Annotated in this window: 106 protein-coding genes, 4 tRNA genes, 3 rRNA genes and 1 riboswitch (1 of these 114 running past the window's edge); of the genes, 75 read left to right on the forward strand and 38 right to left on the reverse strand. The window is 64.7% G+C overall.

Translation table 11 applies throughout. The features are described 5' to 3' along the window. Positions 1-785, reverse strand: the 5' portion of a protein-coding gene (locus BMZ48_RS07500) for an acetyl-CoA C-acyltransferase (protein ID WP_091533485.1). 403 nt of this gene lie to the left of the window's left edge; only the first 785 of its 1188 coding nucleotides appear in the window; the start codon lies at positions 783-785; the stop codon falls past the left edge of the window. A gap of 95 nt (positions 786-880) precedes the next feature. Here BMZ48_RS07500 and BMZ48_RS07505 point away from each other — a divergent pair, with 95 nt between their 5' ends. After that, a complete protein-coding gene (locus tag BMZ48_RS07505) occupies positions 881-1447 on the forward strand; it encodes a DUF3228 family protein (RefSeq protein ID WP_091533486.1) in 567 nt (188 codons plus the stop codon). Positions 1448-1574: 127 nt separating this feature from the next. Here the strand turns inward: BMZ48_RS07505 and BMZ48_RS07510 are convergent. The 3 genes from BMZ48_RS07510 to uvrB all read right to left on the reverse strand — a co-directional run bounded on the left by BMZ48_RS07510 (position 1575) and on the right by uvrB (position 5313). Further along, positions 1575-1651 (reverse strand) — tRNA-Val (locus BMZ48_RS07510). 76 nt (positions 1652-1727) lie between these two features. Beyond that, on the reverse strand, positions 1728-3167 hold the full coding sequence (nhaD, locus tag BMZ48_RS07515) for a sodium:proton antiporter NhaD (RefSeq protein ID WP_091533487.1): 1440 nt from the start codon (positions 3165-3167) through the stop codon (positions 1728-1730). Positions 3168-3252: 85 nt separating this feature from the next. Next, the gene (uvrB, locus tag BMZ48_RS07520; RefSeq protein ID WP_091533488.1) at positions 3253-5313 is read right to left on the reverse strand and encodes an excinuclease ABC subunit UvrB; all 2061 of its coding nucleotides are present in this window, start codon (positions 5311-5313) and stop codon (positions 3253-3255) included. A gap of 197 nt (positions 5314-5510) precedes the next feature. Here uvrB and katG point away from each other — a divergent pair, with 197 nt between their 5' ends. The 10 genes from katG (at position 5511) to BMZ48_RS07565 (ending at position 15963) form a co-directional block, all read left to right on the forward strand. Then, complete coding sequence (katG, locus tag BMZ48_RS07525; RefSeq protein ID WP_091533489.1) at positions 5511-7739, forward strand: catalase/peroxidase HPI; 2229 nt, start codon at positions 5511-5513, stop codon at positions 7737-7739. Between the two features lie 175 nt (positions 7740-7914). Beyond that, a complete protein-coding gene (locus BMZ48_RS07530) occupies positions 7915-8349 on the forward strand; it encodes a Zn-ribbon domain-containing OB-fold protein (RefSeq protein WP_091533490.1) in 435 nt (144 codons plus the stop codon). Positions 8350-8358: 9 nt separating this feature from the next. Then, on the forward strand, positions 8359-9525 hold the full coding sequence (locus tag BMZ48_RS07535; protein ID WP_091533491.1) for a thiolase C-terminal domain-containing protein: 1167 nt from the start codon (positions 8359-8361) through the stop codon (positions 9523-9525). Further along, the gene (locus BMZ48_RS07540) at positions 9522-10487 is read left to right on the forward strand and encodes an alpha/beta hydrolase (protein WP_091533492.1); all 966 of its coding nucleotides are present in this window, start codon (positions 9522-9524) and stop codon (positions 10485-10487) included. The genes BMZ48_RS07535 and BMZ48_RS07540 overlap by 4 nt, the downstream gene beginning before the upstream one ends. Before the next feature lie 134 nt (positions 10488-10621). Next, positions 10622-10936, forward strand: coding sequence for a hypothetical protein (locus BMZ48_RS07545; RefSeq protein WP_091533493.1), 315 nt, complete (start codon positions 10622-10624; stop codon positions 10934-10936). 78 nt (positions 10937-11014) lie between these two features. Further along, a complete protein-coding gene (locus BMZ48_RS07550) occupies positions 11015-12505 on the forward strand; it encodes a class I adenylate-forming enzyme family protein (protein ID WP_091533494.1) in 1491 nt (496 codons plus the stop codon). A 22-nt stretch (positions 12506-12527) separates the two neighbouring features. After that, the gene (locus BMZ48_RS13025) at positions 12528-12677 is read left to right on the forward strand and encodes a hypothetical protein (protein WP_159431122.1); all 150 of its coding nucleotides are present in this window, start codon (positions 12528-12530) and stop codon (positions 12675-12677) included. Positions 12678-12704: 27 nt separating this feature from the next. Then, complete coding sequence (locus tag BMZ48_RS07555; RefSeq protein WP_091533495.1) at positions 12705-13166, forward strand: SRPBCC domain-containing protein; 462 nt, start codon at positions 12705-12707, stop codon at positions 13164-13166. Then, positions 13133-14497, forward strand: coding sequence for a CoA transferase (locus BMZ48_RS07560; protein WP_200769561.1), 1365 nt, complete (start codon positions 13133-13135; stop codon positions 14495-14497). The genes BMZ48_RS07555 and BMZ48_RS07560 overlap by 34 nt, the downstream gene beginning before the upstream one ends. Continuing rightward, positions 14491-15963: an amidohydrolase family protein gene (locus BMZ48_RS07565; RefSeq protein ID WP_091533496.1), complete on the forward strand. Its 1473-nt coding sequence runs from the start codon at positions 14491-14493 to the stop codon at positions 15961-15963. The genes BMZ48_RS07560 and BMZ48_RS07565 overlap by 7 nt, the downstream gene beginning before the upstream one ends. Here BMZ48_RS07565 and BMZ48_RS07570 read toward each other — a convergent pair. Next, the gene (locus BMZ48_RS07570; RefSeq protein WP_091533497.1) at positions 15915-16484 is read right to left on the reverse strand and encodes an NnrU family protein; all 570 of its coding nucleotides are present in this window, start codon (positions 16482-16484) and stop codon (positions 15915-15917) included. The genes BMZ48_RS07565 and BMZ48_RS07570 overlap by 49 nt on opposite strands. A 229-nt stretch (positions 16485-16713) precedes the next feature. On the opposite strand from BMZ48_RS07570, the gene BMZ48_RS07575 reads away from it, so the two are divergent. The 8 genes from BMZ48_RS07575 to BMZ48_RS07610 all read left to right on the forward strand — a co-directional run bounded on the left by BMZ48_RS07575 (position 16714) and on the right by BMZ48_RS07610 (position 24620). Next, positions 16714-17724, forward strand: a complete 1011-nt coding sequence (locus tag BMZ48_RS07575) for an aromatic ring-hydroxylating oxygenase subunit alpha (RefSeq protein WP_091533498.1) — start codon at positions 16714-16716, stop codon at positions 17722-17724. 68 nt (positions 17725-17792) lie between these two features. Continuing rightward, positions 17793-18116, forward strand: coding sequence for a 2Fe-2S iron-sulfur cluster-binding protein (locus tag BMZ48_RS07580; protein ID WP_091533499.1), 324 nt, complete (start codon positions 17793-17795; stop codon positions 18114-18116). A gap of 93 nt (positions 18117-18209) precedes the next feature. Continuing rightward, entirely contained in the window at positions 18210-18986 is a 777-nt protein-coding gene (locus BMZ48_RS07585; protein WP_159431123.1) for a TetR/AcrR family transcriptional regulator, read from the forward strand. Further along, entirely contained in the window at positions 18983-20260 is a 1278-nt protein-coding gene (locus BMZ48_RS07590) for a cytochrome P450 (RefSeq protein WP_091533501.1), read from the forward strand. The genes BMZ48_RS07585 and BMZ48_RS07590 overlap by 4 nt, the downstream gene beginning before the upstream one ends. Positions 20261-20320: 60 nt before the next feature. Continuing rightward, the gene (gene rd, locus BMZ48_RS07595) at positions 20321-20485 is read left to right on the forward strand and encodes a rubredoxin (RefSeq protein ID WP_091533502.1); all 165 of its coding nucleotides are present in this window, start codon (positions 20321-20323) and stop codon (positions 20483-20485) included. Between the two features lie 219 nt (positions 20486-20704). After that, the gene (locus tag BMZ48_RS07600; RefSeq protein ID WP_091533503.1) at positions 20705-22075 is read left to right on the forward strand and encodes a DUF1329 domain-containing protein; all 1371 of its coding nucleotides are present in this window, start codon (positions 20705-20707) and stop codon (positions 22073-22075) included. Positions 22076-22148: 73 nt separating this feature from the next. Then, positions 22149-23015: an SDR family NAD(P)-dependent oxidoreductase gene (locus BMZ48_RS07605; protein WP_234981562.1), complete on the forward strand. Its 867-nt coding sequence runs from the start codon at positions 22149-22151 to the stop codon at positions 23013-23015. Positions 23016-23120: 105 nt separating this feature from the next. After that, entirely contained in the window at positions 23121-24620 is a 1500-nt protein-coding gene (locus BMZ48_RS07610) for an aldehyde dehydrogenase family protein (RefSeq protein ID WP_091533505.1), read from the forward strand. Positions 24621-24632: 12 nt separating this feature from the next. Here BMZ48_RS07610 and BMZ48_RS07615 read toward each other — a convergent pair whose 3' ends face one another. Further along, positions 24633-25352: a TetR/AcrR family transcriptional regulator gene (locus BMZ48_RS07615; RefSeq protein ID WP_091533506.1), complete on the reverse strand. Its 720-nt coding sequence runs from the start codon at positions 25350-25352 to the stop codon at positions 24633-24635. 95 nt (positions 25353-25447) lie between these two features. Here BMZ48_RS07615 and BMZ48_RS07620 point away from each other — a divergent pair, with 95 nt between their 5' ends. Genes BMZ48_RS07620 through BMZ48_RS07630 form a run of 3 tightly spaced genes read left to right on the forward strand, consistent with a single transcriptional unit; the run spans position 25448 to position 28814 of the window. Beyond that, the gene (locus tag BMZ48_RS07620; protein WP_091533507.1) at positions 25448-27085 is read left to right on the forward strand and encodes an aldehyde dehydrogenase family protein; all 1638 of its coding nucleotides are present in this window, start codon (positions 25448-25450) and stop codon (positions 27083-27085) included. Then, the gene (locus tag BMZ48_RS07625) at positions 27082-27756 is read left to right on the forward strand and encodes a sterol desaturase family protein (protein WP_091533508.1); all 675 of its coding nucleotides are present in this window, start codon (positions 27082-27084) and stop codon (positions 27754-27756) included. Before BMZ48_RS07620 ends, BMZ48_RS07625 begins: the two co-directional genes overlap by 4 nt. Positions 27757-27764: 8 nt before the next feature. After that, positions 27765-28814, forward strand: coding sequence for an NAD-dependent epimerase/dehydratase family protein (locus tag BMZ48_RS07630; RefSeq protein WP_200769563.1), 1050 nt, complete (start codon positions 27765-27767; stop codon positions 28812-28814). Here BMZ48_RS07630 and BMZ48_RS07635 read toward each other — a convergent pair. Further along, complete coding sequence (locus BMZ48_RS07635) at positions 28801-30255, reverse strand: aldehyde dehydrogenase family protein (protein WP_091533510.1); 1455 nt, start codon at positions 30253-30255, stop codon at positions 28801-28803. The two genes, BMZ48_RS07630 and BMZ48_RS07635, sit on opposite strands and share 14 nt — an antisense overlap. 196 nt (positions 30256-30451) lie before the next feature. On the opposite strand from BMZ48_RS07635, the gene BMZ48_RS07640 reads away from it, so the two are divergent. Next, positions 30452-31903: a WS/DGAT/MGAT family O-acyltransferase gene (locus tag BMZ48_RS07640; protein WP_091533638.1), complete on the forward strand. Its 1452-nt coding sequence runs from the start codon at positions 30452-30454 to the stop codon at positions 31901-31903. Between the two features lie 90 nt (positions 31904-31993). Here BMZ48_RS07640 and BMZ48_RS07645 read toward each other — a convergent pair whose 3' ends face one another. From BMZ48_RS07645 to BMZ48_RS07655, 3 genes are all read right to left on the reverse strand, one after another. Beyond that, a complete protein-coding gene (locus BMZ48_RS07645) occupies positions 31994-33007 on the reverse strand; it encodes a ParM/StbA family protein (RefSeq protein ID WP_091533511.1) in 1014 nt (337 codons plus the stop codon). Between the two features lie 84 nt (positions 33008-33091). After that, complete coding sequence (locus BMZ48_RS07650) at positions 33092-33484, reverse strand: VOC family protein (protein ID WP_091533512.1); 393 nt, start codon at positions 33482-33484, stop codon at positions 33092-33094. Further along, positions 33481-33879, reverse strand: a complete 399-nt coding sequence (locus tag BMZ48_RS07655; RefSeq protein ID WP_091533641.1) for a GFA family protein — start codon at positions 33877-33879, stop codon at positions 33481-33483. Before BMZ48_RS07655 ends, BMZ48_RS07650 begins: the two co-directional genes overlap by 4 nt. 110 nt (positions 33880-33989) lie before the next feature. On the opposite strand from BMZ48_RS07655, the gene dapF reads away from it, so the two are divergent. The 10 genes from dapF to ubiB all read left to right on the forward strand — a co-directional run bounded on the left by dapF (position 33990) and on the right by ubiB (position 42557). Further along, the gene (gene dapF, locus BMZ48_RS07660; protein WP_091533513.1) at positions 33990-34829 is read left to right on the forward strand and encodes a diaminopimelate epimerase; all 840 of its coding nucleotides are present in this window, start codon (positions 33990-33992) and stop codon (positions 34827-34829) included. After that, entirely contained in the window at positions 34817-35521 is a 705-nt protein-coding gene (locus tag BMZ48_RS07665) for a DUF484 family protein (protein WP_091533514.1), read from the forward strand. Before dapF ends, BMZ48_RS07665 begins: the two co-directional genes overlap by 13 nt. Next, entirely contained in the window at positions 35521-36471 is a 951-nt protein-coding gene (locus tag BMZ48_RS07670) for a tyrosine recombinase XerC (RefSeq protein WP_091533515.1), read from the forward strand. Before BMZ48_RS07665 ends, BMZ48_RS07670 begins: the two co-directional genes overlap by 1 nt. 131 nt (positions 36472-36602) lie before the next feature. After that, positions 36603-36956: a hypothetical protein gene (locus BMZ48_RS07675; protein WP_091533516.1), complete on the forward strand. Its 354-nt coding sequence runs from the start codon at positions 36603-36605 to the stop codon at positions 36954-36956. Positions 36957-37072: 116 nt separating this feature from the next. Then, entirely contained in the window at positions 37073-37615 is a 543-nt protein-coding gene (gene hslV / locus BMZ48_RS07680) for an ATP-dependent protease subunit HslV (RefSeq protein WP_091533517.1), read from the forward strand. 96 nt (positions 37616-37711) lie between these two features. After that, complete coding sequence (gene hslU, locus BMZ48_RS07685; RefSeq protein WP_091533518.1) at positions 37712-39037, forward strand: ATP-dependent protease ATPase subunit HslU; 1326 nt, start codon at positions 37712-37714, stop codon at positions 39035-39037. After that, positions 39034-39462, forward strand: a complete 429-nt coding sequence (locus BMZ48_RS07690) for a gamma-butyrobetaine hydroxylase family protein (protein ID WP_091533519.1) — start codon at positions 39034-39036, stop codon at positions 39460-39462. Before hslU ends, BMZ48_RS07690 begins: the two co-directional genes overlap by 4 nt. Before the next feature lie 70 nt (positions 39463-39532). Then, the gene (gene ubiE / locus BMZ48_RS07695; RefSeq protein ID WP_091533520.1) at positions 39533-40291 is read left to right on the forward strand and encodes a bifunctional demethylmenaquinone methyltransferase/2-methoxy-6-polyprenyl-1,4-benzoquinol methylase UbiE; all 759 of its coding nucleotides are present in this window, start codon (positions 39533-39535) and stop codon (positions 40289-40291) included. Then, positions 40288-40932, forward strand: coding sequence for a ubiquinone biosynthesis accessory factor UbiJ (locus tag BMZ48_RS07700; protein ID WP_091533521.1), 645 nt, complete (start codon positions 40288-40290; stop codon positions 40930-40932). The genes ubiE and BMZ48_RS07700 overlap by 4 nt, the downstream gene beginning before the upstream one ends. Next, positions 40932-42557 (forward strand): ubiquinone biosynthesis regulatory protein kinase UbiB, encoded by a 1626-nt coding sequence (gene ubiB / locus BMZ48_RS07705; protein ID WP_234981565.1) that lies wholly within the window; start codon positions 40932-40934, stop codon positions 42555-42557. The genes BMZ48_RS07700 and ubiB overlap by 1 nt, the downstream gene beginning before the upstream one ends. Here ubiB and BMZ48_RS07710 read toward each other — a convergent pair. The 3 genes from BMZ48_RS07710 to BMZ48_RS07720 form a co-directional block, all read right to left on the reverse strand. Then, the gene (locus tag BMZ48_RS07710; protein WP_091533522.1) at positions 42535-43380 is read right to left on the reverse strand and encodes a divergent polysaccharide deacetylase family protein; all 846 of its coding nucleotides are present in this window, start codon (positions 43378-43380) and stop codon (positions 42535-42537) included. The two genes, ubiB and BMZ48_RS07710, sit on opposite strands and share 23 nt — an antisense overlap. Positions 43381-43382: 2 nt before the next feature. Beyond that, a complete protein-coding gene (locus BMZ48_RS07715) occupies positions 43383-44729 on the reverse strand; it encodes a S41 family peptidase (RefSeq protein WP_091533523.1) in 1347 nt (448 codons plus the stop codon). Between the two features lie 97 nt (positions 44730-44826). Then, a complete protein-coding gene (locus BMZ48_RS07720) occupies positions 44827-45978 on the reverse strand; it encodes a murein hydrolase activator EnvC family protein (protein WP_091533524.1) in 1152 nt (383 codons plus the stop codon). A gap of 58 nt (positions 45979-46036) precedes the next feature. On the opposite strand from BMZ48_RS07720, the gene BMZ48_RS07725 reads away from it, so the two are divergent. From BMZ48_RS07725 to BMZ48_RS07740, 4 genes are read left to right on the forward strand one after another with little or no spacing between them, the layout of a single operon-like run. Next, positions 46037-46462: a rhodanese-like domain-containing protein gene (locus tag BMZ48_RS07725; RefSeq protein ID WP_091533525.1), complete on the forward strand. Its 426-nt coding sequence runs from the start codon at positions 46037-46039 to the stop codon at positions 46460-46462. Beyond that, a complete protein-coding gene (grxC, locus tag BMZ48_RS07730) occupies positions 46459-46713 on the forward strand; it encodes a glutaredoxin 3 (RefSeq protein WP_091533526.1) in 255 nt (84 codons plus the stop codon). The genes BMZ48_RS07725 and grxC overlap by 4 nt, the downstream gene beginning before the upstream one ends. 6 nt (positions 46714-46719) lie before the next feature. Further along, positions 46720-47208 carry a protein-export chaperone SecB gene (secB, locus tag BMZ48_RS07735; protein ID WP_091533527.1) on the forward strand — a complete coding sequence of 163 codons (489 nt, stop codon included), beginning with the start codon at positions 46720-46722 and terminating at the stop codon, positions 47206-47208. 4 nt (positions 47209-47212) lie between these two features. After that, complete coding sequence (locus BMZ48_RS07740) at positions 47213-48238, forward strand: NAD(P)H-dependent glycerol-3-phosphate dehydrogenase (RefSeq protein ID WP_091533528.1); 1026 nt, start codon at positions 47213-47215, stop codon at positions 48236-48238. On the opposite strand, the gene BMZ48_RS07745 is transcribed toward BMZ48_RS07740, so the two are convergent. Beyond that, on the reverse strand, positions 48235-48702 hold the full coding sequence (locus BMZ48_RS07745) for a tRNA (cytidine(34)-2'-O)-methyltransferase (protein ID WP_091533529.1): 468 nt from the start codon (positions 48700-48702) through the stop codon (positions 48235-48237). The two genes, BMZ48_RS07740 and BMZ48_RS07745, sit on opposite strands and share 4 nt — an antisense overlap. Positions 48703-48872: 170 nt before the next feature. On the opposite strand from BMZ48_RS07745, the gene BMZ48_RS07750 reads away from it, so the two are divergent. Continuing rightward, positions 48873-49169 (forward strand): hypothetical protein, encoded by a 297-nt coding sequence (locus BMZ48_RS07750; protein ID WP_091533530.1) that lies wholly within the window; start codon positions 48873-48875, stop codon positions 49167-49169. Positions 49170-49284: 115 nt separating this feature from the next. Here the strand turns inward: BMZ48_RS07750 and BMZ48_RS07755 are convergent, their stop codons facing one another. Then, positions 49285-52044 carry a M16 family metallopeptidase gene (locus tag BMZ48_RS07755; protein ID WP_091533531.1) on the reverse strand — a complete coding sequence of 920 codons (2760 nt, stop codon included), beginning with the start codon at positions 52042-52044 and terminating at the stop codon, positions 49285-49287. Between the two features lie 41 nt (positions 52045-52085). On the opposite strand from BMZ48_RS07755, the gene ampD reads away from it, so the two are divergent. Genes ampD through BMZ48_RS07770 form a run of 3 tightly spaced genes read left to right on the forward strand, consistent with a single transcriptional unit; the run spans position 52086 to position 54366 of the window. After that, positions 52086-52673, forward strand: coding sequence for a 1,6-anhydro-N-acetylmuramyl-L-alanine amidase AmpD (gene ampD / locus BMZ48_RS07760; protein ID WP_200769564.1), 588 nt, complete (start codon positions 52086-52088; stop codon positions 52671-52673). Beyond that, the gene (ampE, locus tag BMZ48_RS07765) at positions 52670-53536 is read left to right on the forward strand and encodes a regulatory signaling modulator protein AmpE (RefSeq protein ID WP_091533532.1); all 867 of its coding nucleotides are present in this window, start codon (positions 52670-52672) and stop codon (positions 53534-53536) included. The genes ampD and ampE overlap by 4 nt, the downstream gene beginning before the upstream one ends. Beyond that, positions 53536-54366, forward strand: coding sequence for a helical backbone metal receptor (locus tag BMZ48_RS07770; protein WP_091533533.1), 831 nt, complete (start codon positions 53536-53538; stop codon positions 54364-54366). The genes ampE and BMZ48_RS07770 overlap by 1 nt, the downstream gene beginning before the upstream one ends. On the opposite strand, the gene BMZ48_RS07775 is transcribed toward BMZ48_RS07770, so the two are convergent. Next, positions 54350-54886 (reverse strand): cob(I)yrinic acid a,c-diamide adenosyltransferase, encoded by a 537-nt coding sequence (locus BMZ48_RS07775; protein ID WP_091533534.1) that lies wholly within the window; start codon positions 54884-54886, stop codon positions 54350-54352. The two genes, BMZ48_RS07770 and BMZ48_RS07775, sit on opposite strands and share 17 nt — an antisense overlap. A gap of 60 nt (positions 54887-54946) precedes the next feature. Beyond that, a complete protein-coding gene (locus BMZ48_RS07780) occupies positions 54947-56737 on the reverse strand; it encodes a TonB-dependent receptor domain-containing protein (protein ID WP_159431124.1) in 1791 nt (596 codons plus the stop codon). Positions 56738-56792: 55 nt separating this feature from the next. Continuing rightward, positions 56793-56985, reverse strand: a riboswitch (cobalamin riboswitch). Positions 56986-57030: 45 nt separating this feature from the next. Between BMZ48_RS07780 and BMZ48_RS07785 the strand changes: the two genes are divergently transcribed. After that, positions 57031-57828 carry an inositol monophosphatase family protein gene (locus tag BMZ48_RS07785; protein WP_091533536.1) on the forward strand — a complete coding sequence of 266 codons (798 nt, stop codon included), beginning with the start codon at positions 57031-57033 and terminating at the stop codon, positions 57826-57828. A gap of 27 nt (positions 57829-57855) precedes the next feature. Here the strand turns inward: BMZ48_RS07785 and BMZ48_RS07790 are convergent, their stop codons facing one another. Next, complete coding sequence (locus BMZ48_RS07790) at positions 57856-58506, reverse strand: histidinol-phosphatase (protein WP_091533537.1); 651 nt, start codon at positions 58504-58506, stop codon at positions 57856-57858. 109 nt (positions 58507-58615) lie between these two features. On the opposite strand from BMZ48_RS07790, the gene BMZ48_RS07795 reads away from it, so the two are divergent. Further along, on the forward strand, positions 58616-59128 hold the full coding sequence (locus BMZ48_RS07795) for an RNA pyrophosphohydrolase (RefSeq protein WP_091533538.1): 513 nt from the start codon (positions 58616-58618) through the stop codon (positions 59126-59128). 2 nt (positions 59129-59130) lie between these two features. Here BMZ48_RS07795 and BMZ48_RS07800 read toward each other — a convergent pair whose 3' ends face one another. From BMZ48_RS07800 to BMZ48_RS07815, 4 genes are all read right to left on the reverse strand, one after another. Further along, positions 59131-60162 carry an ABC transporter ATP-binding protein gene (locus tag BMZ48_RS07800; protein ID WP_091533539.1) on the reverse strand — a complete coding sequence of 344 codons (1032 nt, stop codon included), beginning with the start codon at positions 60160-60162 and terminating at the stop codon, positions 59131-59133. Beyond that, positions 60146-61786 carry an ABC transporter permease gene (locus BMZ48_RS07805; protein ID WP_200769565.1) on the reverse strand — a complete coding sequence of 547 codons (1641 nt, stop codon included), beginning with the start codon at positions 61784-61786 and terminating at the stop codon, positions 60146-60148. The genes BMZ48_RS07800 and BMZ48_RS07805 overlap by 17 nt, the downstream gene beginning before the upstream one ends. Further along, entirely contained in the window at positions 61770-62735 is a 966-nt protein-coding gene (locus tag BMZ48_RS07810; protein WP_200769566.1) for an extracellular solute-binding protein, read from the reverse strand. Before BMZ48_RS07810 ends, BMZ48_RS07805 begins: the two co-directional genes overlap by 17 nt. 119 nt (positions 62736-62854) lie before the next feature. Next, entirely contained in the window at positions 62855-65023 is a 2169-nt protein-coding gene (locus BMZ48_RS07815) for a TonB-dependent receptor family protein (RefSeq protein ID WP_143383659.1), read from the reverse strand. A gap of 103 nt (positions 65024-65126) precedes the next feature. Here BMZ48_RS07815 and BMZ48_RS07820 point away from each other — a divergent pair, with 103 nt between their 5' ends. Next, entirely contained in the window at positions 65127-65357 is a 231-nt protein-coding gene (locus tag BMZ48_RS07820; protein ID WP_091533542.1) for a (2Fe-2S)-binding protein, read from the forward strand. A 118-nt stretch (positions 65358-65475) separates the two neighbouring features. Continuing rightward, positions 65476-65958, forward strand: a complete 483-nt coding sequence (bfr, locus tag BMZ48_RS07825) for a bacterioferritin (protein ID WP_091533543.1) — start codon at positions 65476-65478, stop codon at positions 65956-65958. A 75-nt stretch (positions 65959-66033) separates the two neighbouring features. On the opposite strand, the gene hemJ is transcribed toward bfr, so the two are convergent. After that, positions 66034-66468, reverse strand: coding sequence for a protoporphyrinogen oxidase HemJ (gene hemJ / locus BMZ48_RS07830; RefSeq protein ID WP_234981566.1), 435 nt, complete (start codon positions 66466-66468; stop codon positions 66034-66036). Positions 66469-66539: 71 nt separating this feature from the next. Here hemJ and argC point away from each other — a divergent pair, with 71 nt between their 5' ends. The 4 genes from argC to erpA are packed head-to-tail and all read left to right on the forward strand — an operon-like array spanning position 66540 to position 69187. Further along, positions 66540-67574 carry an N-acetyl-gamma-glutamyl-phosphate reductase gene (gene argC / locus BMZ48_RS07835; protein WP_091533652.1) on the forward strand — a complete coding sequence of 345 codons (1035 nt, stop codon included), beginning with the start codon at positions 66540-66542 and terminating at the stop codon, positions 67572-67574. Positions 67575-67586: 12 nt separating this feature from the next. Beyond that, the gene (locus tag BMZ48_RS07840) at positions 67587-68339 is read left to right on the forward strand and encodes a DUF6776 family protein (protein ID WP_091533545.1); all 753 of its coding nucleotides are present in this window, start codon (positions 67587-67589) and stop codon (positions 68337-68339) included. Further along, a complete protein-coding gene (locus BMZ48_RS07845; RefSeq protein WP_234981568.1) occupies positions 68336-68824 on the forward strand; it encodes a bactofilin family protein in 489 nt (162 codons plus the stop codon). The genes BMZ48_RS07840 and BMZ48_RS07845 overlap by 4 nt, the downstream gene beginning before the upstream one ends. 12 nt (positions 68825-68836) lie before the next feature. Then, positions 68837-69187 carry an iron-sulfur cluster insertion protein ErpA gene (gene erpA, locus BMZ48_RS07850; protein WP_091533547.1) on the forward strand — a complete coding sequence of 117 codons (351 nt, stop codon included), beginning with the start codon at positions 68837-68839 and terminating at the stop codon, positions 69185-69187. 39 nt (positions 69188-69226) lie between these two features. Here erpA and BMZ48_RS07855 read toward each other — a convergent pair whose 3' ends face one another. Further along, positions 69227-70342 carry an anhydro-N-acetylmuramic acid kinase gene (locus BMZ48_RS07855; protein ID WP_091533548.1) on the reverse strand — a complete coding sequence of 372 codons (1116 nt, stop codon included), beginning with the start codon at positions 70340-70342 and terminating at the stop codon, positions 69227-69229. A gap of 9 nt (positions 70343-70351) precedes the next feature. After that, positions 70352-71734: an OapA family protein gene (locus tag BMZ48_RS07860; protein ID WP_091533549.1), complete on the reverse strand. Its 1383-nt coding sequence runs from the start codon at positions 71732-71734 to the stop codon at positions 70352-70354. A gap of 189 nt (positions 71735-71923) precedes the next feature. On the opposite strand from BMZ48_RS07860, the gene tyrS reads away from it, so the two are divergent. Next, positions 71924-73174, forward strand: a complete 1251-nt coding sequence (gene tyrS / locus BMZ48_RS07865) for a tyrosine--tRNA ligase (protein ID WP_091533550.1) — start codon at positions 71924-71926, stop codon at positions 73172-73174. 172 nt (positions 73175-73346) lie between these two features. Here the strand turns inward: tyrS and BMZ48_RS07870 are convergent, their stop codons facing one another. Further along, positions 73347-74261, reverse strand: a complete 915-nt coding sequence (locus BMZ48_RS07870) for a LysR family transcriptional regulator (protein ID WP_091533551.1) — start codon at positions 74259-74261, stop codon at positions 73347-73349. Positions 74262-74371: 110 nt separating this feature from the next. Between BMZ48_RS07870 and BMZ48_RS07875 the strand changes: the two genes are divergently transcribed. The 7 genes from BMZ48_RS07875 (at position 74372) to rrf (ending at position 84232) form a co-directional block, all read left to right on the forward strand. Then, the gene (locus BMZ48_RS07875; RefSeq protein ID WP_200769570.1) at positions 74372-75922 is read left to right on the forward strand and encodes an NADH-quinone oxidoreductase subunit L; all 1551 of its coding nucleotides are present in this window, start codon (positions 74372-74374) and stop codon (positions 75920-75922) included. A gap of 20 nt (positions 75923-75942) precedes the next feature. Further along, entirely contained in the window at positions 75943-78513 is a 2571-nt protein-coding gene (locus BMZ48_RS07880; RefSeq protein WP_091533553.1) for a YbcC family protein, read from the forward strand. A 571-nt stretch (positions 78514-79084) separates the two neighbouring features. Continuing rightward, positions 79085-80615, forward strand: a 16S ribosomal RNA gene (locus tag BMZ48_RS07885). 104 nt (positions 80616-80719) lie between these two features. After that, positions 80720-80796: transfer RNA gene (locus BMZ48_RS07890), tRNA-Ile, on the forward strand. A 31-nt stretch (positions 80797-80827) separates the two neighbouring features. Further along, positions 80828-80903, forward strand: a tRNA-Ala gene (locus BMZ48_RS07895). 215 nt (positions 80904-81118) lie between these two features. Continuing rightward, positions 81119-83978 (forward strand): 23S ribosomal RNA (locus BMZ48_RS07900). A gap of 139 nt (positions 83979-84117) precedes the next feature. Further along, positions 84118-84232 (forward strand): 5S ribosomal RNA (rrf, locus tag BMZ48_RS07905). Together the 16S, 23S and 5S rRNA genes with 2 tRNA genes alongside form the textbook arrangement of a ribosomal RNA operon. A gap of 109 nt (positions 84233-84341) precedes the next feature. On the opposite strand, the gene BMZ48_RS07910 is transcribed toward rrf, so the two are convergent. The 5 genes from BMZ48_RS07910 to thiS form a co-directional block, all read right to left on the reverse strand. After that, positions 84342-84614, reverse strand: a complete 273-nt coding sequence (locus tag BMZ48_RS07910; protein ID WP_091533554.1) for an oxidative damage protection protein — start codon at positions 84612-84614, stop codon at positions 84342-84344. After that, complete coding sequence (gene mutY / locus BMZ48_RS07915) at positions 84611-85666, reverse strand: A/G-specific adenine glycosylase (protein ID WP_091533555.1); 1056 nt, start codon at positions 85664-85666, stop codon at positions 84611-84613. Before mutY ends, BMZ48_RS07910 begins: the two co-directional genes overlap by 4 nt. Then, positions 85663-86229 carry a hypothetical protein gene (locus BMZ48_RS07920; RefSeq protein ID WP_091533556.1) on the reverse strand — a complete coding sequence of 189 codons (567 nt, stop codon included), beginning with the start codon at positions 86227-86229 and terminating at the stop codon, positions 85663-85665. The genes mutY and BMZ48_RS07920 overlap by 4 nt, the downstream gene beginning before the upstream one ends. Next, a complete protein-coding gene (locus BMZ48_RS07925) occupies positions 86226-88523 on the reverse strand; it encodes an AsmA family protein (RefSeq protein ID WP_091533557.1) in 2298 nt (765 codons plus the stop codon). The genes BMZ48_RS07920 and BMZ48_RS07925 overlap by 4 nt, the downstream gene beginning before the upstream one ends. A gap of 94 nt (positions 88524-88617) precedes the next feature. Continuing rightward, the gene (thiS, locus tag BMZ48_RS07930; RefSeq protein ID WP_091533558.1) at positions 88618-88818 is read right to left on the reverse strand and encodes a sulfur carrier protein ThiS; all 201 of its coding nucleotides are present in this window, start codon (positions 88816-88818) and stop codon (positions 88618-88620) included. A gap of 65 nt (positions 88819-88883) precedes the next feature. On the opposite strand from thiS, the gene BMZ48_RS07935 reads away from it, so the two are divergent. From BMZ48_RS07935 to BMZ48_RS07960, 6 genes are all read left to right on the forward strand, one after another. Beyond that, positions 88884-88957, forward strand: a tRNA-Gly gene (locus tag BMZ48_RS07935). Between the two features lie 55 nt (positions 88958-89012). Then, a complete protein-coding gene (locus BMZ48_RS07940) occupies positions 89013-89792 on the forward strand; it encodes a thiazole synthase (RefSeq protein ID WP_091533559.1) in 780 nt (259 codons plus the stop codon). Positions 89793-89805: 13 nt separating this feature from the next. Then, positions 89806-90498 carry a tRNA (guanosine(46)-N7)-methyltransferase TrmB gene (gene trmB, locus BMZ48_RS07945; RefSeq protein WP_091533562.1) on the forward strand — a complete coding sequence of 231 codons (693 nt, stop codon included), beginning with the start codon at positions 89806-89808 and terminating at the stop codon, positions 90496-90498. 89 nt (positions 90499-90587) lie between these two features. Continuing rightward, complete coding sequence (locus BMZ48_RS07950) at positions 90588-91484, forward strand: phosphoribulokinase (protein WP_091533564.1); 897 nt, start codon at positions 90588-90590, stop codon at positions 91482-91484. Between the two features lie 153 nt (positions 91485-91637). Beyond that, entirely contained in the window at positions 91638-91943 is a 306-nt protein-coding gene (locus tag BMZ48_RS07955) for a DUF6763 family protein (protein WP_091533566.1), read from the forward strand. Between the two features lie 34 nt (positions 91944-91977). Next, positions 91978-92622 carry a GNAT family N-acetyltransferase gene (locus BMZ48_RS07960; protein WP_234981570.1) on the forward strand — a complete coding sequence of 215 codons (645 nt, stop codon included), beginning with the start codon at positions 91978-91980 and terminating at the stop codon, positions 92620-92622. Positions 92623-92647: 25 nt separating this feature from the next. Here the strand turns inward: BMZ48_RS07960 and BMZ48_RS07965 are convergent, their stop codons facing one another. Both BMZ48_RS07965 and BMZ48_RS07970 read right to left on the reverse strand, forming a co-directional pair. Further along, complete coding sequence (locus BMZ48_RS07965) at positions 92648-94009, reverse strand: AmpG family muropeptide MFS transporter (RefSeq protein ID WP_091533568.1); 1362 nt, start codon at positions 94007-94009, stop codon at positions 92648-92650. Then, a complete protein-coding gene (locus BMZ48_RS07970; RefSeq protein ID WP_091533571.1) occupies positions 93999-94787 on the reverse strand; it encodes an exodeoxyribonuclease III in 789 nt (262 codons plus the stop codon). Before BMZ48_RS07970 ends, BMZ48_RS07965 begins: the two co-directional genes overlap by 11 nt. A gap of 70 nt (positions 94788-94857) precedes the next feature. On the opposite strand from BMZ48_RS07970, the gene pyrE reads away from it, so the two are divergent. Both pyrE and BMZ48_RS07980 read left to right on the forward strand, forming a co-directional pair. After that, entirely contained in the window at positions 94858-95511 is a 654-nt protein-coding gene (gene pyrE / locus BMZ48_RS07975) for an orotate phosphoribosyltransferase (RefSeq protein WP_091533574.1), read from the forward strand. 56 nt (positions 95512-95567) lie between these two features. After that, on the forward strand, positions 95568-96203 hold the full coding sequence (locus BMZ48_RS07980; RefSeq protein WP_159431126.1) for a hypothetical protein: 636 nt from the start codon (positions 95568-95570) through the stop codon (positions 96201-96203). Positions 96204-96226: 23 nt separating this feature from the next. Here the strand turns inward: BMZ48_RS07980 and argB are convergent, their stop codons facing one another. The 3 genes from argB to coaBC form a co-directional block, all read right to left on the reverse strand. Continuing rightward, the gene (gene argB, locus BMZ48_RS07985; protein WP_091533580.1) at positions 96227-97090 is read right to left on the reverse strand and encodes an acetylglutamate kinase; all 864 of its coding nucleotides are present in this window, start codon (positions 97088-97090) and stop codon (positions 96227-96229) included. A gap of 103 nt (positions 97091-97193) precedes the next feature. After that, complete coding sequence (dut, locus tag BMZ48_RS07990) at positions 97194-97652, reverse strand: dUTP diphosphatase (RefSeq protein WP_091533582.1); 459 nt, start codon at positions 97650-97652, stop codon at positions 97194-97196. A gap of 94 nt (positions 97653-97746) precedes the next feature. Continuing rightward, positions 97747-98964, reverse strand: coding sequence for a bifunctional phosphopantothenoylcysteine decarboxylase/phosphopantothenate--cysteine ligase CoaBC (gene coaBC / locus BMZ48_RS07995; protein WP_091533584.1), 1218 nt, complete (start codon positions 98962-98964; stop codon positions 97747-97749). A gap of 57 nt (positions 98965-99021) precedes the next feature. Between coaBC and radC the strand changes: the two genes are divergently transcribed. Continuing rightward, positions 99022-99696 (forward strand): RadC family protein, encoded by a 675-nt coding sequence (radC, locus tag BMZ48_RS08000; protein ID WP_091533587.1) that lies wholly within the window; start codon positions 99022-99024, stop codon positions 99694-99696. A 12-nt stretch (positions 99697-99708) separates the two neighbouring features. Here the strand turns inward: radC and BMZ48_RS08005 are convergent, their stop codons facing one another. Together BMZ48_RS08005 and BMZ48_RS08010 are read right to left on the reverse strand one after the other, a co-directional pair. After that, positions 99709-100251: a TetR/AcrR family transcriptional regulator gene (locus BMZ48_RS08005; protein WP_091533590.1), complete on the reverse strand. Its 543-nt coding sequence runs from the start codon at positions 100249-100251 to the stop codon at positions 99709-99711. Next, complete coding sequence (locus BMZ48_RS08010; protein WP_091533593.1) at positions 100248-100811, reverse strand: hypothetical protein; 564 nt, start codon at positions 100809-100811, stop codon at positions 100248-100250. Before BMZ48_RS08010 ends, BMZ48_RS08005 begins: the two co-directional genes overlap by 4 nt. A gap of 217 nt (positions 100812-101028) precedes the next feature. Here BMZ48_RS08010 and rpmB point away from each other — a divergent pair, with 217 nt between their 5' ends. The 9 genes from rpmB to BMZ48_RS08055 all read left to right on the forward strand — a co-directional run. Next, the gene (gene rpmB, locus BMZ48_RS08015; RefSeq protein ID WP_091533596.1) at positions 101029-101265 is read left to right on the forward strand and encodes a 50S ribosomal protein L28; all 237 of its coding nucleotides are present in this window, start codon (positions 101029-101031) and stop codon (positions 101263-101265) included. Positions 101266-101268: 3 nt separating this feature from the next. Further along, positions 101269-101439 (forward strand): 50S ribosomal protein L33, encoded by a 171-nt coding sequence (gene rpmG, locus BMZ48_RS08020; protein ID WP_091533599.1) that lies wholly within the window; start codon positions 101269-101271, stop codon positions 101437-101439. A 281-nt stretch (positions 101440-101720) separates the two neighbouring features. Continuing rightward, entirely contained in the window at positions 101721-102197 is a 477-nt protein-coding gene (locus BMZ48_RS08025) for a DUF3015 domain-containing protein (RefSeq protein WP_091533601.1), read from the forward strand. 105 nt (positions 102198-102302) lie between these two features. Continuing rightward, entirely contained in the window at positions 102303-104180 is a 1878-nt protein-coding gene (locus tag BMZ48_RS08030; protein WP_159431127.1) for an Lnb N-terminal periplasmic domain-containing protein, read from the forward strand. A 12-nt stretch (positions 104181-104192) separates the two neighbouring features. Then, positions 104193-105380 (forward strand): alpha/beta hydrolase, encoded by a 1188-nt coding sequence (locus BMZ48_RS08035; RefSeq protein WP_091533606.1) that lies wholly within the window; start codon positions 104193-104195, stop codon positions 105378-105380. Then, positions 105359-105757 carry a 30S ribosomal protein S12 gene (gene rpsL, locus BMZ48_RS08040; protein WP_091533608.1) on the forward strand — a complete coding sequence of 133 codons (399 nt, stop codon included), beginning with the start codon at positions 105359-105361 and terminating at the stop codon, positions 105755-105757. The genes BMZ48_RS08035 and rpsL overlap by 22 nt, the downstream gene beginning before the upstream one ends. A 63-nt stretch (positions 105758-105820) precedes the next feature. Continuing rightward, positions 105821-106294, forward strand: a complete 474-nt coding sequence (rpsG, locus tag BMZ48_RS08045; protein WP_091533611.1) for a 30S ribosomal protein S7 — start codon at positions 105821-105823, stop codon at positions 106292-106294. 59 nt (positions 106295-106353) lie between these two features. Beyond that, the gene (gene fusA, locus BMZ48_RS08050) at positions 106354-108447 is read left to right on the forward strand and encodes an elongation factor G (protein ID WP_091533614.1); all 2094 of its coding nucleotides are present in this window, start codon (positions 106354-106356) and stop codon (positions 108445-108447) included. Positions 108448-108519: 72 nt separating this feature from the next. Beyond that, positions 108520-108985 (forward strand): GTP-binding protein (locus BMZ48_RS08055; RefSeq protein WP_143383660.1); only part of this gene is annotated, 466 nt, incomplete at its 3' end.

Raw genomic sequence — 108985 nt, forward strand, 5'->3', positions numbered from 1 at the left:
ATCAGTACCGCCGCTGCCGCGCCATCGGAGATCGAGCTGGCGTTCGCGGCAGTGATCGTGCCGTCCTTTTTGAATGCCGGCTTGAGCGCGGGGATTTTGTCAATGCGCGCCTTGAAGGGCTGTTCGTCGCGCTCGATGCGCTCACTGCCCGACTTGCCGGGTACTTCGACCGCCGCCATCTCGAAGGCAAAACTGCCGTCCTCGTTCGCCCGTTGTGCCCGCGTCAGCGAGGCGACGGCGAACGCATCCTGCTGCGCGCGCGAGAAGCCATAGCGTTCGGCGGTGCGCTCGGCGAACAGGCCCATCGGTGTTCGCTTTTCGTAGGCGTCCTCGAGACCGTCGAGCGCCATGTGGTCGAGGATCTCGCCGTGGCCGTAACGATAGCCACCGCGTGCCTTGGGTAACAGATAAGGCGCGTTGGTCATGCTCTCCATGCCGCCGGCGACCATGACGCGTGCCGTGCCGGCGCGCAGCAAATCGTGGGCGAGCATGATCGCCTTCATGCCCGAGCCGCACATCTTGTTGATCGTCAGCGCACCAGTGGCGTCGGACAGGCCGGCCTTGCGTGCCGCCTGGCGCGCCGGTGCCTGCCCCTGGCCGGCTGGCAGGCAGCAGCCCATGATCACCTCATCGACGGCATCGGCCGCAAGCCCGCTACGTTCGACGGCAGCCTTGATGGCGACTGCACCGAGTTCGGCGCCGCTCAACGGCGCGAGCACACCCAGCATGCCGCCCATTGGCGTGCGGGCGATACCCGTGATGACGATCGGATCGGGAGGGGTCATGGCGTTCGACGACAGACTTGGGAAGGCGGGTATTCTACCGGCCGTCTGCGCTGCACGCGCACGGCGTGGTTGTGCCTTCTCGTTGAATGGATCGTATGAACATCGTGCTCACCCGGTTTGCCCGCAGCCGCTTGTTTCCGGCTTCTGGCCGGCGCAATGCCATCGTCGGCTGCACCGCCGAGGAATTCGAGCATTACGTCAACACCCATCCCCCATTGTCAGTGCTCGCCGGCTATGCGCCGTTCTGCACGCTGCACGTGCACCGCAACTGGACGCAGACGCGCTGCGGCGTTATCGAGATCACGCCAGAAAACCGCCACTTGTTACGTTCCGGTTATGAAGCACGCACGCCGGACGAGTTGCCGGTGCTGACGCGCTGGTTCGAGGGCATCGAGCCGCCACGGGCCGAATACCTGCTGGTGATTCTCTACAGCCGTGCGCAACTGGCTCTCGAAAACGATCCGATCGATGCAGACTGGGGCATCGTCGGCTGTCTGGCCACGATGACGCCGGAAGAAACGCCGTTGCCGCCCATCACGATGATGCGCAATGCATTGGGGGTGGCCGAAGGCGGCTCCGGGGTACCCCTTGACCGCGCGGCTTACTTGCGCAGCGTCGCATTCTGGGACCGCCATGCGACCTGGCGCGAATCCGCGTCTTGATCCTTGCCATAGCAAGCGCGCAAGTCCGGGCACGCCTTGGCGTGCGTGTCGTGCAAAGGGAGTTGGTTCGAGTCCTGGCGCGGGGTATGTAAAAGCCCCGGCAGTGCGGGGCTTGGATAAGGCGAATTGGTAGGCGCGATTGGACTCGAACCAACGACCCCCACCATGTCAAGGTGGTGCTCTAACCAGCTGAGCTACGCGCCTGCGCAAGCGTACAGGGGCGCGAAGGATACCGGCGCGGTGGGGCCCGTGCAAGCCGAGAGCCGTCAGCCGGGAGCGGTCAGGGCCCGGTTCCCGGGTGGACGATTCCGAAGGTATCGGCGTTGAACCAGGCATGGAAAGCGACACTGGCCACATAGCCCAGCGCGACCGCCCAGCTCCAGCGCAGATGAGCGAAGAACGTATAGATACCGCGCGCCTGGCCCATCAAGGCGACGCCGGCGGCCGAGCCGATCGACAGCAGTGAGCCACCGACACCGGCGGTGAGCGTGACCAGCAGCCAGTGACCATCGCTCATCGCCGGATCCATCGTCAGGACTGCATACATCACCGGGATGTTGTCGATCACCGCGGAGACGATGCCGACGAGGATGTTCGCAGTCCACGGCCCGAGCTGGCCGTAGAGGAATGCCGAACCCAGCGCGAGATAGCCGAGCGTGCCGAGCCCGCCGACACACATCATGATGCCGTAGAAGAACAGCAGCGTGTCCCACTCGGCCCGCGCGATCTGTTCGAAGACGTCGAGGGCGCGCGCATGTCCGGTATCCGCCTCGATGCCGCCGCGTGCGCTCAGGATCGCCTCGGCGCTCCCATTCGCCCGGTTGAGCAACCAGCCGTAAAGCTTGAGCGCGCCCAGGCCCCCCATCATGCCGAGCGCCGGCGGCAGGTGCAGCACGCTGTGCACGGTGACGGTCAGTGCGATCGTCGCGATGAACATGAAGATGATCACGATGCCGCCGCGCCGGATGCGGGGGGATTCGCCACCAATGCCGGGGCGTTCTCGCGGGACCGTGCAGGACAGGATCGCCGCCGGAACCAGCCAGTTGATCAGTGCAGGCGCAAACAACGCGAGAAATTCGTGCGCGGCAAGCCTGCCCTTCTGCCAGACCATCAGCGTGGTGATGTCGCCAAACGGGCTCCAGGCGCCGCCGGCATTGGCGGCGACGACGATGCTGATGCAGGAGGCGACGACGAAGCGTGCCTGACCGCGGCCCACGGCAAGGGCAACCGAGGACATCACCAGCGCCGTGGTCATGTTGTCGGCGACCGGCGAAATGAAGAAGGCGAGCGCGCCGGTCAGCCAGTACACCGCGCGCAGGGAAAAGCCACGTGACAGCAGCCAGATGCGTAGCGCATCGAAGATGCCGCGTTCCTCAAGTGTGTTGAGGTACGTCATCGCGACGAGCAGGAACAAAAACAGCTCGGCGTATTCGAGCAGGCTCTCGCGCACGGTATGCGCGACGAACCGGTTATCGCCGTGTTCGGCATAGATCCAGGCGATCAGCGCCCAGATCAGCAGGGCGGCGACGAGCACGGGGATGGATTTGCGCATCCCGCTCCATTCTTCGAGGATGACCAGGCCGTAGGCGCAGGCAAACACCGCCAGACTGGCATAGCCGATCCAGTGGGTGGTCAAGGCGGTGAGTACGGCCGGCTCGGCGGCCAATGCGCCCAGCGGTGTGAGCCAGGCGACTACAGCCAGGGCAGACGGGATGCGCATCCGATGCTCCTGAACTGCCGCAGCACAGCGGCGTGCGATGATAGCGGCAGGCGCTCGTGCGCGGTCAAAGCCGGTGCACGGCGGGCTATGCGGCGTCGATCAGCGCCTGCTCGCGCAGCTTGCGGATCTGGTCGCGCTTTGCCGCCGCTGCCTCGAATTCGAGATTGAGCGCATGCTGCTTCATTTCTTTTTCCAGCTTCGCGATCTGCTTGGCCAGTTGCTCCGGTGACCGCGGAACATACCGGGCCTTGTCTTCGGCGGCGCGGGATGGGCGGCCGGACAGGTCTTCATAGCCGTAGCGCATGACATCTTGCACGCGCTTGCGCACCCCCTTGGGCGTGATGCCGTGCGCTTGGTTGTAGGCGATCTGCTTGTTGCGGCGACGGGTGGTTTCGTCGAGCGCGCGGCGCATCGAGTCGGTGATGCGGTCTGCATAGAGGATGGCCTTGCCGTTGAGGTTGCGTGCGGCGCGGCCGATGGTCTGGATCAGCGAGCGTTCCGAGCGCAGGAAGCCCTCCTTGTCGGCATCGAGGATGGCGACCAGCGATACTTCCGGGATGTCCAGTCCTTCGCGCAGCAGGTTGATGCCGACGAGCACGTCGAACAGGCCCAGGCGCAGATCGCGGATGATCTCGGCGCGCTCGACGGTATCGACGTCGGAGTGCATGTAACGCACTTTGACACCGTTTTCGTGCAGGTAGTCGGTGAGATCCTCGGCCATGCGCTTGGTCAGCACCGTGACCAGCACGCGTTCCTGGCGCTCCGCGCGCATGCGGATTTCGCCGAGCAGATCGTCCACCTGGCTGGACGCCGGGCGGACCTCGACGGCGGGATCGACGAGTCCGGTGGGCCGCACGACCTGCTCGACGATCGCGCCGGCCGATTTTTCGATCTCGTAATCGCCGGGCGTTGCGGAGACGAAGATCGTCTGCGGGCAGATGCGTTCGAACTCCTCGAAGCGCAGCGGGCGGTTGTCGAGCGCGCTGGGCAGGCGAAAGCCGTACTCGACCAGCGTTTCCTTGCGTGAGCGGTCGCCGCGGTACATGGCGCCGAGCTGCGGCACGGTGACGTGTGATTCGTCGATGACGACGATCGCATCCGGTGGCAGGTAATCGAGCAGACACGGCGGCGGCTGGCCCGGGGCGCGGCCGGACAGATAGCGCGAGTAGTTCTCGATGCCGTTGCAGTAGCCAATCTCCTGGATCATCTCCAGATCGAACAGCGTGCGCTGCTCGATGCGCTGCGCCTCCAGCAGTTTGCCGACCGACTGAAAATACTTCACGCGCGCGCGCAGCTCGGCGCGGATCTCGTCGAGTACGGCGAGCATCTTCTCGCGCGGGGTCACGTAGTGGGTTTTCGGAAAGATCGTGACCCGGGGCAGTTTCTGTTTGACCTCGCCGGTGAGCGGATCGAACAGGGCCAGGGATTCGATCTCGTCGTCGAACAGTTCCACACGCACGGCATCGGTGTCGGATTCGGCGGGGTGGATGTCGATGACCTCGCCGCGTACGCGGTAGGTGCCGCGCTCGATCGTCAGCTCGTTGCGCGTGTACTGCATCGCCGTGAGTTGACGGATCAGTTCGCGCTGGTGGATGCGCTCGCCACGCACCAGGTGCAGCACCATCTGGAAATAGGTTTCCGGATCGCCGAGTCCGTAGATCGCCGATACCGAGGCGACGATGATCGCATCGCGCCGGGTCATCAGCGCCTTGGTTGCCGACAGGCGCATTTGCTCGATGTGTTCGTTCACCGAGCTGTCTTTTTCGATATAGGTGTCGGTGCTCGGGACGTAAGCCTCGGGCTGGTAGTAGTCGTAGTACGAGACGAAGTACTCCACCGCGTTGTGCGGAAAGAATTCACGGAATTCGCCGTAGAGCTGCGCGGCGAGCGTCTTGTTCGGCGCCAGCACCAGGGCCGGGCGCTGTACCTCTTGGATCACGTTGGCGATCGTGAAGGTTTTGCCCGAGCCGGTGACGCCGAGCAGTGTCTGATGCGTCAGGCCGTCGCGCAGGCCGTGCACGAGTTGGCGGATCGCCTCCGGCTGGTCGCCGGCCGGCGCCCAATCAGCCTTGAGCGCAAAGCGGGTTGGATCGCGCCGGCTCAGACGGGAGGGACCGCTCGTGATACGGGACTGGCGTTCGGACATCGGACTTTCAGCTTACACGGCCCGTGCCGGGGCGGCAGGGCATAGAAATCATCTATCGCACAACTGACGAATATGAATTGGACCGATGGGAAATCCGTGCCTAAGGTGAATAGGCACCGTCGGACACGCAGGCGGTGTGCGTGCGCTGACCCCGCAAGGGTCATGCAGGCAAAACCCCAACGATGACGGAGACCCATATGTTCAGGAAATTGCAGACGACGATCGCGGCGTGCGCCCTGGGCGCTGCGTCGCTGGCGGCGTTGGCCGGAACGGGCGTGAAGTCCGGACCGGACAACGATTACTGGTGGCCTAACCGGCTCGATCTGTCGCCGTTGCGGCACAGCGAGGCTTCGGCCAGCCCGCTGGGGCCCGACTTCGACTACGCCAAGGCGTTTTCGCAACTCGATCTGGCGGCGGTGAAGAAGGATCTGGTGCAGTTGATGCGCACTTCACAGGACTGGTGGCCGGCGGATTTCGGCCACTACGGGCCGTTGTTCATCCGCATGGCCTGGCACAGCGCTGGCACCTACCGCGCGATCGATGGCCGCGGTGGCGCCGACGGCGGCATGCAGCGCTTCGCGCCGCTGAACAGCTGGCCGGACAATGCCAGCCTCGACAAGGCGCGGCGTCTGCTGCTGCCGATCAAACAGAAATACGGGGCCGCGCTGTCGTGGGCGGATCTGATGATTCTCGCCGGAACGGTGGCGATGGAGGACATGGGCTTCAAGACGATCGGTTTCGCCGGCGGACGGGTGGACGGCTGGCAGCCGGAAGACGTGGACTGGGGGCCGGAAGGCAAATGGCTCGCCGACGAGCGGCATACCGGCAAGCGCGAGCTGGCCAAGCCGTTCGCCGCGACGCAGATGGGGCTGATCTACGTCAACCCCGAAGGTCCCAATGGCAAGCCCGATCCGATCGCCGCCGCGCACGACATTCGTGTTGCCTTCGGGCGCATGGGCATGAATGACGAGGAAACCGCCGCCCTGATCGCCGGTGGCCATACCTTCGGAAAGGCGCATGGTGCGCACAAGGTCGAGGAGTGCGTCGGCCCGGAGCCGGAGGCGGCGAGCATCGAGCAGCAGGGTCTGGGCTGGGCCAACAAGTGCGGCACCGGCAAGGGTGCGGATACGATCACCAGCGGTCTGGAAGGGGCATGGACCGTGAGCCCGGTGCAATGGACGCACAACTTCCTGCAAAACCTCTACAACTTCGACTGGGTGCAGACGCGCAGCCCGGCCGGTGCGGTTCAATGGATTCCCGCCGGCGGCAAGGGGCAGGGCCTGGTGCCGGATGCCCACGATCCGAGCAAGCGCCATGCACCGATCATGCTCACGACCGATCTTGCGCTGCGCGAGGATCCGATCTACCGCAAGATCACCCAGCGCTGGCTCGAGCATCCGCAGGAGTTTGAGCAGGCCTTTGCGCGCGCCTGGTTCAAGCTGACCCACCGCGACATGGGACCGCCATCGCGCTACCTCGGCTCGCTGGTACCCAAGGAAACCTTCATCTGGCAGGACCCGGTGCCGCCGGTCGATCACAAGCTCATCGATGACAAGGACATCGCCCGGCTCAAGCAGGACATCCTCGCCTCCGGGCTGACGGTGCCCGAGCTGGTGCGCACCGCCTGGGCGTCGGCGTCGACCTTCCGCGTGACCGACTACCGCGGCGGCGCCAACGGGGCACGCATCCGCCTGGCGCCGCAGAAAGACTGGCCGGTGAACCAGCCCGAGGAACTTTCGCGCGTACTGTCCAAGCTCGAGGCGGTGCAGAAGCGCTTCAATGACTCGGCGCGTGGCGGCAAGCGCGTGTCGCTTGCGGACGTGATCGTCCTCGGCGGCGTCGCCGCCATCGAGAAGGCGGCTGCGGATGCCGGGCACAAGATCCGCGTGCCGTTCACGCCCGGACGCACCGACGCTACGCAGGAGATGACCGACGTCGAATCGTTTGCCTATCTGGAGCCGACGGCGGACGGTTTCCGCAACTACCTGGCCAAGGATCATCCGCAGCCGCCGGCCGAGGCGCTGGTGGAACGCGCGGCGCTGCTCAATCTGACCGCGCCCGAGATGGCCGTGCTCGTCGGGGGCATGCGCGTGCTCGGTGCCAACGTCGGTGGCAGCACGCACGGCGTGTTCACCGACCGGCCCGGGCAGCTCACCAATGACTTTTTCGTCAACCTGGTGGACATGTCCACGCAGTGGCAGAAGTCCGCCACTACCGAGGGCGTCTATGAAGGCCGCGACCGCAAGACCGGGAAGGTCAAGTGGACGGCGACCACGGTCGATCTGATCTTCGGCGCCAACTCCGAGCTGCGCGCGCTGTCGGAGTTCTACGCCTCGCGCGATGCCGAGAAGAAGTTCGTCGAGGACTTCGTCAAGGCCTGGACCAAGGTGATGAACGCGGACCGCTTCGACCTGAAGCGGGCTTAAAGCTCGTCCGATCAGGTGGCACCCCCACGTGGGGTGCCACCTTTTTTGCGTCTTGCGCCCAGCACGACCGCGGTGATCGGGATGGAGCGGATGCCGGGCTCACCCGTTTGTGGCAGGCCGTTGCCACGGGGCGGACGTTATCGTTGCCATCACCTCAGTCCAGCTCTGCCGATCCATGACCGCTTCCAGCGACACGCCGCCGGTCTCCAAGCCCACACGCATCGCGCCGATCGTCACCCCCGACGCCAAGTTCTTCTGGGACGCCGCGGACCGCGAGCAGTTCGTCGGCCAGAAGTGCGGTGACTGTGGCCGCTTCACGTTCCCGCCACGGCCGATGTGCCCGTTCTGTCACAGCCTCAAACGGCAGGAAGTACCCTTGTCCGGGCGCGGCACGGTGCATGCGTGGACGGTGCCGCGGCATCCGCAGCCCTTTGGGTTCAAGGAGGCGCCGATCGTCGCGGTGATCCAGCTCGAGGAAGGGATCCGCATGGTGTCCAATGTCGTCGGCATCGCTCCCGAGGACATGGTCATGGATCTGCCGGTCGAGGTGACCTTCGAGCCGACCATGAACAACCACAAGGTGCCGGTGTTCAAGCCGCGCGCGCGATAGGGACGGGACATGCCTCGTACATTCAAGGAAGCCGCGATTGCCGGCATCGGCGCAACCGAGTTCTCCAAGGCGTCCGGCCGCAGTGAGCTGCAGCTCGCCGCCGAATGCGCGCTCGCCGCCTGCCAGGATGCCGGTGTCGATCCGCACGAGATCGACGGCATGATCACGTTCACGATCGACAACAGCGACGAGATCGGTCTTGCCCGCTGCCTCGGGGTCAAGGACCTCGCCTACACGACGCGCATTCCCGGCGGCGGCGCGGCCGCAGCGGCGACGATCGCGCAGGCGATGGCGGTGGTCAACGCCGGCCTGTGCAAGTACGTGCTGATCTGGCGCGCGATGAACGAGCGCAGCCAGTACCGCTTCGGCCAGAATCCGACCAACCTGTCCGGCTACACCGGCGGCCACGGCACTGGTTCGCTCCTGTGGTGCATCCCCTTTGGCGCGATGACCCCGGCGAGCTGGGCGGCGTTGCAGGCCGCGCGCTACATGCATACCTACGGCATCACCAACCGCGATCTCGGGTATGTCTCGGTGCAGCAGCGCAAGTATGCGGCGACCAATCCCAAGGCGTGGTTCTACCAGCGTCCGATCACGCTCGAGGATCACCAGAATTCCAAATGGATCCAGGAGCCCTGGCTGCGCCTGCTCGACTGCTGTCAGGAGTCCGATGGCGGGGTGGCCTTGCTCGTCACCAGCCTGGAGCGCGCGCGCGATCTCAAGCAGCCACCGGTGAGAATCGTCGGCGCCTGCCAGTCGATTCCGTACAACGTCGAGGTCATCTCCAACTACTACCATGACGACTTGACGGTGATGCCGGAGGCCATCGGAACGGCCCGACGCCTGTATGCGCAGACGGGGCTGGGGCCAGCCGACATCCAGGCCGCGATGCTGTATGACGCCTTCACTCCGCACGTGCTGATGCAGCTCGAAGCCTTCGGTTTCTGCGGCAAAGGCGAGGCGGCGGAATTCGTCAAGCGCGGCGGGATTGCCATCGATGGCCGGCTGCCGGTCAACACGCATGGCGGGCTGATCGGCGAGGCCTACATCCACGGCATGAACAGCATGGCCGAGGGGGTGCGCCAGGTGCGCGGCCAGTCCGTCAACCAGGTCAAGAACGTGACCCACGTGCTGGTTTCCTCCGGCATGGCCGGGGCGATTCTGGGCAAGGCGTGAAGGCCTGCCTCGAGCTGCGCTTCGATCCAGGCCCGTCCCCGGCGGACATCGCCGGGTTGCACGTCGCCGTTTCGGTCTGGCTGCCCGATGAACCACGTGCGGCGCGCACGCTGCTGGTCTGCCTGCCCGGCGGCAACATGAACCGCCGGTATTTCGATCTGCGAGCGGACGATGGCGACGATTCGTTTTCCTTCGCGGCGCAGATGACGGCGCGCGGCCATGTGGTCGCGGCGCTCGATCACCTCGGCCTTGGCGACAGCAGCAGGCCGGAGGATGGCTGGCAACTGACGCCGGAGAGGCTCGTCGCCGCCAATGCGGCGGTGACGGCGCAGCTACAGGCGCGTCTGCGCGAAGGCCGGCTCGCTGCCGGCGTACCGGCGCTGCCGCATCTGCGCAGCGTCGGAGTCGGGCACTCGATGGGCGCGATGCTCACCGTGCTGCAGCAGCACGCTGCGCGCTCGCATGTTGCCGTCGTGCTGCTCGGGTTTTCCACGCGCGGCCTGCCGGAATATCTACCACCGGATTTGCGCACGCTCGCCGATCCGCGCGCCGTCCGTCCCCATCTGGTGGAATACGCGCGTCAGATGTTCGGTCAGCCCTATCCCACGATCCATCGCGGCGGTCGCAGCGGCAACGCCGAGCTGTTCGGCAGCCGCAAGGCCGATCCGCGCGCAGTCGCCGCGCTCAAGGCGGCGACCGACTGCGTGCTGCCCGTGCCCGCGCTGATGTCGATGTTGCCGGGCAATGTCGCGCCCGAGGCGGCGGCGCTGGATGTCCCCGTTTTCCTCGGTATCGGGGAGCGCGACATGGTCGGCCCACCGCATGCCGTGCCGGCCGCGTTCACCGGCAGCGGCGACGTGACGCTCTACCTGCTGCCGGAGGCCGGACACAGCCACTTTCTGTTCCCTGCGCGCACGGCCTTGTTCGATCGCCTGTCCGTCTGGCTCGCCGGTCTGCCGTAATACAACGCCGGGTGTGACCGCAGGCCAGGCACAGCAGAGCCGGCGCCTCATGCATGTGGACGGTGCGGCCACAGGCGTGCCATGCCTAGAGTCACACATACTTCGCATCGAACCATCCAGTGGAGAGACACGACATGCCAATGCCCCTCAAGGCCGGCGCGCGGCTCAAGAGCGCAGTCAGCGAGACGCAGGTCATGGTGGTGAAGGCTCCGCCCGGCGAACACGATCTGCGCTGCGGTGGCGTCGAGATGATCGCGGCAACGGCACCGCCGCCGGCCGGGGTGGCGCTCGACCCCGCGTATGCCGGCGAGACCTTGATCGGCAAGCGGTACGTCAATGCCGATGAGTCGCTCGAACTGCTGTGTACCAAGGGCGGCCAGGGCGTGCTGTCGTTCAATGGCACGCTGCTGGAGATCAAGCAGGCCAAGCAACTGCCGTCATCGGACTGATCCGCGCCCGCTGCCCATGATCGATGAAGGCTCGCGGCTGCGTCCACGTCGGGCTTTTTCCAGCGCACCCCTGCATCCATGAACATCGCCACTATCCTCGACATGGCCGCCGAGGCTTTCGGCGAGCGCACCGCACTCGTCGCCGGCACGTCCCGCTACTGCTATGCCGACCTGCGCGCGCATGCGCTGCGTGCCGCGCGGATGTTCAAGGCCAGCGGCGCGGGATATGTCGCCCTGCTCGACGTCAACAGCCCGGCGGGGCCGGCCGCGCTGTTCGGCGCCGCCTACGCCGGGATCCCGTATGTGCCGATCAACTATCGGTTGACCCGCACCGAAATCAACGAGCTGCTCGGCCGGGTGGCCCCGGCGATCGTCGTCGTCGGGCCTGGGCAGCGGCCGCAGATCGATGAGCGTGCCGATCTGACGATCGTCGACCGCGATGACGTGCTCGCCCTCGCCGACACCGATGGCGAGCCGCCGGTGCCGCCGGAGGACGGGCGCGCGATCGCCGTGCAATTGTTCACGAGCGGCACGACCGGCAAGCCCAAGGCGGCGATCCTGCGGCACGAGAACCTGATGAGCTACATCGTCGGCACCGTCGAATTCGCATCCGCCGACACCGACGATGCGATCATCGTCGCCGTGCCGCCGTACCACATCGCCGGCATCTCCGCGGTGCTCAGTTCCACCTACGCCTGCCGGCGCATGGTTCAGCTGGAGCGCTTCGATCCCGAGCTCTGGATCGAAACCGTGCGCCGCGAGCGCGTCACCCATGCTTTTCTCGTGCCGACGATGCTGCAGCGGATCGTCGAGCAGCTGGAGGCTGGTGCATCGTCGATCGATCTGCCGACGCTGCGCGCGATCGCCTATGGCGGCGGCAAGATGCCGCTCGTGACGATCGAGAAGGCGATGCGCCTGCTGCCGCACGTCGATTTCACCAATGCCTACGGGCTGACCGAGACCAGCTCGACGATTGCCGTCCTCACTCCCGAGGATCACCGCACGGCATTCGCCAGCCACGATCCGGCGATCCGCCGCCGGCTCGGCTCGGTGGGCAAGCCGGCGGCGGTCGAGATCCAGATCCGCGACGAGGCCGGCAAGGTGCTCGGCCCAGAGCAGGCCGGACTGGTGTTCGTACGCGGGCCGCAGGTGTCCGGCGAATACCTGGCGCTCGGCAGCCAGCTCGATGCCGACGGCTGGTTCCCGACCAAGGACCGCGGCTATATGGATGCCGACGGATATCTCTATCTCGACGGCCGTGCCGATGATGTCATCGTCCGCGGCGGCGAGAACATCTCCCCCGGCGAGATCGAGGACGTGCTGCTCTCGCACCCTGCCGTCGCCGATGCCGTCTGCGTTGCGATGCCCGACGTGGAATGGGGCGAGGCGGTGGCCGCCGCCGTCGTGCTCAAGCCCGGCGCACAAGTGAGCGTCGCCGAGCTGCAGGAGCTGGTCCGCTCCAAGCTGCGCTCCTCGCGTGTGCCGCAGCGGATCGTCTTCAAGGACGCGCTCCCGTACAACGAAACCGGCAAGCTTCTGCGCCGCGTGATCCGGCAGGAATTCGCCTGATTTGCGCGCGTCTGGACGCATCGTGCGGACATGGACCACGGCCGGCTGTGAACAGGGACGCAAACGTGCGCTTGCCGAGGGTTTCCTGCTGCCGGAAGATGCCGCTGACCTGATGCAGCGCGCCCTGCGCGCCGCCAACCGCTGGCCGGTCGCGGGCGAACGAGCCTGCTGACCTGCTCCCATTCAAACCCGGATCGCCATGTTTGTCATCGAAAAGACCGTCGAGATTTCGGCACCGCATACGATCGTCTGGGAGGTGATCACCGACCTTGCACGCTACCGGGAATGGAATCCGTTTTGCGTCGAATGCCGATCGACGCTCAAGCCGGGGGATCCGATCGACATGTGGGTCAAGCTGCGCGACAAGCCGCAGTTTCAGCGCGAATGGATGCTCGAATACGTCGAGGGGCGGCGTTTTGCGTACCGCATGAAGCCGGTGCCGGGCGGTGCGCTGTCGAGCCTGCGCTCCCACGATGTTGAGCCGCTCGGCGATGCGCGCACGCGCTACCGCTCGTATTTTCATCTGAAGGGTTGGCTGCGCTTTCTCGTGCTGGCCTTGTTCAAGCGCCGGCTCGAAACCGGATTCGCGGAGATGACCGCGGCCATCGAGGCCCGCGCGGTGGCACTGTGGGCACAGCGGCGGCAGACGAAGACGGCCTGAGCGCACGCGCCTACGCGCAGGGTCTGCTCGACGAGCTCGGTGTCACCCCGCTGCGGCCACTGGCCTGCACTGAGGAAGACCCGGCGCTGGCGTGGGCGCGCAGCGGGCTGATGGCCCTCACCGGACGCGCCGATGGGCCGCCCGTGCTTTGCCCGGTGGCGATTCCGACTTGCGCGGACGGCGCGCTCGCCGCCCTGGCGAGTCTTGCTCCGGATGGCGCGCTCGCCGGATTGCGCGGGGCCGCATTGCTCGTCGAGCGCGCCGCCATCGCCGGCTACACGCGGCACGGCGCAATCGCCCCCGGCGGTGGGTGTCGTCTGCTGCCCACGCGCGACGGCTGGCTCGCGCTCAATCTCGCGCGTACCGACGACTGGAGCCTGCTGCCGGCCTGGCTCGAAACCGAAGTCGCCACCGACTGGGAAAGCCTCGCCGCGGCAGTGCGCACGCGCACGCTGCACGATGCGATCGAACGCGGCCGCCTGCTGGGCCTGGCGGTTGCGCCCGTGGTGCCGCCGTGGCGCCGGCCGCAACCATGGTTCCAGCGCATGGTGCCTGGAGGCACGGGGCGAAAACCCCGCGGGCGGCGGCCGCGGGTCGTCGATTTGTCGTCGCTGTGGGCCGGACCGCTCGCCACCCATTTGTTGCAGCACTGCGGTGCCGAGGTCATCAAGGTCGAGAGCCTGACGCGCCCCGACGGCGCGCGTGGCGGGCCGCCGGCATTTTTCGATCTGCTCAACGCCGGCAAGCACAGTGTCGCGCTCGATTTCGGCAGCGCGCGTGACCGCGCGCGGCTGCGCACGCTGCTCGAACACGCCGACATCGTCATCGAGGCCTCGCGTCCGCGCGCCTTGCGCCAGCTCGGCATCGATGCCGAGGCACTGGTCCGCGAACGGCCGCACCTGAGCTGGATTAGCCTGACCGGTTACGGCCGCAGCGAGCCTGCGGCCCAGTGGATCGCTTACGGCGATGATGCCGCCACCGCCGCCGGGCTGGTCTGGCTGATGCAGCAGACCACCGGCGAGCCTCTGTTCGTCGGCGATGCGATCGCCGATCCCTTGAGCGGGATGCATGCCGCGCTCGCCGCCTGGGCCGGCTGGTGCGCCGGCGGCGCAGGCTTGCTGTCGATCGCACTGGTCGATGTCGTGCGCCGGGTGGTGCGCTTTGCTGCGCCGCCATCCGCCGCGGGCTGGCGCGAGCGGGCGCAGCGATGGCGCGGGCGCATCGCCGGCGAGCCGGTGCGCGCACCGCAGGCGCGCAGGCCCACGGCCGCAGCCCGACCGCTCGGTGCCGACACGGCGCACGTGTTCGATGCGCGGGGGTGCACATGCTGATCCGCAATGTCGAGCTTGCGCCGGGTGAACGAATCGATGTGCGTATCGACGGCGCACGCATCGCTGAACTGGCGCCGCAACTGGCTTGGCACGCGCAGGAGCGCGTGTTCGAGGGCGGCGGTGCGGCCCTGTTGCCGGGGCTGCACGATCATCACATCCATCTGCGCGCACTCGCCGCCGCGTTTGCATCGGTCCACTGCGGTCCGCCGCAGGTGACGGATGCTGCTGCGCTCGCGGCGGTGTTGCGCGCTGCGAGTATCCGCCTTGCGCCGGGGCAGTGGTTGCGCGGCATCGGGTTCTGCGAGTCGGTGCTGGGTGCGGCCGGCATCGATGCCATCGACCGCGACTGGCTCGATGAACTCGTTGCCGATCGCCCGCTGCGCATCCAGCACCGCAGTGGCCGGCTCTGGCTGCTCAACAGCGCGGCGCTCGATGCATTGGCGCCGACGGCCGACGCGCCGCTGGAGCGCCGCAACGGGCGCTGGACCGGGCGGCTCTACGATGCCGACGACTGGCTGAGGATGCGTCTGCGCGGTGCGCCGCCGAGTCTGCATGCGGTGAGCCGCTGGCTCGCGCGGCGCGGGGTGACCGGGGTCACCGATACCACGCACCATAACGGGCCGGAGGCACTGCATGCTTTTGCCGCCGCACGCGCCAGCGGCGAGCTGTTGCAGCAGGTGCGCGTGATGGGCGATGCCCGGCTCGATGCGCAGACAGATCGGCCCGGAGCGCAGCGCGGCGAACACAAATTCCACCTGCATGCGCACGCGCTGCCGGAATTCGATGCCCTGGTCGCGGCCATCCGCGCGAGTCATGACGCCGGTCGCGCCGCGGCCTTCCACTGCGTGACCCGCACCGAGCTGGCCTTTGCGCTCGCAGCCCTGCGCGAAGCCGGTGTGTTGCCCGGGGATCGTATCGAGCACGCCTCGGTCGCGCCGCCAGAGCTCGTCGAGGTCATCGCCGCGCTCGGGTTGACGGTCGTCACCCAGCCGCATTTCATTGCCGAGCGCGGTGACGACTATCGCCGCGATGTCGATGCCGCGGATCAGCCATGGCTGTACCGCCTGCGCGGCTTTCTCGCTACCGGCGTCGGGCTTGCCGGCAGCACCGATGCGCCGTTTGGCAGCGCCGATCCCTGGGCCGCGATGCAGGCCGCGATCGACCGGCGCACGCCCTCCGGCGCCGTGCTCGGCGCGGCGGAGGCACTGACGCCGGCACAGGCGCTGGACTTGTTTCTCGCTCCGCTCGAGGCGCCGGGTGGCGCGCCGCGGCGCGTCGCTGTCGGTGAGCCTGCCGATCTGTGCCTACTCGATCGTCCGCTCGCTGCGGCGCTGCGGGCGCCGACGCAGGTCGAGGTGCGCTTGACGCTCGTCGCCGGTCAGGTGGTGTACACGCGGGAGGACGCCGACGTGCCGGACTATCCGCGCGGCAGCAGCGGCATGCCCGAAAGCCAGGGGTGCGCATAGACCAGCACCGCGGCGAGGGCGAGGCCGATCAGGGCGCTGATGAGGGTTTTCGTGGCGCCGACCGGACCCGGTTTGACCCAGGCGCCGTCACGGCGGTTGATGGCAATCACCTCGAGCACTGCCCAGGCGAGCAGCCCGCCGAAGAGAACCACCGAGCGGATCTCGCCATTGCTGAGCAAATGGGCCACGGCCCAGAGCTTGACACCGGTGAGCTGCGGATGGCGGATGAACCGCTTGATGTCGGTCGGTGCCCGTGCGCTGATGAACAGGATCACCGCAATCGGCACCAGGAGCATGGTCACGTGACGCAGGAAAGCTGGCGGCTGCCACAGCGCCGTCGGCAGGGTTGCCTTCCAGCCGCTGACCATCAGGACGAGAGAGGCGACGATCAGCAGCGCGAACAGTCCCTTGTACGGCCACTCGCCGATGCGCGCGATCAGGCGCGCGCGGACATCGGCGCACAGTGCCTTGAACAGGTGCGTGGCGGACCACAGCAGGATGCCGGCAACCAGCAATGACATGGGGCGCTCCGGACACACGGGTGATTTTTGCCGGTGAGCATAGCGCTCTGTCGCGGGCTTGTCCCATCGACCGGGCGGGACGAGGATGAGCGGAGTTTGTGAACGCCCATCACCTAAATGGACGAGGACGAAGGATGGGCGCGCAGTCAGCATGGATCATCCCCGGATGCGCAGGACGGTTCGCCGATGCGCCCGGTTCGACATGCAAGCCGCAGGAGAGCTAGCCACCATGGGTGCCATCGATCTCAAGCAGTTACTCGAATCGCAGACCTTGGAGCGTTGTCCGTTCCCGATTCCGGTCGGCTGGTTTTTCATCGACTATGCGGACACGCTCAAGCCCGGCGAGATGCGCAACGTCTTCGTCTTCGACCAGGAATGGGTGCTGTTCCGTACCGAATCCGGCAAGCCGGGAATGGCGGATCCGTACTGTCCCCATCTGGGTGCCCACATGGGCCATGGCGGCAAGGTCTGCGGCGAGCATCTGCGCTGTCCGTTCCACCACTGGGAGTACGACACGGCCGGCTGGTGCAGGCACATCCCCTACGCCAAGCTGATGCCGCCGCAAACCAAGAAAGGCCCGATCCTGCGCACGCTGCCGATGGTCGAGAAGTACGGCATGTTGTGGGCTTGGTATCACCCGCAGTGCGAGCCGCCGAGCTTCGAGCTGCCGTACATCCCGGAAATGGAAGATCCGACCGGGTATGCCGGTACGCGCCGCGGCACCTGGACCGCGCATACCTGCATCCAGGAGATCGCCGAGAACGGCGTTGATACCGCGCACCTGAAATTCCTGCACGGCGCACCGGCGATCCCACCGGTAGAGGCGACGTACGAGGGTCCGATCATGAAGCTCGACATCGGTCGCGGCTATATCGTCGGTACCGCCTATGGGCCGGGACTCAATGTCATGCGCTTCACACAGCAAGGCGTGACCGCGACGATGATTTCGTACTCGGTGCCGATCACCCGGGAAAAGACGCAGATGAACATGTCGTTCCGTCACGTCGATTACCCAGAGGGCTCCAAAGAGCTGGCGATCTCCAAGAAGCTCATCGATCACATGATCGGCGCCGCCGAGGGCGAGGAGAGCGCCGGCTTCGAATCCGTCGATTTCATCGTCTGGAACCACAAGAAATACCGTCCCAATCCGCTGCTGTGCGACGGTGACGGGCCGGTTCTGCAGTTCCGCAAGTGGTTCAAGCAGTTCTACCCGGGATTCGAACCCGCGGCGCAGGGCTGATTCATCCACCACGCCGTTTCCGCGCGCAAGTTCGTCGGGAAGCGGCCTTCGTTTCGAGGACGGCAGCGATGGCAGTGGTCCGTGTCACCGGTCGCGATGGCGTCGAGCGCAGGCTCGACGCCACCAATGGCTGCGCGCTCATGGAAGCCTTGCGCGACGCCAACACCGGCATCGACGGTACCTGCGGCGGCATGATGTCCTGCGGCACCTGCCACGTGTACGTCGATGCCGACTGGCTGGCCAAGCTGCCTCCCAAGAGCGAGGACGAGCAGATGATGCTCGATGCAATCGGTGAGCTGGTCGAGCTCGAGCCCGGCTCGCGGCTGTCCTGCCAGATTCAGGTCAGCGAGGCCCTCGAAGGACTGTCCATCCGCATCGCGCCGCCGGTCTGACCCGCGGCGGCGGGCATGGTCGTCCGTCTGGGGGAGGCGGCGTCCGTCCGCGTTTGCGAAGGTCATTCTCGAAATACCAGCGGAGTTTTCTGCATGCGTGCCGCAGCCCAGCGCACACTGCCCGTGCAGACGCCAGCGCCCCGCGTCGGTCGGCCACCGCGGGTCAGCGCCCAGGCGATCATCGAGGCCGCCATCGCGATCGGTCTGGAGGGGGTCACGCTCAAGCAAGTGGCCGACCGGCTGGGTGTGGCCGTCGCGACGCTCTATCGCCATGTGCGCAACCGCGACGAGCTGGTGCGTCTGGCAGCCTTTCGCATTGCATTGACGCGGCGTCTGCCGCAGGCCGACCAGAACCGGCCGATGCACTGGTCACAGATCGCGATCGGCTATGCCGAGAGCCTGTTCGAATCCTTCGTGCGCGAGCCGCAACTGCTCTACGAACTGACCAAGGGGCGGCTCGGCCCCGATGTCGAAGTCGATTTTCTCGAGCAATTTCTCGCCGCGCTTGCCGCGCATGGATTTTCCGCAGACGAGGGCATCCGTCTGCACCATGCGATCGCGATGCTCGCGATCGGCGCCAGCGCCGGTGCACTGGCGGTCAGCGCCTGCGCCGCGGCCGGCGAGCCGCTCGATGCGGCGATGCGGCGCGCACTGGCCGAGCGCGACCGGCACGAACTGCCGCACCTGCGCAGCGCGATCGACGCGTACACGAATGTCGATCCGCGGCAATGGTTGTTTGCCTTGCGTGCCTTGCTCGCCGGTATCGCGCTCGCGCGCGGTGAGACGCTGCCGCCATGGGATGACCGATTCTCGTCCCCGACCCCAACACCGCCGCCGGCGTCGCCGGTGGATGTCAGGAGCCCGTCATGAACACAGCGCACAATCCCCGCGTCGAAATCGACGCGTCCATCTTCAACCCGTATTCCAAGGATTTCATCCGCAATCCGGACCCGACCTGGCAGATCCTGATCCGTGATTACCCGATCGCCTGGCACAGGGATTTGCAGATGTGGATCGTCAGCAGTCACGAGCTGTGCGACCGTATCCTCAAGGATGCCCGGTTCTCGCCGAACTTCCGCGTCTGGGAACTCGCGCCGCCGCCCAAGCCGGAGGACCAGAAGACCGATTTCGACCGCGCCTTCGAGAAAGGCTTTTTCGCGGTGGGTCCGCAGGCGCATCTGCGGCTGCGCAAGCTGACGATGCCGGCCTTCTCCAAGCCGGTCATGAGCCAGATCGATGCCAAGATCCGCGATCTGATCATCGGCTGTTTCGATGCGATCGGCGATGCCGAGGAATTCGACGTCTATCAGGCGCTCGCCGTGAAGATCCCGGCGCGTTCGATCGCGCGCATGGTGGGCGTCCCGACGGATCTGGAGGATTTTTTCCACGAATTCGCCGTCAACGTGATCAAGTCCACGCGCATCAACTTAAGCGCGAAGGAGCGCGAGGCGTCTATGCACAAGACGCTGCCCGGCTTCAAGTACTTCCGCGACGAGATCGCACGCCGCCGTGCGCTGTCGCATCCGGGCGACGACTTTCTCGGCAGCCTGATCGCGGCATCCGACGCCGGCTCGCAGCTCGACGACGACGAAATCCTCTCCGTCGTGTTTGCGCTGATCACCGCCGGTTCCGACACCGCCACCGATCTGCACACCTATCTGCTCTACGCACTGCTGAGCCATCCAGACCAGTTCGAGCTGCTCAAGCAAAGGCCCGAGCTGATGGAGAACGCGATCATCGAGTGTCTGCGCTGGGGTTCGTTCGGCAAGGTGCCGTTCTTCCGCTTCGCCACCGAGGACATCGAATTCGCCGGCCAGCTGATCAAGAAAGGCCAGGCCATCGGCGTGAACATCCAGGCCGCCTGGCACGATCCGGCCAAGTGGGAAGATCCGCTCAAGCTCGATATCACCCGCCGTCTCGACGGCAATATCGTCTTCGGTGCCGGCGCGCACTTTTGCATCGGCACCTATCTGGTGCGCGTCCAGGGTAGCCTGATGCTGCAGGAGTTCATGCGGCGCTACCCCAATGCGACGCTCGCCGACGGTGATGGCCGCATCGACTACGAGTGGACGCACCACAATGCACGTCGCATCAACCGGCTGATCGTGAAAACCAACCGCGTTGCCGCGCGCAAGGCCGCGTAGGCGTGCGGCGGCACCGGACGCCGCGCCGGCCCAGCCCCACCTCAGGACGGGATGCACAGCATGAAGAAATGGATTTGCGTGATCTGCGGGTTCATCTACGATCCGGCGGTCGGCTTGCCCGATCATGGGATCGCTCCGGGCACTGCCTTCGAGGATCTGCCGGCGGACTGGATTTGCCCCGAATGCGGATCGCCCAAGGATTCCTTCGAACCGTACACGGAATAGCGTTCGTTCTTTGACCGACCGTCTCGCCGTGGCGGGGGTGCACCGCCGCGCAGAGGCATTGCGTGGATACTCGGTTCGGACGATGCGCCGGATGACTGCTGTTCTACCATGGCGGCGGATCGGGCCGGACGCCGATCAGGCGCACAGCCTGATGAACGCGTACAGAGCCGCAGGCATAGGCACCGGCGACAGTGCCGCGGTATTACGAGGAGAGTCTGGATGAAATTCAAACTGGTTTTCGCGGTCGGGGTGCTCGTCGGCGGATTTTGCATCCCCCTGCAGCAGGCATCGGCCAAGGTGTCGCCGGAAAAGGCCGCTGAGCTGGACGGCCCCAAGTACACCTGCATGGGCGCCGAGCGCGCTGGCAGTCCGAGCGGCATTCCTGAATACACCGGTAAATGGGTCGGCAAATGGCCCGGCATGACCAAGCCCTATGGCTACGAGCCAGGTCCGTACGCCGATGAAAAACCGCTGTTCAAGATCACCGCGCAGAACATGGCGCAGTACGAGGACAAGCTGACCGAAGGTCAGAAGGCCTTGCTCAAGCAGTATCCCGACTCGTACTACATGTACGTCTATCCCAGCCACCGCGACTTCGGCTTCCAGAGCTGGGTCTGCGACACGGCCAAGAAAAACGCGGTCGAAGCCGAGCTGATCGACGATGGCCTGGGGGTGAAGGGCACCGGCGGTGCGATCCCGTTCCCCTTTCCGGCCAATGGCACCGAGGCGGTCTGGAACATCATCAATCCGCATCGTGCATGGACCGAGAAGGCGGTCTGCGACATCGCCGACGTTTACGCCAACGGCAGCATCGCCTGGGGACGCAACAAGTTCATGACGATGAACCTGATGAACGATCCCAACGTGCGCCGTTCATACACCGAAAAGATCAACGCCTATTTCTACACCAGCTATCTGCTGCCCGAGCGCGACAAAGGTTTCACCGGCGTTGGCTTTCAGCCCAACAACTTCAAGACCGACGCGACCCAGGCCTGGCAGTACCAGCCGGGCATCCGCCGCGTGCGCCAGGCTCCGGAAGTCTGCTGTGATTACCCGGTGCCACCTGCCGGGTTGCGCACGGTCGATGACGACTATCTCTTCAACGGATCGCCCGAGCGCTATACCTGGAAGCTGGTGGGCAAAAAAGAAATGTACGTTCCTTACCACAACTTCAAGGTCAACGATCCGGCGATCAAGTACAAGGATTTGATCAAACCCAACACGATCAATCCCGAGTATGTGCGCTACGAGCTGCACCGCGTCTGGATCGTCGAGGGGTATTTGCGCGAGGGGTACCGCCATATCTACAGCAAGCGGCGGCTGTATGCCGACGAGGACACCTGGTTGGTTCTTTGGGCAGATAACTACGATGCGCGCGGCCAGCTCTGGCGGACCTCCTTCGTGAACTATTTCTACTCGCAGGAATCTGCCGCTTTCCATCGTGGAGTCTCGGTCTACCACGATTTGACGGCGAAAGCTTACGAGGCTGGCTATCTGGTTAACGAGCGCGGTGAAGACTGGTGGCGGATCAATATCCCGCTCACGCCCGCGATGTTCAGCCCGCAGGCCGCGGCGCGCGCAGGTCACTGACGAGAACGCTGCGCGACGGGTATGCCCGCACCGGGCGCGGCATGCGTGCGTGCGCAAGAGGGGGATGACAGAGATGGCGACGAAGAACGCATTCATCACCGGCTGCAACGTCGGACAGGCCAACCTGCTCGCCAAGGCGCTCGTGCAGCGCGGCTGGCGTGTGTTCGCCGGCGTGCTGCCGGGCGCACCCACGGATCTGAAGACGGGCGGAAATCTGACCGTCGTCGATCAGGACGTCTCCAACACCGAGTCGGTGCGCCGCAGCGCCGAGATCGTCACGGAGGCGCTTGGCGGCGAGGGGCTGGATCTGCTGATGAACGTCGCCGGTGTCGCCAACATCGCCGTCGGGGTTCTCGAAGGGGTGGATCTGGCACAGGCGGAGCGGCTGTTTCACATCAACACCTTCGGTCAGCTGCGCGTGATCCAGGCCTTCCTGCCGCTGCTGCGCAAGAATGCTCCGGGGTCGCGCATCGCCAACTACAGCTCCGGCGCGATCATCGCCAACCCGGTCGGCGCTGGCATCTACAACATGACCAAGCACGCGATTCACGGCATGACGCTGACCCTGCGTCACGAGCTGGCGCCGTTCGGCATCCAGGTGACGTCCATCGTGCCGGGCGGCGTGCTCACCGGAATGTCCGCGAATGCGCACGAGAACACCCGGAAAAGCTGGGCCAGCCAGCCCGCGGAGATCCAGAAAATCTACGAGCCGCTGCGCCCGGTCATGTGCCAGGTGCTGCCCGACATGCTCGAAAAGACCGGTAGCACGCCGGAACAGGCGCTCGAAGGCACGCTGGCGATCCTCGACAAAAAGACGTGGGCGCCGATGGAGTACCTGGGCAAGGACGTCAAGCCGATGGGGCTGATGCGCCGGATTTTCTCCGATCGCCAGCTCGAGGCGATCATGCGCCGGACGTTCAAGATTCCGGCGCATGCCTAAAGGGCGCGAGCGCATGCGCGATGCTCGACGCATCGGTGCGCTGGCCGGTTTTGGCGGTGTCGTTTCCGAACTTTGATTCGGGGCATTGAGCCGAGGAGGCAGACCATGAACGCCGTACTCAAGGAGTCGAACCGCTTTCGCACACTGTTCGACCGGCTGCAGACGCGCGTGCATGCGCTGGCGCTGACCAGCGCCGAGGAGCGTGCCGACAAGATCCGCCGCCTGCTCAAGGCCACGCTCGAAGCGCGGCCCGCGATCCTCGCCGCGGCCCACAAGGAGCTGCGCGTCAATGAAACCGACGTCGATGCACAGCTGCTGATGATCAAGTCGGAAGCCGAGTTCATCACGCGCAACCTGGCGGTGTGGATGGCGCCGCAACCGGTGCAGGGTTCGCTGATGACGCTCGGCAAGAAGTGCTACATCCGCTACGAGCCCAAGGGCGTCGTGCTGCATCTTTCGACCTGGAATGCGCCGATCGCCGAGGCCTTCGTCATGGCCTATGGTGCGATCGCGGCAGGATGCACCTTCGTGCTCAAGCCGTCGGAACTGGCGCCGCATTCGGCACAGGTGCTCGCCGATATCTGCGCCAAGGTCTTGCCCGAAGACGAGCTGGCCGTCGTCAATGGCGGCGCGGATGTCGCCACCGAGCTGCTGCAGCTGCCGTTCAACCATATTTTCTACATTGGCGGGCATCAGGTTGGCCGCATCGTCATGCGCGCGGCGGCCGAGCATTTCGCGACCGTGACCCTGGAGATGGGCGGCAAGAATCCGGTGATCGTCGATGCCAGCGCCGATCTCGACGAAGCCGGGCGCAAGATCGCCTGGGGGCGTGTGGCCAATGCCGGTCAGGTGTGCCTTGCGCCGGATTACGCCCTGGTGCATGCCAGCATCGTCGATGCTTTCGTCGCCGCACTCGCTCGGCATATGACCGCGATGTACAACGCCGATGGCCGGGGCTTCCAGCGCTCACCCGATCTGCCGCGCATCGTCAACCGTCGGCATTTCGATCGCATCAAGGCCTTGCTCGACGATGCGCTCGACAAGGGCGCGAAGCTCGAATTCGGCGGCGACACCGATGCCGACGATCTCTACATCGCGCCGACCATCCTCACGTCGGTGACCGAAGACATGCGCATCATGCAGGAGGAAATCTTCGGGCCGATTCTTTGCGTGCTGCCGTTCAACGAGCGCGAGGAGGCGATCGCGACGATCCGGCGCCGGCCCAAGCCGCTGGGGGCCTACATCTTTGCCAAGGACCGTGCGGCGATCGACTGGTTCATGGCGCGCACGACCTCGGGCAGCTTGGTCGTCAATCACAACCTCATTCAGTCCGGCACCAATCCGCACCTGCCGTTTGGCGGCGTCAATGCCAGCGGTATAGGCCGGGTTGGCGGACGCGCCACGTTCCTGGAGTGCTCGAATGCGCGCTCGGTCGTCGAGGATCAGTATCCGGCCGGCGATCCTAACATCATGTTCCCGCCGTATTCGGACAAATACAAAAAGATGATCGCGCAGATGCTCGCCAAGGAAATCCGCGTGCCGGATGCGGCGATCGATCTCATCAACGGCATCATCAAACTCACCAGCGTGTTCAAGCGCCGGTAATGTCCCGCGGCGTCAGCGGACGGCGATCGCGAGGGCCGCGCCGTCCGGCGTGAGCAGGCGCCGGGCGATCTCGGGACGGCAAAAGCAGCGCACGAAATCCGCCTGGATCAGCGCGATGACGGCGTCGTGCGCCGCGCGCATCCCGTCGGCGACCCAGCCGGCGAGGCGGGCCTGCTGCTGCGCCAGTAGCAGGCGGGCGTGGTCTTCCGCGCTGCCGGGGACGAACACCCCGTTGGCGGTTCCCCAATCGAACACCTGCCGCATCATCGCCAATCCCCGTTCCCAGATGCGTTGTTCGGCAACGCTGGGGCGGGCGGCGCTGTGATACCACGCACGACCGTCTTGCAGTTGCATGCGCAGGTAGTCCGGGTGTTCCAGCAAAAAGCGCAGGTGTGACTCCATCAGCGTCAGTATCTGTTCGATGCGCAGTGGTGAACGCAGATGCGTCTGCGCTGCCGCAGCGATGTGATCGAGCATCTCGGTGTCGCGCGCGATCAGGATCTCCCGGTAGAGCGCGTCTTTGCCTTCGAACTGCTGATACAGGGTGCCGAGCGACACGCCGGCCGCCTGCGCGATCGCCTGCATGCGGCTTTGCGCAAAGCCTTCTTCGGCAAAGATTTTCTCGGCCGCCGCCATGATGTGCTGGCGGTATAGCTCGGCGCGGGCATCGCGCAGCTCGCGGCCGGCCGGCGCGGCGTTCTTGCGGATGGCAGGAGGACGAGAGGCGGGCATTGGCTCAGGTATTGGACTTGACGTCCATGAAATTTAAGTTTCTAATCGAGAAATAGCAATTCTAAAAATGGAAACGCAAGTTTCCGGAGTCGGCAATGGCCATGAACCGTCTCGTGGATGCCCCTGGTCCCGTGCCTGCTGCAGCCGTTACCGGTTACGCAACCGGCGCGGTTTCGTCACGCATCATCGAATGCTTCAATCCTGCGACCGGTGTCCGTCTGGGGAGCGTACCCGCAGCGACGCCCGAGGAGGTCGTCGCTGCGGTGCAGCGGGCGCGCATCGCCCAGCGGGCCTGGGCAGCGAGCCGTTTTGCCGAGCGTCGCGCCGTGCTCGGCCATCTGCTCGATCACATCCTGGTGCACGTCGATGAGATCTGTGCGGCGATCGTCGAGGTCAGCGGCAAGACCTGGGAGCATGCGCTGCTCGGCGAGATCATGCCGGTGTGCACGAAGATCCGATGGATGCTGCGCAACGCCGAGCGATACTTAAAACCGGAACACGTTTCATCCGGGTGGCTGCTGCACAAAAAGGCGCGGATCGAATACCACCCGCTGGGCGTGGTCGCCTGCATCGTGCCGTGGAACTATCCATTCCAGAACGTCTTCGGTTCGCTGCTGGCGCCGCTGATGGCTGGCAATGCGGTGATCGTCAAGCCGTCGGAGATGGTCGCGTGGGCCTCGGCGCGCTTTCGCCGCATCCTCGATGAAGCGCTGACACGCGCCGGCTTCTCACCGGATACGGTGCAAATCGTCGATGGCACTGGCGAGACGGGCGCAGCACTGGTGAAAAGCGGCGTGCAGAAGATCCTGTTCATCGGATCGGTCGGTAATGGCCGGCGTATCGTCGAGGGCAGCGCGCAGACGCTGACGCCGGTGGTGATGGAGCTCGGCGGAAAAGACCCGCTCATCGTCTGTGACGATGCCGATCTCGACCAGGCCGTGCATGCATCGCTCGGTGGCTGTTTCATCAACCTCGGACAGAACTGCATCGCTGCCGAGCGTCTATTCGTGCACGCCGGTATCTACGAGCGCTTCGTCGAAGCCGTGCAGCGGCGTACGGCCGCGCTGCGCCAGGGCGTGCCGCACAGGCCGGGTGTGTTCGACGTCGGGGCGATCACCTCGCCGGCGCAGCTTCAGATCATCGACACGCTGGTTCAGGATGCCATCGCACGCGGTGCGCGTGCGCTCGTCGGTGGCCGGCGCGGGGAGGGTCCGGGCCTGTTCTATCCGCCGACGATACTGGTCGATGTCACGCCCGACATGCGCATCGCCCGCGAGGAAGTGTTTGGTCCGGTGATGTTGATTTTCAAGGTCGCCGACGATGCCGAGGCGATCCGTCTGGCCAACGATTCCGCGTTTGGCCTGCAGTCGTGCGTATTCACGCGCGACCGCGCCCGCGGCGAGCGGATCGCCGCCGCGCTCCAAGCCGGGGGCACCTGCATCAACGATTTCGGTCTGTGTTACCTGGCGCAGGATCTGCCGTTTGGCGGGATCAAGGCATCCGGCTATGGGCGCATGAATGGCCGCGATGGGCTCCGTGCCTACACCAACGCCAAGGCCGTGCTGACCGACCGCTTTGCCTTCAGCGTGCCGCCGAAGGTTTTCCCGGTGGGGCCGGACGATTATGTGCGTGCCCGCTGGGGTCTGCGTCTGCTGTTTGCGCGCCGCTGGCGCGACCGTCTGCGCTACTTGTTCGCGCCTCGTTCATCCGCTCGCCCGGAGCTGTCGTCATGACCACTACCTTCATCGTGATCTGGATCGCCATCTTGGTTTTCGACGCCGTGCTGATGGGCACGCTGACCTGGATGACACGCGCACCGCGCTTTGCCCGCTACCGTATCCCGCCGCCGGGCGAGAACCGCATGCCCCGCCTGCGCCGGCTGATCAACACCAATCTGAACAACCTGATGGCGCTGTGCATTTTTGCTGCCTTTCTGTACCACTTCGGGGCGCGTCTGCTCGAACCGGGCTGGCCCGGCGTCACGCGCCTGCTCGGCGAGACGCTGGGTGTGCTGCTGCTCTATGACCTCGCCTATTACGCCTATCACCGCGCGCTGCATCATCCGAAGCTGATGCGCTTCGTGCACGGCGTGCACCACCACGTGCGGTTCCCGACTGCCGCGGAGAGCAACTACCTGCACCCGGCCGAGCAGATCGGCGCGCTGGTCATGCTGCTCGGTGCGATCGCCCTGCTCGGGCCGATCAGTGCCGCTTCGTTTTTGGCCATTTTCTTCATCTACTCGACGGTCAACATCGTCGTGCACAGCAATCTGGTGTTCCCGCACCCGGCGCTGCGGCTGTTCAATTTCTGGTCCGTGCGCCATGACATCCATCACCGTCAGGTGCGGCATAACTACGCCTCGATCTTCCCGTTCTGGGATCAGGCGTTCGGAACCTTCAAGTGAGCCGTGCCGTGGGCCGTAGGATCTTGATCACCGGCGGGCAGGGTTTCGTCGGCCGCGCACTGGTCGAGCGGTTCGCCGATCTGGGACATGAAATCATCTGCGCCGACGTGCGCGGCTCTGCCTATCGCGACGACGTGCGTTTCCTGACGCTCGACATCCGCGATGCATCGGCGCTACGCGCTGCCTGCAGCGGGATCGATAGCGTGATCCACAGCGCCTCTCTGGTGCACACCAAGCACAACCGCCAGGCCGACGTCTGGGCAGTCAACCTCACGGGCACGCAGAATGTGCTCGATGCCTGCCGGGCGCAGGGCGTCGCGCGGCTGGTTTACATCAGCTCGGCCAGCGTCGTGTACGAGGGCCGGGATATCGAGAACGGGGACGAACGTTTGCCCTATGCGCGGATCGCCCAGGCACCGTATGCCGACAGCAAGCTCTCCGCGGAAAAAGCGGTCCTCGCCGCCAGCGGGCGCGACGGCGTGCTGACCTGCGCGCTGCGGCCGCACGTCGTCTTCGGCCCCGGCGACAACCGCTTCATCCCGGCGATCGTACGCAAGGCGCAGCAGGGCAGGCTCAGACGCGAAATCGGCCGGCGCGACAAGCTGTCCGACTTCACCTACATCGACAATCTCGTCGATGCGGTCGTCGCCGCCGAGGCGCGACTGCGGCCAGGATCGGTGGTCGCCGGGCAGGCTTACTTCATCACCAACGGCGAGCCGATGGCGTTCTTCACCTTCGTCGAGCGGTTTCTCGCCGAACTCGGTTATCCGCCGATCCGTGGCCGCGTGCCGTACTGGCTCGCCTATGGTGTCGCCGCATTCGCCGAGGCGCTCGATACGCTCAAGGGCGGCACGCTGGGTGCCGAGGACGGCCTCACCCGCTTCGCAGTGCGCTATCTGCACACGCACCACTATTTTTGCATCGACAAGGCACGGCGCGACCTGGACTACCGGCCCGCCGTCAGCCTCGACGACGGCATTCGCGCGACGGCGCAGGCGCTGCGCGGGGGCAGCGCTTGGGCGCACGCGCGTACTTGTGGTGCGTTCACTGCGTCTTGATCATCAGATCGAGCAGCTTGCGTTTGAAGTTCGTATACGGCGGGAACAGCGTGCGCGCCATCATGAAGCGGGTGCGTACCACCGCCCGTTCGTGCGAGAACGCCTTGAAGCCGTAGATCCCGTGGGCACTGCCGATGCCGGAGTTGTTGACGCCGCCGAACGGCAGACGGCCATGCGCGTATTGGACGACGCAGTGGTTGATGCAGGTGCCGCCGGCGCTGGTCCTCTTCAGCGTCTTTTCGATGTTGGCTTCGGTCTTGCTCCAGATGTAGAGCGCGAGCGGCTTGGGTTGCGCGTTGATCTCGTCGATGACCCGGTCGAGATCCGTGTACGGGATGATCGGCAGCAGCGGGCCGAAGATCTCCTCCGACTGGATCTTGGCGTCGGCAGGGATGTTGTCGAGCAGGGTCGGCTGGATGAAGCAGTCTTTCTCGCTGACCGCTCCGCCGCAGAGCACGCGGGCGCCGCGCTGCTGGGCATCGGCGAGCAGGTTATGGATGCGCTGGGTGTGGCGTTCGTTGACGACGCGCGCCAGATACGGCGATTGCATCTGCTCGGCGGCGGTCTTGCCGTAGCACGACTCGATCACGGCGATGCATTCCTTGACGAAGGCGTCCTTGACCGAGGCATGGACATAGACATAGTCCGGCGCGATGCAGGTCTGGCCGTTGTTCGTGTACTTGCCCCACATCAGCGTGCGCGCCGCGAGCTTGATGTCGGCATCGGCATCGATGATTGTCGGCGACTTGCCGCCCAGCTCCAGCGTCACCGACGCGAGATGTTTGGCCGCCGCGGCCATCACGATCTTGCCGACTGCCGGCGAGCCGGTGAAAAAGATGTGATCGAACGGCAAGGCCAACAGTGCCGTGGCGACACTCACGTCGCCCTCGAACAGCGCAACCTCATCGGGCGGGAAGATCTCCTTGATGATCTTGGCCATCAGGGCCGACAGGTGCGGAGTCATTTCCGAGGGCTTGAGGATCGCCGTATTGCCGGCGGCGATACAGGACACCAGCGGGCTGAAGCACAGATTGACGTTGTAGTTCCACGGCGAAATGATCAGGCAGCGGCCCTTGGGTTCGTATTGCACCCAGGACTTCAGGCCGATGGTCAGGCTCGTCGGCCAGACGTGCTGGGGCTTCATCCATTTCTTCAGCGAACGCATCGCGTGTTTGGCTTCGCTGATGACCGGAAGCACTTCGGCCAGATCGACCTCCGCTGGCGGCTTCTTGAAGTCTTGATAGGCGGCCTCATAAAACGCCTCGCGGTGCGCCATCACGGCATCGTGCAGGCGCTTGATTTTGGCGATGCGCTCCTCGGCGGTGGACGTGCGCAGGCGCAGCGCGGTCTCGCGCTGCAGATCGAAGATGCGCCGGATCTCGGATTCGAGGGTGGTGACCGCCGGGGCGGCCCCGGGCAGATAGGAAACGACCGTGTTCATGCTGTCTCTCCAGGCGTCCGGGGATCTAAGCGCAACCGATCCCCTCGATGTGGGAGGTCGAGTATAGGCCGCTCGCCGAAATCATGACACCCCCGTCACGGATCGATCCGGGGGTCCCATCGGCGCTTGCCGTCCGTTATGGTTGTCGTCCGCATCCGGAACGCGAGTCGAAAGGAGGGGAGCAATGAGCCGCAAAATGCGGATCCTAAAGCCGCTGGACGCGGCGTGGATGTATGTCGATACCGTGGATACGCCGATGCAGGTCGCCTGCCTTGCGATCTTCTCGCTGCCCGCGGATGCACCCGACGATTTCATCAAAGAGCTGTTCGCGCACCTGCGCTCGGTGCAGCGCTTCGCTCCGCCGTTCAATCTCAAGCTGCGTTCGCCCAGGCTCAAGGCGCTGCTGCCGGCCTGGGTGGAGGACGAGCACATCGACCTGGACTACCACCTGCGCCACTCGGCCCTGCCCAAGCCGGGAGGGGAGCGCGAGCTCGGCGTGCTGATTTCGCGCCTGCACTCGCACCCGATGGATTTCAACCGCCCGCTCTGGGAGTGCCACATCATCGAGGGGCTGGAGAACAACCGGTTCGCGCTGTACATGAAGATGCACCACGCGCTCGTCGACGGTATCGGCGGCATGCGCATGCTACAGCGCATGCTTTCGCCCGATCCGCAGGCGCGCACCTTGCCGCCACCCTGGGCAGTGGGCTGTGGCGCGGCGGCGCAGCGCGACGATGCGCCCAGTGATTTCGACGCGCGGCTGCGCCAGCTCGCCGCTGCCGCGCGCACGCAACTGGAAATCGCGCCAGCCGTGGCCAAGGCCCTGGGGCATGTGGTGCGGGAAACCGTACAGCGGCATGAGCCGCAGGAAGCCCTGCCGTTCGCCGCCCCGCACTCGGTGCTCAATGCCCGGGTTTCCGCACAGCGCAGGTTTGCGACCCAGCATTACGAGCTGGAACGCGTCCGCGCCGTCGCCAAGGCGTCGGATGCGACGCTCAACGACGTTTTTCTCGCGCTCTGCGCCGCTGCGCTGCGCCGGTATCTGCTGGAGATCGATGCACTGCCGGAACAGCCGCTGACCGCCGGCGTGCCGGTGTCGGTGCGGCCGGCGGACGATCAGAATGCCGGCAATGCGATCAGCTTCATCATCGCCAACCTCAACACCGACGTCGAGGATCCGCTCGAGCGGTTGCGCCGGATCCGCGAATCCACGCATCTGGCCAAGGCGCATCTGCAGCGCCTGCCCAAAGCCGGTATCGACAGTTACACGATGATTTTCATGGCGCCGTTCATCCTGCAGCTGCTCGTGGGCCTGGCCGGCAAGGCGCGGCCGATGTTCAACGTGACCATCTCCAACGTGCCCGGTCCCAAGCATGCGCTGTATTTCAACGGCGCGCGCATGGAGCAGATGTATCCCGTCTCCCTGCTCTCGCACGGGCAGGCGCTGAACATCACGGCGGTCAGCTATGACGGTCAGTTCAACATCGGCTACACCGGGTGTCGCGATACGCTGCCGAGCATGCAGCGTCTCGCGGTCTATACCGGTGAGGCGCTCGAGGAGCTGGAACGGGCGCTGGGCATCGCCGCGCGGCGGCAACCGGAGCCGGCGAGGAAGACGGCACGCAAGCGCGAAAAAGTCGCGGTCTAGGGAACCCCTGATCCAGTGGGACCGGCCCGGCGTGCGCTCTCGCGCGCGTAATTCCGGGCCGCGACGCGGGCATGAGGGGGCAGCCTGCTCCTAGGCTCCCCACAAGTGCAGGCCGTATTTCCAGTACCCGTGAACGTTGTTGAGGCGCGCGTCCTGGTCGGCGGGCATCGGCAGCACCTCGCCTTCGAGCAGGGGCGCCAGATACGCCGACAAGGCCGCACCGCCGCCGCCGGTGATGACGATGGCGTCCAGATCCCAGTCGTCCGACCAGAGGCGGTTGACTTCCTGGGCGATGCGCGTGGCCAGTTGCTGAAAGGCCTGCTGCACGAGTCCGGTCAGGTCGTAGCGCTTGCCCTTGATCTTGATCGTGCCTCTGCTGACGCCTTCGTAGAGCCGGTACAGCTCCACGTTCACGCCGCTTTTCTCCTGCAGCACGTTGGCGATCGCCGTATAGGCGACGGCGATTCCGGAATCGGACGACTGGCTGCCGCGTTCGGAATAGCGCGTCTTGTCGCTGATCGTGTAGTCGGCGGTACGAAAGCCGATGTCGATGATGCCGATTTTCTCGGTGATGAAGCGCTGGCTCGCCGGTTTGCCGATGTCATTGAGCATCAGGTTGAACATCGAGCCGAAGGGTTGCGGGATCACGCGCACTTTTTCGACGTTGATCACCTTTTCTTCGCGCTCACCGGTGCCTGGTTTGACCACGGTGACGGTGTGGCGCTGCTGTAGCAATGTCGTGAGCGGATCCTTGTAGCGGCGGAAAAAGCTGATCGGCAGCCCGGTGACCAGACGCACCGGATCGCCGCTGGCCACGAATGGCGCCAGCGCGGTGAGGGCGAGCGGTTTGGCGTATTGCGCGAGGAACTGGTTCTGATCGAGCGTGAAACCGCGTCCGCGCGACTGCTGCTCGGCGAGTTCGCCGACAAAGTAGGACTGGTTGCCGATCGCGATATGGCGGGGGAACTGCGGTACGCCGGGTAGCAGGCTCTCGCCGAACTGAGCTTCGTTGGCCTCGCCGACGATCGATTTGAAGACCTGATACTGCTTACCGTCCGTGGCTTTCGTATACCCAAAGCCGATGTCCGCGCCGAGCACCTTCACGGTAACCCCCTGATGCCGATGGTGCGGCTGTTTCTAGCATGCAGCCTCGTGAAATACAAAAACGCGCCGGGGCCGTGCCCATGTTCACGGCTGCAGGCGTTCTGCGCCGCTGCCGTTGCGCGCCACGAAATTGAGGACGGTGCCGGCCGGATCGACGACGGTGAAGGCATCTTCGCCGTTGGCAAAGCGTTTGAGCGTGCCCAGCGGCACGATCCCGCGCCGCGTGAGCATTTCGAATGCGCCGGCGACGTCATCGACTTCGATCACCAGGCACAGGCCGCGGGTCTGGGTCGTATGCGGGAACACCGGCAGCGGCACTGGCGGCTGTGGACGCACCAAGCCGATCTCCCAGTCGCCGAGAGCGATTTGCACGTAATGCTCGCTGCGAAACACGATGTGCGCGTCGAAGGCGCGCTGGTAGAACTCGCAGCACTCGCGCAGGGCCGTGGTGGTGATGAGCGGGTACCAGGCTCTCATCGCGGGCGTGATAGCGCAGCGAGCGTGTGTCCGGCCCGTTCCCAGTTGCGGCCGTCGAAGTCTTCGTAATCGACGCCGGTGAGCGTCCCTGGGTCGAGGCAACGCAGATTCACCGACCAGCCGTCCGGGTTGGACCGCGGTACGTAGAACGACTTGATGCCGCAGATACGGCAGAACAGATGCCGGGCGACGCCGGTGTTGAAGGTATAGCAGCTGAGCACGTCCTGCCCCTGCAGCAGGCGAAAATCGGCGGCCGGGACGATCAGATGCTCGAATCCCGTCATCCGGCAGATCGAGCAATTGCAGCGCAGCACGCGTGGGTGTGCCGGTGCGCGCACCTCGAAGCGCACGCGTCCGCAATGGCAGCCTCCACGGTGAGTGACCCAGTCGTCCATCGCAGCCTCCAGTGCGCAGGTGCCGCCAACGGCGTAGCGGCGTGCAAAACGGCTGGCTATCGTGCCGCGAAAAACCTGCAAGCGGCAAGCATGGCGACTACAATCCCGGCATGAGACTCGCGTTCACCAAGATGCATGGTGCCGGCAACGATTTCGTCGTCATCGATGCCACGCGCACGCCGTTCGCGCCGACGCCGGCCTTGCTGCGCCGCCTGACCGACCGTCGGTTCGGCGTCGGCTGCGATCAAGTGTTGGTGATCGAGCCGCCCTCTACGCCCGACGTCGACTTCGATTACCGCATTTTCAATGCCGACGGATCCGAGGCCGGCCAGTGCGGGAATGGCGCGCGAGCGCTGGCGCGCTACGTGCGGGAGGCCGGGCTGTCGGACAAAGACCGGATCCGTGTGCGGACCTCGACCTCGGTGCTGGAGCTCGGCTATGCCGGCGACGGGCTTTACACGGTCGACATGGGGGTGCCGCGCCTGGACCCGGATGAAATCCCGTTGCGGGTTGGCGCGCGCGCCATACGGTATGCGCTGACGCTCGACGGCATCGGAGCCGTGGAATTCGGCGCAGTGAGCATGGGCAATCCGCACGCGGTGCTGCCGGTTGCGGCGGTCGAGACCGCACCGGTCGAGTCGCTGGGCGCGGCCCTGCAGGCGCATCCCGCATTTCCGCAGAGCGTCAACGTGGGTTTTCTGCAGGTGATTTCCCGCGAACGGGCGCGGCTGCGCGTTTGTGAGCGGGGCGTCGGCGAGACCCTGGCCTGCGGCAGCGGTGCCTGCGCGGCGGCCGTGATCGGGCAGTTGTGGGGGCTGCTCGGCGAAGACGTCGCGATGGAACTGCGCGGCGGGGTACTGCGCATCCGCTGGCCGGGAGAGGGGCATCCGGTGCAGATGACCGGACCGGCCGAAACCGTATTCCGGGGGGAAATCGAATGGCCGAGCTGACCGTATCCAAAGGAGAGGGCAATGCCCCTGCGCTCAACGAGCGCGAGGTCGTCGCTTATCTCAAAGCGCATCCCGATTTCTTGAACCGTCATCCGGATTTGCTCGAAAGCATCGAGCTTCGCCACAGGGCCGGCTCGGCGGTGTCGCTGATCGAAAAGCAGGTGGACATGCTGCGCGCCAAGAACCAGCGCCTCGAGGACCGCCTGCAACGGCTCATGGACGCGGCGCGCGAGAACGAGCGGCGCAGCGCGCACGTGCAACGGCTCGCGCGCACGCTGATCCGCGCGCCATCGCTGGCGGCCGTCGCGGCTGGCCTTGCGCGCTGCATGCGCGAGGATTTCGGCATCGAGGAGGTGTTCGTGGGCATCGCCGCGGCCCAGTTCAAGCGGCGCGACATCGAAGGGATCCATCCGATCGAGCCGGATGGACGGCTGGCGCGCGCCTTCGACGATTTCTTCCGTACGCGCCTGATCGAATGCGGGCCGATCGCGCCGGACAAGGCGCGGCTGCTGTTTCCCAAGGCCGCGCGGCCGGTGCTGTCGGCTGCCATCGTGCCGCTGGAGAAGGACAAGAGCCTGGGCATGCTGGCGCTGGGCAGCGGTGATGCACAGCGCTTTCAGCCGCGACAGGGCAAGTTTTTTCTCGAGCTGACCGCGGACCTGGTGGCCGCGGCCGTGCGCGCGCGCCTTTGATGGAGCACGGCGGCGCGCGCGACCGGGCGCCGGCGGTGCCGCCGGCGCTGGCTGCGCTGTTTCAGGACTATGTCGAGCATTTGCGCCACCAGAAGCGGTATTCCGCGCATACCTGCGCGGCGAGCGCACGTGATCTCGCCGCTTTCGGACGCTACTGCGCGCGCGCCGGCGTGCAGGCGCTCACGCAGATCGACCTGCACCTCGTGCGCGGCTTCGTTGCCCACCGCCACCGCGGGGGCGCACAGCCGGCGACACTGCAGCGCGCGCTCTCGACACTGCGCGGATTCTTCCGCCACCAGATCCGTGAGGGGCGGCTGCAGGCCAACCCGGCGCAGACCGTGCGCGCACCCCGGCTGCGCCGCAAGCTGCCGGGCGTGATCGATGCCGAGCGGCTGAACGAAGCGCTCGCGTACGTCCCCGAGGATGCGCTGACCGAGCGTGACCAGGCGATGGTCGAACTGTTTTATTCGGCGGGGCTGCGCCTGGCCGAGCTGCATGCGCTCGATGTCGGCGATGTCGCCGGGGAGCGTGCGGAGATCACGATCACCGGCAAGGGTCGCAAGGACCGTGTCGTCCTGATCGGGCGTGCCGCGCGCGCGGCGTTGGCGCGATGGCTGGCGCTGCGCCCGGCGTATGCCAAGGCCGACGAGCCGGCGCTCTTCGTGTCCGCGCGCGGTAGCCGGCTGTCGCGACGTGCCATCGGTCTGCGGCTGCGGGCCTGGGCCCTGAAAGCAGGGCTGGGCGTGCACTTGCATCCGCACCGGCTGCGCCATGCGTTTGCGACACATCTGCTTGAATCCAGCGGAGACCTTCGGGCCGTGCAAGAGCTTCTCGGGCATGCCCACCTGAGTACCACGCAGGTCTATACGCAGCTCGACTGGAAACGCCTGGCGGCAGTTTACGATCAAGCGCATCCGCGCGCTCGGCGCAGGCAACCCGCCGGGGGCTGAGGATCCGGTGTGGCTGGTGGGTGCTTGTGCGCCGCCAGATTCTGCGTATCATCCGCGGCCGTCGATCCCTGTGTATCGGGATCGCCAACCCTTGCGCTGTCCGTCCATACGAAACTCTGGGAGTCTTGATCATGAATCGTCACATTATCACCGCGATGGGCCTGGCCTTCGCGCTGGCTCTGAGCGCCTGCGGCAAGAAGGAAGAGGCCGCTCCTGCGCCGGCCCCCGAGGCTGCCGCACCGGCGGCCGCGCCCGCCGCGCCCGCCGCCGAAGCCGCGGCCGATGCCAGCGCCGCCGCGCAGTCCTGCACGCAGGATTGCGGTGATGGCGTCGTCGCCACCATCCAGTGCGCGGCTGGTGAAACCGCGGTCTGCGACTGCGCCGCCGAGCCCAAGGCCAAGTGCGAGCCGGCTGCTGCCGCCCCAGCCCAGGCGCCGGCTGCCGCCCAGCCGGAGGCCGCTGCCCCGGCCGAGCAGGCCCACTGAAGTCCGGCGTCTGGCCGTGTGGAAAGGGCGCTTCGGCGCCCTTTTCCGTTTATTGTGCTTGAAAGACCGGCACAGTGCCCTCACGATCATCTTTCCACCCCCGACCATCCGGGCGCATGAGACAGTTTGACGGCACGACGATCCTGAGTGTGCGCCGCGGCGGCCAAGTCGCCGTCGGCGGCGACGGCCAGGTTTCGCTTGACAAGACGCGGATCAAGGGCAACGCGCGCAAGGTGCGGCGACTCTACGGCGATAAAGTCATCGCCGGATTCGCAGGCGGTACGGCGGATGCGTTCACCCTGTTCGAGCGCTTCGAGGGCAAACTGGAAAAGCACAGCGGCCAGCTGGTGCGGGCGGCCGTCGAGATGGCCAAGGACTGGCGCACCGACCGCTACCTGCGCCGGCTCGAAGCGCTGCTGATCGTCGCCGATCGGGACACATCGCTGATGATCACGGGCAATGGGGATGTCATGGAACCGGAAGCACACGGCGTGCTCGCGATCGGCTCCGGCGGCGCCTACGCCCAGGCGGCGGCGCGCGCGCTGGTCGAGAACACCGACCTCGACGCCCGCACGATCACCGAAAAGGCGCTGCACATCGCTGCGGACATCTGCATCTACACCAACCACACGCTGACGATCGAAACGATCGGGCCATGAGATAACGCGGGCGCGGATCGGATTTCGCATGCGGATTCCTGCGCGCCCGCATCGCAGGATCGAACCATGGACGCATCTGCTCATTCCTCGCCTCCGATGACGCCGCGGGAAATCGTCGCCGAACTCGACCGCCACATCGTCGGCCAGCAGGCTGCCAAGCGTGCGGTCGCCATCGCTTTGCGCAACCGCTGGCGCCGCGCGCAGCTCGATGCGCCGCTGCGTGCCGAGATCCATCCGAAAAACATCCTGATGATCGGACCCACCGGTGTCGGCAAGACCGAGATTGCGCGCCGTCTCGCGCGGCTTGCGAATGCGCCGTTCGTCAAGGTCGAGGCGACCAAGTTCACCGAAGTCGGCTATGTCGGCAAGGACGTGGACACGATCGTGCGCGATCTCGTCGACGTCGCGGTCAAGATGACCCGCGAGCAGGCGATGCGGCGGGTGCGTGACCAGGCCGAACTCGCGGCCGAGGAGCGTATCCTCGATGCACTGCTGCCGCCACCGAAGGATTTCGGCGAACCCAGCCCGCAGCGCCATCAAGAATTCAGCGCCGCGCGGCAGGTCTTCCGCAAGCAGTTGCGGGAGGGCCGCCTCGCCGACAAGGAGATCGACATCCGGTTGTCGCAGACCTTGCCGCGCATCGAGCTGATGGGCCCACCGGGCATGGAGGAGATGACCCAGCAGTTGCAGTCACTGTTCGCCAACCTGGGCCAGGGCCGGCAGAAGACGCGCAAGATGAGAATCGCCGATGCCCTTCCGCAGCTTATCGAGGAAGAAGCCGCCAAGCTCATCGACGACGAGGCAATCAAGGCCGAGGCGCTGCGCAACGCCGAGGAGAATGGCATCGTCTTCATCGACGAGATCGACAAGATCTGCAAGCGCGGCGAATACACCGGTGCCGATGTCTCGCGCGAAGGCGTGCAGCGCGACCTGCTGCCGCTGATCGAGGGCTGCACGGTGACGACCAAGTACGGTGCGGTCAAGACCGACCACATCCTGTTCATCGCCTCGGGCGCGTTCCACCTGGCCAAGCCGTCCGATCTCATCCCGGAGCTGCAGGGCCGCCTGCCGATCCGCGTTGAGCTCGACCCGCTCACCGCCGAGGATTTTTTGCGCATCCTCACCGAGCCCAATTACGCGCTGACCGAACAGTACCGGGCCTTGATGAAGACCGAAGGGGTCGATGTGGAATTCACACGCGAGGGCCTCGCCCGCATCGCCGAGATCGCCTGGCAGGTCAACGAGCGCACCGAGAACATCGGCGCGCGCCGCCTGCACACGGTGATGGAGCGGCTGATGGAGGACATCGCGTTCGAGGCGCCCGAGCGCAGCGGTAGCCGGATCACGATCGATGTCGCCTATGTCAATGAGCGTCTGGCGACGCTCGCCGGCAACGACGACTTGAGCCGCTACATCCTGTGAGCACGCCCGCACCGACCTCGATCCGCCTGCACCGCCAGTCGCGCCTGCTGGAAGTGAGCTGGCCCGACGGTGTGCGCCATGCGCTGCCCTGCGAATATCTGCGCGTGTTCTCGCCGAGCGCCGAGTTGCAGGGGCATGGGCTGCCCGAACCGATGCTGATCGGTGGCAAGCGTAACGTGAACATCGTGCGCATCGAGCCGGTCGGACGTTATGCGGTCAGACTGGTTTTCGATGACGGCCACGATACCGGGCTTTATTCCTGGAGTGTGCTGCGCACGCTCGGCGAGCGGTACGCGGAGAACTGGGCGCGCTATCTCGAGCGGCTAGAGCAACACGGCATGTCACGCGAATCCGACGTGGTCAAGCTGTCGGCCCTGGTGAAAACCTACACGCCGCCCGCTGCCGGGAAGGACCGAAGCGAATAGCCGAAATCCCGGCGCGGCGGCCTGCCGCCGGGCAGCCGCTACAATGGCAATCCGATCAGGATTGCTTGCCATGGCTTCCGAGCACAAACCCGGCTATACGCATTTCGGTTACGAACAGGTGCCCGTGCATGAGAAGCGGGCGCGGGTCGCCGGCGTGTTTACGTCGGTGGCGCGACGCTACGACCTGATGAACGACCTGATGTCGCTGGGCATTCATCGCTTGTGGAAGCGCTTCGTCATCGATCTGGCCGGGGTGCGGCCGGGCGAGCGGGTGCTCGACGTCGCCGGCGGCACGGGCGATCTGGTGCGCGAATTCGCGCGCGCCGTGGGTCCGCAGGGTCTGGCCGTACTCTCCGACATCAACGCGATGATGCTCGGCGAAGGCCGCCGGCGTCTGCTCGACCGGGGAATCGTCGGTGTGCCGTTGGTACAGGCCGATGCCGAGAAGCTGCCTTTCGCAGAGGGCAGTTTCGATTGCATCACGATTGGTTTTGGGTTGCGCAACGTCACCGACAAAGACGCCGCACTGCGCTCGATGCGCGCCTGCCTCAAGCCGGGTGGGCGCCTGCTCGTGCTCGAGTTCTCCAAGCCGCTGAATTCGGCGCTGTCCAAGGTTTACGACGAATATTCGTTCAAGGTCCTGCCGCTGATGGGGCGGCTCGTCGCCAACGACGAGGCATCTTACCGTTACCTGGCGGAATCGATCCGCATGCATCCCGATCAGGCGACGCTCAAGCGGATGATGGAAGAGGCGGGTTTGGCGCGCGTGCAGGTGTACAACTTGACCGGCGGCATCGTCGCCGTGCATCGCGGGTTTCGGCTCGAATGACCGCAGACGAGCAGCGTACGCCGAATGCACCCCCGGCGCTGTTGTGCGCGGCGCTGGAGATCGCGCTCAACCGGTATCTCTCGCTCGAGAATACGGCGCTTGCGGCCTGCGCCGAACTTTCCGGCCGGTGCATCGAGCTGCGCACATACGTGCCGGCCTGGTCCTTCTTCATCGAGTTTCATGGCGGTGGCGTGCGTGTCGGCGCAGAGCCGGTGGCGCCGCCCGATGTGCGGGTCAGCGGCGCCTTGAGCAATCTGCTGCGGCTTGCGCTGGCCACGGCGCAGCCCGGCGGCGAAACCGAGATCCCGCGCGGCTTGCAGATCGACGGTGACGTCGAATTGCTCCAGCGCTTCAGCCGCATCCTCGCCGGCGTCGGCTTTGATGCGGAGGAGCTGGCCGCGCGCGTGCTCGGGGATGCCGCAGCGCACCGCGCAGTCGGAGGTTTGCGCGTCCTGCTCGACTGGGGGCGGCGCGGGCTCGATACCTTGGGGCTTGATGTCGCCGAATATCTGCGCGAGGAAACGGGCGATCTGGCGCGCGCAGCCGACGTAGAAGAATGGATGCAGGCGGTCGAGCGTCTGCGCGACGATGTCGCCCGCTTCGAGGCGCGCCTGCGCCGCCTTGAGACGAGGGCCGGCTGATGAGGGCGCTGCTGGATTTTTCGCGCCTGCGCAGGATCTGGCAGATCCGCAGGGTCGTGGCCCGTTATGGCCTGCGCGAGTTTCTCGATCCGCGCCATGCCGGCCGCGATCCGCGGCCGCGCGGCGAGCGGCTGCGACTGGCGCTCGAGGAACTCGGTCCGGTGTTCATCAAGTTTGGCCAGGCTTTGTCGACGCGTCCGGATCTCGTGCCGCCGGACATCGCCGAGGAGCTGGCCAAGCTGCAGGATCGGGTGCCGCCCTTTCCGGGCGAGCAGGCGGCGGCGATCATCGAACGGGAGCTGGGGCGCCCGCTGGGCGAGCTGTTCGCCGAATTCGATCCTGTGCCGCTGGCTTCGGCGTCCGTCGCCCAGGTGCACGCGGCGCGCTTGCGCAACGACGACGGCAGCCCGGGACTCGAGGTCGTGGTCAAGGTGCTGCGTCCGGGTATCGAGACCGTCATCGCCGGCGACATCGAGCTGCTGCGCACGCTCGCCCAGCTCGCGCACCGGTTCTCGCCGACGGCGCGGCGTCTGCGGCCGATGGAAGTCGTCGCCGAGTACGAAAAAGTTTTGCTCGACGAACTGGATTTGATGCGCGAGGGGGCCAACTGCGCGCAACTGCGTCGCAATTGGCTCGGGTCCGAGCTGATCTACCACCCGCTGGTTTACTGGGATTACACGCGGACGCGGGTGCTCGTGATGGAGCGCATCCGCGGCGTCTCGATCCGCGAGCTCGACAAGCTGCGCGCGCTCGGGGTGGATTTCCAGGTGTTGTCGGAACGCGGGGTCGAGATCTTCTTCAAGCAGACCTTCCGCGACAATTTCTTCCACGCCGACATGCACCCGGGCAATATCTTCGTCGATGTCTCCGACCCCAAGAGGCCGAGCTATCTTGCGGTCGATTTCGGCATCGTCGGCCAACTGACACCGTCGGATCAGCGTTATCTCGCCGAGAATTTCTACGCGTTCTTCAATCGCGATTACCGGCGCGTCGCCGAGTTGCACGTCGAGAGCCAGTGGATCCCACCGGGTACGCGCGTCGAGGAATTCGAGGCTGCGATCCGCACCGTCTGCGAGCCGATTTTCCAGCGCCCGCTCAAGGAAATCTCCTTCGGGTTTTTCCTCGTACGCCTGTTCCAGATCGCGCGCCGGTTCAACTACCAGGTGCAGCCGCAGCTCGTGCTGCTGCAAAAAACACTGCTACAGATCGAGGGGCTCGGACGCCAGCTCAATCCCGACCTCGATCTGTGGAAGACGGCCAAGCCGATCATGGAGGAATGGATGCGCCGGCGGCTGGGGCCGGCGGCGACGCTCGAGCGGCTGCGCGCGAATCTGCCGCTGCTGGTGGAATCGCTTCCCGAGCTCACCCACCGCGCACTGCGCCAAATCGCCAGCGGCGATGGTCCGGGCGCTGTGTCGCGGCAGGCGCTGGAGGATTTGCGCGCGGAAGTGCGGCAGTCCAACCGTCGCCAGTTACGGATGATCGCCGCCGCTGCGCTCGCTTTCTGCGCGGCCTTGATTTACGTCTCCGGCAAGGGCTGGGTCGTCGCCGGCGCACCGCTGCCGAGCTGGTTGCTCGGCGCACTGGCGCTGGCGCTGGGCATCAGCGCGTTGCGGCGGCGCTGAGATCCGCGGCTGGCAGGCTGGGGATCGGCAGGGTGAGCGCCGTGCTCATCCGCAGCATCACCGGTTGTACGAGCAGACGCTGCTCGGTGCGACGGATCAACTGGGAAGGCGGGACCAATTCGACCCCCAGTGCGGAGAGGCGCGGGAGCATTTCCGTCAGTACCGCATAGGTTTCGTGGTACGGGTGGGCGATGGCGAGCGCGCCGCCCTGCTGGCGTGCGATCGCGATCAGGCGCTGGAACTGTGCCCGGATCGGTTCGATGCCCCGATCGTGGTCGAGGAACACGCGGCGGCGTGTCGCCGGGATGCCGTAGGCCCGGGCCAGAGGATAGGCGACGCTGTCGGCGGTGGTCATGCTGTCGACAAAGTAGCCGCTGCCCCGGCGCGACAGCTCGCGCATCAACCAGTGCATGGCGCTGCGGTTGGCGGTGGCACGGCTGCCTTGATGGTTGTTGACCCCAACAGCGTGCGGCACGCTGGCGAGCAGGCGGGCCAGTTGCGCGCTGTTGGCGGCATACGGGGGCTGTGCCGACAGGGCCAGCGGGTGCGCGCGGCCGGCGAGCGGCTCCAGCGGCAGATGCACGAGGATTTCCTTGCCGGCGCGGAAAGCCGATTCCGCGAGCCGGCGCGTATGGGGCGATTCGGGCAAGAACGCGCAGGCCACGGGGCCGGGCAGGGCCACGGCGGCGCGGCCTTCATCCCAGTTGTCGCCCAGATCGTCGACGATGATGCTGATCCAGGGGCGCTGCGCCGCCGCGGCTGCTGGCATCAGGCCGCCGAGCAGGATCGCAAGGGCGGCGGCCAGAGGCCACAGGCGCGACATGGTCACGGCGCCCTGGCGATCACCAGGCCCTTGAGCAGATTCAGTGCCTCGTACAGCGCGTAATCGGATTCGGCGAGCGCGCGCGCCTGTTGGGCCTGCCGCTCGGCCGCCTCGCGTTTCTTCGCGAGCTCATCCTTGTGCGCGGGATCGCCATTTTCGTTGGCGAGGCTCTTGGCGAGGTCGGCTTCGGAGACCGGCTCGAAGGCGTTTTCCGAGTCGTTGTCGTCGCGCGCGATCCGCAGCGGCCGGATGATGATGTCGGGTTCGATCCCCTCGGCCTGGATCGAGCGGCCGGAAGGCGTGTAATAGCGCGCGGTCGTGATCTTGATCGCCCCTTCGTTGGACAGCGGCAGGATCGTCTGCACCGAGCCTTTGCCGAAGCTGCGGCTGCCGACGAGCACGCCGCGTTTGTGGTCCTGCAAGGCGCCGGCGACGATTTCCGAGGCCGACGCCGAGCCGGCATTGATCATGACGATGATCGGTTTACCGTCGAGCAGATCACCCGGCGTGGCTTCGAAGTCGCGCCCGTCGCGGCCATCGCGCCCGCGGATCGTGACGATCTTGCCGTGTTCGAGGAAACTGTCGCTGACCTTGACTGCGGCGTCGAGCACGCCGCCTGGATTGTTGCGCAGGTCGAGGATCATGCCTTTGAGCGCACCGCCGGATTCGGATTTCAGCCGGGCCAGTTCTTTGCCCAGCATCGGTGCGGTTTCAGTGGTGAAGCTGGAGATGCGCAGATACGCCATGCCGGGTTCGAGCAGGCGTCCGCGCACGCTCGACACCTTGATCACGTCGCGCTTGAGTTCGATGACCTTGGGCGCCGGTTCGCCTTCACGCACCAGTGTCAGCTTGACCGTGCTGCCCGGTTCGCCGCGCATTTTGTTCACGGCCTCGCTCAGGGTCAGGCCTTTCACCGGGGTGTCGTCGATCTTGACGATGAGGTCACCGGGCTGGATGCCGGCCCTGGCGGCGGGGGTGTCGTCGATCGGTGCGACGACCTTGACGAAGCCGTCCTGCATCTGCACCTCGATGCCCAGCCCTCCGAACTTGCCGGAGGTGGCGATGTTCATTTCCTTGAACTCGTCCTTGTCCAGATAGGCCGAGTGCGGATCGAGACCGGAGAGCATGCCGCGCACGGCGTTCTCCAGCAGCACCTTGTCCTCGACCGGTTCGACGTAGTCGGTCTTCACGCGGTTGAGGATTTCGACGAAAGTCTGCAGATCCTTGACCGGCAGGGATTCCGGCGGCGACTTGGTTTTGTCGGCGAGAACGCCGGAGGTGAGACTGACCGATGCGCCGATGAGGATGCCGGCTGCGAGCGCCAGCGGAACGCGATACGAAAATGACATGGAGAAAGCTGCGGGTCGGAAAAAGCTGATGATGGCACGATAGCAAGTGTAGGACGGCGCGGAAAGCGCCGGGTTCCCGCATCGGCGGTGCAGATCGTCAGCGCGCGAGCCACAGCCGCGGATCGATCGGCTCGGTCCCCTTGCGCAGTTCGAAATAGACCCCCGGCTGATCATGGCCGCCGGTACTGCCGGCGCTGGCGATCACCTGTCCGGCACGCACCTTGTCGCCGATGGCGACGTTGGCGGCCTGTGCATGTCCGTACAGGCTGTAATAACCGCCTTCGTGTTCCAGCAGGACGATCAGGCCATAGCGGTGCATCCAGCCGACATAGACGACGCGGCCGCGCGCGACGGCCTTGATCGCGGTGCCTTCCTGGGTGCCGATCCAATGGCCCTTCCAGGTCAGCTTGCCGCCGGCCTTGGGCTCCCCATAGCGTGCGATCAGGCGGCCACGCACGGGCCACGGCAGCTTGCCGCGCAGGGATGCGAAGGGCTGATCGGAGAAGCCGACATCCGGCGGCAGGTCGGCGAAGCTGTCCTGCAGGCGCTCGATGAGCTGGCGGATCGCGCGTTCATCGGCCTGCAGCCGCTTGAGCTCGCCCTCTTCGTCGGCGAGACGCGCGCGCAACTGCTGCAGGAGTTTGGCGCGCTGGTCGCGCGACACCTTGAGCTGGGCGAGGGCGGCTTCCTGCTGGGCTTTGAGTTCCGTCAGCCGCGCCACTTCCGCCTGCAGACGTTCCGACAATGCCTCGAGCGTATCGACGCGGGCGCGGATTCCTTCGATCGCCGTGCGCTGGGCGCGCTGCAGGTAGTCGTAATAGACCAGTACACGGCCGACTTTGTGCACATCGCTCTGGTTGAGCAGGAGCTGGGTCCGCCCCTGGCGGCCGATCACATAGGCCGCCCGCAGCTGCTGGCGCAGGTTCGCGGTGTGCCGCTCCAGCGCGCGCCGTGCGGCGAGGATCTCGGTTTCGGTGTCGTGGATGCGGCTGCGCTGTGCCGCGGCCTGCTGCTGCAGGGCCTTGAGTTCGCGGCCGGTTGCGGCGATCCGCCGTTCCAGGTCCTGGAGGTCGGCGGCGAGGGCATCGCGCTGGGCCTGATCGGCCTCGATCGATTTCGTCAGCTCGGCGATCCGCGCCTGCACTTGCTCCAGCGCCTCTTGCCTCTGGCGCAGTTCTGTACTCGCAGATAGCGCCGTGCCGGCGGCCAGCCAGCACAACAGGACGGCGAGGAGCCCCAAGCGGTTCATGCGATAATGCTAGCGGTTTTATTCCTGCATCCGCGCACGGCGCGGCGGTTTTTCGTTCATGGCCCAGTTCATCGAGTTTGTCAGCAACCACCCCGTGCTGTTCGCACTGCTCGGCGTGCTGCTGATACTGTTCATCGCCAACGAGATCCATGGCGCGATCGCCGGCGGCAAGCGTCTGTCGGTACCCGAGGCGGTACGCCTGATCAACGACCGCGATCCGATCATCCTCGACGTGCGCCCCCCGGCCGATTTCAAGAAAGGCCACCTGCTGCACGCCTACAACGCGCCGATCACCAAGCTGGACGAGCACATCGGCCAGTTCGGCAAGGACAAGACGCGGCCGATCCTCGTCTACTGCGCGCTCGGCTCCACCGCCGTGACCGCGGCCGAACGGCTGCGCAAGAACGGCTTTGCCGAGGTTTACCCGCTGCGCGGTGGACTCAACGCCTGGCTCGGTGCCAATCTGCCGGTGACGACCCGATGAAAGCGGTGCGAATGTACAGTACGCGCCATTGCCCGTTCTGCGTGATGGCCAAGCGCCTGCTCGCCGCCAAGGGGGTGCAGGTCGAGGAAATCCGGATCGACGAGCAGCCCGAGCAGCGCGACGAGATGATGCGCATCACCGGCCGGCGCACCGTGCCGCAGATTTTCGTCGGCGATGTCCACGTCGGCGGTTGTGACGACTTGTATGCCCTCGACCGCGCCGGCGGGCTCGATCCACTCCTGCGAGACTGAAACGACATGACCGATCCCAAACCGACCAGTGGCGTGCCGCAGCGCCAGGTGCTGCTGCAGAAGATCTACGTCAAGGATGCTTCGCTGGAGGTGCCGCTGGCGCCGCAGATCTTCACGCGGCCGTGGCAGCCCCAGGTGGACGTGCAAATCAACACCGAGGTCAAGAACCTCGACGGCGACAACGTCCAGGTCATGCTGTCGGTGACCGTCACCGCCCGCCTCGGCGACGACGTGGCCTTCCTTGCCGAGGCGCATCAGGCCGGAATCTTTCTGGTGCGCGGATTCCCGGACGCATCCGAGCGCCAGGCGGTGCTCGGCGGATACTGCCCCAGCCTGATCTTCCCGTTCGCGCGCGAAACCATCGCCGATCTCGTGCAGCGCGGCGGTTTTCCGCAGTTATTGCTGCAGCCGATCAATTTCGAGGCCTTGTATCTCGAACATCTGAACCGCTCGCGCGCGCAAGTGCCTCCGGCTGCGGCCGCTGCCGCCCACTGAGGTGATGGCGACGCCTGATCCACACCCGGAGGAGTGCCCGATCGGCGTGATCGGCGCCGGGTCGTTCGGCACGGCGCTGGCGATCCATCTTGCGCGGCGCAATGGTCCGACCCTGTTATGGGGCCGTGACGGCGAGCGGATCGCGGCGATGCAGGCGGCGCGCGAGAACGCGCAATACCTGCCAGGCTGTGCGTTCCCGGCCAAGCTCACCGCGACGGCAGATTTGCCGGCACTGGTGACGGCCTGCGCGGACTTGCTGCTTGCAACGCCCGCGCATGCCTTGCGCGAGACTTTGCGCAGACTCGCGCCGCTGCTGCGCCCCCGACAGGGGATCGTCGTCGCCTGCAAGGGCTTGGAGCCCGGCAGTGGCCGGTTGATCCACGAAGTCTTCGCCGACGAGCTGGCCGGTTCACGCCCGCTCGCCGTGTTGTCGGGGCCGACGTTTGCCAAGGAGTTGGGGCTGGGGTTGCCGACCGCGGTCACGATCGCCTCGACCGACCAGGCTTTTGCCGAGAAGATCGCCAAGCATCTGCATGGCGGCGGCTTCCGCGCCTACTGGACCGACGATCTGGTCGGCGTGCAGATCGGCGGCGCCGCCAAGAACGTCATGGCCATCGGCGTGGGCATCGCCGACGGTCTGGCCCTGGGTGCGAATACGCGCGCTGCGCTGATCACGCGCGGGCTTGCCGAGATCATGCGGCTCGCGGAAGCGCTGGGCGCGCGCGCCGAGACGCTGATGGGGCTGGCCGGCATGGGCGATCTCGTGCTCACCTGCACGGATAACCAGTCGCGCAACCGCCGTCTGGGGCTGCTGCTGGCGCAGGGCAAATCGGTCGAGGAGGCCAGCCGGGAGATCCGCCAGGTCGTCGAAGGCGTGCGTGCCGCGCCGGAGGTGCTGCGGCTCGCGCACAGACACAGCATCGAGATGCCGATCACCGCCGCCGTTGCTGCCGTGCTCGCGGGGCAGATGAGCCCGGTGGAGGCAGTGCGGGCGCTGGCGACACGCCCGGCCAAGGCCGAGACGGGTTAGGCTCTGCTGCCATCGAATCCCATCTGCCGCCACGCCTCATAGACGGCGATGGCCACTGCGTTTGCGAGGTTTAAGCTGCGGCTGGCTGCGCGCATCGGCAGATACAGGCGCTGGGACGCCGGCAATGTCTCCAGCACGGCATCCGGCAGACCCCGCGTCTCTGGTCCGAACAGCAAGACGTCGCCCGCGCAATATGCAACACGGTCATAGCGCAGCACGCCGCGTGTGCTGAAGGCGAGCCAGCGCGCCTGCGGCAGCGCCGCGCGCAGGCGCTCAAGCGAGGCGTGTTCGTGCACCATCGCAAGATCGTGATAATCCAGACCGGCGCGGCGCAGGGCCTTGTCGGTGAGCTGAAAGCCGAGCGGGTGAATCAGGTGCAGTTGTGCGCCGGTGTTGGCGCACAGCCGGATGATGTTGCCGGTGTTCGGCGGGATCTCGGGCTGATAGAGCGCGACGTGAAACATGCTTTTTCAGGATGCCAAGGCCGGGGACGCCGTAGCGGGTGCACGGCCGACCGGAGCGGGGCGCGCCGCAAACCAGATGCAAGCCATTGTAGAAGCGGTCTTTAGTTCATTGACAGCGTTGAGAACGGCTTCTAAGCTCTTGTCGAGCTTGGCAAAACGCGGAGATCTCCATGAAGGCCCTGAATCTGTTCGCTGCCGCGGTCGTTTTTGCGCTGACCGCATCTGTCGCGCGGGCCCAGAGCGATCTCGACAGCATCGACGAATCGCCGTCCGCGGCGGCGATGGCCTTTGACCTCGTCATCGTGCGGCCGCTGAGCATCGTGGCGGCGGTGGCGGGCGTTGGCCTGTTCGTGGTCCAGTTGCCGCTGTCGATCCTCCAGGGCGAACCGCCGGTGGAGCCGGCGCGCCGCTTCGTCGTCGAGCCGGTCAAGTATGCGATCGCCCGCCCGCTCGGCGACATGCAATAAACGCAAGTGAGCACCTGTCGGAGATGGATCCTCGACACGGGGCAGATGCGGCGTTGCGCGGCGCTGGCCCGCCCGCGTGCATGAAAAGCCTGCGCCGGGCCGGCGGCCAAACGCTTTAGCGCAGGCGCTTGCCGTCGGCGTCGAGCACCATCACCTCGCCCCAGCCGAGCTCGCGGATCGGCTGCTCGATGCGGGCGAGATCGCCGACGACGATCCAGGTCAGCGCATCCGGATGGACGAGCCGACGCGCCGCGGCGTTGATCGCTGCGGGCGACAAGCCCTCGACGCGGTCGACGAACGTATTCCAGTAATCGTCGGGCAGCTCGTGCACGAGCACGGTCGTGTACGACTCGGCGATTTCGGCGGCGGTTTCGTTCTCGCCCGGCAATGACCGCACGAGGCTGTTGCGTGCGAAGGCGATTTCATCCGCCGTCAGCGGCCGGCCGTCGCGCACCGTCGCAAGCTCTGTGCGCATCTCGCGCAGCGACTCGACGGTCTTGTCGGTCTGCACGGGCGCATAGGCAATGAATGGGCGCTGCGCCTTGGCTCCGGAGATGACCGTAAACGCTCCATAGGACCAGCGCTTGTCCTCGCGCAGATTCATGTTCAGCCGCGAGACGAAGTTACCACCGAGGGCGGTGTTGACCAGTTGCATCGCCAGGTCGTCCGGGTCGGACTTCGGCGGCGCGAGATGAGCGGCGAGGATCAACGATTGTTCGGCACCGGTGCGATTCACCAGCACGATGCGCGGCTGGCGCGGCAGTGCGACCTCGGCGAGATTCTTTTGGGGCAATGGCACATCCGGTGCCTTCCAGGCGCCGAGCCGGCGTTCGAGCAACGGCCGGATTTCTTCAAGCGTGGTGTCGCCGACGATGAGCAGAGTGGCATTGTCGGGGCGCAGCCAGCGCTGGTAGAACGCGCGCAGGTCGTCGACGGTGATGGCGGCGACGCTGTCCTCGGTGCCGGTACCGCTGCGCGGGTTGGCGTAGGCGTGACCCGCACCGTAGATCAGCTGCGGATACAGCCGCGAGGCGATGCCGTAAGGCTGGGCTTTTTCCTGCTGGATCGCGGCGAGCTGCTGTTGGCGCAGACGCTCGAGCTCCCGCGCATCGAAGCGCGGACGCAGCAGCACGTCGGCGAACAGGTCGAGGCTGGGTTCGAGTCTGGCCTTAAGGGCATTGAGCCGCACAAAGGATGTATCGAGCGTGGAGCCGGCGGAGATCAAGGCGCCGAGTTCCTCGCTGCGCGCGGCCAGTGCCAGCGCGTCGTAGCGGCCTGCGCCTTCGTCGAGCATGTCCAGCGTCAGCCGGGCAGTGCCGGCCTTGATGCCTGCATCGGCGGCATAGCCGGCATCGGCGATCAGGCTCAGTTGCACGATGGGTGCCGCGTGGCGCTCGACGAGCACGAGCTTAAGGCCATTGGACAGGGTTGCGCGCTGCAGCGGTGGCAGCGATAGCGATGGTGGCTCGCCGAGCGGCGGCAGCCGGCTGCGATCGGCGCCCGTCGATGCGACCGTGTATTCCGGGAATGGCTCGACCTGGAGCACGAAAACACCGTCGGACAGCCAGCGCCGGGCGACATCACGCACCTGCTGCGGCGTGGCCTCGCGCACCTCGCGCAGCTCCTCGGTATAGCGATCCGGCGTGCCGCAATACACCTGGTATTGCGCGAGGATGGCCGATTTGCCGCCGAAGCCGTCGATGCGTTCGAGCCCGCGCAGGGCGCTTGCAAACACCTTGGTGCGCACGCGCGCGAGTTCGGCCGCGGTTGGACCTTCGCGCAGGAAGCGCTGGAGTTCCTCGTCGATCGCGCGTTCGACCGCGGCAATGTCGCCGCCGGGCTTGACCATCGCATCGATCATGAACTGCGAGCCGATCTCGAAAGGTCCGACACCGACGTCGACGTCGGTCGCGAGCTGGTCGCGGTACACCAGGCGCTCATAGAGCCGGCTGTTCTTGCCGCTGCCGAGCACGGCGGCGGCGATGCCGAGCATATTGGCGTCCGTTTCGCAGAACCCGGGGACGTTCCAGACCTTGAAGAGCCGCGCCTGGGGTACACGGTCTTGCAGCGTCGCCCGTTTTTCGCCGCTCATCTTCGCGATCCAGCGGCCATGGCGTTTGCGCACCGGCCCGGGCGGAATGTCGCCGAAGTAGTGCTCGACCTTGGCCTTCACTGCGGCGGGATTGACGTCGCCGGCAATCACCAGCACGGCATTGGCTGCGCCGTAGTGCTCGCGGAACCATTCCTTGACGTCATCGAGCGTCGCGGCCTTCAGATCTTCGTAGGAACCGATCGTGGTCCACGAGTACGGATGCCCGGCCGGATAGGTCGCCGCCGCGATCACTTCGTCGACCTTGCCATAGGGCTCGTTCTCGCCCTGACGTTTTTCGTTGAGCACGACTTCACGCTGCTCGTCGAGCTTGTTCTGGTCGATCGCGCCGAGCAGATGTCCCATGCGGTCCGATTCCAGCCACAGCGTCAGATCGAGCGCGCTGGTCGGTACGTTCTGGAAATAATTGGTGCGGTCGTACCAGGTGGTACCGTTCATCTTGGTCGCGCCGGCCGGTTCGAGCGGGCGGAAAAACTCGTCGTTGTGGTGTTCTGAACCGTTGAACATCAGATGTTCGAACAGGTGCGCAAATCCAGTGCGACCCGGGCGCTCGTCCTTGCTGCCGACGTGATACCAGACGTTGACGGCGACGATCGGCGCCTTGTGATCCTCATGGATCAGCAGCGTCAATCCATTGGGCAGCACATGGCGTTCGTAGGGGATGCGCACGTCTGGGAATTCGGATGCAGAGGGCTTGCCGTGTGCCGGCACAAGCGCCAGCACTCCCAGCAGTGCCGCAGTGACGGCCGCGATGACGTTCTTCATGATGTCCCCACAGTGGGTCGGTTTTCGAGAATATACGGACGATGGCAAAGACGCCGCACGCAGGCAAAGGTTCCGCTGGCATCGACGCCGACGGCTGGCTCGTCGGGGTACGCCGTGTCCTGTCGCCGAACTGCGACGAGCGGCCTGATCCGCAGGATATCAGCCTGCTCGTGATCCACGGCATTTCGCTGCCGCCCGGCGAATTCGGCGGGCCGTGGATCGATGCGCTGTTCACGAACACGCTGGATGCGGGCGCGCACCCGTATTTCGCGGCGATCGCGCAGCTGCGGGTCTCGGCGCATCTGTGCATTCGCCGCGATGGCGGCCTTACCCAGTATGTGCCGTTTCTCCGGCGCGCCTGGCATGCCGGCGTGTCGTGTTTCGAGGGCCGATCACGCTGCAATGATTTTTCCATCGGCATCGAATTGGAGGGCACGGATACACGGCCTTATACCGCCCGCCAATACGCGCGCCTGGCGGCGGTGACGCGCCGTCTGCTCGCAGCCTATCCGCGCATCACGCCGGCGCGGATCGTCGGGCACAGCGACATCGCCCCCGGCCGCAAGACCGATCCGGGCCCGGCTTTCGACTGGACGCGTTATCGACGTGCGTTAGCATCTGTGTCATGACCCTGATCGGGATTCTTCTTGCCCTCGGCCTGGAGCGCATGCTCGGCCACCTGCACGGCTTTCGGCAGCCGCTGCTGTTTCTGACGGCGATGCGCAGGCTGCAGGCCGTGCTGCCGGCGGGGCTGTGGCGGTCCCCGCTGCTGCCGCTCGGTGTCGTGGCGCTGCCGACGGTTGCCGTCGGATGGGCGTTCGGCCAGATCGAAGGGCCGATCGTGGATTTGATTCTGTCGGCGGGTGTTCTGCTGCTGTGCCTCGGTCCGCGCGATCTCGCCGCAGACGTGCACGATTGGCTGCGCGCGCGTGCCGACGGCGATGTCGTGCGTGCTGCGCAAATCGCCCGTGCCCTGCAACGCGGACCTGAGCCGGACGAGACCCACCGCTCCCTCACCGGTGCGTTGTTCATCCAGTCGCACGAAAAGCTATTCGGCGTGTTGCTGTGGTTTTTCGTCTTCGGTCCGGCGGGTGCAGTGGCTTATCGGCTGGCGAGCCGTCTGCCGCGGTATCTCGCCGAAACGGTGCCGGAGAGCTCCGCACTGGCCGTGGCCGATGCGTTGCACGCGGGGCTGGCCTGGCTGCCGGCCCGGATCACCGCCCTGCTGTATGGGCTGGCCGGCAGCCTCGACGATGCACTCTTGGCCTGGCGGCGTCTGCTGCGCGACCCCGCGCACGGCTGGCGCGCGCAGACCTGGGCCGTGCTCGCCGAGGTAGCGACCGCGGCGCTCGGGGTCGAGGAGTCCGACGGTGGGGTCGTCGTGCCCGCCTCGCTGGACGCGCTGCTCGACGAGGTTCTCAACATGCAGCGGCGCGCGTTGCTGATTCTGCTCGCCGCGTTTGCACTGTTCGCGACCGGGACGCTGCTCTGATGCGGCATGGCGCGTGGTGGGCGGCGGTGCTCGCTCTGGTCTGCGGTGGCGCCGTCGCCGCCGAGCGGATCGTTACCCTGGCCCCGCATCTCGCCGAGCTGGTGTGCGCGGTGGAGCGCTGCGCGCAGTTGGTCGGCGTCGCCGCCTATACCGACGCGCCGCCGCAGGCCGCGGCGCAGGTGCGCATCGGCGATGCCTTCAACGTCAACCTCGAGGCAGTCGTTGCCTTGCGGCCGGATCTCGTGCTCGCCTGGGATGGCGGCACGCCGCAGCCGACCGTGGAGCGCTTGCGCCGGCTGGGTTTGCGCACCGAGGCGATCGCGGTGCGCCGGCTCGACGACGTCGCGGTGGCATTGGAGCGGGTCGGCGTTCTCGCCGGCGCCGCGGACGCCGGGGTTGCCGCGGCCACGCGTTACCGGCAGCGCTTGCAGGCCTTGCGCCGCCAGTACGCGGGCCGCGCGCGTTTGCGGGTGTTCTACCAGATCGAGACCGATCCAGCCTACAGCATCAACCGCCACAGCCCGATCCATGAGGCGCTCGAGCTGTGCGGTGGCGACAATGTTTTCGCCGACTTGCCGGCGCTGGCGGCGCCGGTGAGCCGAGAGGCCGTGCTGGCGGCACGGCCGCAAGTCGTCGTGCATGCGCAGCAGGAAGACCCTGCGCAGATCGGCCGCTATTGGGCGCGCCTGCCGGGGCTGGCGCCGGCCGACCCGGCGCACCGGGTCGTCGTCGATGCCAATGCGCTGACGCGGCAGTCCCCGCGCGTGCTCGACGGGGTGCAGGCGCTGTGCGAGGGCCTGGACCGGGTGCGCCTCAGCGTCGCCAGGTGACTTCTTGTCCGTGCAGACGCGCGAGCTGGCGCGCGATCACGAACAGCAGGTCGGAGAGGCGGTTGAGATAGCGCAGCGACTGCGGATTCACCGGCGCGATCTCGTTGACACGCCAGAGGCTGCGCTCGGCGCGGCGCGCCACGGCGCGCGCGAAATGGGCATGGGCTGCGCCGCCGCCCCCGCCCGGCAGCACGAATTCCTTGAGCGGTGGCAGGTCGGCGTTGAAATCCGCAAGCCACTGGTCGAGCTGGAGGACCTGGGCCTCGCCGAGGACCGGGTGTTGCGGCAACGCCAGTTCGCCGCCAATGTCGAACAACCGATGCTGCACTTCGGCGAGCGGCTCGGCAAAGCGCGGCGGCGGGTGTGTGGCGAGCACGACGCCGATCGCACTGTTGAGTTCGTCGAGATCGCCCATCGCCGCGAAGCGCAGGTCGGTCTTGGGCAGGCGCTCGCCGGTGGCGAGCCCGGAGGTGCCGGTGTCGCCGGTTCGCGTCGCGATCTTGCTGAGTCGGTGTCCCATGCCGGTTTTGCGAAAGTGGCGGCCCGGTTTCGCAACCGGACCGCCGGGCGATCGGATCGATCAATACGTGAATTGCAGCATCAAGTAGCCGGCGGCGCCGTCCTGCCGATAACCGTAGACGGTCTGGTACTGCTTGTCGAGCAGATTGTCCAGCCGGGCGCGCAGTTGCCACTGCGGCGATAGCCGCAGCTTGGCGTGGGCGCCGACCAGGGCATAGCCGCCGACCGTCACCGTCGAAGCCGGGAACGTCGAGAAATCGGTGTCCGGACGGCTGCTGCTGGCGCCGACGTCGATGCCGGCGCTGTGCGCGCCGAACTGCCGCGCCAGCTTCAGACCGGCGGTGCGCCGCGCCCGGCGCTGCAGGGCTTGTCCGGTGTCGCGGTTCACCGGGTCTTGCCACAGGCCGGTGAGCGTGAGCGACCACGGCTCAAGCTCCAGCCGGTAGCTCAGGTCGACGCCCTCGTTGCGGTACGACGGAACGTTGCGGTTCTGCCCGCCGATGAAGGCGATCAGATCGTCGGTATCGGTGCGGAACAGGCGCACATCGACGAGCTGGTATGCGCCGAGGCGCTGGCGCAGACCCAGCTCGACATTGCGCGAGGATTCGGGCTTGAGATCCGGATTGCCGCCAAAGCCGGTGAATCGCTCGAAGACATTCGGAGCGCGAAAGCCGGTGCCGGCGGCAGCGAGCAGTTCGCCGCCGCGCCAGAGGTCGAGGCCATACTCGGCGGTCCAGGTCGTCTTCGAGCCGAAGTTGTCGTGGTCATCCCAGGCTGCGGCGAGCAGCAGCCGCTGGCGCGTGAGCGCGAGCTGATACTGCAGGCGCAGGGCATAGAGCTCGCGGTTTTCCTCGATCGGTGTGCCGAAGATCAGCACCGAGGCATCCTCCTCGGCAGCGCTGGCACGCAGGCCCAGCGTGCCGGCCGGAAGTTCGATCTGGTTGTCGAGCTCGATCTGCGGCCGCATCGTGCGGATGTAGTCGTCGGACTGGTTTTGCTGCAGATCGTCCTTGAGTCGGCTGATGGTCGTGCGCAGGCGCCAGGATGGCAGCGGATGCGTATCGAGCTCGACGGCAAGCATCTGCTGCTTGAAATCCTGGTCCAGCGGGTTGTTGCCGAAGGGGCCGCAGAAATCGACGTATTCGGTATTGCCGCGATTGTCGTAAGCACGCAGCGAGAAGAGGGTTTCGCCGCGCGTGAGGCTGCCGTTGAAGTTCACGCTGGTGCGGTCGAAACCCCGTGGCATCCCGCCGTCGCTGCACACCGGAATGCCGTCGGAGCGAATCTGGCCGATGCCAAGGGCGAATCGCTTGTCGGTATCGGCATAGCGCAGATCGGCCACACCCTCGCGGGTGGCATGTGTGCCCGCGCGCAGGCGCAGGTCGGCACTGCTGGATGTGCCCTGGCGGGTGACGATGTTGATCACGCCCGCAACCGCGTCGCTGCCGTACAGGGTCGAACGCGGTCCCTTGATGATCTCGATGCGTTCGATCATCGCCGGCGAGAGACGTTCCAGTGCCGGCGCGCCGGTGGCCGGATTGGCGCGCACGCCGTCGATGAGAATCAGCGTGTGGTCGGTTTCGCCGCCCCGGATGCGAACGAAGGCCAGCTGGCCCGGGCCGCCGGAGCGTTCGATCTCGAGTCCGGCGTAGAACTGCAGCAGGTCGGCGATGTCGAAAGCCTGCGCGCGCTCGATGTCCTCGCGCGTGATCACCAGCATGTTGGTGCTCAGCGCCGACAGCCGGGTTTCTGCGCCGGTGGCGGTGACGACGATGGGGTCGAGTGGGGTCGGATCCTGCGCCCATGCGAATGCGGGCGCCGCCGCGAGAGCGGCGAGTGCAAAGCGTTTCATTGACGTGCTCCACTGCCGCATCCCCGCGGCAGAACAGTCACAGCGAATCCGGCTTTAGCGCCGGGCCTCGCAGGCCGGTCTCCGGACTTCTGGCGTGTTGACGCCCGACCGTCTTCCCAGCGAATGGCCAGTGACAGGGGGCTTGGTATGCCAGTTACCGTTGCGGGGGCAGTGTCCGCCTCTCACGGACTTCCCGTTTCACCGCGCCGGAGGATCCCGGCAGCGGCACCTGCGTGGCATGCATTGTAGCGGCTATCATGCCCGCCCCGCCTCGTCCGTTTGTTGGAATGCCCATGGCCAGCGCCGAACTCGAAGCCGCCCTGCATGCCGCCCGCGCCGCCAGCGACATCATCCGCAAAGCGTTTCGCGGCAATTTCGACGTGCGCTACAAAGCCGACGCCAGCCCGGTCACCGAGGTCGATATTGCCGCCGAGCGCGCGATCAAGGCCGAGCTCAAGGCGCGTTTTCCGGCGCATGGCTTCTACGGTGAGGAAACCGGGCCCGATCAGGCCGGTGCGGAATTCCTATGGCTGGTTGATCCGATCGACGGTACCAAGGCGTTTGTCCGCGGATACCCCCTTTTCTCGGTGCAGATCGCGCTGATGCGCCGCGGCGAGCTCGTGCTCGGCGTCTCCTGTGCGCCGTGCTGGAACGAAGGGTTGGGAGAACTGGTCTGGGCCGAGCATGGCCAAGGTGCCTGGCGTGGCTTGCTCGATACGCCGCTCGCGCAGTTTGAACGTCTGCGCGTCTCGACGGTGGACACGCTGGCCAAGGCGACACTGTCAACCGGCAATCTGGCGACGCTGGCGCGCTCGCCGCGCTGGGCGGAGCTGGGCCGGCTGATTCCGCAGTTGCACCGCATCCGCGGCTACGGGGACTTTCTGCATTACCACTATCTGGCGGCCGGCAAGATCGATGCCGTGGTCGAATCCGACGTTAACATCCTCGACATCGCCGCGCTCGCGGTGATCGTGCACGAGGCCGGCGGTCGCTTTACCGACCTCAATGGCGCGCCGCTGTCGCTGGCGACGCGCACGGTGTTGGCCACGAACGGCCATTTGCACGATGCGTTCTCGACGCTTGCGCTGTGAGGGCACCGCGCAGGGCGGGTAGGGTCTTCAGCGCAGGCTGATCACCGGCCAGCCGCGCGCCCGGGCGAGCGCGGCGAGTACCGGGTCGGGATCCACGGCCACCGGCCGGTCCGCGAGTTCGAGCAGCGGGATGTCGTTGTGCGAATCGCTGTAGCAGCTCATGTGAGTGCATGCCGGGCGGTCTGCCAGCCATTGGCGCAGGCGCAGCACCTTGCCGCTCTGGAAATTCGGGATGCCGGCGATACGCCCGGTATAGCGGCCATCGACGATCTCCGGCTCGGTGGCGAGCAGATGCTCGACGCCCAGCAGTTCAGCGATCGGTTCGACGACGAAGCGGTGCGTGGCCGTGGTGATGAGCAGGCAGTCGCCGTCGCGGCGGTGGCGCTCGAGCAGCGCGCGCGCTCCGGGCGCGACGATCGGGGCGATGCGCTCGGCGACGAAGCGCGCGCGCAGGGCCCGTAGCATGTCCAGATCGCCATCGACCAGCGCTTGCAGCGCGAACGCCGCATAGGCGTGGATGTCGAGCGTGCCGGCCTGGTACTCGCGGTAGAAGCGCTCGTTCTCGCGCGCGTAAGTGTCGCCATCGACGAGGCCGTGCTCGACCAGGTAGCGGCCCCAGAGATAGTCGCTGTCACCGGCGAGCAGGGTGTTGTCGAGGTCGAAGACGGCAAGACGCATGGCGGCGGGGGTGTCGGGGCGGCGCAGGATAGCAGCTTGCCGCGCGCGTTGCCGGGTTTTTACAGGCTATGGAAAAATGGCTGCAAAATGGCCAGCACGCAGACCCCAAGTGATTGATCTGGATGGCTTCAGACCCAACGTCGGGATCGTGCTCAGCAGCGCGCGAGGCCAGCTTTTGTGGGCCAAGCGCATCCAGCAGGATGCCTGGCAGTTCCCGCAAGGCGGTATCCAGCGCGGCGAATCCCCGCGCGATGCCTTGTTCCGCGAGCTGTACGAGGAGCTGGGTTTAAGGCCCGAGCAGGTCCAGGTTTTGGGCGTGACCGCCGGCTGGCTGCGCTACCGCCTGCCTGGTCGCCATTTGCGTCGCTCGCGCGGGCGCGTCTGCATCGGTCAAAAGCAAAAATGGTTCGCGCTGCGCCTGCTCGGGCCCGACGATGCCGTGCGTCTCGACGCCACCGACAAGCCCGAGTTCGACGGCTGGCGCTGGGTCGATTACTGGCATCCGCTCAGCGAGGTTGTCGAATTCAAACGCGAGGTCTATCGCCGCGCGCTCAACGAGCTGGCGCCGTTGCTGGGCGTTGTGCCGCGCGAGCCGGTGCGGCGCAAGGCGATCGCCGCCTAAATTCATCCGTTCTCGAATGCCGTTACCTCGGTGACGGCAAGACGGATACCGACGGTTTCGCCCACGCGGAAATCAAGATGGCTGGGCAACAGCGCCAGGACCGTACTGCCGCCGCCCAGGCGCAGCGTGTATAGCGTCTCTGCACCGCGGAAGGCCTTGTGGACGATGGTTGCGCGCACCGGGCTTTTCTCGTCGTGGGTCACATCGCCCGGGCGCAGCAACACCTGCACCGCGCCGGGGCGCCCCGGCGTCGGGCACCGGGCACGCCCCAGTTCCATGCGCACCACACCGGTTTCGTCCCGTTCGCCGGGTACCAAGGCACCTTCGCCGACAAAATCGGCGACGAAGCGGTCGGCAGGGCGGTGATACAGGGTGTAGGCGCTGTCCCACTGGCGCAGGCGGCCGCGTTCGATCACGCCGATGACATCGGCCATGGCGAACGCCTCCTGTTGTGAGTGTGTGACCAGCAGGGCAGTGGTGCCGCGCTGCTGCAGGATGCGGCGCAGCTCCTGGCCGAGCCGTTCGCGCAGCTCGGCGTCGAGGCTCGAGAAGGGTTCATCGAGCAGCAGCAGGGGTGGCTGCGGTGCCAGGGCGCGGGCCAGCGCCACCCGCTGCTGCTGACCGCCGGACAGCTCGTGCGGATAAGCCCGCGCGTGGTCTCTTAGGCCGACCAGTTCGAGCAGCGCAAGGGCCCGGGCCAGTCGTTTGCGGCGCGGCCAACGCTGCAGCCCGAAGGCGACGTTGGCAAGCGTATCCAGATGTGGCAGCAATGCCAGATCCTGGAACACCATGCCGATTGCGCGAGCCTCCGGCGGGACATGCCACCCCGGCGCCGAGAGCAGCCGGCCATCGCCGAGGATCCGCCCGCTGCGCACTGGCTCGAAACCCGCGATGGCGCGCAGCGCGGTGGTCTTGCCCGAGCCGGAAGGGCCGAGCAGGCAGCCGATGCTGCCGCGCGGCAGCTCAAAGCTCAATTCTCGGATGACGTCCGCGCCCGCATACCCGGCGCTGACGGATTCAAGCTGCAGGTGCACGCCGTCTCCCGGAGATTCCCGCGTCGATGCCGCGGTCGAGCCAGAGCACGGGCAACAGGCCGGCCAGCACGATTGTGAGCGATGGCCACGCCGCGCGTGCCCATTCGCCTTCCTGGGTCAGTTCGAACACCCGGATGGCCAGCGTATCCCAGCCAAACGGGCGGGTCATCAGGGTGATCGGCATCTCTTTCATCACATCGACGAACACCAGCAGCATGGCCGTGGCCAGACTGCCGCGTAGCAAGGGGAGATGGACCTTCCAGATCAAGGAGATTCCGCGCACACCGTGCAGGCGCGCCGCTTCATCGAGCGAGGGGCGTATCCGCAGCAATGCGGCAGCCAGCGGTGTATGGGCTACCGCAAGAAAACGCACGCCGTATGCGAGCACGAGCAAAAGCAGGCTCGTTTGCACGGTAGTCGCGATACCCCAAGTATCGCTGATGAACGCAGTGCCACGTGCGAGCGGCACGTACAGACCGACGGCCAGCAGCGCCCCGGGCAGCGCATAGCCGAGCGTCGCCAGCCGTGCGCAGACCTGCGTGAAACGATCGGCCTGATGGCGTACGGCATAGGCCAGCAGCACGGCTGCTGTGATGGTCATGGTGGCTGCAACCAGGCCCAGCGATACGGAATGGACCGCCAAGCGTAAATCATGCATGCCGATGTCGTGACGGTGCGTCCATGACCACTGCAGCAGCTGGACGAGCGGGAGTACGAAACCCAGGGCGAGGACGAGCAGACATGCCGCCGTCGCCAGCCAGCGCCAGCGTCCCAGCGGCAGCCGGCGCGGCAAGGCCACACCGAGCGCGGTGTATTCTCGGTGCGCACGCAATTTGCTCTCCGCGGTGAGCAGGACCAGCACCAGCAGGATGAGCACGCCGGCCACCGACAGCGCGGCATCGAGCGAAAACAGTCCGAACCAGGCTTTGTAGATCGCCGTCGTCAGCGTGTCGTAATTGAATGCAGCGACGGCGCCGAAGTCCGCGAGCGTTTCCATCAGCACCAGCAGCGTGCCGCCGGCGATCCATGGCCGCGCCAGCGGCAGGCTCGCGCGCAGGAACGCACGGAACGGCCCCATGCCCAGCGCGCGCCCCACCTCCAGCACGCGCAAGCCTTGGCTCGCGAACGCGGGACGCGCCACCAGGTAGACGTACGGGTAGAGAGCAAGCGTCATCACCAGGATCACACCGCCGCGCGAACGGATATCGGGAAATCCGACGCCCAGAGCACGCAAGGCGCTCGGCAACGGCGCTGCGTAGTCGAGCAGGCCAACGGCGGCCACGGCGAGCACATAGGTCGGCATCGCCAGCGGCAGCAGCAGTGCCCACGATAACCAGCGACGCCCCGGAAACTCGCACAGCGCGACCAGTGCAGCGAGCAGCGTGCCGAGCACGGCCGTGCCCAGCCCGACACCGAGCAGCAGCCATGCAGTATTGACCAGCGCCTGCGGTAGCACGTGCTCGGCCAGATGCGCCCACACCGCGCGCTCGACGCCGACTGCGCAGACCGCCACCACCCCCAGCGGCAGCATCACGGGTGTAGCGATCAGCGCGGTGACGACATGCCAGCGAGCGAGCCGTGGCCGCAGCCAGCTGCGGGGGGTGACCTCAGCGGTAGCCGACACGGTCCATCAGCTTGACGGCCTCTGCTTGCAATGCGCCGGCCTGTGCCACATTGATCGGGTTCTGTCGGAAGCTGCCCCAGGCGGCGACGGCCGGATCGGGTGGGACATCCGGGTTCGCCGGGTACTCGAGATTGAGCGCCGCGAACATGTGCTGCGCTGGGCCGGCCGAGAGCCATTCGAGCAGCGCTTGCGCCGCCTGCGGATGTTTGGCATGCCGGGTCACGCCGGCGCCAGAGACGTTCACATGGACGCCGCGGCCGTTTTCGCCTTGATCCGGCCAGAACAGCGCCAGCTCGAGCTCGGGTTTTTCCCGGAGCAGCCGTCCGAAGTAATACGTGTTGACGATGCCGACGTCACAGCGACGCGCGACGATTGCGTCCATGACCTCGTTGTCGCTGGCAAACGGAGGCGCGGCGAGGTTGGCGACCCAGCCACGCACGATCTGCTCGGTACGTGCCATCCCAAGCTCGGCGATCATCATCGCAACCAGGGACTGGTTGTAGACCTTCTTCGAGGTACGCAGACACAGCCGCCCGCGCCAGCGCCCGTCTGCAAGGGCGGCATAGCTGTCGAGATCCGATGGCTGCACGCGGTCGCGCGCATAGACGATCGTGCGTGCGCGCACGGAGAGCCCGTACCAGCGGCCCTCGGGGTCGCGCAGGTGTTCGGGAATGTTCGCGGCCAGTGTTGCCGATTGCAGGGGGCGCAGCAGCCCCAGTTCCGCGGCTTGCCAGAGGTTGCCGGCATCCACCGTGAGCAGCAGGTCGGCGGGGGTGTTGCGGCCTTCGGCCCTCAGCCGTTCAATCAACGGCGCTTCCTTGTCGGTCAGATAGCGGATCTTGATCCCGCGCTCACGCTCGTAGCGTTCGAAGATCGGTTTGATCAAAGACTCGGCACGCGCCGAGTAGACGACCAACTCCGCCGCCTGGGCGACGGGGGTCAGCATCATGGCAAGAACGGGCAGCAGACGACGCATGGGCGGAACGGTTTTCAAGAGCAGACCGGCGGATGCGCGTGAGTTTAAGACACCGGTGCGCGCTGGTTTTTGCGCGCACCGGTGCCGGCTCCTTACTCGAAGCGGTATGACACGCCGCCGTGCACCAGGCGCGGCTGCCCGGGCAGGATGCCGCGCGTGCGATCGACGATGTAAGTTTTGTCGAACAGGTTCTTTGCCGCGATGAACACGCTCCAGTTGCGGCTCGGCATGGTATAGGTCGCCGCCGCGTTCCACACGGTCGCTCCGGGAATGCGGCCGTTTTGACCCGTGCCGTCGGGATTGGGGCTGTTGGCGAAGTCCGCGAACTGCTCGCCGATGTACTGAGCCTCGAGGCGGGCGTCCAGGCCCAGCGGGTGCGCATAGCCGAGATTGGCGGTGAGCAGGTGTTTGGGCGCATAGGGCATGCGTCGGCCCGGTGCGCTGCCATTGACCGGTGTGCCGTTATCGACACGGACGAACGCGCTCTGCGCATCGGCCTCGGGCAGCCAAGTGTATGCCAGTTCGAAGAAGGGATTGTGCGCCGAATCGAGCAGATGGCCGAGGTCGATGCGCGCGAGCAGCTCGGCACCCCGGTAAGCGGCTTCGCCGGTCGCCAGCGGCACGCCGCCGGCTGCGATCGAGCCGACCGCGATCTGGCGCCCAAAATCATTGATGAAGCCAGTGGCATCAAAGCTGATGCCACGCCATGGCCGGCCGCGCAGGCCCAGCTCGTAGTTGCGGCTGTCCTCGGCCTCCAGATCGACGGCCGTGCCCGTGTTGGTGAGGATGTCCTCGACGCGTGGCGGCGCAAACCCCCGGTGCACGCCGGCATAGAGCGTATAGGCGCCGGCGAAGTCGTATGTCACTCCCAGGCTGGGGATCGGCTCGGTAAGCTCGGTGTCGCCGCGGGCGCCGTTGAGCCGGTTCTGGCGTTCGTAGCGGATGTGTTCGACGCGCAGGCCCGGTGTCACCGCGGCGGCGCCGAAGGCAAAGCGGTTCTGCACGAACGCGCTGTAGGCCTCGGTCAAGCGGCGATTGTTTTCGGCGGTCGTGCCGGTGGTCGCTGTCGGTGACGTGCCGTTGATCTGCAGTCGGCGCTGGGACTCTGCGTGCACGCGTAACCCGGTGGTCAGTTCGTGCGTCTTGCCCCAGACGACGCGCAAGCGGGGTTCGATGCCATACGTGTAGTACTCGCGCAGACGGCCTTGGCGGCTGTTGCAGCTGTCGGGATCGACGGCGAGACCGGCGATGCGGTCATCCCTGAACTGGGTTCCGCACTGCGTGTCGGTCGTGGTGCTGGATTGCCGCCACCAGTCGCGCGCGAATTCGGCATAGTACAGGCTGGTAGTGAGCTGCGCACGCTCGGTCATGGCCCATTCGTGAGTCAACGAGCTGCCGCTGCGCCGGGCATCGAAAGTGTCGTTGCGGAACGGGTTGTAACGCGGGCCGAAATTGGCATATTCAGCGTCCGTCAGGCCCGAGTAGGTGACCTGCGAATCCTCGATGTAGTGATTGGCACGCGCGATGAGCCTTTGTCCGGATTCAAGCTCGAACACGCCCTTGATGTTGTAGTCCTGTAACTCCGATTCGGTGTTGTCGCGCGCGCCCTCGCCGCGTTTGTGGATCGCATCCAGCAGCAGACCATGACCGCCGATGCGGGCATGGCCGTTGAAGTAGTCGCGGCTGCCGCCCGAGAGCGCAAGCAGGCCGGAGAGTCGTTCCGGCGGGGTCGGCGTCATGTAGTTGATGACACCACTGATCGTTTGCGGGCCATACAGATTCGTCGCCGATCCTTTGAGGACTTCGATTCGGTCGAAGCGGTCGATCGGCGGATGGTAGTAGCTCGCGTTGTCGCCGTAGGGCGCGTAAGCCAGCGGCAGTCCGTCTTCGAGCAGCAACACCTTGGTCGAACGCGTGGGATTGAGCCCGCGGATACCGATATTCGGGCGCAGCCCCAGGCCTTCTTCGTCGCGGACGTGGATGCCCGGCAGCTTACGCAGGGCCTCGTTCGTCGTGAAGACATGTGCGGCTTCGAGCATCTGTCCGTCCAGCACGGCATGACTGCTCGGCAGCGCACGCGCCTGTTCCGGTGTGCCGATCACGGTCATCGACTCGAGTCGTGTACTGCCCGGGGGCGCTGCGGCGGTGTGATTGTCTTCCTCGGCGCGTTGCTCGATGGGCTCGGAGGGCGGATCGGCAGCCATGGCCGGTGCCCCGATGAGCAAGCAAGCTGCGGCGAAATAAGTTTTTTTCAACGACACGAAAACACTCCTTGCAGCGCTCAAACGAGAATGATTATCGGCTGTGATTCTACGGCGCACGTTAACAATTGACAATCATTTTCATTAACGTTTTAATCCGTGCATGATCATCTGTGTCTGCAAGGCTGTTTCTGAACGCACCATCCGGCGCGCGGTGCGCGAGGACGGTATCGTGTCCCTGCGCGAGCTGTCGCGCGAATGCGGTTTGGGTACTTGCTGTGGCAAGTGTGTGCCGCTGGCCCGCGAGGTGCTCGCCGCCGAGCTGGCTGCGCTCGGCGCGGCGCAGGTCGCGAGCGCGGCTTCACAGGTTGGGCCGGCATCCGCCGCGGCGTGAGGGGCGTATCGTCCGCCTGCGACTGAGAATCCGAAGCGATACAACTTTTTCCGCTGTTTCGTCACTGCCGCGCGTGGCTGCCTATACTCGCGCTCACAAGCAATGACGGAGCACGACGATGCGCGGCGACACCAAGGTCATCGAGTACTTAAACCAGGCGCTCAAGAACGAACTCACCTCGATCAACCAGTACTTCCTGCATGCGCGCATGCTCGACAACTGGGGCTTCAAGCGCCTGGGCAAGATCGAATACAAGGAATCGATCGATGAGATGAAGCATGCCGACGAGCTGATCGAGCGCATCCTGTTCCTCGAGGGGCTCCCGAACCTGCAGGATCTCGGCAAGCTTTACATCGGCGAGGATGTCAAGGAAATCCTCGAATGCGATCTCAAACGCGAGAAGGAAGCGCATCCGATGTACCAGGAGGCGATTGCCCATTGCGAAAGCGTGCGCGACTTCGTCACCCGCGAGCTTTTGGTGCGCATCCAGAAAAGCGAGGAGGCGCACATCAATTGGATCGAGGAGCAACTCGGCCTGATCGAGCGCATGGGTTTGCCGAACTACCTGCAGAGTGCCGCCGGCGAGATTGCGGAAGGCTAGAACCGTTGCGGATGAGCATGCCGCTGACGCCCCGGCCGCCGGGGCGTTTTCGTTTCGGTTGTCTGGATCCAGTCGTCAGAAAGGTTTGACGACCACGAGAATCACGATCGCCACCAGGACCAACGCCGGCACTTCGTTGACGATGCGATAAAAGCGTGCGCTCTTGTCGTTGCGTTGTTCGGCAAAGGCGCGCACGCGGGTCTTGAGCCAGCCGTGGTACCCGGACAGCCCCACGACGAGCGCGAGTTTGGCATGCAGCCAGCCGGCCGAGAGCCATTGCGGGATCAAGAGCAGCAGCCAGATGCCGAAGATCCAGGTGCCGAGCATGCCGATCGTGGTGATGCCATAAAGTCGCCGTTCCATCACGCAGAAACGTTCGTGCCCGGCGGCATCCCGCGTGTCGGCGTGATAGACGAACAGCCGCGGCAGGTAGAACAGCCCGGCGAACCAGCTGACGACGAAGACGATGTGGAAGGCCTTGACCCAGAGCATCGGAACAGGTGCCGGCATGAAGGAATGACAGTGTACTCCGCGGGGCGCGCTAGAATCCGCCCTCGCACTTTCTTCGGATGCTGCGCGCCGTGATCAAGGTCGGTATCGTCGGGGGCACGGGTTATACCGGTGCAGAGCTTTTGCGCATTCTCGTGCGCCATCCGCACGCGCAGGTGGTGATGCTGACCTCGCGCCAGGAGGCGGGCCGCCGCGCCGACCAGCTATTCCCGCAGCTGCGCGGACATTGCGCGCTCGCGTTCGAGCCGCCCGATGTGACGCGCCTGTGCGCGTGCGATGCCGTATTTTTCGCCACGCCGCATGGAACCGCGATGCAGATGGCCCCCGCGCTCGTGGATGCGGGCGTGCGGGTGATCGATTTGTCGGCCGACTTCCGGTTCGCCGATCCCGCGGTGTTCAAGCGCTGGTACGGACTCGATCATGCCTGTCCGCAGCTGCTTGCCGAAGCCGTCTATGGTTTGCCGGAGGTGAACCGCGCGCGCATCCGTACCGCACGCGTCGTCGGTAATCCCGGGTGTTATCCGACCGCCGTCCAGCTCGGTTATCTGCCGCTGCTCGAAGCAGGCCTGGTCGATTGCGACACGCTGATCGCCGATTGCAAGTCCGGAGTCAGTGGGGCCGGGCGTGAAGCCAAGTTGGGGTCGATGTTCAGCGAGGTTGCGGATTCACTGAAGGCTTATGGTGTGGGCGGGCACCGGCACTGGCCGGAGATCGTCCAGGGCCTGACGCGAATGGCGGGATCGGCGATAGGCCTGAGCTTCGTGCCGCACTTGGTGCCGATGGTTCGTGGCATCCACGCGACGCTGTATGCGCGGTTGCATCGACCCGGTGCGGCGGATCTGCAGGCTTTGTTCGAGCGCCGCTATGCCAGCGAGCCCTTCGTCGATGTGCTGGCATCCGGCGATCATCCCGAGACGCGAGGCGTACGGGGATCCAACGTCTGCCGCATCGCCGTGCATGTCGCGCCTGACGGACGCACCGTCATCGTGCTGAGCGTGATCGACAATCTGGTCAAGGGGGCATCCGGCCAGGCGGTGCAGAATTTCAATCTGATGTTTGGACTGGATGAGACGCTGGGGCTCGTATCGCCGCCACTGTCACCCTGATGCGATAGGCAGATGGAACACCGCATCGTCATCACGCGCCACCGGCCGTGGCTCAAGCCGGCGCTGATCGGCGGCGGCAGCTTCGTGCTGGCGCTGGCCGCGTGGGGACTGTATGTCTATACGCGGGCCTCGACGGTCAGCGACTTCGAGCGCGCGCAACTCGAGGTGGAGCGATTGCGCGAGGAGCGCCGTGAACTGACGCGCCAGTTGCGTGCCGCCAGGGATGAGATCAAACGCCTGCAGGAGCAGGTGGTGTACGTGCAGCGCTCGCAGGACATCGACGCACAGGCCTGCAGCGTGGTGCGGGAATCATTGGCGCAACTGCAGGCGGAGGCTTCGGATTTGCGCGAACAGCTGGCGTTTTACCGCGGCATCGTCGCGCCGGAGCAATCGCGGGTCGGTGTGCGCGTGCACGAGTTCAAACTCGTCGCCGCTGCCGAGCCGGGGCGGTTCCGTTATGGTCTGGTGCTGATCCAGGCGGTGCGCCACGACAAGCGCGTCGGCGGGCGCATCGACCTTCAGCTGGTCGGGGAGCGGTCCGGTGCCGAGGAGCGTCTGCCCTGGGCGGCCATCGCGGCCGATGGGGCAGCGGAAAATCTGCTATTTTCCTTGAAGTATTTCGAAGAGTTCTCTGGTGAAATCGTGGTCCCGCAGGGTTTCAAGCCCATGCGCGTCGTTGTCACCCTGATCCCTGAGGGTGACGACGCCACCCGGATCGAAGAATCCTTCGACTGGGATCGCATCTTGAGCGGAGCAGGCGCATGAAAATGTTCGGTGGCAGCAACAGCAAGAGTGGCTCCAGCGGCAGCGTCGGGGTCGATACCTTGATCGGCCGGCAGACCGAGGTGCTCGGTGACGTTCGCTTCACCGGGGGGCTTCATGTCGACGGCAAGATCAAGGGCAAGGTGATCGCATCCGCGGACAAGGCCTCGGCCCTGTCGGTGAGCGAGCACGGTTCGATCGAGGGCGACGTGCGCGTGCCCAACGTCGTGCTCAATGGGTCGGTGGTGGGTGACGTCCATGCGTCGCAGAAGATCACCCTGGCATCGAAGGCCCGCGTCACCGGCAACGTTTACTACCGCATCATCGAGATGGAAGGCGGAGCGCAGGTCAACGGCCAACTGGTGCACGACGGTGGCGCCGGGGCTGCCGAGAACATGAGCGGCATCGTGCCCAGGCCGGGGGCCGAAGCAGCCTCGACCGATGAACTGAGCGAAGCGCGCCGGGTCAAAGGCATCGTCAACGGTTGAGAGGACGAAGCAATGTCCGCGGACACGGCATCCGACGAGGCCGTCATCTTCACCGAGGCGGCCGCAACGAAGGTGCATGCGCTGCTGCAGGAAGAAGAGGATCCGCAGCAGATGCTGCGCGTATTCGTCACGGGTGGCGGCTGCTCCGGGTTCCAGTATGGCTTCAAGTTTGAGAAGCAGGCCGAGGAGGACGATACCCGGATCACCCGCTGCGGTGTGACGCTGCTCGTCGATCCGATGAGCCTGCAGTATCTCCAGGGCGCTGAGATCGATTACAAGGAAACGGTCGAGGGTGCCCAGTTCGTGATCCGTAACCCCAACGCCACGACCACCTGCGGCTGCGGCAATTCTTTCTCGGTCTAGTGACGGCTCTTTGCCCTGTGGCTTACGCGGGCGGGATGCTCATCCACGATAGATGCCCCCCAGAATCGCCGGGCTGCGCGCGCCAGTGACGCTGGGCAGATTGCCCGGGCGCCCATGTAGCGTGCATAGCGCAAGCCAGGCGAATGCCGCAGCCTCGACCCAGAGGGCATCGACGCCATGGTCAGCGGTGTCGTCGAGCGCAATGCTGTCTCCCAGCACCTCGCCCAACCGTGTCCGTAGGAACGTGTTGCGGGCGCCGCCGCCGCAGATCAGCACCCGGCGTGTGGCCGGCGCATGGTCGAGGATGGCGTGCGCGATGGTCAGCGCGGTCAGCTCGCAGAATGTGCGTTGCACGTCCGCGCGCGCCAGTTGATCGAGCCGCGGGTAGCGGTGCCGGACCCAGGCGAGGTTGAATTGGCCGCGGCCGGTGCTCTTGGGGGGCGGGCGTGCGAAATAAGAGTCATTCAGCAGGACATCCAGTAACGCGGGCTGCACACTGCCACTTGCCGCCCAATGACCATCCCTGTCGTAGGGCTCGTTCAAATGGAGTTCCGCCCATTCGTCCATCAACGCGTTGCCCGGGCCGGTGTCGAAGCCGCGGACGGCGGCCTGATCCTCGCCGGGCAGCACCGTGATATTGGCGATGCCGCCGATGTTGACGACGCAGCGTGGTTCTCCGGCATCGGCAAAGAGCGCGTGGTGGAAGGCCGGGACCAGCGGTGCGCCGTGCCCGCCGCGGGCGATGTCGGCGCGGCGAAAGTCCGCGACGGTCGTGATGCTGGTGCGTGCCGCGATCAGCGCCGGATTGCCGAGCTGCAGGCTCGAGCCGGTGTGTTCGGGGTCGTGAAACACGGTCTGGCCGTGCGAGCCGATGGCCGCTATGGCAGAGGCGTGTAGCCCGGTGTGCGCAAGAAGGGTCTGCGCAGCTTGCGCAAAGCATATGGCGACGGCGTTGTCGATGGCGCACAGCTCGCCCAGGGCGAGGACGCAGTCCCCGCGCTGGAGCGCGAGCAGACGTGCACGCAGGTCGGCCGGGTAGGGCAGTGAGGCCGTGGCATGCACGCCGCGAAAGCGCTGGTCGTCAAACGCGCACAAAGCCGCATCGACCGCATCCGCGCTGGTTCCGGACATCAGGCCGATGCACCAGGTGTGCATCGCGACGCCTCAGGGGCTGCCGCCGACCGGTGATCCAGACGGGGTTTGGGCGAGCTGGCGTTCGCTGATGGCGTCGAGCTGAGCCAGTGCGTAAGCGTGCTCGGCGCGCCAGCGGGCGACGACCGATCGCGGTAGCGGATTGGCCTTGGGCAGGGCTACCGTCATCGGATTTTTGTGGACACCGTTGATGCGGAATTCATAGTGCAGGTGCGGTGCGGTGGCGAGGCCCGAGGCGCCTACATAACCGATCACCTGCCCTTGCTTGACGCGCGAGCCGATCTTCAGGCCGGGCCGGAAACGCGACATGTGGGCGTACAGCGTCGTGTATTGCGAGCCATGCCGGAGAATGACCACGCGGCCATATCCGCCCTTGACGCCAATGAATTCGACGCGCCCGTCGCCGGTGGCCTTGATCGGCGTGCCGGTGCTCGCGGCATAGTCCACACCCTTGTGGGCCCGGATCGTGTTGAGAATCGGGTGGCGGCGGCGCAGGTTGAAGCCCGAACTGACCCGCGCGAAGTCCACCGGCGATCTCAGAAAGGCCTTGCGCAGAGACTCGCCCTCGGGCGTGTAGTACGCGATGTTGCCATCGGCGTCGATATAGCGCATCGCGCGGAAGCTACGGCCGCGGTTGACGAACTCGGCCGCGACGATGTCGCCATCGCGCAGTTTCTCGCCGTTTTTGTACAGCTCTTCGTAGATCACGGCGAAGCGGTCGCCGACGCGCAGATCCAGTGCGAAGTCGATGTCGTATCCGAATATCTCGGCGAGCTGCATGAGCAGGCGGTTGGAAAGCCCCGCGCGTTGCCCGTCGAGGAACAGGGAATTTTCGATGAAGCCCGCGGCTTGTGCCTGACGGCGTTCGATCGTCGCTGCGATCGTGATCGCCTCGAGGTCGCCGTCGGCGTTGCGGCGCACATGCAGCGTATTGGATTCGTCGAGCTCAAAGCGCAGCTCTTCGAGCTTGTCTTCGGGGTTTTTGCGCAGCAGCAGTTTGTCACCGGTGCGCAGGCTCTTCAGACGCGCGGTGTCGCTGCTGAGGCGGGTGACGGCCACGGCCTCCGAATAGCCTAGCCCCTGGCTTTCGAAAATGTCCGACAGCGTTTGTCCGCGCGCGACTTCGATCGTCACCCAGTCGCTCGCCTGCGGTGCCGGTAGCGTATCGGCCAGCGCCGACTGTACCGTTTCGGCGAATGCCGATTCGCTGTCTGCGTCGAACGCTGTTGCGATCTCTGGCGGCAAGCTGCCTTCGGTGAGGCTGCTCTGGCGCTTGGCGATGCCTTCGCGCGTGGCCACGGCCACGAGCAGGACGACGCACAGGCTTGCAATCAAAACGGAGCGGCGTGCCGACCGGCGGACAGCCGGATCGGCTGGGCTATAATCCAATCTCATCTCTGACCCACAAAAAATCAATGCCGCACGAGATGGCCGCGCGGTCCGCACCCTGGGCGTTGGTATCGTTGTGGCGTTAGCGCACGAGCGGTGCACGCGTAAGGAAACACAGTTTCTGATCGATTGCAAGCAGTTCCAGCGCAGACTTGCTGCGCTGCCTCAGCTTTTGGGGGATTCCCCGGACATTCCATGACACCGCCAGTGACACCACCAGATTCCATCAGCACCGAATTGGCCGAGCTCGAACGCGGCACCGACGAGATCCTTCCCCGGGAGGAGTTTCGTGCCCGCATCCAGGAGGCGCATGAGAAAGGGATTCGCCTGCGCGTCAAGGCAGGTTTTGATCCCACCGCCAAGGATCTGCACCTCGGGCATACGCTGCTGCTCAACAAGCTGCGTGCCTTCCAGGAAGCCGGGCATGAGGCGATCTTTCTGATCGGCGATTTCACCGGAATGATCGGTGATCCCACTGGCAAGAACGAAACGCGCAAGCCGCTGACCCGCGAGCAGGTCGAAGAAAACGCCCGCACCTACCAAGAGCAGGTGTTCAAGATCCTCGATCCGCGGCGCACGACGATCGAGTTCAACAGTCGCTGGCTTGATGCATTGGGCGCGGAAGGCTTGATCCGCCTCGCTGCCCAGCACACCGTCGCGCGCATGCTCGAGCGCGATGATTTCGCCAAGCGATACGCCGCCGGTCAGCCCATCGCGGTGCACGAATTCCTGTATCCGCTGCTGCAGGGTTACGACTCGGTTGCCCTGAAGGCCGATGTCGAGCTTGGCGGCACCGATCAAAAATTCAATCTGCTCGTCGGCCGCCATCTGCAGCAGGCCTACGGGCAGCGCCCGCAGTGCATCGTGACAGTGCCGATCCTCGAAGGGCTCGACGGCGTACAGAAGATGTCGAAGAGCCTGGGCAACTACATCGCCGTCAACGATCCACCGAACGACATGTTCGGCAAGATCATGTCGATCTCGGATACCTTGATGTGGCGATATTTCGAGTTGCTGTCATTCCGTCCGCTGGCCGAGATCGCCCAGCTGCGGGACCGTGTTGCGCACGGCGCCAATCCGCGAGACGTGAAGTTCGAGCTGGCGCGGGAGATCGTGGCGCGCTTCCATGGCCAGGCCAGCGCCGAAGCCGCACAGCGCAACTTCATCGCGCAGTTCTCGCAAGGCGCTGTGCCGGATGACATTCCCGAGGTTCGCATCGCCTGCCCTGCCGGCGGGCTTCCAATTGCGCGCGTGCTCAAAGAGGCGGGTCTGGTCGCCAGCTATACCGAAGGGGGGCGTATGGTCGATCAGCGTGCGGTGCGCGTGGATCGGCAGCGCATCGAAGACCGCAACTACGTGCTTGCGGCAGGTGCGACCTATCTTCTCCAGGTGGGGTCGCGGCGATATGCCCGGGCGACGTTGGTCGCCAAGTCCGAAGCGGTTTGACCGCGGATGTGCAGACGTCGGTTCAATGGCCGGCATAGCAGAGCAGGCGAGCATGCCGCGCTGGAATCCGCATGCTGCAGTGAGCGCGTGCGATAACGCGCAATCAGACGGGATGATGCGCGCAGTCCGGGTTTGAATGCGCTGGACCCGCGGGTGAATCCGTCGGGCGTTATCACCGCGCCGGCGCGTCTTTGGCCGGTGTCTCCAGCGATCCTGCCAGGAGCTGCTCTAGACGCTCCATCCGGTGCCGGTGCGGTGTCGTGATGGCATAGAAATGTTCTCGCAGCTGCGTGGATTGGCCGACGCGCACCAGTGCGCCGGTCCGCAACTCATCCTGCACCACCACCTCGGGGAGGACCGTCAGCCAGCCGCTGTCACGCGCGATCAGGCGTAGCATGGCCATGTCGTCCACCTCGGCGCGTACCCGCGGCTTGATGCCGGCGGTCAGGCACAGGGCGTCGAACTGGGCGCGCACGGCATGACGCGGTCCCGGCAGGGCGATGTCGAGTCCGTCCAAATCGTCGGGGATGCGCAGCGTGCGGCCGGCCCAGATCTCGGTGGGGCCGACCAGCGAGATCGCCTGACTGCCCAGGTAGCGGCAGTGCAAGGTCCGGTCCGGATCGGAGGCGACGGGCTCGTTGGCCAGCACCACGTCGAGTTGGTGATGGGCCAGGCGCTCCAGCAGCTGTTCGAGTAGTCCCGACTCCAAGATGAGCGCCACCCCGGGATCCGCGAGCAAGGGCCGGATCCAGTTCTCCTGATAATTGCGCGACAGCGTGGCCACGCTGCCGATGCGCAGCCGGATCATGCCTTGGCTTTCGCCGTGTAGCCGGCCCAGCAATTCCTGACCCAGACCGAAGATGTTCTCGGCATAGGACGATACGAGCTGGCCGGTTTCCGTCAGCTGTAGTCGCCGCCCTTTGCGTTCGAACAACTGGGTGCCCAGGCGCTCTTCCAGTTGCCGGATCTGCGCCGACAGCGCGGATTGGGAGACGTGCAATTCCCGAGCCGTGCGCGTCAGATGCCCGCTTCTGGCCACCCGCCAGAAGTAGAACAAGTGGTGAAAATTGAGCAGCTCCAGACTCACTATTCTATTTTATCTATTAATAAGTTCTAAACAATGTATTTTACAGAATGAACCATTGAGGGAACGATAACCAGACCTCTCCAACTGCTTGCTTCATGGAACGTTCTCTCATGCTGGCCAGTGCTTTTATGCCCGCACTGGCAATGACGCTGGCCGGGTTGCTGGTATGCCGTTCGTCCGCTGGCGCCAGAGCGCTGTGGCGGTGCTTTGCATGGTTGGCAGGTGTGGCATTGGCGGGCGCTGTCGTGCTCCTCGGATGGCAATGGGGTCTGCCGACGCAGGCTATCGATCGCGGCGCAGCATCGGCTTGGTTTGCAACCAGCCCCCTTACCGCTTCGCTGGCAGTGCTCGTGCAGTTTCTCGGCGTAGTCATCGGGGCGTTTTCGTCCCGGTATCTGGAGGGCGAGGCGGGCCAGCGGCGCTATGTCGCCGCGCTTTGCGGAGTGCTCGCTGCCGTACAACTGCTTTTGCTCGCCAACCACTGGCTGCCGCTGATCGCGGCCTGGGTCGCCGTGGGGGCGGCCTTGCAGCCGTTGCTGTGTTTTTACCCGGAACGGCCGTTCGCGTTGTTGGCAGCGCACAAGAAACGTCTGGCCGACCGGCTGGCCGACCTGTTGCTGATCGGCGCCGCCGGTCTTGCCTGGTGGTCTGCAGGGAGTGGCTCTTTCGATGATCTTTACGCACACCTCGCCGACGCGCAGGCTTCGGCCCTGCTGTCATGGAGCGCGGTGCTGCTTGCGGGGGCGGTGATCCTGCGTACGGCCCTACTGCCGGTTCACGGCTGGTTGATTCAGGTGATGGAAGCGCCAACCCCGGTATCCGCGCTATTGCATGCCGGGGTGGTCAACCTCGGTGGGATCGTGTTGATCCGGCTGGCGCCGCTGGTGGAAGCGTCGACAGCGGCGCGCTGGATATTGGTCGTCTTCGGTCTGGGGACGGCGATGCTCGCCGGTCTGGTGATGCTGACGCGCATCAGCATCAAGGTCAGGCTTGCGTGGTCTACCGTGGCCCAGATGGGCTTCATGGTCTTGGAGTGCGGGTTGGGTCTATACACGCTGGCGGCGTTGCACCTCATCGGTCACTCGCTCTACAAGGCCCATACCTTCCTCGCTGCTTCGACCGTGGTGCGCCAGAGTCGCCAGCGCATGATGCGCGCAGAGGCGCGAGCGTCGTTGCCCAGCCTGCTGGCGGCACCGTGGGTGGCGCTGGCGATGGTTGCAGCAGCGCAAGCCCCCTTTGCGGCATCCGCTTGGCCGCTGTGGTGGAGTGGCGTTCTGGCTTTGGCATGGTCGCCTTTGCTGTGGCTGCCCGCGGCGCAGGCCAATGTTCCAGGTGTGTCCCTCTTTCGTGTCCTCGGGGGACTGGCTCTGATCGGTGGACTGACGGCTCTGGCGCAGTTGCTGCACGGGCTGCCGCTGGGGCTTGAGGATCGGTCAGCGGATGCTGCCGGCATGGTTACTTTGCTCGGCATGGTAGCGATGTACCTGGCATTGCTTACCTTGCAGTGGCGGCCGCGCTGGCTCGAGGGCGCGCGGCGCTGGAGCTATGCCGGGTTTTATGTGGATGAGTTTTATACGCGCCTGGCGTTGCGATTTTGGCCCGCCGCCTGGACACCGGCGGCAGCATCAGCGGCTGCAGCACCGTCCGGTTCGCGTCAGTAACCGTTGCGTCGGAGCATTCTATGCAGACCTCGCCGTCCTCGCCGGCCCCCGTTCACGGCGCTCATTCCTGCCGATCCGCGGCGGCTGCGGCCACACCGGATTCGGGCGATGTGCGGGGTATGGATCTATATCAGCGCATCGAAGCAGCCTGCGAGCGGGCGTGTCAGCAGATCGCGCCGGTCTGGCCGCTGGATCGCGCAATCGCCGTCAATCCACACTGGTGCCGCATCGATCGATCCGTGCGCACGGTTGCCGCACGTATGGCTGTTCTCGGTCACATCCAGGTGTTTCCACCCCGCGACATGGTGCGGCAGGCCTGGGAAGAAGGCCGCATCACTGCGGCGGATCTGGCTTACGCGCTCGATACGCTACCCGCAGCGCAAACAGCCGGTCTGACTCCGTCGGGCTGCGTGCAGGCTCTGGCGGCAGCGCCGGCCCTTCCGCATTTGCCGCTCTTGATCGATGTGCTCGACGACGACCCGCTGCGCCACACACGGCTGTCCTGGCGGCAGGCGATCACCCATCAGGTCAGCCAGACCTGTGCGGCCTACTTCGATGAGCACCAAGCCGATTGGCACCCGGACCGCCGGCACGGTTTGTACGCGTTCTGGCGCGATACCCTGACGCACGACCACGGTATCGGCGTGCTGATGGGCTTGCCGCATCTCGGACGCAGCCTGCATGCCCTGCCCGCCACGCGGCAGGAGGCGGAGTCTTGGGTCTTGCAGCGGCTGGGTCTGCCTGAATCCGTGTGGGCGGATTACTTGGAGGCCGTGCTGCTGACGGTCAACGGCTGGGCGTCCTGGTGCGCCTACTTGGACTGGCAGGCCCGGCAGGCCGGACAGCGCGACATGCATTTGCGGGAGCTTTTGGCAATCCGTCTGGCCTGGGGGGCGATCCTGCTGGAATGCAAGGAAGATGCGTCGGCCCGGCGCGCATTTGCCGCCGTGCAGGCGCAATGGAACCGCGCCGACACGCTGCTGCAAAAAGCTGAGGCCCTGCTGCTCGTGGACGAAGTCTGGCAGCTGGCGTTCGAGGCGGGTTATCAGCGTCGTTTGGCGCGCCAGCTGCGCACGGCGGCAACGCCGGCTGCGCCGCAGCAGGTGGAGGTGCAGGCGGTTTTTTGCATCGACGTGCGTAGCGAACCTGTACGCCGCGCGCTGGAGGCCTGTTCGCCGTCGATTCAGACCATCGGCTTTGCGGGCTTCTTTGGTCTTCCCGCTGCTTACACCCCGCTGGCAACGCCGGCACGCCGCCCCCAATTGCCCGGCTTGCTCGCGCCTTCTGTCGAAGTGGTGGATCGGGTGGTGGCCGCACCTGGCCAGAGCGGCGCGCCCACGCCCGATCTCACAGTGGCGGCGACCCACGCGCGGCAGCGCCGGTTCGCGTGGGGTGGTCCGTGGCGTGCCGCCAGCCGCTGGCCTAGCGCGGCGTACTCATTCGTCGAAGCGGTCGGCGTGGGTTATCTCGGCCCCCTGATGCGCTGGCTATGGCCAAGTCCGGCAGCGTGGACGCACGAGGATCATTACGGCTTGCCGGAGCGCTACCGGACGATCTGCCGTCCGACACTGATCGGTTTGGATGTCGAGGAGAAAGTCGAGCTCGCTGCGCGGGTGCTGCACGCGATGGGCCTCGATCGCCGTGTCGCTCCCCTGGTCTTGCTGGTCGGACACGGCAGCCAGAGCGTCAACAACGCCCATGCGGCCACGCTCGATTGCGGCGCTTGTTGTGGCCAAACAGGCGAGGTAAACGCCCGCGCCCTTGCGCAACTGCTCAATGAGCCTGCCGTGCGCGCAGGTTTGCGCGACAAGGGAATCGTGATTCCCGAGGACACACAGTTCGTCGCCGTCCTGCATAACACCACCACGGATGAGATCGAAGGCTTCGATCTCGACCGGCTGCCGCCCGCGGCGCGCGCGCGCTGGACGCAGTTGCGCCCGGTGCTGGCGCAGGCCGGTGACCGGGTCCGTCGTGAGCGTGCGCCGCGTCTGGGTTTGGACGCGCAGGCAGATGCGCGGCAATTGCTCGCGCACATGCGACAGCGCGCCAGCGATGGCGCCCAGACGCGGCCCGAGTGGGGTCTGGCCGGCAATGCCGCCTTTCTCATCGCGCCGCGGTCGCGCAGTCGACATCTGATGCTCGACGGCCGCTGCTTTTTGCACGACTACGACCCCGCCAACGATCCCGACGGCAGCGTGCTGGAGCTGCTCCTGACCGCGCCGATGCTGGTGACCCACTGGATCAACTGGCAGTACCACGCCTCGCTTTGCGATCCGCAACGACTGGGGAGTGGCAACAAAGTGCTCCACAACGTTGTCGGCGGGCACATCGGTGTGTTCGAAGGCAATGGCGGTGACCTGCGTATCGGTCTGTCCAAACAGTCACTGCACGACGGTACGCGTTGGGTGCACGAGCCCATACGGCTGACCGTGGTGGTCGATGCGCCCGCCGCTGCGATCGAAGGCGTCATTGCGAGGCATGCCGTGGTGCGCCAGCTGCTTGACAACGGCTGGTTGCATCTATGGCGCTACCAGGACGCCGAACTGCTGCGATATGCGAATGGGCAGTGGCAGGTTTTGGAGCTGGAGTAGCGCGGATCGTCGATCGAGGCGGTCCGGCCGGAAAGAGGGTTACTCCAGGAAATTTCTCGCTGTTCTTGGCTGAGCCCGAAGACATTTCTTCGATGCGACATGAGTAGAGGACGGGTCAGGCCTCGACGTGTGTGCGGTGCATCCATTGATGCACCTGGCTCTCAGGCCAAGAGATCGATGTCGGCGGCACGGTGTGCACGAAATCGCCAAATATTGGCCATAAAATGATCAAACTTCGCGCGGATCGTGCCCGTCTCGATTCGGGGCACAAACTAAAATTCTTTTCTGTACATGAACTTGTAAACTTCTTCGCGCGGGTGCGTTGACGCTCCGCGAAAAAGTCCTATCATTCGCCTCCCCGCTGACGGCGACGACGAAAAAATCGAAGCCCTCAGCCTGCTCATTAAGAAGAAAAGCAAGTGATTTGTGTGGGTGCTCCCGTGAGCGTGGCGAAGCCACGTAACCACGAGAGTATCAACGTAGCCGAGTAATTGAGCTTCGAAGATAACTCTTCGGCGCATCAGGGCGTATAGCCGCGTCCTGGCGCGCAATCGGATTCAAGCTTTCACTTTAAGTGGAGAGTTTGATCCTGGCTCAGATTGAACGCTGGCGGCATGCCTAACACATGCAAGTCGAACGAGGTGTAGCAATACACCTAGTGGCGGACGGGTGAGTAATACGTAGGAATCTGCCTCAGAGTGGGGGATAGCCCGGGGAAACCCGGATTAATACCGCATGATCTCCACGGAGCAAAGCAGGGGACCGCAAGGCCTTGCGCTCTGAGAGGAGCCTACGTCTGATTAGCTAGTTGGTGGGGTAATGGCCTACCAAGGCGACGATCAGTAGCTGGTCTGAGAGGACGATCAGCCACACCGGAACTGAGACACGGTCCGGACTCCTACGGGAGGCAGCAGTGGGGAATATTGGACAATGGGCGCAAGCCTGATCCAGCAATGCCGCGTGTGTGAAGAAGGCCTTCGGGTTGTAAAGCACTTTAGCCAGGGAAGAAAAAGCTCGACCTAATACGCCGAGCCTTGACGGTACCTGGAGAATAAGCACCGGCTAACTCTGTGCCAGCAGCCGCGGTAATACAGAGGGTGCAAGCGTTAATCGGATTTACTGGGCGTAAAGCGTGTGTAGGTGGCTGTTCAAGTCGGTTGTGAAAGCCCCGGGCTCAACCTGGGAATTGCTTCCGAGACTGAGCGGCTAGAGTACGGTAGAGGGCGGTGGAATTTCCGGTGTAGCGGTGAAATGCGTAGATATCGGAAGGAACACCAATGGCGAAGGCAGCCGCCTGGGCCTGTACTGACACTGAGACACGAAAGCGTGGGGATCAAACAGGATTAGATACCCTGGTAGTCCACGCCGTAAACGATGAGAACTTGACGTCGGTTTGCTTACGCGAATCGGTGTCGCAGCTAACGCGCTAAGTTCTCCGCCTGGGGAGTACGGCCGCAAGGTTGAAACTCAAAGGAATTGACGGGGGCCCGCACAAGCGGTGGAGTATGTGGTTTAATTCGATGCAACGCGAAGAACCTTACCTGGCCTTGACATGCTAGGAATCCTGCAGAGATGTGGGAGTGCCCGCAAGGGAACCTAGACACAGGTGCTGCATGGCTGTCGTCAGCTCGTGTCGTGAGATGTTGGGTTAAGTCCCGCAACGAGCGCAACCCTTGCCCTTAGTTGCCCCCATTCAGTTGAGCACTCTAAGGGGACCGCCGGTGACAAACCGGAGGAAGGTGGGGATGACGTCAAGTCATCATGGCCCTTATGGCCAGGGCTACACACGTACTACAATGGTCGGTACAGAGGGTCGCCAAGTCGCGAGACGGAGCTAATCCCAGAAAGCCGATCGTAGTCCGGATTGGAGTCTGCAACTCGACTCCATGAAGTCGGAATCGCTAGTAATCGCCGATCAGCAGTTGCGGCGGTGAATACGTTCCCGGGCCTTGTACACACCGCCCGTCACACCATGGGAGTTGGCTGCACCAGAAGCCGGTAGTCTAACCGCAAGGAGGACGCCGTCCACGGTGTGGTCAATGACTGGGGTGAAGTCGTAACAAGGTAGCCGTAGGGGAACCTGCGGCTGGATCACCTCCTTTCAAGTTTGCTTCCAAGCGCCACGGGAGCGCCCACACAAGTCACTTGCGAAATCAGTCGGAGCCGCCGCAACTGGCTGGCTCACACCCGAGACAGGTTTTGCCTGGGGTCTGTAGCTCAGCTGGTTAGAGCACACGCTTGATAAGCGTGGGGTCGCTGGTTCAAATCCAGCCAGACCCACCACTTGCGCAGATGCTACGCGGGTGAAGGCGCCGGGGCCATAGCTCAGCTGGGAGAGCACCTGCTTTGCAAGCAGGGGGTCGTCGGTTCGATTCCGACTGGCTCCACCACGTCGATTCAATGAAGTTCGCGTGCGAGCGAATTTCCTTGAGTCCACGCTGTGGCTCAATTGCTCTTTAACAATCTGATTTGTAGTTGAACACTGTAAGACATTGCTGATCGACGCAAGTCGATCAGACTCAATGCCGAAGGTGCTTGACGGCGTAAATTGTTAATGTTGCAAGACATATCCTCAAAACATTCGCGAGAATGCTTGAGGTTATATGGTCAAGCGATCAAGCGCATCTGGTGGATGCCTTGGCGGCAACAGGCGATGAAGGACGTGGTAGCCTGCGATAAGCCTCGGGGAGCTGGCAAACAAGCTTTGATCCGGGGATTTCCGAATGGGGCAACCCAACCCGCAAGGGTTATCCGTAGCTGAATCCATAGGCTGCGGAGGCGAACCCGGGGAACTGAAACATCTAAGTACCCGGAGGAAAAGAAATCAACCGAGATTCCGCAAGTAGTGGCGAGCGAACGCGGAGTAGCCCTTAAGTTTCCTGTGCTTTAGCAGAACGGTCTGGAAAGTCCGGCCATAGTGGGTGATAGCCCCGTATGCGAAAGGGCGCAGGGAATGAAATCGAGTAAGGCGAGGCACGTGGAACCTTGTCTGAACATGGGGGGACCATCCTCCAAGGCTAAATACTCGTTGCCGACCGATAGTGAACCAGTACCGTGAGGGAAAGGCGAAAAGAACCCCGGCGAGGGGAGTGAAATAGAACCTGAAACCGGATGCGTACAAGCAGTCAGAGCCCGAAAGGGTGATGGCGTACCTTTTGTATAATGGGTCAGCGACTTACTAGTCTGTAGCGAGCCTAACCGTATAGGGGAGGCGCAGGGAAACCGAGTCTGAATAGGGCGCTTAGTTGCAGGCTGTAGACCCGAAACCCGTCGATCTATCCATGGCCAGGGTGAAGAGTGGGTAACACCATTTGGAGGCCCGAACTCACGTCTGTTGAAAAAGACGGAGATGAGCTGTGGATAGGAGTGAAAGGCTAATCAAGGCGGGTGATAGCTGGTTCTCCTCGAAAGCTATTTAGGTAGCGCCTCGTGTATCACTGCAGGGGGTAGAGCACTGTTACGGTCTGGGGGTGGCACAAGCCGCTACCCAACTGTTGCAAACTCCGAATACCTGCAAGTGCAATCACGGGAGACACACGGCGGGAGCTAAATTTCGTCGTGAAAAGGGAAACAGCCCTGACCACCAGCTAAGGTCCCCAAATCATCGCTAAGTGGTGAACGATGTGGGAAGGCTAAGACAGCCAGGATGTTGGCTTAGAAGCAGCCATCATTTAAAGAAAGCGTAATAGCTCACTGGTCGAGTCGGCCCGCGCGGAAGATGTAACGGGGCTCAAGCGATGTACCGAAGCTGTGGGTGCACACGCAAGTGTGCGCGGTAGAGGAGCGTTCCGTAAGCCTGCGAAGGCAGCTCGAGAGGGCTGCTGGAGGTATCGGAAGTGCGAATGCTGACATGAGTAACGATAATACGGGTGAAAAACCCGTTCGCCGTAAGCCCAAGGGTTCCAGCGCAACGGTAATCGGCGCTGGGTGAGTCGGATCCTAAGGCGAGGCCGAGAGGCGTAGTCGATGGAAAGCCGGTTAATATTCCGGCACTTGTTCATGCTGCGATGGGGTGACGAAGAAAGCTAGGCCGGCTGGCTGTTGGATGCCAGTTTAAGCGTTTAGGCGGATCTTCTAGGCAAATCCGGAAGGTCAACGCTGAGGCGTGAATACGAGGGCTCATCGAGCCCAGAGTGGCGGACGCTCTGCTTCCAAGAAAAACCTCTAAGCTTCAGGCATGGACAATCCGTACCCGAAACCGACACAGGTGGGCGAGGAGAGTATCCTCAGGCGTTTGAGACAACTCGGATGAAGGAACTCGGCAAAATAGTGCCGTAACTTCGGGAGAAGGCACGCCCGCGCAAGCGGGCCGCAGTGAAGAGGGGGTTGCGACTGTTTATCAAAAACACAGGACTCTGCAAACACGAAAGTGGACGTATAGGGTCTGACGCCTGCCCGGTGCTGGAAGGTTAAGTGATGGGGTTAGCCGCAAGGCGAAGCTCTTGATCGAAGCCCCAGTAAACGGCGGCCGTAACTATAACGGTCCTAAGGTAGCGAAATTCCTTGTCGGGTAAGTTCCGACCTGCACGAATGGCGTAACGACAGCCCCACTGTCTCCATCCGAGGCTCAGTGAAATTGAAATCGCTGTGACGATGCAGTGTTCCCGCGGCAAGACGGAAAGACCCCGTGAACCTTTACTACAACTTTACACTGGATTTTGAGTTTGCTTGTGTAGGATAGGTGGGAGCCTACGAAGCGCTGGCGCTAGCTGGCGTGGAGGCGTCCTTGAAATACCACCCTGGTAAACTCGAAGTTCTAACCTCGTCCCGTGATCCGGGACAGGGACACTGTATGGTGGGTAGTTTGACTGGGGCGGTCTCCTCCCAAAGCGTAACGGAGGAGCACGAAGGTCAGCTCAGCGCGGTCGGAAATCGCGCTCTAGAGTGCATAGGCATAAGCTGGCTTAACTGCGAGACAGACAAGTCGAGCAGGTACGAAAGTAGGTCTAAGTGATCCGGTGGTTCTGTATGGAAGGGCCATCGCTCAACGGATAAAAGGTACTCCGGGGATAACAGGCTGATACCGCCCAAGAGTCCATATCGACGGCGGTGTTTGGCACCTCGATGTCGGCTCATCTCATCCTGGGGCTGTAGTCGGTCCCAAGGGTCCGGCTGTTCGCCGGTTAAAGAGGTACGCGAGCTGGGTTCAGAACGTCGTGAGACAGTTCGGTCCCTATCTGCCGTGGGCGTTCGAGATTTGAGGGGAGTTCACCTTAGTACGAGAGGACCGGGTGGAACGTACCTCTGGTGTTCCAGTTGTCACGCCAGTGGCATCGCTGGGTAGCTATGTACGGACGGGATAACCGCTGAAAGCATCTAAGCGGGAAGCCCACCCCAAGATAAGATCTCGCGGGACGTTAAGTCCCCTGAAGAGCCCTCGTAGACTACGAGGTTGATAGGCGCGGTGTGGAAGTGCAGCAATGCATGTAGCTAACGCGTACTAATTGCTCGTGCGGCTTGACCATATAACGCTCAAGCATTTTTGACGTTAAGTTCCGAAGGCATTGTGGTCTTCGGTGTTCACTACAGATCAGAAGGTATGTTTCGCGGAGCGTTTGTGCCGCTGCCAAGGCACTCTTCCGGGAATGTACCTGTACCGGTTTCCCTGGCGGCCATAGCGAGTTGGAACCACCCGTTCCCATTCCGAACACGGAAGTGAAACGACTCAGCGCCGATGATAGTGTGGCGTTAGCCATGTGAAAGTAGGACACTGCCAGGGTCTTGAATTGCAAACCCCGGGGCAAAAGCCCCGGGGTTTTGCTTTTGGGGGCGCCGTTCCCCGGCAGCCGGTCGGTTGCTGCAGGGCTCATTGGGTTATTACCGATGATTCATTTTTGCGGTGGAATGTACCCGGTTTGTGTGGTCTGTCCGTCGCCGAAGAAGTAGCGCTGCATTTCCTCAGTGAGGAATTTGCGCGCCAGTGGATCGGCGAGGACGAGCCGGTATTCATTGATGAGACGTGTCTGATGGGCAAGCCATTCCTGCCAGGCCTGCTTGGACACGTTTTCGTATATGCGCTGACCGAGCGGGCCGGGAAGCGGCGGGCGGTCCAGACCGGGAGCTTCGATACCCAGTTTGATGCAGCGAACGGTGCGGCTCATGTCGATCCAAGAGAGAAAGATTGCTCGATCAGTCTGCGCACAGGCGCAGGCAGACCGAGATGGGAGAGCGTGGATAGGCTAACCCAAAGCTGCTGGCCGGGTTCACAGATGAGTTCTGGCATCGCGTCGAGCTCGATCTGAAGTGGCCGTAGCTCAAGATCAAAGTGCGTGAATGCGTGGCGTAGCGGAGGGAGCTGCCGTACGCGTGACGCTGTGTCGAGCAGTATCTGTGCCCATGTGCCGCTCGCCAGATGAAGCTCGCCGAGCAGCGGTGGGCACCAAAGCCCGCCCCAGATACCCAGCGGTGCCCGGCGTTCGAGTAGTAGCTGGCCTTGCGGATTGCGGATCAGCAGTAAGCGTGCATGGCGCTGCGGCCGTTTCTTCTTGGACCGGGGATGGGGGTACTCCGCCACTGCGTTTTGCGCGAGCGCGGCACAGCCCGGCGCCACCGGACAGCGCACGCATGCCGGCTTGCGTGCGGTGCACACCGTCGCGCCCAGATCCATGATGGCCTGGGTATAGTCGGCCATGCGCTCGTCCGGCAGGAGCGCTTCGGCGAGTTGCCACAGCCGCTTTTGTACGGCCGGTGTGCCTGGCCAGCCGGGCACTGCACCATAGCGTGCCAGCACGCGGCGGACGTTGCCGTCGAGAATTGGGGTGCGTTGGCCAAACGCCTGAGCGAGGATGGCGCCAGCGGTGGAACGGCCAATGCCGGGCAATTCCATGAGCGCTTCGAGGGTACGCGGGAATGTGCCGCCGTATTGCGCGACGATTTGCCGGGCACAGCGGTGCAGATTGCGCGCCCGCGCGTAATAGCCCAGGCCCGACCATAGCGCAAGGACGTCGTCGAGGGGCGCCGCAGCGAGCGCATGGATGTCGGGGAACCGTGCGATGAAACGCGTGAAATAAGGGATGACGGTGGCGACCTGTGTTTGTTGCAGCATGATTTCAGCCAACCACACGCGGTACGCTTCGCGCGGGTGCTGCCATGGCAGGTCGTGGCGGCCATGCTGGTCGAACCAGGCGAGCAATCGCTGGGCGAATGCGCTCATGAGCCGCTTTCTTGTGCCGCCAACCGCTCGATTCCGGCGGCGGTATCCAGCCCTTCGCGTCGCATCGCATGTTCGATTGCCCATGGACCGATGATCGGCGGAACCCAGAAATCGGGTTCGATCTCGGCCTCGAATGCGAGACAGGTTTGAGCGCCGCATGTGCGCATGCGCCAGCGTGCGACGCCATAGCGTAGATTGCTGAGCTGCGGCAAGACGACGGCGTCCAGACCGCGCACGTCGGTCTCGTGCGTTTCGCGGATGTCTTGCACCTGATCGAGATGGGTACAGAAGAACCAGACACAGATACGCAGCCGGGTGTGGAGCCGCTCGGCGCCGGGCGGGGCGCCATCCATGTGGCGGACGAGTTCCACGGCATCGTTGATGCGCGGCAGATTGTCAAAATCACGAAAGACGCGGAAGCTCGTGTGTAACGGCGTATCGAGCCGCGCCGTAAGAATCATGCGGTAGCGCTGGCCGGAATGTTCGACGTGCAAGGTTTCGATTTGCGCCGCGTGGACGGCGGAGCAGGTCATGCCCAGGATCAGGCCGGCGATGGCCTTCACGGTGGTGTGGGCTCCGGAGCCGAAGCCGCCGGCGCGGGTTCTTCTTGTTTTCTCTTTCTGCCAAAAAGCAACTCACCAAGTTTTTCCGCAGCTTTCTGCTTGAGTTGCTGTTCGGCGGTTTCGCCTTTGGGCAAGCCTAGTTCTTCGGCCAGTTTTTGCTGGACCTTTTCTTTGGCCCTCTCTTTGAGCGCGTTTTCCAGATCGAGTTTGTATCGGGGTGAAAACAGATTGCCGCTGATTTCGATCGGTATGGTCAGGCCCTTGAGTTGATCCAGTCCTTTACCGCCCTGGCCTTTGCTGGTTTCGACGACCGTGGGTTTGGCGAGGAAACGGATGGTTTCGTTGACCAGGTCGATCTGGCCGCTGCCCACTAGGCGAAAAGCCGGGCTTGCGGCCGATAAATCGTCGGTTTTGAGAACCCCGTCGATGATTTTTGCGCTAGCCGTGAGGGTGGCGAAATCAGTTTCCAAGGGCTCGGTGGCATTGGGCGCTGCCTCGCCGGCAAGCAGGGCCTGGCCTTGCCGCAGGATTTGGCCGAGGTTGAAACCCTTGATGGCGCCGTTTTCGACTCTCACGCTCACGCTGCCATTGAGGGCGCGCCGCAGATCGCCGACCGTGGTGCCGCGGCTGTTTAAGTCGAGAGCGAGGTTGGCAAGCCCGCTGACATAGTCCTTGCCGAGGAGATCCTTGAGGAAAGGCGCGGCGCTGAGCGCATCGATGCGGGTTTGTAATGCGTAGTTGGGCGTTGTGCCGGGGATGTAGCGGTTGCCCAAGTTGATGCTTCCACCATAAAGGCGCGCGCTCAAGTTCTGGGTTTTCGCGGTCTTGCCGTGGCCAGACAATTGCAGACGTACGTCGCTGAGTTTGAGGCCGTTGATCTTGAGGCTGGCGATGGTGAGCGTGCCGTTGGCATTGAGTGCATCAAGGGCTTGTGTTGGCAGCTTGATCTGGTTGATGTCTGAAGGGGCACTATCGCCCGTCTGCTTCGCCGCTGACGGCTCACGCTGGGGTGGCAGGTAGCGATCGGCGTCCAGGCTGTCGGCCTTGAGTGCGAATTCGAGCGCCTGCGTTGCGAAATCCGTGACCGCGATGCGTCCGTCGATACTCGTGTCGTCGAGCGTGAACGCAAACTCGCTGAGCGTTACCGACCGCGAATCGCCGCTCAAATGCGTTTTGAGGGTGGCTTTCGACAGGGCTTTAGGATCGGCGGTCTGGAGCTGCACGCCAAGCTGCGCGAGCAGCTCGCGCGGTGAAAAGGAAGCGATCGAGATGGGGCCGCTAAACTGCAGGTTTTTGCCCGTGAGCCTCCCTTGGATGGCTGTCGTCAGCGCCAATCCTGCCGTTTCGATACGCCCTTTTTCGAATGCAAGCTGGCCGTTTTTTTGATCGAAACGCAGCGTTCCGCTGAGTTTTGCGGTCTGCTTGCCGCCGGGGACGGCCTTGCCGCTGGCTTCGGCCTGGACCTTCAGATTCTCGACGGTGAAAAGCCGAGTGGCCAGATCGGCGAGGATGTTCGCATCCAGCTCGCCGTGGGCATCGAGTCCCTGGTCGTTGAGCTGCGCTTTGAAGCCGAGGCGGGTGGTATCCAAGGTGATTCGCTGCGCATCAAGATCGGGCGTGACCGACGAGCGCAGTGTCAGATCGAGCACTGCTTTGGGCGCCTCGGACAGCGCGGTCACCGCCAGATCGACGACAAAAGGTCGGCCGGGTTTGATCGTGCCGGTTTTAAGTGTCAGTGGTTCGAGCCGATAGACCTTGCCTGATCGGGCGTCGTGGTAGCGAATTGCGGCGTCGCGGATTTCGATACCGCCGATGTCGATGCGGTCGAGAGCAAATCCAGGTTGATCCGTCTGTCCGCTGGGCGGCGCGGCATCTTTGGAGGGTGTCTGGCGTTCGATCAGATCCTGCCAGTTGCTGGTGCCTTGCCCATCGATGGCCAGGTTCAGGCGCAACCCGTCCAGCGTGATCGTGCGCGCCTGTATTTGCCGGTCGAACAGCAGCGGCAACAAGCGTACGCCGACGTCCAGGCTTTTCGCTGTGGCAAAAGGTGTATCGCCAAAGCCGGCGGCATTGCCAAGCTGCGTGTCGGTGACGGTGATGCGCAGCCATGGGAATACATGCAGGCTTATGGTGCCGACTTCGAAGTGGCGCCCGGTTGCCTTGTGGACCGCATCGGCGATCTGAGTGCGAAACTGATTGGGGTCGAACAGCAGCGGTAGCGCAATGGCTGCACCGACCAGCAGCAGGATGAGTGAGCCGACGATTGCCAGAGCGATCTTCAAGGGTTTAGCCATGGGGTCGCCGTTTCCTGACTCGATTCCGGGACATCGATCCACAGTGTAACGGCTTGGCGGCGGCCATCCGCTGAACCGCGGCTGAAGCCGCGCTTCATCCGCCGCCGATGGCTTGCACGATGAGCAGCGTATCGCCGTCTTCGAGCAGTGTGTGGGCGTAGTGTGAACGCGGCACGATTTCGCCGTTACGCTCCACGGCGATCCGCTGTCCGGCGAGGTCGAGCTGCTGCAGCAGGCTGGCCAGCGTGAGCGGCTGTTCGTAGCGGCGGATTTCGCCGTTGACGGTGATCTGCATGCCCGCGTGACTGGGAGACGCTTGAATGTGGGGCGCGCCCTTGGACTACAATGAAGATCCGCAGCGCGGGCGTAGTTTAATGGTAGAACCGAAGCTTCCCAAGCTTCTAGCGTGGGTTCGATTCCCATCGCCCGCTCCAGTTTCCCACGCGAGGGCCGTGGTCCGGCCCTCGCGTTTTACTTCCGGAGACTTTTGTGGAAGACAGCCTGCAGATCGCCGGGCGTGCCTATCGTTCGCGCCTGCTCGTCGGTACTGGCAAATATAAGGATCTGGACGAGACTCGCCGTGCGATCGAGGCCAGCGGGGCCGAGATCGTCACCGTGGCCGTGCGCCGCACCAACATCGGCCAGAACCGCGGCGAGCCGAATCTGCTCGACGTGATCCCGCCGACGAAGTACACGATTCTGCCCAATACTGCCGGCTGCTATACCGCCGAGGATGCCGTGCGCACCTGCCGGCTGGCGCGCGAGCTACTCGACGGGCACGATCTGGTGAAGCTCGAGGTGCTCGGAGACCCCAAGACGCTGTATCCGGACATCCCGGCGACCCTGGAAGCGGCCAGGATTCTGGTCAGCGAGGGTTTCAAGGTCATGGTTTACACCAGTGACGATCCGATCGCCTGCAAGCGGCTGGAGGAGATCGGGTGCGTCGCCGTGATGCCGCTGGCCGCGCCGATCGGTTCGGGTCTGGGTATCCAGAACAAGTACAACATCCTGACCATTGTCGAGAATGCCAAGGTGCCCATTCTCGTCGATGCCGGTGTCGGCACCGCCAGCGACGCGGCGATTGCGATGGAACTCGGTTGCGACGGAGTGTTGATGAACACGGCAATCGCCGAGGCGAAAGATCCGGTGCTGATGGCCAGTGCGATGCGCAAGGCGGTGGAAGCCGGGCGCGAGGCGTTCCGCGCCGGGCGCATGCCACGCCGCCGTTATGCCAGCGCATCATCCCCGCTTGAAGGGTTGCCGTTCTAAACCGGGCCAGACGATGACCGATGCGGTATCGCCGGTGCGCCGGCAGGTGCGCTCCTTCGTGCGCCGCGAGGGGCGGATGACCGTTGCGCAGCGCCGCGCACTGGATCTGTTCTGGCCGCGCTATGGCATCGAACCTCCGGCCGGGGTGCTCGATCTGCCGGCCGTGTTTGGACGGTGCGCGCCGGTGGTATTCGAGATCGGGTTCGGGATGGGCGACTATCTGCTCGCGCGCGCATGCAGCGAGCCCGAGCGCGATTTTTTCGGCGTCGAGGTACACCGACCTGGTGTGGGTCGCCTGCTGCACCGTGCGCACGAGGCCGGTTGCCGGAATCTGCGCGTGGCCTGTTGCGATGCCGTCGAGGTGTTGCGTGACTGGCTGTCACCGGCGAGTCTCGACGAAATCGTGATCCAGTTCCCCGATCCTTGGCCCAAGAAGCGCCACCACAAGCGGCGCCTGATCCAGCCTGCGTTTGCGAAACTGGCGGCTTCGCGGCTCAAGCCCGGAGGGCTGTTGCAGCTCGCCACCGATTGGGCGCCCTACGCAGTGCATATGCTCGAGGTGCTCAACGCCGAGCCGATGCTGCGCAACGAGGCCGCCGATGGGGGATTCGTCCCGCGCCCCGCCACACGGCTGCGCACCAAGTTCGAGCAGCGGGGCGAGCGTCTCGGGCATGCCGTCTTCGATCTAGCCTATCGGCGCGTGTGAGTGTCGGCCAGGCGGCCGACATTCCCCTGTCATGCGGATTTCGGTACCCTCGATGATCCTTCGTCTGCCGTAGCGGTCGGCCTGCGTCTGTGTCCGTCCTCCACCCCATCATCGGTATCACTGGATCGAGCGGAGCCGGCACTAGCACGGCGGTGCGCGCGTTTGCGCGTATCTTTGAGCAACTGCGTCTCAAGGCGGCGTTCATCGAGGGCGATGCGTTTCACGCCTATGACCGCGAGCAGCTACGGCGTACGCTCGAGCGCGCGCGTATCCGCGGCGAGAATTTCTCGCTGTTCGGTCCCGGAGGTAATTTGCTCGAGCGCCTGGAGCAATTGCTGCGCGAGTATGGCGAGTCCGGCACCGGGATGACCCGCCATTACCTGCATCTGGAGTCGGAGGCCGAAGCTTGGGGGCAACCAGTGGGGACGTTCACGCCATGGGAGCCGCTGCCCAAAGACACCGATTTGCTGTTCTACGAGGGTTTGCACGGCGGCTATGTCGGCGAGGACGTCAACATCGCCCGACACATGGACTTGCTGATCGGTATCGTGCCAGTGATCAATCTCGAATGGATCCAGAAGATCCGTCGCGATACCGCCGAGCGTGGCTACCAGCCGGAAGAGGTACGCCGCACGATTCTGCGCCGTATCCCCGACTACGTCGATTACATCATCCCGCAGTATTCGCGCACCGACGTCAATTTCCAGCGCGTGCCGCTCGTGGATACCAGCAATCCTCTCGAAGTCCGCGAGATTCCGCGCCCGGAAGAGAGTCTGGTCGTCATTCATTTCAACGATGGTGCGCGCCTGCGGCCCGATTTCGATTTGCTGCTGTCGGAACTGCCCGGCGCGTTTCAGTCGCGCGCACGTACGATCGTCGTCCCGGGCCTGCAGCAAGAGCGGGCGCTGGAGCTGATTTTCAAGCCGGCGATCGCCGAGCTGATCGCACGCCGGGATGCCGCGTCCGGCCCGCTTGTCGCGGCGTGACGTCCACCGGCGGCATTTTCCTGCGTTTCAGTTGCTTGCGCGGCGATGTTGCCGTGGCCGCTTGAAGCACCGCGATAACCGGCGTAGAAAGAACAGATGCCGCCGGCATGCCGGCGGCGGTCGGTGCGTCGTCCATGGCGCAGGAGGTCGCAGATGGCAGAGTGGCTGAGTGATCTTGCCATCGGCCAGTGGTTCAAGACCGATGGCGAACCCTTCGAGATCGTGGGGATCGACCCGAAGGCAGAGATCGTCCTCGTCCAGCACTTCGACGGGACGCTCGAAGAATTCGACTTCGATACCTGGACGCAGCTGCTGGCGCAACCCTGCGCACCGCCGGAGGACTATTCGGGCGCGCTGGATATCGACCGCGAGGATTATCTCGACTATCGCGATGATCTCGTCCCTCGGCCGGGGCGTTGGGATAACCCGCTGGATCTGATCGATCTCCACAATCGTTGACACCGGTTGCGACCGCATCGACGCAGAGGTGCTCATGCTGCTCAGTGCATTGCGGACCCCACGGCTGCCAGGCGCGTTCAAATACACACTCGACGATGGCTTGCCGATTCTCGTTCGCCCGGTTCGGCCCGAAGACGCGCCGCGCCTGCGCGAGGGATTTCGCCGTATGTCACAACTCGCCCGACGCAGGCGTCTGCCGGGCATCGATCCCGGCGCGACGGAACTCAGCGACGAGGTGCTGCGCCGGCTCACTGGCGGCGATGGCATCAACCACGTGGCCTGGGGAGCGCTCGACATCGAAAAACCCGACGAGCCCGGCGTCGGCGTCGCCCGTTATATCCGGATCAACGGTGAACCGGATGCGGCTGATGTCGCCATCGTCATCGCCGATGAATATCAAGGCCGTGGTGCCGGTTTCGTGTTACAGGCCTGCCTGCACTTGTGCGCCCATGCCAACGGTATCCGTCGTTTTTACTACGACGTCGCCAGCGACAACGAGCGCATCCTGCGTCATCTCAAGCTGCTCGGCGCGCAGCATGCCGGCCGCGCCGACAACATCGACCGTCTGGTTATGCCGGTCTATCACCGCGCCTGGGATGTACCCGACGGCAACGACATCGCCCGCCGTTTCGCTGCCGTTTTCCGGCGTCTGCAACGTGTCGAGGCGCTGACCGGCTGAAGTTTCCCGCCGTGGACGGGCGTGCTCACGCGCGGGACTGCGGTGGCATACGGCGCGACAGCCAGCGGATGATCAGCAACGCGGGGATGCCCAGGGCCGAGGTATAGACAAAGAACAGCGGATAGCCAAAGGTGTCGACGACGAAGCCGGATGCGCCCATCAACAGCTTGCCCGGCAGCGAGAACAGCGACGAGAACAAGGCGTACTGCGTCGCCGTGTATGCGGTGTTGGTCAAACCGGAAAGGTAGGCAATGAAGGCCGTGCCGGCGAAGTTGTAGGCGAAGTTGTCGCCACTGACGACCGCAGCCAGGCTGAGCAGGCCGGGATCTCTAGCAAAGGCGAGTGTCGCAAACGCGAGATTCGACAGGATAACGAGCACGCCGCCGACGATGAGTGCGCGCACGACGCCGAGCCGTGTAACGCCAATGCCTCCGGCGATGACGCCGATGATCGAGGCAACCACGCCATAGCCTTTGGCGACGAGTGCGATCTCCTGCAGGGTGTAGCCGACGTCCAGATAAAACGGGTTGGCCATCACCCCCATCGTGTAATCGGTCAGGCGAAAACTGCCGATGAAGGCCAGAATCAATACGCCCGTGGTCGTGCCGTTGCGCGCGAAGAAATCGACCAGCGGGCAGACCACGGCACCGACGAACCAGCCGCCCAAGTGACGCAACGGCCGGGGCCAGTGGGCCTTGGCTTCGAGGAAGTCGAGCACGCGTTGCTCGCGCAGCACGGTGTCGGCACTGATGCGGACTTCCGGCTCTGCGATACACAACGTCGTAATCAGACCAACGCCGGCCAGCGCCGCCATCGTCAGATAGGCGATACGCCAGTCGAATTCTCCGGCAAGCCAGAGCGCACCGGCAGTCGCCATGAGCAGCCCCGCGCGGTAACCGAGCTGGTATGCGGCTGCCATCGTGCCCTGCTGTTGCAGCGGTGCGGATTCGATGCGCCAGGCATCGATCGCAATGTCCTGGGTGGCGCTGGCGAATGCGACACAGATTGCAAGCACGGCGAGGATCGCCAGGTGCTGGGCAGGATCGCCCTGTGCCATTGCCGCGAGCCCGGCGATCAGGGCGAGCTGTGACAGCAGCATCCAGCTACGCCGCCGCCCGAGCCATCGCGTCAGCAGCGGGATCGGCATGCGGTCGACGATCGGCGCCCACAGCAGCTTGAACGAGTAGGCGAGCCCGACCCAGGACAGCAGGCCGATCGTCGTGCGATCGATGCCGGCCTCACGCAGCCAGGCCGACAGCGTGCTGAATACGAGCAGAAACGGTAGTCCCGCCGAGAAGCCCAGAAACAGCATCGCAACCGGACGCGGCTGCGCATACGGGCGCAGCGTGTCGAGCCAGGTGCGTGCCGGTGTCGTGTCAGCGGTCATAATCGATGATCAGCGGGGCGTGATCGGAGAAGCGCTCGGCTTTGTAGACCGATGCGGCTTTGAGCGTGGGCTCCAAACCGGGCGTGATCACCTGGTAGTCGATGCGCCAGCCGACGTTCTTGGCCCAGGCCTGGCCCCGGTTGGACCACCAGGTGTACGCCTCGCCTTCATGGTCCGGATGCAGCGCGCGATAGGCATCGACCCAGCCAATGCCCTGCGGCGGTGCGCCGAAGACGATGTCGAGCCAAGCGCGCTCGTGTGGCAGAAAGCCCGAGTTCTTCTGGTTGGAGCGCCAGTTCTTGAGATCGATCGGGCGGTGCGCGATGTTCCAGTCGCCGCAGATCACGTAGTCGCGGCGGCTGGCGTGCCATTCCCGCAGCTTGGGCAAAAAGAAATCGAGGAAGCGGTCCTTGCTCGCCTGGCGCTCGGGGCCTGCCGAACCCGATGGCAGATACAGCGAGACGACCGACAGCTGGCCGTAGCGAAATTCGAGGTAGCGTCCCTCATCGTCGAACTCGGGATGGCCGAGCGTATCGATGATGGCGTCGGGTGCGCGCCGTGCGTAGATTGCCGTGCCGGCGTAGCCTTTTTTCAGCGCGTCGCGAAAGCGCACGAACCAACCCGCAGGAAAAAATGCCGGATCGTGCTGGATGTCCGCGTGCTGGGCCTTGGTTTCCTGCAGGCACAGGATGTCGGCATTTTGCCGGGCCAGCCAGGCGAACAAGCCCTTGCGGGCGGCGGAACGGATGCCGTTACAGTTGAGCGTGACGATACGCATGATGCGGACAAGAGGCGGCCGAGGAGCGCGGCGCGCGATAATTCTGCCCGATTCCTAGAGGCACTTACCGATGAAGCCTTATCAATCCGCTTTTATTGAACTTGCGCTTGCGCACGAGGTGTTGAAGTTTGGCGAATTCACGCTCAAGTCCGGGCGCGTGAGTCCGTATTTCTTCAACCTCGGCAAGATCGCTAGTGGCGCGGCGTTGCGTCGGCTCGGGCAGGCCTATGCCGAGGCCCTGATCGATGCGGGCATCGAATACGACATGCTGTTCGGACCGGCGTACAAGGGGATCCCGCTGGTCACGGCGGTGGCGCTGGCCCTGGCCGATCCGGCGTTCGGCGGGCAGGATCGGCCGTATGCCTACAACCGCAAAGAGGCCAAGGATCATGGCGAAGGCGGTGTATTGGTCGGTGCACCACCGCGCGGGCGGGTTGTCATCGTCGACGACGTGCTCACGGCCGGCACCGCATTGCGCGAGGCCGTGGCGTTGTTGCGCGCCGCCGGCGCCCAGCCGGTCGCCGCGCTGATCGCGCTCGACCGCCAGGAGAAAGGCCCATCCGGACGTTCCGCCGTCCAGGAGATGGAGCAAGACAGCGGCATCCGCATCATCCCGTTGGTGACCGCGCGGACGTTGCTCGAATACCTGAGCCGGGGCGCGGCGAATGCCGGAATCGTCGAGGCCATACGCGCCTACCAGGCCCGCTATGGTGTGTGCGCATAGGTGTGTGCGCATAATCGCAAGATGCCCGTGCGAGGCCGAAGCGAAGGAGGATGGCGATGTCGATGAAACGCATGCGGCTGGCATTTCTCGTGGCCGGACTGGCGGGGTTGTCGCCCGCTCTTGATGCGCAGAACGCCAAGATCGTGTGCTGGACCGATGCGAACGGCCATCGCGCCTGCGGCGATCGCGTGCCGCCGGAATACGCCAAGCAAGAGCGCAAGGTGTATGACGAGGCTGGACGCGTCGTCGAGACCATCCAGCGGCAAAAGACGCCCGAGGAAATCGCCGAGGCCGAGCGGCGTGCGGCCGAACAGCAGGCCAGCCGCAAGCGCGCCGAGGAGCAAGCCGCCTATGACCGGTTTCTGCTCAGTGCGTTCAGCAGTGTCGCTGACCTCGAGAAAATGCGCGATGAGCGCATCGCCACGCTCGATGCCCGCTTACAGCTCGCCGAAAAATCACTGGCCGACAACGAGAACGCGATCCGCCAACTTGAGGCTCAGATCGCGGCGGCCGAGGCAGAAGGCCAGAAAGCCCCGGCTCGCTTGCGCCAGCAGCTCGCGGAATTTGAGCGCACGCTCGCCGACAACCGTCGCGCGGTCGAAAAACTCAAACACGATCGCGATCAAATCGTCGTCAAGTTTGCGCACGACATCGCCCGCTACCGCGAACTCACTGCAGCGGCGGCTGATTGAGCGGGGGCGCGCTTTTCCTCCTTTTAGCCCTTGATCAGGGTGCCGATGCCGGCGTCGGTGAACAGCTCCAGCAACACCGAGTGGGTGATGCGGCCATCGATGATGTGGGCGGATTTCACGCCGCTGTTCACGGCGTCGAGCGCACAGCGGATCTTCGGCAGCATGCCGCCATGAATGGTGCCGTCGGCGATCAGGTCTTCGACTTGCGTGACGGTCAGCCCGGTGAGCACCTCGCCGCTTTTGCCCAGTACGCCCGGGGTGTTGGTCAACAGCAGCAGTTTTTCCGCCTGCAACACTGCAGCGAGCTTGCCGGCGACGACATCGGCATTGATGTTGAAGGCCTCTCCATTCTCGCCGACGCCGATTGGCGCGATCACCGGGATGAAGCCGCCTGCTTCGAGGTGGTTGATCACCCGCGGATCGATCTTCTCGATCTCGCCGACCTGGCCGATGTCCTGTCCTTTGACCAGCAGCTTGCGTGCGCGGATCAGTCCCCCATCCTTGCCGGTGAGGCCGACGGCGCGCCCGCCCTGCTGGTTGAGCGCGCTGACCACCGCTTTGTTGACGAGGCCGCCGAGCATCATTTCGACCACATCCATGGTCTCTGCGTCGGTCACGCGCATGCCTTCGATGAACTCGCTTTTCTTGCCGAGCCGCTCCAGATGTGTACCGATCTGCGGCCCGCCGCCGTGGACGACGACCGGATTCATGCCGACCAGTTTCATCAGCACGATATCGCGGGCGAAGGACGCGATCATGTCGTCATCCTTCATGGCATTGCCGCCGTATTTGACGACCATGGTTTTGCCGGCGAAGCGGCGGATGTAGGGCAGCGCCTCGGTGAGAACGCGGGCGATGGTTTGGGCGTTGGCGAGATCGATCGGCATGGGATTTGTCAGTGTCGAGCGTCGCAGGATGAGGTTCAAGCAGGGCGGTTCGTGGCGGCCGTGTGCGGAAACTGTGAGTAAAAGCGGATCCGGAGCTTTCCGGTCAATGCTTGCCAGTGCTACCAAAGCCGCCAGCACCGCGGCGGCTGGTCGAGAAGCTCTCGACGAGCTCGAAATCCACCCGCACCACGGGCACGAACACGAGCTGGGCGATCCGCTCGCCAGGCTCGATCGTGAAGGCCGTATCGCTACGATTCCAGCACGAGACCATCAACTCGCCCTGGTAATCGGAATCGATCAATCCGACGAGATTGCCGAGAACGATGCCGTGTTTGTGGCCCAGCCCGGAACGCGGCAGGATCACGGCGGCCAGGGTGGTGTCGCCGATGTGGATGGCGAGCCCGGTTTTGATCAGCGTGGTTGCGCCTGCCTCGAGCCGCAAGGGCGCATCGAGCATGGCGCGTAAATCCAGGCCCGCCGCACCCTCGGTGGCATAAGTCGGCAGCGGCCACTCGCGGCCGATGCGCGGGTCAAGAATCTTGAGTTGGATGTTTTTCTTCATCGTTTTGTGTATCGATCGGTGTAGCGGTCTGTGCAGAGGGAGTCATGCACGCGGCGATGGTCGAGGGCAAGGATGCGCTGCAGCTTGCGCGGGGCTACGCGCCTGTTCGGCTGCGAAAGCGTTCGGCAATGAGCATTGCCAGTTCGCGTGCCAGATCGGCCTTGGGCTTTTGTGTGAGCTCGCGCTCACCGCCATTCCAGAACACGTGTAGCGCGTTGTCGTCGCGCTCGAACGCGCGACCCTCGCCAACCCAGTTTGCAGCGATCAGGTCGAGTTGCTTGCGTGCGAGCTTGTCGCGCGCGTGTTCGGCGAGCCGTTCGGTCTCCGCGGCAAAGCCAACGATGAACAAATCCGGATACGCGCGGCGCAGTTCGCAGAGGATGTCTGGGTTCTTCACCAGACTCAGTTCGAGCGTATCGGTTTTCTTCTTGATCTTGTGGGCAGAAGGGGTGTGCAGCCGGTAGTCGGCGACAGCGGCGGCTCCAATCAAGATCTGTGCCCCGGCAGCTTCGGCGCGCGTGGCGTCGAGCATTTGCGCAGCGGTCTCGACGTCGATTCTGTTCACGCCGGGCGGCGTGGCGAGCGCCGTCGGCCCCGAGACCAGTGTGACCTCGGCACCCATTTGCGCCAAGGCGGCGGCCAGCGCATAGCCCATCTTGCCGGACGAGCGGTTGGTGATGAAACGCACCGGATCGATCGGCTCACGGGTCGGGCCGGCGGTGACGACGACACGCACGCCGAGCAGTGGGCCGTCGCGCAACAACGCCACAACGGCATCGCGGATCTGCGCCGGTTCCCACATGCGGCCTTCGCCGATCTCGCCGCAGGCTTGACTGCCACTGCCGGGACCGAGGATGTGGACGCCGCGCTGCATCAGTGTGCGCAGATTGGCCTGCGTTGCGGCATGTGCCCACATCAGCCGGTTCATGGACGGTGCGAGTGCGATCGGCCGGTCGGTCGCCAGACACAGGGTCGAGAGCAGATCGTCGGCAAGCCCGTGGGCCAGGCGCGCCAGCGTGTTCGCACTCGCCGGCGCAATCAGAATCAGGTCGGGCCAGCGGGCCAGCTCGATATGGCCCATCGCCGCCTCGGCCGCGGCATCCCACAGACTGCTGCGGACCGGATGCGCCGATACGGCCTGGAACGTCGCAGCGCCGACGAAACGCAGTGCGTCCTCGGTCATCACGACCTGCACGTCGGCACCGGCTTCCTTGAGCCGGCGCACGAGTTCGACCGCCTTGTATGCGGCGATGCCGCCTGTGACGCCGAGCACGATGCGTCGGCCGGCGAGACTTGTCTGCGAGTGTTGCATCGGCTCATTCTAGCCGCGCTGCAGGCAGGCCACGATGAAGACGGCAGGGAGGGCGCGATGGCCATCACCGATTGGCCGGAGGCTGAACGGCCGCGCGAAAAGCTCTTGGCGCGCGGTGCAGCATCGCTCAGTGATGCCGAGCTGTTGGCGATTTTCCTGCGCACCGGCGTGCGTGGCATGACTGCGGTCGATCTCGCACGGGATCTGATCCGGCGGTTCGGAGGATTACGCGCGCTGCTCGGAGCCAGCCGCGAGGATTTTTGCACGGGCAAGGGGCTGGGAGAGGCCAAATACGTGCAACTACAGGCCGTCATGGAGATCGCCCGGCGGTATCTGGGCGAATCCCTGAATCGCGGCGAAGCCCTGAACAACCCTCGCGCGGCCGCCGATTACGTGCATGCGCGCCTGCGCGACCGTGATCACGAGGTGTTTGCGGTCCTGTTCCTCGACAACCAGCATCGCGTGATCGCCTACGAGGAGCCCGCACGCGGCACACTCGACAGTGCGCCGGTCTATCCGCGCGAGATCGTCAAGGCGGCACTGCGACACAACGCCGCTGCGGTGATTCTTGCGCACAACCACCCCAGCGGGGCGACCGAACCCAGCGCTGCCGACCGCGCACTGACCGAGCGGCTGAGCCAGGCGCTGGGTCTGATCGGTGTGCGGGTACTCGACCATTTCGTCGTCGGCGACGGGGCGCCGGTGAGCTTTGCCGAGCGCGGCTGGATTTGACGCAGCGCACGTTCAGCGCCGCGCGCCCCCGTGCTGCAGAAAGTCCCACAGTGCCTCGCGGATTTCGGCCGAGGGCTGGCCGAGGCGGTGCTCGGCCAGCGCCGCTTCGTTGATCATTGCCAGTAGCATGCGCGCCGCTGCCTGCGGGTGTGGCCAGCCCAGGGCGTGCAGCTCGGAGCCGATCAGCAGAGCGTAAGTCCGGTTCTGTCGTTCCAGTACCGCGAAAATCTCGGGACGCTCACGCGCTGCGAGCAGCCAGCCACGTAGGGCGTGTTCTGCGAGGCAGTGGCCGAGGAAGGCTTCGATGGCCACCTGGATGCGCAAAAGCCCCGGCCGCATGCCGGCGGTGGCGGCGAGCATGCGGTCGATCAAGGCAGCCATGAAACGCTCTTGCAGCGCGGCGAGATAACCGGTGAGATCCCCGAAGGTGGCGGCGAATGTCGCCGGATCCACCGCGGCTTCCCGGCACAGCCGGTCGGTATCCAGTGCTTCGAAATCGACACAGCGCGCAAGGCGTGTTCCGGCATCGAGCAAGCTCTGACGGGGGTCGGTCATGGCCTCGGGCTGTCCAAATAGTCGAACAGGGTGGCGCGCAAGTCGTCCCGGCGCGTCTGCGCCTCTTGTTCGGCCCGTGCGATGTCAATCACGGCTGCGGTGAGCAGGCGCGCACTCGCCTGCGGATGTGGCCATTGCGCCGTTTGTAACTCGGCCTCGATCATCGTGCGCAGTGCGAACAAGCCTCTGCGCATCACCTCGATGCCGGCCGGCTCGAAGCGCAAGGCCACCAGCAGGTCGCGCAGTGCCGGACGAGTGGCCTGAGCCTCGAGATACGTCTTTAGCGCCAGCTTCAGGCGGCCGATACCGCTCGGCATGTCGGCCGTGATGCGGGCAACGGTGTCGCGGACTTCGTCGATCAGGCAGCCCAGCAGCTCGCACCGAAAAGCGGTGGGCGAGGGGTAAAGTGCGGTAAAGCGCGCGGGGTCCAGATGGGCTGCCGCGCACACCCTTTCTACCGATAGCGCGTCCAGACGCAGCGTTGCCGACAGCCGGACGCCCGCGGTCAGCACCGCAGTGCGGTCGGCATTCACGGCGTCGTCGGCGGCTCGGGTGGTCATGCGCAGGGTCCAAGCGTAAGCCCGTGCGGCCGTGCCGGACAGGGAAAATGTCACGGTTTGCGTCCCGATGGCGCCGTGGTCTTGCTCCGCGGCGGATGGGCTGGCACAATTGCGCCCCTTCCGGGCGGGCCACGCTGCCCAGTGCTGCGCGATGCGCGGTGTATTCCGAATGGTTTAAGCCCGTCGCAGGGCATCAATCAACTTAAGGTTTGCTGTCATGTCCAAAGTCTGTCAGGTCACGGGCAAGCGGCCGCTGGTCGGCAATACGGTGTCGCACGCCAACAACAAGCGGCGCCGCCGCTTCGAGCCGAACCTGCATACACATCGTTTCTGGCTCGAATCCGAGAAGCGCTTCGTCAGCCTGCGCGTTTCGGCCCAGGGCATGCGCATCATCGACAAAAAGGGCATCGAGGCGGTCGTCTCCGAGCTGCGTGCCCGCGGCGAGAAGGTATAAGCCATGGCCAAGAAGAAAGACGTCGAGAAAATCCGCCTCGTGTCGACGGCCGACACCGGTTATTTCTACACCACGACCAAGAATCGCAAGAACACGCCGGATAAGTTCGAGATCAAGAAATACGATCCGGTCGTGCGCAAACACGTGCTGTTCAAGGAAGCCAAGATCAAGTGAGCGGGCGCGGCGGCGCAGCCGCCGCTTGTCCTTGCGCGTACTGATTGCATCCCTGCAAGGGCCGCGACTGCGGCCCTTTGCTTTTGCGCGTGTTGGGTGCCTGCCACCCGGCAAGAGCGAGCGTTCCGACCCACCGTTGTACTGCGCGCACGCAAGACCAGCCTGGCATGGGTGGCGACCGACGATTGCAGATACGGCTGCGGCCGGCTTAGCATCGGCGCGCGGTTCGTGAAGAACGTCCGTTCGGGTGAACACTTCTGAGCACGATCTGGGAGACGTATATGAAGAAGCTGATGACGGGTGCGGTGTTGTTTGCGGTCTCTTCGGTGGCCATGGCGGAGGCTCCGGGTGGTCCGAATTGCGGCTGGGGGAACATGCTGTTCCGGGGGCAGTCCGGGCTGGCGGCGCACATGGTGGCGCTCACGACCAATGGCTCCTCGGGCAACGCCACTTTTGGTATGACGTCGGGGACCAACGGGTGTTCGACCTCGGGCAAGCTGACCTACGGCGGCAAGGCCATGATCAACGCCATGCTTGATGAGTTTGCTGCCGACGTTGCGGCCGGGCATGGGGATACGCTCACCGCGGTGGCGGTGGCCTACGGCCTGGCGCCGCAGGACCGCCCGGTGTTCGCACAGGTGGTGCACCAGAACTTCGCCGTGCTGTTCCCGAGCGAGAACGTCACCGCCGACGAGGTGGTGGCGAGACTCGAAGCGCTGATGAAGGCCGACGAGCGTCTGTCCAAGTACGTGATCTGATCCCCGGTCTCGCCGCCTTGCCGCGGCGGTCCGGATCGTTTCCGGTCGGGCCCGGTATCGTTGCGATGCCGGGCCTTCGTTTTGGGCTTTTCTTTGATGCAACGGATGATGCGCGCCTGCGCGATCGCGATCACTCTGGCGCTCGGCGGGGTGATATCACCGCCCGGCTTGGCCGTGACCGAGGCCGCCTGGGCACAGGCTCAAGCCGAGCGGCTGTGGATGCATCCGCAATGGCTCAGGCTCGTGCATTACCGGCCCGGCGCCGTGCCCGGGTCCTGGTACAGCCAGGCCGACGATCCCGATTTTTTCCTGTCCGCCGCGGGTGCACATGATCCGCGCGCGGAGCTGGCGGCAACCCTGTCGGCTTTCGCCGCCGACGCGAGCCTCGGCGATGCGCATGCGCAGTGCCGTTTCGTCGCGCGCCTTGCATGGTTGCGCGAACGGCTGGATCTCGGAGAGCTGCCGCAACCTGACTGTGCGGCTTATCGGGCGTTCCGCGATACCGTGCGTGCCCAGCGCGTGGTGCTGGTGTTTCCGTCGTATTACCTCAACAGTCCATCGTCGATGTTCGGCCACACGCTGTTGCGGTTGGATCCGGACGCATCGGCCGAGGTGGGCACCGAGTACCTGTCGTTCGCGGTGAATTTCGGAGCGCTGATCGATCCCGCCGACACTGGCGTGCTCTACGCCGTCAAGGGTTTGACGGGCGGGTACCGCGGACAGTTTGCGGTGGATTTCTATTTCAAGAAGATCCAGGAGTACACGCGCAGCGAGAACCGCGATATCTGGGAGTATCCGCTCGATCTCAATGCCGCCGAAATCGAGCGTTTGATCGCGCATCTGTGGGAGCTTCGCGACATCGATTTCGCGTATTACTTTTTCGACGAGAACTGCGCCTACCGGGTGTTGGAATTGCTCGAGGTCGCGCGCCCGGGCATCGATCTCACCAGCGCGTTTGCCCTGACCGCGATACCGATCGATACCGTACGTGCTGCGCAGCAGGCCGGTTTGGTTCGCGGCCGGCAGTTTCGCCCGGCGCAGGGCACGGTGCTGCGTCAGCGGCTGGCACAGATTCCGCCGGTCTTGCACGCCCAGGTGCTGGAACTTGCGGCATCGCCGGAGCGACTCGACGACGCGGACATGCAGGTGCTCGAACCATCGATGCGCGCACGTGTGATCGATGCGGCGTATCGGTATCTGCGGTTCCGCCAGACCGGTGTGGCGCGCGATCCCGCCATCGCGCAGCAGAGTTTCCGGCTGTTGCAGGCCATGCAGGCAGAGGCATCCGCCTTGCCTGTTGCCGCGCCAGTTGTGCCCGATGTCCCGCCGGATTTGAGTCACGGCAGCCGCCGCCTTGCCGTCGGGGTCTGGCGCGAGGAAGAGCTGCAGTACCTGAGCCTGGGGCTGCGCATGGCGTTGCATGGTCTGGAGGAAAACCGCGACGGTTTCCCCTGGGGTGCCCAGCTCAACATGGGTCATCTCGAACTGCGCGTCGACGAGTACGGACGTCTCGATCTCAACCGACTCGACCTCGTCGACATCGCATCGTTGACCCCGCGCGACCGTTTCTTCAGGCCGCTGTCCTGGGCGGTGGCCACTGGCATCGAGCGCCAATGGACCGATGGCCGCGAGCACCGTGTCGCGCAGATCAACGGCGGGATCGGGTTCACCCGCGCCGCAGGGTTCGACGGCCTGATCTATGGCCTTGCGACCGCGCGGCTCGAATACAACCACGGCTTTGCCGATCCGTTACAGCCTGCTGGCGGCCTGCGCGGCGGCAGCCTGATGGCGCTCGGGCCGCTGACCCTGAATGGGGAACTGGGCGCCGAAGCGTTTGCAAACGGTGCGCTGCGGCTGCGGGCCGAACTGCGTGGCAACTGGCCATTGTCGCGTCATCAGGCCCTGCATCTGGAGCTGCGCTGGCGCGATCAGCGGCCCGACGATACCTTCGCCGTCGGTCTGCGCTACCTGCTGTACCGCTGAGGAGTCACGTGGATGTCACGTGTTTTGTTGACCGGCTCACTGCTGCTGTGCGCGGTGCTCTGCGCATGTACCTCGGTGTTCCTGTACCCCGATCGCAAACTCCATCTTGCTGACCGGCCGCTCGGCACGCCCGCCGAGACGGTCTGGATCAAGGCCCGTGACGGCAGCCGTCTGCATGCCCTGTATCTGCCGACGTCGGGTGTGCCGCGCGCCACCCTCCTGCATCTGCATGGCAATGCCGAGAATCTCAGCTCCCACGTGCATCTGGTGACCTGGCTGCCGCAGCACGGCTATGCGGTGCTGTCGATCGACTATCGCGGCTATGGGCTTTCGCAGGGGCAGGCGAGTGTGGCCGCCTTGCACGAGGATGCCGAGACCGCGCTCGCCTGGCTGGTCGATCGCGGCGCCGAGCGCACCGGGCCGCTGGTCGTGTTGGGCCAGAGTATCGGGGGTGCGGTGGCGATCCGCATGGTGGCGCGTACCCCGCTGCGGGGGCATGTCGCCGGCGTAATCGCCGACAGCGCGTTCTCCAGCTACCGGCGCATCGCCCGCGAGAAGCTGGCGGCTTTCTGGTTGACCTGGCCGTTGCAGTGGCCCTTGTCGCGACTGATTGGCGAGCGTTACGCCCCCATCGATGTCGTGGCCGAACTCAGCCCCATTCCCTTGTTGCTGATCCACGGTGGGCGCGACCAGGTCGTCGATCCCAGCCACGCGCAGCGCCTGTTTGCCGCGGCATGCGACCCCAAGACGCTGTGGCTGATCCCGGAAGCCGGGCACATCGACGTGCTGCGTCGCGCGGGCGAGCGTGAGCGACTGCTGGCATTTCTGGATGTCTGGGTGTCGGCAGCCAAGACCGACTTAAGGTGTGGACCGGCGTGCGCGGCTGCATCGCGCAGACCCGTCCGCATGTCCGGCGCAGGTATCGGCGTAGCCGAGGGAGTATCGCCCGAATCGCTGCCGCCGCAGCAGTCTCAATCCGGCGCCCCGGTGCCGGGGGTCGTGCCCACCGCATGCCGTGCAGCGGTTTCCCCCGCTGGCGGGCGGGGGGTCGGTATTCAGGGCAGCCGTATCCGAAAGGCGTTGACGCCACGGCGGCCCGCCGATAAGATGCGCGCCCTTTCCCGACGGCCCTCGTGCGGAGGGCGCGTCTTTTCTTTGTCAAGCCGGGAAGTCCAAACGTGCCAACAGTCAATCAGTTAGTGCGCAAGGGTCGCAGCACTCTCGTCGCCAAGAGCAAGGTGCCAGCGCTCACGGGCTCGCCGCAGAAACGTGGCGTGTGCACGCGCGTTTACACCACCACCCCCAAGAAGCCGAACTCGGCGCTGCGCAAGGTCTGCAAGGTGCGTCTGACCAACGGCTTCGAGGTCATCTCCTACATCGGCGGCGAAGGCCACAACCTGCAGGAGCACTCCGTCGTGCTGATTCGTGGCGGCCGTGTCAAGGATCTTCCCGGTGTGCGCTATCACACGGTTCGCGGTGCGCTCGACTGCGCCGGTATCGACAAGCGCCGTCAGGGTCGTTCCAAGTACGGCGCGAAGCGGCCCAAGGATGGCGCAGCCGCCGCTGCGAAGAAGTAACGGGCCCCGGCCCGAGTAAGGTGCGGGATTGCCGCCCTGAAGCCCCACAGCAAGGAACACACCATGTCGCGTCGCCGTAAGCCGGAAGTCCGCAAGGTCCTCCCCGATCCAAAGTTCAAGAGCGAGCTCGTCTCGAAGTTCGTCAACATGGTGATGGAGGACGGCAAGAAGTCCATCGCCGAGAAAATCGTGTACGGCGCCCTGGATCAGGTCGTGGCGAAGAAAAAGATCGAATCGCCGGTCGAGTATCTCCAGACCGCCTTCGAGAATGTCGCGCCGATGGTCGAGGTCAAGTCGCGCCGTGTCGGTGGCGCCACCTATCAGGTTCCCGTCGAAGTGCGCGCGTCGCGCCGTACGACCTTGGCCATGCGCTGGATCATCGAGGCCGCCGCCAAGCGGGGCGAGCAGGGCATGGAGAGCCGGCTCGCGGCTGAGTTGATGGATGCCGCGGAAAACCGCGGTGCCGCCGTCAAGAAGCGCGAGGACACGCACAAGATGGCCGAGGCCAACAGGGCTTTCTCGCACTTCCGCTGGTAACCGTTCGCAGCGGGGCGGCGCGCCCCGCGCGCCTTCCCTGATTTCGCAGAGTCACGACCATGCCCCGCACGACGCCCATCGAGCGCTACCGCAACATCGGTATTTCCGCGCACATCGACGCCGGCAAGACCACGACGACGGAGCGCGTTCTGTTCTATACCGGTGTCAACCACAAGCTCGGCGAAGTCCACGATGGCGCCGCCACGATGGACTGGATGGAGCAGGAGCAGGAGCGCGGCATCACCATCACCTCCGCGGCCACGACGACGTTCTGGCGCGGCATGGGCAACCAGTTCGAGCAGCACCGCATCAACATCATCGATACGCCGGGACACGTTGACTTCACGATTGAAGTCGAGCGTTCCATGCGCGTGCTCGATGGTGCTTGCATGCTCTACTGTGCCGTCGGCGGTGTGCAGCCGCAGTCCGAGACGGTATGGCGGCAGGCGACCAAGTACGGTGTGCCGCGACTGGCTTTCGTCAACAAGATGGACCGCACGGGCGCCGACTTCTTCAAGGTCTATCGCCAGATGAAGGAGAAGCTGCGCGCCAATCCGGTGCCGGTGGTGATCCCGATCGGCGCCGAAGAGAATTTCAAGGGCGTGGTCGACCTGATCAAGATGAAGGCGATCATCTGGGACGAGCCGTCCCAGGGCATGAAGTTCGAATATACCGACATCCCGGCCGATCTCGTCGATACCGCCCAAGAGTGGCGCGAGAAGATGGTCGAGGCCGCTGCCGAGGCGTCCGAGGAGCTGATGAACAAGTACCTCGAGACCGGCGAGCTGACCGAGGCCGAGATCGTGCGGGCTCTGCGTCAGCGCACGATCGCCCTCGAGATCGTCCCGATGCTGTGCGGTTCGGCGTTCAAGAACAAGGGCGTGCAGCGCATGCTCGACGCCGTGATCGAGTTCTTGCCGTCGCCGGTTGACGTGCCGCCGATCAAGGGCACGGATGCGAATACGCAGGCACCCGTCGAGCGGCATGCATCCGACGATGAGCCGTTCTCGGCACTCGCATTCAAAATCATGACCGACCCCTTCGTCGGGCAGCTGACCTTCATCCGTGTCTATTCCGGCGTGCTCAGCTCGGGTGACAGCGTCTATAACTCGCGCAGTGGCAAGACCGAGCGCATCGGCCGTCTGCTGCAGATGCACGCCAATCAGCGCGACGAGATCAAGGAAGTCCGTGCCGGCGACATCGCCGCCTGTGTTGGTCTCAAGGATGTTTACACCGGTACCACGCTGGCTGCGCAAAACGCGCCGGTGGTTCTCGAGCGCATGGAGTTCCCCGAGCCGGTGATCAGCCAGGCGGTCGAGCCCAAGACCAAGGCCGACCAGGAGAAGATGGGTATCGCCCTCAGCAAGCTGGCGCAGGAGGATCCCTCCTTCCGCGTCAAGACCGATGAGGAAACCGGCCAGACCATCATCTCTGGCATGGGCGAGCTGCATCTCGAAATCATCGTCGATCGCATGCGGCGCGAGTTCAAGGTCGAGGCCAACGTCGGCGCGCCGCAGGTCGCCTACCGCGAAACCATCCGCAAGACGGTCGAGGCCGAAGGCAAGTTCGTGCGCCAGTCCGGCGGCCGCGGCCAGTACGGTCATTGCTGGCTGCGCTTGGAGCCGCAGGAGCCGGGCAAGGGCTACGAATTCGTCAACGCCATTGTCGGCGGTGTCATTCCGAAGGAATACATCCCCGCCATCGACAAGGGTGTGCAAGAGGCGATGAAGAACGGCGTCATCGCGGGTTACCCGGTCGTCGATGTCAAGGTCACCGTATTCGATGGCTCATACCACGACGTCGACTCGAGCGAAATGGCGTTCAAGATCGCGGCGTCGATGGGCTTCAAGGAGGGCGCGGCCAAGGCCAACCCGGTCATCCTCGAGCCGATCATGTCCGTCGAGGTGGAAACGCCCGAGGACTACATGGGCGACGTGATGGGTGACCTCAACCGTCGTCGCGGCGTCATCCTGGGCATGGAAGACAATTACGGCGCCAAGATCATCAAGGCCGAGGTGCCGTTGTCCGAGATGTTCGGCTACTCGACGCAGCTGCGCTCGATGTCGCAGGGGCGCGCGACCTACACGATGGAGTTCAAGAAGTACCAGGAGGCGCCGGCGAACATCGTCGCCGCGCTGGCGAAGAAGGCTTAATTCGTAGGGCGGCCGACGGCCGCCGAGTGCACGACGGCGGGTAGCTCCCGCCCTACAACCGAGGTAATCGCAATGGCAAAGGAAAAGTTTGAACGCAAGAAGCCGCACGTGAACGTGGGGACGATTGGGCACGTGGACCATGGGAAGACGACGACGACGGCGGCGCTGACGAAGGTGTCTGCGGACAAGTACGGTGGGACGTACGTGCCGTACGACCAGGTGGCGAAGGCGTCGGAGGCGCAGGGTCGTCGTGATGCGACGAAGATTCTGACGATTGCGACGTCGCACGTGGAATATGAGACGGCGAACCGTCACTATGCGCACGTGGACTGTCCTGGGCACGCGGACTTTGTGAAGAACATGATCACGGGCGCGGCGCAGATGGACGGTGCGATTTTGGTGGTATCGGCGGTGGACGGTCCGATGCCGCAGACGCGCGAGCACGTGCTGCTGGCCAAGCAGGTGAACGTGCCGAAGATCGTGGTGTGGCTGAACAAGTGCGACCTGGTGGAGGACGCGGAGCTGCTCGACCTGGTCG

This window comes from Fontimonas thermophila (assembly GCF_900113085.1).
GTDB classification, from domain to species: domain Bacteria; phylum Pseudomonadota; class Gammaproteobacteria; order Nevskiales; family Nevskiaceae; genus Solimonas; species Solimonas thermophila.

Excerpts from the sequence above, each read along its gene's own strand:
- BMZ48_RS07505 (WP_091533486.1), top strand. The coding sequence starts at position 881 with ATGAACATCGTGCTCACCCGGTTTGCCCGCAGCCGCTTGTTTCCGGCT.
- nhaD (WP_091533487.1), bottom strand. The coding sequence starts at position 3,167 with ATGCGCATCCCGTCTGCCCTGGCTGTAGTCGCCTGGCTCACACCGCTG.
- uvrB (WP_091533488.1), bottom strand. The coding sequence starts at position 5,313 with ATGTCCGAACGCCAGTCCCGTATCACGAGCGGTCCCTCCCGTCTGAGC.
- katG (WP_091533489.1), top strand. The coding sequence starts at position 5,511 with ATGTTCAGGAAATTGCAGACGACGATCGCGGCGTGCGCCCTGGGCGCT.
- BMZ48_RS07530 (WP_091533490.1), top strand. The coding sequence starts at position 7,915 with ATGACCGCTTCCAGCGACACGCCGCCGGTCTCCAAGCCCACACGCATC.
- BMZ48_RS07535 (WP_091533491.1), top strand. The coding sequence starts at position 8,359 with ATGCCTCGTACATTCAAGGAAGCCGCGATTGCCGGCATCGGCGCAACC.
- BMZ48_RS07545 (WP_091533493.1), top strand. The coding sequence starts at position 10,622 with ATGCCAATGCCCCTCAAGGCCGGCGCGCGGCTCAAGAGCGCAGTCAGC.
- BMZ48_RS07550 (WP_091533494.1), top strand. The coding sequence starts at position 11,015 with ATGAACATCGCCACTATCCTCGACATGGCCGCCGAGGCTTTCGGCGAG.
- BMZ48_RS07555 (WP_091533495.1), top strand. The coding sequence starts at position 12,705 with ATGTTTGTCATCGAAAAGACCGTCGAGATTTCGGCACCGCATACGATC.
- BMZ48_RS07565 (WP_091533496.1), top strand. The coding sequence starts at position 14,491 with ATGCTGATCCGCAATGTCGAGCTTGCGCCGGGTGAACGAATCGATGTG.
- BMZ48_RS07570 (WP_091533497.1), bottom strand. The coding sequence starts at position 16,484 with ATGTCATTGCTGGTTGCCGGCATCCTGCTGTGGTCCGCCACGCACCTG.
- BMZ48_RS07575 (WP_091533498.1), top strand. The coding sequence starts at position 16,714 with ATGGGTGCCATCGATCTCAAGCAGTTACTCGAATCGCAGACCTTGGAG.
- BMZ48_RS07580 (WP_091533499.1), top strand. The coding sequence starts at position 17,793 with ATGGCAGTGGTCCGTGTCACCGGTCGCGATGGCGTCGAGCGCAGGCTC.
- BMZ48_RS07585 (WP_159431123.1), top strand. The coding sequence starts at position 18,210 with ATGCGTGCCGCAGCCCAGCGCACACTGCCCGTGCAGACGCCAGCGCCC.
- BMZ48_RS07590 (WP_091533501.1), top strand. The coding sequence starts at position 18,983 with ATGAACACAGCGCACAATCCCCGCGTCGAAATCGACGCGTCCATCTTC.
- rd (WP_091533502.1), top strand. The coding sequence starts at position 20,321 with ATGAAGAAATGGATTTGCGTGATCTGCGGGTTCATCTACGATCCGGCG.
- BMZ48_RS07600 (WP_091533503.1), top strand. The coding sequence starts at position 20,705 with ATGAAATTCAAACTGGTTTTCGCGGTCGGGGTGCTCGTCGGCGGATTT.
- BMZ48_RS07605 (WP_234981562.1), top strand. The coding sequence starts at position 22,149 with ATGGCGACGAAGAACGCATTCATCACCGGCTGCAACGTCGGACAGGCC.
- BMZ48_RS07610 (WP_091533505.1), top strand. The coding sequence starts at position 23,121 with ATGAACGCCGTACTCAAGGAGTCGAACCGCTTTCGCACACTGTTCGAC.
- BMZ48_RS07615 (WP_091533506.1), bottom strand. The coding sequence starts at position 25,352 with ATGCCCGCCTCTCGTCCTCCTGCCATCCGCAAGAACGCCGCGCCGGCC.
- BMZ48_RS07620 (WP_091533507.1), top strand. The coding sequence starts at position 25,448 with ATGGCCATGAACCGTCTCGTGGATGCCCCTGGTCCCGTGCCTGCTGCA.
- BMZ48_RS07625 (WP_091533508.1), top strand. The coding sequence starts at position 27,082 with ATGACCACTACCTTCATCGTGATCTGGATCGCCATCTTGGTTTTCGAC.
- BMZ48_RS07635 (WP_091533510.1), bottom strand. The coding sequence starts at position 30,255 with ATGAACACGGTCGTTTCCTATCTGCCCGGGGCCGCCCCGGCGGTCACC.
- BMZ48_RS07640 (WP_091533638.1), top strand. The coding sequence starts at position 30,452 with ATGCGGATCCTAAAGCCGCTGGACGCGGCGTGGATGTATGTCGATACC.
- BMZ48_RS07650 (WP_091533512.1), bottom strand. The coding sequence starts at position 33,484 with ATGAGAGCCTGGTACCCGCTCATCACCACCACGGCCCTGCGCGAGTGC.
- BMZ48_RS07655 (WP_091533641.1), bottom strand. The coding sequence starts at position 33,879 with ATGGACGACTGGGTCACTCACCGTGGAGGCTGCCATTGCGGACGCGTG.
- dapF (WP_091533513.1), top strand. The coding sequence starts at position 33,990 with ATGAGACTCGCGTTCACCAAGATGCATGGTGCCGGCAACGATTTCGTC.
- BMZ48_RS07665 (WP_091533514.1), top strand. The coding sequence starts at position 34,817 with ATGGCCGAGCTGACCGTATCCAAAGGAGAGGGCAATGCCCCTGCGCTC.
- BMZ48_RS07670 (WP_091533515.1), top strand. The coding sequence starts at position 35,521 with ATGGAGCACGGCGGCGCGCGCGACCGGGCGCCGGCGGTGCCGCCGGCG.
- BMZ48_RS07675 (WP_091533516.1), top strand. The coding sequence starts at position 36,603 with ATGAATCGTCACATTATCACCGCGATGGGCCTGGCCTTCGCGCTGGCT.
- hslV (WP_091533517.1), top strand. The coding sequence starts at position 37,073 with ATGAGACAGTTTGACGGCACGACGATCCTGAGTGTGCGCCGCGGCGGC.
- hslU (WP_091533518.1), top strand. The coding sequence starts at position 37,712 with ATGACGCCGCGGGAAATCGTCGCCGAACTCGACCGCCACATCGTCGGC.
- ubiE (WP_091533520.1), top strand. The coding sequence starts at position 39,533 with ATGGCTTCCGAGCACAAACCCGGCTATACGCATTTCGGTTACGAACAG.
- BMZ48_RS07700 (WP_091533521.1), top strand. The coding sequence starts at position 40,288 with ATGACCGCAGACGAGCAGCGTACGCCGAATGCACCCCCGGCGCTGTTG.
- ubiB (WP_234981565.1), top strand. The coding sequence starts at position 40,932 with ATGAGGGCGCTGCTGGATTTTTCGCGCCTGCGCAGGATCTGGCAGATC.
- BMZ48_RS07710 (WP_091533522.1), bottom strand. The coding sequence starts at position 43,380 with ATGTCGCGCCTGTGGCCTCTGGCCGCCGCCCTTGCGATCCTGCTCGGC.
- BMZ48_RS07715 (WP_091533523.1), bottom strand. The coding sequence starts at position 44,729 with ATGTCATTTTCGTATCGCGTTCCGCTGGCGCTCGCAGCCGGCATCCTC.
- BMZ48_RS07720 (WP_091533524.1), bottom strand. The coding sequence starts at position 45,978 with ATGAACCGCTTGGGGCTCCTCGCCGTCCTGTTGTGCTGGCTGGCCGCC.
- BMZ48_RS07725 (WP_091533525.1), top strand. The coding sequence starts at position 46,037 with ATGGCCCAGTTCATCGAGTTTGTCAGCAACCACCCCGTGCTGTTCGCA.
- grxC (WP_091533526.1), top strand. The coding sequence starts at position 46,459 with ATGAAAGCGGTGCGAATGTACAGTACGCGCCATTGCCCGTTCTGCGTG.
- secB (WP_091533527.1), top strand. The coding sequence starts at position 46,720 with ATGACCGATCCCAAACCGACCAGTGGCGTGCCGCAGCGCCAGGTGCTG.
- BMZ48_RS07740 (WP_091533528.1), top strand. The coding sequence starts at position 47,213 with ATGGCGACGCCTGATCCACACCCGGAGGAGTGCCCGATCGGCGTGATC.
- BMZ48_RS07745 (WP_091533529.1), bottom strand. The coding sequence starts at position 48,702 with ATGTTTCACGTCGCGCTCTATCAGCCCGAGATCCCGCCGAACACCGGC.
- BMZ48_RS07750 (WP_091533530.1), top strand. The coding sequence starts at position 48,873 with ATGAAGGCCCTGAATCTGTTCGCTGCCGCGGTCGTTTTTGCGCTGACC.
- BMZ48_RS07755 (WP_091533531.1), bottom strand. The coding sequence starts at position 52,044 with ATGAAGAACGTCATCGCGGCCGTCACTGCGGCACTGCTGGGAGTGCTG.
- ampD (WP_200769564.1), top strand. The coding sequence starts at position 52,086 with ATGGCAAAGACGCCGCACGCAGGCAAAGGTTCCGCTGGCATCGACGCC.
- ampE (WP_091533532.1), top strand. The coding sequence starts at position 52,670 with ATGACCCTGATCGGGATTCTTCTTGCCCTCGGCCTGGAGCGCATGCTC.
- BMZ48_RS07770 (WP_091533533.1), top strand. The coding sequence starts at position 53,536 with ATGCGGCATGGCGCGTGGTGGGCGGCGGTGCTCGCTCTGGTCTGCGGT.
- BMZ48_RS07775 (WP_091533534.1), bottom strand. The coding sequence starts at position 54,886 with ATGGGACACCGACTCAGCAAGATCGCGACGCGAACCGGCGACACCGGC.
- BMZ48_RS07780 (WP_159431124.1), bottom strand. The coding sequence starts at position 56,737 with ATGAAACGCTTTGCACTCGCCGCTCTCGCGGCGGCGCCCGCATTCGCA.
- BMZ48_RS07785 (WP_091533536.1), top strand. The coding sequence starts at position 57,031 with ATGGCCAGCGCCGAACTCGAAGCCGCCCTGCATGCCGCCCGCGCCGCC.
- BMZ48_RS07790 (WP_091533537.1), bottom strand. The coding sequence starts at position 58,506 with ATGCGTCTTGCCGTCTTCGACCTCGACAACACCCTGCTCGCCGGTGAC.
- BMZ48_RS07810 (WP_200769566.1), bottom strand. The coding sequence starts at position 62,735 with ATGATGCTGACCCCCGTCGCCCAGGCGGCGGAGTTGGTCGTCTACTCG.
- BMZ48_RS07820 (WP_091533542.1), top strand. The coding sequence starts at position 65,127 with ATGATCATCTGTGTCTGCAAGGCTGTTTCTGAACGCACCATCCGGCGC.
- bfr (WP_091533543.1), top strand. The coding sequence starts at position 65,476 with ATGCGCGGCGACACCAAGGTCATCGAGTACTTAAACCAGGCGCTCAAG.
- hemJ (WP_234981566.1), bottom strand. The coding sequence starts at position 66,468 with ATGCCGGCACCTGTTCCGATGCTCTGGGTCAAGGCCTTCCACATCGTC.
- BMZ48_RS07840 (WP_091533545.1), top strand. The coding sequence starts at position 67,587 with ATGGAACACCGCATCGTCATCACGCGCCACCGGCCGTGGCTCAAGCCG.
- BMZ48_RS07845 (WP_234981568.1), top strand. The coding sequence starts at position 68,336 with ATGAAAATGTTCGGTGGCAGCAACAGCAAGAGTGGCTCCAGCGGCAGC.
- erpA (WP_091533547.1), top strand. The coding sequence starts at position 68,837 with ATGTCCGCGGACACGGCATCCGACGAGGCCGTCATCTTCACCGAGGCG.
- BMZ48_RS07855 (WP_091533548.1), bottom strand. The coding sequence starts at position 70,342 with ATGCACACCTGGTGCATCGGCCTGATGTCCGGAACCAGCGCGGATGCG.
- BMZ48_RS07860 (WP_091533549.1), bottom strand. The coding sequence starts at position 71,734 with ATGAGATTGGATTATAGCCCAGCCGATCCGGCTGTCCGCCGGTCGGCA.
- tyrS (WP_091533550.1), top strand. The coding sequence starts at position 71,924 with ATGACACCGCCAGTGACACCACCAGATTCCATCAGCACCGAATTGGCC.
- BMZ48_RS07875 (WP_200769570.1), top strand. The coding sequence starts at position 74,372 with ATGCTGGCCAGTGCTTTTATGCCCGCACTGGCAATGACGCTGGCCGGG.
- BMZ48_RS07880 (WP_091533553.1), top strand. The coding sequence starts at position 75,943 with ATGCAGACCTCGCCGTCCTCGCCGGCCCCCGTTCACGGCGCTCATTCC.
- BMZ48_RS07910 (WP_091533554.1), bottom strand. The coding sequence starts at position 84,614 with ATGAGCCGCACCGTTCGCTGCATCAAACTGGGTATCGAAGCTCCCGGT.
- mutY (WP_091533555.1), bottom strand. The coding sequence starts at position 85,666 with ATGAGCGCATTCGCCCAGCGATTGCTCGCCTGGTTCGACCAGCATGGC.
- BMZ48_RS07925 (WP_091533557.1), bottom strand. The coding sequence starts at position 88,523 with ATGGCTAAACCCTTGAAGATCGCTCTGGCAATCGTCGGCTCACTCATC.
- thiS (WP_091533558.1), bottom strand. The coding sequence starts at position 88,818 with ATGCAGATCACCGTCAACGGCGAAATCCGCCGCTACGAACAGCCGCTC.
- trmB (WP_091533562.1), top strand. The coding sequence starts at position 89,806 with ATGACCGATGCGGTATCGCCGGTGCGCCGGCAGGTGCGCTCCTTCGTG.
- BMZ48_RS07955 (WP_091533566.1), top strand. The coding sequence starts at position 91,638 with ATGGCAGAGTGGCTGAGTGATCTTGCCATCGGCCAGTGGTTCAAGACC.
- BMZ48_RS07960 (WP_234981570.1), top strand. The coding sequence starts at position 91,978 with ATGCTGCTCAGTGCATTGCGGACCCCACGGCTGCCAGGCGCGTTCAAA.
- BMZ48_RS07965 (WP_091533568.1), bottom strand. The coding sequence starts at position 94,009 with ATGACCGCTGACACGACACCGGCACGCACCTGGCTCGACACGCTGCGC.
- BMZ48_RS07970 (WP_091533571.1), bottom strand. The coding sequence starts at position 94,787 with ATGCGTATCGTCACGCTCAACTGTAACGGCATCCGTTCCGCCGCCCGC.
- pyrE (WP_091533574.1), top strand. The coding sequence starts at position 94,858 with ATGAAGCCTTATCAATCCGCTTTTATTGAACTTGCGCTTGCGCACGAG.
- BMZ48_RS07980 (WP_159431126.1), top strand. The coding sequence starts at position 95,568 with ATGTCGATGAAACGCATGCGGCTGGCATTTCTCGTGGCCGGACTGGCG.
- argB (WP_091533580.1), bottom strand. The coding sequence starts at position 97,090 with ATGCCGATCGATCTCGCCAACGCCCAAACCATCGCCCGCGTTCTCACC.
- dut (WP_091533582.1), bottom strand. The coding sequence starts at position 97,652 with ATGAAGAAAAACATCCAACTCAAGATTCTTGACCCGCGCATCGGCCGC.
- coaBC (WP_091533584.1), bottom strand. The coding sequence starts at position 98,964 with ATGCAACACTCGCAGACAAGTCTCGCCGGCCGACGCATCGTGCTCGGC.
- radC (WP_091533587.1), top strand. The coding sequence starts at position 99,022 with ATGGCCATCACCGATTGGCCGGAGGCTGAACGGCCGCGCGAAAAGCTC.
- BMZ48_RS08005 (WP_091533590.1), bottom strand. The coding sequence starts at position 100,251 with ATGACCGACCCCCGTCAGAGCTTGCTCGATGCCGGAACACGCCTTGCG.
- BMZ48_RS08010 (WP_091533593.1), bottom strand. The coding sequence starts at position 100,811 with ATGACCACCCGAGCCGCCGACGACGCCGTGAATGCCGACCGCACTGCG.
- rpmB (WP_091533596.1), top strand. The coding sequence starts at position 101,029 with ATGTCCAAAGTCTGTCAGGTCACGGGCAAGCGGCCGCTGGTCGGCAAT.
- rpmG (WP_091533599.1), top strand. The coding sequence starts at position 101,269 with ATGGCCAAGAAGAAAGACGTCGAGAAAATCCGCCTCGTGTCGACGGCC.
- BMZ48_RS08025 (WP_091533601.1), top strand. The coding sequence starts at position 101,721 with ATGAAGAAGCTGATGACGGGTGCGGTGTTGTTTGCGGTCTCTTCGGTG.
- BMZ48_RS08030 (WP_159431127.1), top strand. The coding sequence starts at position 102,303 with ATGATGCGCGCCTGCGCGATCGCGATCACTCTGGCGCTCGGCGGGGTG.
- BMZ48_RS08035 (WP_091533606.1), top strand. The coding sequence starts at position 104,193 with ATGTCACGTGTTTTGTTGACCGGCTCACTGCTGCTGTGCGCGGTGCTC.
- rpsG (WP_091533611.1), top strand. The coding sequence starts at position 105,821 with ATGTCGCGTCGCCGTAAGCCGGAAGTCCGCAAGGTCCTCCCCGATCCA.
- fusA (WP_091533614.1), top strand. The coding sequence starts at position 106,354 with ATGCCCCGCACGACGCCCATCGAGCGCTACCGCAACATCGGTATTTCC.